Here is a 112,369-nt window from a genome sequence, read left to right as displayed (position 1 = left end):
GTATTTTACGAGGTCAAAGCGTTCAGCCTCATCGCCTAGGGGTATGCGCGCGGCGCGCAAAAACGGACGCAGGCCGTGGCCGGTGGCCTGCAGACAATCGGCCGGGGTCTCATCACCATGAAACTGCACGATAGCGCCCGTCACCATTGTGCTGGCAGCTTCTATTTTTGTAGCGGTCTCGTTGACGAAAAGCAGCACGGGTGTCACGAACGGGGGCAAACGCCGGGCCAGTTGTGCCGCCCGCTCGGCCGACACCGCCCGTGGGCTGGGGGCGTACAGCACAAAACCCACCGCGTCGGCACCGGCCGCCACGGCGGCATCCACGTCTTGCTCTCGAGTCAGACCACAGATCTTGATGCGCGTGCGGGCTGCGGGCTGCGAAGGAGGGGGGGCGTGTCTTGCACCAGGGCGTGGTTCGTCATGGCAACCAATCAAAAGGAGGGGTGCGGTCGGGCAGATTCCAGCTGGCATCGTAGACGGGCCCGAGAAAGTACAGCCCGTCTGGCGAAAAGGTGGGGGCCGCTGCATTGCGCGAGCGGGCCTGCAGCACCTGCTGCATCCAGTCTGCAGGCTGCTTGCCCATGCCAATGGCCACCAGGCATCCCATGATGTTGCGGATCATGTGGTGCAGGAACGCATTGGCTTCGAATTCAAACCGCCAGTAGCAACTGCCCCAGCCCAGCTCCGGGTGCGGTGCAGATGGCCGGTTGCAGGAGATGTCGATGCGCTGCAGCGTTTTGACCGGTGACTTGGCCTGGCAGGCCGATGCCCTGAACGATGTGAAATCGTGCTCGCCCAGCAGCGCACTGGCGGCTTGGCGCATGGCATCGCCATCGAGTGGGTGGTACACCCAGCCCACGCGGCCCGCATCCACGCTGGGGCGCACTGGCGATTGAAGCAGCACGTAAGCATAGCGCCGCGCCGTAGCGCTGCCGCGCGCATGAAAGCCCGGCGGCACATGCCGGGCCCACTGCACCGCGATGTCTGGTGGCAAAAAAGTGTTGGTGCCGCGCACCCACGAGGCATCGGGGCGGCGCAGAGGGGTGTCAAAGTGCACCACCTGCATCAGCCCGTGCACGCCGCTGTCTGTGCGGCCAGCACACAAAGTGCCTACCGCATGCGTAGCAAAGCGGCCCAGGGCCGCTTCTAGCTTGTCTTGAATGGTGTTGCCAGACAACTGGCTTTGCCAGCCGTTGTAGGCATGGCCGTTGTAACTGACCCCCAACGCCACCCTCACAGTGGGGTTGGGGGGCTGTGCTGGGTGGCTCAGGTGCTCGGGCGGGGCGTCTGCCTGCATCAGCCCAATTCAGCGAGCAAACGCTGGGCACGGGTTTTGAGCGCGCCCGTGGCTTCCGCCACGACTTCCTCAATCAATGTGCGGGCACCGTCGGTGTCGCCGATGGCGTTGAACTCTTCTGCCAAGGCCAGTTTGGTGGCCAGCGGATCGTCGTGGGCAGCGGCTTCGCCATCATCGTCGTCGTCCATAGGGGCCGACGCAGTGATGATTTCTTCGCTGACCACAGGAGCGGCGGGCCGTGCTGGGGCCGTGAGGTCCAGAGACAGATCACCCAGATCGAACTCCAGAGCGTTGGCATCAGGTGCACTGGCGGACAGCGGGGTCAGCGCCGACGGCAGCATGGTCAAGTCGTCCACCGAGTTCAACGTGTGGGCCGCTTCGGCCATGGGGGCACGGGCGGTCTCGGGTTCGTCGTCCAAGTTGGGCAGGGCCAAATCAGGCGCCAGGCCCGAGGCTGCCGCGGCAGCCGCAAAGCCTCCGGCTGCAGGCGCATCGGTCAGCGCGTCATCGGGCAGGTCCAGGTCCAGGTCCAAGTCCAGGTCAGAAGGCAAGGCAGCACCCGCTGCGCCCACGGCACCAGGCATGGTCGAGGCAAAGACGCCCGCAGGAGCCTGGTCTGCGCTACCGCCTGGGCGGCCGCCGGGTTGGTACAACGGGTTTTCAGGGTCCAGCGTGCGGCCCAGGTCGGCAATGCGTGCCCAGTCAGGGCCTTCGCCTTGGGTGAGTTTGAACACATCACCCGCCACAGCTTCCAGGGCCTTGCGGTCTTGGCGCTTGGCGTAGATTTCGCCCAGCTTCACGTGCACCGAGACGCGGGCGGGGTTGTGGCGAACGGCTTCTTTCAGGATTTCTTCGGCCTGCAGGTCGCGGCCATAAGCCAGGTAGACGTCGGCTTCGGCCACGGGGTCGACATCGCCACCCGCATCCAGCTGGCTGGGCGAGTAGGCCATGGACGAGCCACCCGTGGTCATCTCGCTGTTGGCCGTGTCAATGCGCTGGCCACCGCTGGCACCGAAGAACGAATCGGGCTGGATGCGGCTTTCGAGGAAGGAGCTGTCCACCCCGTCGGCATTGCGGCGGCGCTGCACGACCCGGTATACCCCAAAGCCAGCCAGCAAGGCCAGCAGGCCGCCACCGGCCAATGGGATCATGGGGTCGTCGAACAGGCCCGAGAAGAAGCTGGGTGCTTCAACGGGTGGTGGTGGAACCGGTGCGGGCTTGGGGGCCACGGGGGCCGACGCTTCCGCAACTGGTGCCGATGCGGCATCCGACGCTGCAGAAGCTGCTTCAGCAGGCACGCTGGCGGCTTCTGCAGGCACTGCGGGCGCCGATGCAGGGGCTTCGGGTGCGGTGGGCGTGGCTGGAACGCTGGGCGCCTCGACCTTGATGGCGGCGGGGGCACTGGCGGGCGCAGCCGCTGCGGGGGCTGCTCCGGCCGCCGACGCTGCACTGACCTTGTTCAGGTCGCTGATGTTCTTCGACAGCTCGGCCATGCGGGCGTTAGCCTCGCTGGCTTGCTTGTCCTTGGCCAATTGGTCTTCTGCGGCCTTCTGGCCTTTGAGCGAGCCCTTGGAGATGGTCAGCTTGTCTGGGGCGGCGGTGGCGGGCTTGCGGTCTTCGACCTGTGCCTGCACCTTGCCGCTGGCAGAGCGTTCTGCCGAGGCCACGGTGGTGCTCGGTGCGGAGTCTGCCAGCTTGCGGCGGAAGGTGTTGAAGTCGCGGCTTTGGGCCGACAGAATTTGGCGTGCTTCGCTGGTGGGCACCGACTTGACGGTGGCTTCATCAGGCATTTGCAGCACGGCACCGGCGCGCACGCGGTTCACGTTGCCTTGGATGAATGCATCGGGGTTGGTGCGCATCATGGCCACCAGCATCTGGTCGAGCGACACATCTGCGGGGCGGTGGGCGTTGGCGATGCGGCCAGCGGTGTCGCCGGCCTTGACGGTGACGCCATCGCCAGAGGCGGGCGCCGCTGCAGGGCGGGGTGCCGGTGCCGCACGGGGTGTGGCAGGCGCAGCCGCAGCAGAAGATGTAGCGCGAGAGGCTGGTGCAGTGCTTGCGGCCTGTGCAGCCACTTGGGGCGATGCCGTCACGGTGGGCGCAGCGCGGCGCAGTGCTGGCGGGTCAAACAGCATGGTGTAGCTGCGAACGATCTTGCCTGTGCCCCAGGTGGTGTCCAGCACCAAATCGACAAAGGGCTCGTTGACGGGGCGATCGCTGGTGACGCGCAGCACGGCGCTGCCATCGGCGCGGCGTTGCAGCTGCACCTGCAAGGCGTTCATCAGGGGGGTGAACTCCATGCCCTGTGAGCGAAACACTTCAGGCGATGCCGTGGAAGTGCGCAGGGTTTCGGCTTCGGCTGGGGTGATTTGCGGCACGTCAATTTCTGCACGCAGTGGCTCGCCCAGCGCAGATTGGACTGTGATGCGGCCCAAAGCCAGAGCAGATGCTTCGCTGGTGTAAAAACCGGCAGAGACCACGGCCGCGGCCGCTAAAGCTGAAAATTTCCAACGATGCATGTTTGCCATCAACTGATTAGGTTTTGCGGCTCGGTCGAGCGGTGCTGTTTTTCTCATGATCTGGTTCCCGCCCCGGCGCGTGAAAATATGTAAAAAGCACCATAGCAGCAATGTTTTGCACTGACAAGCTGAGGTGGTGCCGAAGCTTTGGTCCGCCGCATTGCGCCCCAAATTGGTGCAAAAACATGTTGCCAAACGGCAACGTGGCGTAACTGGTTGTTTCCCGCCTGTTTATGAAAAAAGCGCGCAAAACCGAAGTTTTGCGCGCCTGCGGTGCGGCAGCCGGATCAGGCGGCCAGCAAAATGCGCAGCATGCGGCGCAGTGGCTCGGCAGCGCCCCACAGCAATTGGTCGCCAATGGTGAAGGCGCCCACATATTCAGGGCCCATCGCCAGCTTGCGGATGCGGCCTACCGGGATGGTCATGGTGCCCGTCACGGCCACGGGGGTCAGGTCCTTGATAGTGGCTTCGCGGGTGTTAGGCACCACCTTCACCCACTCGTTGTCGGCGGCGATCATGGCTTCGAGGTCGGCCACGGGCACGTCCTTCTTGAGCTTGAAGGTCAGGGCCTGGCTGTGGCAGCGCATGGCGCCCACGCGCACGCAGAAGCCGTCCACGGGAATGGCTGCAGAGCTGAAGCCCTCGCCCAGTCCAAGGATCTTGTTGGTTTCGGCCATGCCCTTCCACTCTTCCTTGGATTGGCCATTGCCCAGGTCCTTGTCGATCCAGGGGATCAGCGAGCCGCCCAGAGGCACGCCAAAGTTGGCGGTTTCGGCGCCGGTCAGTGCGCGCTGCTTGGCGATGACCTTGCGGTCGATTTCCAGGATGGCGCTCTTGGGGTCGTCGAGCAGGGATTTCACTTCGGCATTCAGCGTGCCGTATTGGGTGAGCAATTCGCGCATGTGCTGCGCGCCGCCGCCCGATGCCGCCTGGTAGGTCTGGGTGCTCATCCACTCGACCAGCCCGGCCTTGTACAGCGCGCCCACGCCCATCAGCATGCAGCTCACGGTGCAGTTGCCGCCCACCCAGTTCTTGCCGCCGTTGGCCAGCGCATCTTTGATGACGGGCATGTTGACGGGGTCCAGGATGATGACCGCGTCTTTTTCCATGCGCAGGGTCGAAGCAGCATCGATCCAATGGCCGTTCCAGCCCGCAGCGCGCAGCTTGGGGAAGACTTCCGTGGTGTAGTCGCCACCTTGCGCGGTGATGATGATGTCGCAGCGCTTCAAGGCGTCGATGTTGAACGCGTCTTGCAGGGTGGTCTCGTTCTTGGCCTGCGCGGGGGCTTTGCCGCCTGCGTTGGACGTGGAGAAGAACAATGGCTCGATCAGATCGAAGTCTTTTTCTTCGATCATGCGGTCCATCAACACCGAGCCGACCATGCCGCGCCAGCCGACCAAACCTACCAACTTGCTCATTTCAACGCCCTTTCAGATTAAGAAACAGTGCCAGACCAGACTGTTTGCCCCGGCTCGTCTGGCCAGGGAGGGCGCACGACGGTACCGGAGCTAGATCAGCCCTTAATAATGGTCGTGGTTTTGGTGGTGATTGCGCGCACAGCCACGCCTGCCAGGGCGGCAGTAGCGGTGTTCAGGACGAACGGGCGGGCGGCAAACATGGGTGTGGATTCTAGCTGAATGTGCCAGCTGGCCAATGGGGAGATTGCGTACAGAGGTGCCTGGCAGAAAAAAGGGCGGCCATGGCCGCCCTTGAAGTGGGTCGTGCTGGCGTCGTTCAGCCCAGCGCCTTCACTACCGCATCCCCCATTTGCGCCGTGCCCACCTTGGTGGTGCCTTCGCTGTAGATGTCGGGCGTGCGCAGGCCCTGGGCCAGCACCTTTTGCACGGCGGCTTCGATGCGCTGGGCGGCGGCTTCCTGGTTCAGGCTGAAGCGCAGCATCATCGCGGCCGAGAGGATAGTGGCCAGCGGGTTGGCCACGCCCTTGCCAGCGATGTCGGGGGCGCTGCCGTGGCTGGGCTCGTACAGGCCCTGGTTGCTGCTGTTCAGGCTGGCCGAGGGCAGCATGCCGATGGAGCCCGTCAGCATGGATGCTTCGTCGCTCAAGATGTCGCCGAACATGTTGCCGGTCACCACCACGTCAAACGCCTTGGGCGCCTTGACCAGTTGCATGGCTGCGTTGTCCACGTACATGTGCTGCAGCTCGACGTCGGGGTATTCCTTGTGCACGTCGGTGACCACGTCCTTCCAGAACTGGAAGGTTTCCAGCACGTTGGCCTTGTCCACGCTGGTGACCTTCTTGTTGCGCTTGCGCGCGGCCTGGAAGGCGACGTGGGCGATGCGCTCGATCTCGGGGCGGCTGTAGCGCATGGTGTCGAAGGCTTCTTCGGCACCGGGGAAGTGGCCGTCGGTGGCCACGCGGCGGCCGCGTGGCTGGCCGAAGTAGATGTCGCCGGTCAGCTCGCGGATGATGAGGATGTCCAGGCCCGCGATCAGTTCAGGCTTGAGGCTCGATGCGCCCACCAGTTGCTCGTAGCAGATGGCCGGGCGGAAGTTGGCAAACAGGCCCAGGTTTTTGCGCAAGCCCAGGATGGCTTGTTCGGGGCGCAGGGGGCGGTCTAGCTTGTCGTACTTCCAGTCGCCCACGGCGCCGAACAGGATGGCGTTGGCTTCCTTGGCGAGCTTGAGGGTGGACTCGGGCAGCGGGTGGCCATGGGCCTCGAAGGCGGCGCCGCCGACCAGGGCGGATTCCATTTCGAACTTCAGGTCGAGTGCCTTGAGAACCTTGACGGCCTCGGCCACGATTTCGGTACCGATGCCGTCACCCGGCAGAACTGCGATTTTCATTGTCTGGTGCTTTACTTTTGATAGCTGCCAGCGCTTATGGGATAAGCGCTAGAGGCCATTTTTGCTTGATTGCTTGAAATCTGAATCAGGAGACCATCGAGTGCGCAAGCCAGGGCTTGGTGGCCAGGCGTTGGGCTTCAAAGGCTTTGATCTTGTCGGACTGGCGCAGGGTCAGGCCGATGTCGTCAAAACCGTTGAGCAGGCAGTACTTGCGGAAGGCCTGCACTTCGAACGGGATCTCTTCGCCCTGAGGGCGCACGATGACCTGGCGCTCCAGGTCGATGGTGAGCTGGTAGCCGGGGAATGCGTGCACTTCGTCAAACAACTGGGCCACCGTGGCCTCGGGCAGCACGATGGGCAGCAGGCCGTTCTTGAAGCAGTTGTTGAAGAAAATGTCGGCAAAGCTGGGCGCAATGACGGCACGAAAGCCGTACTGGTCCAGCGCCCACGGCGCGTGCTCGCGGCTGGAGCCGCAGCCAAAGTTCTTGCGTGCCAGCAGCACCGAAGCGCCTGCGTAGCGCGGCTGGTTCAGCACAAAGTCGGGGTTGGGCTTGCGGCTGGCGGGGTCTTGGCCGGGCTCGCCGTGGTCCAGGTAGCGCCACTCGTCAAACAGGTTCACGCCAAAGCCGGTCTTCTTGATCGACTTGAGGAACTGCTTGGGAATGATGGCGTCGGTATCGACGTTCTCGCGGTCCATGGGGGCCACAAGGCCCTTGAGCAAGGTGAATTTCTGCATGGGTGCCTTGTTTATTTGTTGGCGGCGCGTTCGAGTGCGCCCCCTGCCCGTTGAACGTCCTGGCCTACGCCCTTGACGGTGTTGCACCCGACCAGCAGCAAGGCGGCAGACAGTGCGATGAGGGTTGCGGCAATTTTCTTCATGGCGAGCTCCTTCAGGCGAATTGGCGAATGTCCACAAAATGACCGTGCACGGCGGCGGCTGCTGCCATGGCGGGGCTGACGAGATGGGTCCGGCCACCAGCGCCCTGGCGGCCTTCGAAGTTGCGGTTGGAGGTAGAGGCGCAGCGCTCGCCGGGCTCCAGGCGGTCGGCATTCATGGCCAGGCACATGCTGCAGCCGGGTTCGCGCCATTCAAAGCCTGCGGCCTTGAAGATCTGGTCCAGGCCTTCGCGCTCGGCCTGCTCTTTGACGAGGCCCGAGCCGGGTACCACCATGGCCAGCTTCACATTGCTGGCCACCTTGCGGCCCAGGCTTTTCACCACGGCGGCGGCTTCGCGCATGTCTTCGATGCGGCTGTTGGTGCAGCTGCCGATGAACACCTTGTCGATGGTGATGTCGTTGATCGCCTTGCCGGGCTGCAGGCCCATGTAGGTCAGGGCGCGCTCGATGGCGCCGCGCTTGTTGGCGTCCTTTTCCTTGTCCGGGTCGGGCACGCGGGCGTCAATGCCCAGCACCATTTCGGGCGAGGTGCCCCAGGTCACTTGCGGCTGGATGTCGGCCGCGTCGAGCTTGACCACGGTGTCGAACTTCGCGTCGGAGTCGGAGTGCAGCGTCTTCCAGTACGCCACGGCCTGGTCCCATTCCACGCCGGTGGGCGACAGGGGGCGGCCCTTGACGTATTCAATGGTCTTGTCGTCCACGGCCACCAGGCCTGCGCGTGCGCCGCCTTCGATGGCCATGTTGCACACGGTCATGCGGCCTTCCATGCTCATGGCGCGGAAGACGGAGCCTGCAAATTCAATGGTGTAGCCCGTGCCGCCCGCAGTGCCGATCTTGCCGATGATGGCCAGCACCACGTCCTTGGGCGTCACGCCTTTGGCCAGCGTGCCATCGACCTGCACCAGCATGTTCTTGGCCTTTTTGGCCAGCAGGGTTTGCGTGGCCATCACGTGCTCGACCTCGGAGGTGCCGATGCCGTGGGCCAATGCGCCAAATGCGCCGTGCGTGCTGGTGTGGCTGTCGCCGCACACCACGGTCATGCCGGGCAGGGTGGCGCCGTTTTCAGGGCCAATCACGTGCACGATGCCTTGGCGCTTGTGCATGAAGGGGAAGAACGCAGCGGGCGTGATCTGCGCCATGTTGTCGTTCAGCGTGGTGATCTGCTCTTTGCTGATCGGATCGGTGATGCCGTCGTAGCCTTGCTCCCAGCCGGTGGTGGGCGTGTTGTGGTCGGCCGTGGCCACGATGGAGCTGGTGCGCCACACCTTGCGGCCGGCTTCGCGCAGGCCTTCAAAGGCCTGGGGGCTGGTGACTTCGTGCACCAGATGGCGGTCGATGTAGAGGATGGACGTGCCGTCTTCCTCGGTGTGGACAACGTGTTCGTCCCAGATCTTGTCGTAGAGGGTGCGTCCCATGGCTTGGTCTTCTTTCAGGTGGGTCAATGATTTTAGTGAGGACTTGCGCAACTTGGGATGTGGCAACGGCCTTTGCTGTGGGCGCGCCTCCTGCCGGGGTCCTGTTTTGCGTCAGTCATGTCAGTGCTGCGGTGCCGATTCGGGCGAGGCCTCGGCGGGCTGCGCCGGGGCTGGTGTCGTGGTGTGTATCGGGGCTTGGTGTTGGGCTTGGTGCGGGGCCGTGAGGTGCTCGACCAGCAGGCGGGCCGTGACGGGCAGCGCGTCAAAGTCGCGGGCCACCACGCGCAGTTCGCGGTGGGCCCAGTCGTCGGTCAGCGGAATGGCTTGCAGGCGGCCCACGCCGCGCATCAGCGCAAAGGCTCGGTCGGGCAGCAGGCCCACGCCCAGGCCGTTGTCGATCATGCGGCACATGGCATCGAGCCCCGTGACCTGGATGCGCTGGCGCAGCGGGCGCGCGGCGGCAGCGGCGGCGGCGCGCATGGCCAGGCTGATGCTGCTGTTGGCGTGCAGGCCCACAATGTCCCAGTCCAGGACTGCTTCAAAATCAATAGCGCCTAGCGCAGCCAATTCATGCCCTGTGGGCACAACCAGCACCAAACGGTCGCAGCGGTAGGGGCGGCTGGGCAGCTCTTGCGCGCCACCGCTGCCCTGGCCCACGTTGCAGATGCCCAGGTCGGCGGCGCCTTCTTGCACCGCGTGCAGCACGTCGCTGCTCAGGTGCTCTTGCAGGTCGATCTTGATCTGGCTGTGCTCGCGGGCAAAGGCGCCCAGGTCTTCGGGCAGAAACTGGAAGATGGCCGAGATGTTGGCGTGCATGCGCACATGGCCGCGCACGCCTTCGGCGTATTCGCTCAGCTCGCCCTGCATGCGCTCCAGCCCAAACAGCACGGTGCGGGCGTGGTGCAGCAGGCTTTCGCCCGCGGGGGTCAGGGTCACGCCACGGCTGTGGCGGTAGAGCAGGGCGGTGTCCACGGCGGCCTCCAGGTCGGACAGGCGCTTGCTCACGGCCGATGCGGCGATGAATTCGCGCTCGGCCGCGCGGCCGATGCTGCCCAGCTCACACACCGCCACAAACAATTGCAGCGATGTGAGGTCAATGCGGCGCGCAAAGCTGCGCTCGGAGCTTTTCATCTTGTGGGGGCTTAGAAGGCTTTAAGTCTTCTTGTTTTGCGAAGACTCTGCATTTTCTACCCATTTTTCAAACCACGCCATCGTTGAATGCGATGAATCGCATCGCTTGAAGCGTCTCTCGGAGGCACGGCTTTCAAAAACAATAGCGGCTAGCGCTTGTATTCATTGGGTTTCAATATGAAATGCCTTCTAAACCATTATGGGTAAAGCGCTAGCCGCTCATCTTTTTGATGTGCCGCTGTGCGCAGCGTGCACCGCGTGTTCACAGGCTCACGCTGCTGCCATGTTCCGGCACCTGGGCGGACCAGCGCAGTTCGTGCGCAATGCGCTGGCGCAGGTGGTCGGCCGCGCCCATTTCGCCGTGCACCACAAACACCTGCTCGGGGGCGTGCTCCATGCTGCGCAGCCAGGCGATGAGCTGGTTGCCATCGGCGTGCGCCGATGCCGAGCTGAGCTTGACCACCTCGGCGCGCACCGCCACGTCCTGGCCGTGGATGCGGACGGACTTTTCTCCATCTGCCAGCCGTGCACCGCGCGTGCCGGGGGCCTGGTGCCCGGTCAGGATGACCATGTTGCGGTGGTCGCCCGCGTGCAGGGCCAGGTGGTGCAGCACGCGCCCGCCCGTGGCCATGCCGCTGGCCGCCAGGATGACCCTGGGGCCGTGCAGCCGCGCCAGGCCTTTGGATTGCTCGGGTGTTTGCACCATGGTCGCGCCATGCTCCAGCGCATTCACCTCGCGGGCATTGAGGCGGTGCTCGCCCAGGTGGTGTTGGTATAGGCCCGTGGTGCTCACGGCCATGGGGCTGTCCAAAAACACCTTGAGCGAGGGGGGGATGACGCCCTGTGCCTTGAGCAAGCCAATGGCATGCAGCACCACCTGCGCCCGGCCCACGGCAAACACCGGCACCACCGCCACGCCCCCGCGTGCGGCCAGGCGCGCCAACGCAGGGCCCAGCTCGCTGAGCAGGTCTTCGGCAGGGTGCTCGCGGTCGCCGTAGGTGGATTCGATCAGCACTGTATCGGCAGCGGGCGGGGCATCGGGCGGGTTCATCAGCATGTCGTCGGGCCGGCCCAGGTCGCCCGAGAACAGAATGCGCCGCCCGCCCACCTCCAGCAGCACACTGGCCGCGCCCAGGATGTGCCCGGCGTTGGAGAAGGTGGCGTGCCAGCCCGGCAGGGGCTCAAAGCGGTGGTGCAGCGGGTGCGGCTTGAACTGCTTGAGGCTGTGCAATGCATCGAGCCGCGTGTACAGCGGCAAGGCGGGCGCGTGGCTGCTGAGGTTGTGGCGGTTCAAAAAGGCGGCGTCTTCCTCCTGCAGGTGCCCGCTGTCGGGCAGCAGGATGGCGCACAGGTCGCGGGTGCCTGGGGTGGCGTGCACGTTGCCGCGAAAGCCATCGCGTGTGAGCAGCGGCAGGTAGCCGCTGTGGTCCAGGTGGGCGTGGGTGAGCACCACGGCGTCGATCTGCCCCGGCTCCAGCGGCAAGGGCTGCCAGTTGCGCAGCCGCAGCTGCTTGTAGCCCTGGAACAGCCCGCAATCGATCAGCAGGCTTTTGCCGTTGTGGCGCACCAGGTATTTGGAGCCGGTGACGGTGCCCGAGCCGCCCAGGAAGGTGATGTTCACGCCCATGTGTGTCCCCCATTGCTGCAGAGCCCCCATGGTAGGCCTGTCGTGGGCTGCCAGCCTGTCGTGCATGGGCTTGCTTGATGCGCATCAAGAAGACAGCGCCGTGCATGAAAAAAGCGACCGGGCACAGGGCGCGGTCGCTTCAGGGTGGGGCACGCCCAAGGGCATGCCGGTGCGGGGGTCAGCTGAAGAAATTCTTCAACCGGTCCGTCCAGCTCTCGCCGCTGGGGGAGTGGCGGCCACCGCCCTTTTTCAGCGAATCTTCCAGCTCGCGCAGCAGCTTGCGTTGGTGCTCGGTCAGCTTCACCGGTGTCTCGACGGCAATGTGGCAATACAGGTCGCCGGGGTAGCTAGAGCGCACGCCCTTGACGCCCTTGCCGCGCAGGCGGAACTGCTTGCCCGCTTGCGTGCCTTCGGGGATGTCGATGGCAGCCTTGCCTTGCAGGGTGGGCACTTCGATCTCGCCGCCCAGCGCAGCGGTGATGAAGCTCACCGGCACCTGGCAGTGCAGGTCGTCGCCGTCGCGCTCGAAGATGTCGTGCTTCTTGATGCGGATTTCGATGTACAGGTCGCCCGGTGGGCCGCCGTTGGTGCCTGGCTCGCCGTTGCCGGTGCTGCGGATGCGCATGCCGTCGTCGATGCCCGCAGGAATCTTCACTTCCAGCGTCTTTTGCTTCTTGATCTTGCCCTGGCCGTGGCAGGCCGTGCAAGGCTCAGGAATGATCTTGCCCGTGCCGCGGCAGTGCGGGCAGGTTTGCTGCACGCTGAAAAAGCCCTGGCGCATCTGCACGGTGCCGGAGCCCTGGCAGGTACCGCAGGTCTTGGCGCTGGTGCCGGGCTTGGCGCCACTGCCGTGGCAGGTGTCGCAAGAGTCCCAGGAGGGAATGCGGATCTGCGCATCCTTGCCGCGTGCGGCTTCTTCCAGCGTGATCTCCATGGCGTAGCTGAGGTCGCCGCCACGGTACACCTGGCGCCCACCGGCCCCGCGCCCACGTCCGCCTTGCTGGCCGAACATGTCGCCAAAGATGTCACCAAAGGCCTCGGCAAAGCCGCCAAATCCCTCAGCGCCCGCACCGCCGGGGCCGCGCATGTTGGGGTCCACCCCTGCGTGGCCGTACTGGTCGTAAGCGGCGCGCTTTTGCGGGTCAGAGAGCATCTCGTAGGCCTCTTTGGCCTCCTTGAATTTCTCTTCGGCAGGCTTGGCGGCATCACCCTGGTTGCGGTCGGGGTGGTGCTTCATCGCCAGCTTGCGATAAGCCTTCTTGATTTCTTCGTCCGAGGCGTTTTTGGCAACGCCCAGGATTTCGTAAAAGTCTCTTTTCGACATGGTGCTCTTGGCCCGGTTGGAACAGGAACGCCGCGCAAGCCTTAGAACCTGTTTGTCAGGCTCTTCGGGCCCCGCGCGGCGGCTGGGGTCAGCGGGGAGGCGTTCAGCCCTTCTTGACTTCCTTCACCTCGGCATCGACCACGTTGTCGTCGTCTGCAGGCTTGGCCGAAGACGCCGAGGCAGATGCACCTGCACCCTCAGCACCGCCTGCGGCCTGGGCTGCCTGCGCTGCCTGCGATTCGGCGTACATCTTCTCGCCCAGCTTCTGGCTGGCGGCCATCAGCGCCGTGGTCTTCTCGTCGATCGAGGCCTTGTCTTCGCCCTTCAAGACCTCTTCCAGCGCCTTCACGGCGGTGGTGATGGCCTCTTTTTCGGCGGCATCGAGCTTGTCGCCATGCTCGGCCAGGCTCTTGTTCACGCTGTGCACGGCGGCCTCGCCCTGGTTCTTGGCTTGCACCAGTTCCAGCTTCTTCTTGTCGTCGGCGGCGTTCAGCTCGGCATCTTTCACCATTTGCTGGATTTCTTCTTCCGACAGACCGGAGTTGGCCTTGATGGTGATCTTGTTTTCCTTGCCGGTGCCCTTGTCCTTGGCGCCCACGTGCAAGATGCCGTTGGCGTCGATGTCGAACGACACTTCGATCTGTGGCGTGCCACGGGCTGCAGGTGGGATGCCTTCGAGGTTGAACTCACCCAGCAGCTTGTTGCCCGAGGCCATTTCGCGCTCGCCCTGGAACACCTTGATGGTCACGGCAGGCTGGTTGTCATCGGCCGTCGAGAAGGTCTGTGCGAACTTCGTCGGAATGGTCGTGTTCTTGGTGATCATCTTGGTCATGACGCCGCCCAGGGTTTCGATGCCCAGGGACAGGGGGGTCACGTCCAGCAGCAGCACGTCCTTGCGGTCGCCCGACAGCACCTGGCCCTGGATCGCAGCGCCCACGGCCACGGCTTCGTCAGGGTTCACGTCCTTGCGGGGGTCCTTGCCGAAGAATTCCTTGACCTTCTCTTGCACCTTGGGCATGCGGGTCATGCCGCCGACCAGGATCACGTCGTGGATGTCGGACACCGACACGCCAGCGTCCTTGATGGCCACGCGGCAAGGGGCGATGGTGCGCTCGATCAGCTCTTCCACCAGCTGTTCCAGCTTGGCGCGGGTGAGCTTGATGTTCAAGTGCTTGGGACCCGATGCGTCTGCCGTGATGTAGGGCAGGTTGATGTCGGTGGAGGCCGAGTTCGACAGCTCGATCTTGGCCTTTTCAGCGGCTTCCTTCAGGCGTTGCAGGGCCAGGACGTCCTTGGACAGGTCCACGCCTTGCTCTTTCTTGAACTCGCTGATGATGAAGTCGATGATGCGCTGGTCGAAGTCTTCTCCGCCCAGGAAGGTGTCGCCGTTGGTCGACAGCACTTCGAACTGCTTTTCGCCGTCCACGTCCGCGATTTCGATGATGGACACGTCGAATGTGCCGCCGCCCAGGTCATACACGGCGATCTTGCGGTCACCCTTTTCGCTCTTGTCCAGGCCAAAGGCCAGGGCAGCGGCGGTGGGCTCGTTGATGATGCGCTTGACGTCCAGGCCTGCGATGCGGCCGGCGTCCTTGGTGGCTTGGCGCTGTGCGTCGTTGAAGTACGCGGGCACGGTGATGACGGCTTCCGTCACGGCTTCGCCCAGGTAGTCCTCGGCGGTCTTCTTCATCTTGCGCAGAATGTCGGCAGACACTTGTTGGGCCGACAGCTTGTTGCCGCGCACTTCGATCCAGGCGTCGCCGTTGTCGGCGGCCACGATCTTGTAGGGCATCAGGTCGATGTCCTTTTGCACTTCTTTTTCGGTGAACTTGCGGCCAATCAGGCGCTTGACGGCGTACAGCGTGTTGCGCGGGTTGGTCACGGCCTGGCGCTTGGCCGAGGCGCCGACGAGGATCTCGCCGTCTTCCTGGTATGCCACGATGGAAGGCGTGGTGCGTGCACCTTCGCTGTTCTCGATCACGCGCGTGGTGTTGCCTTCCATGATGGAAACGCAGCTGTTCGTCGTGCCCAGGTCAATACCGATGATTTTTCCCATGTTCTTCTCCGCAATGTTGGAATGATTTGGATGGCTAGTAACTTGTGGATAACTTGCGTTGCTTCAAGTCGTCCCTCTCGATTTATCTAGAAAAATTTACTTGGGCGCCGTGACCGTGACCAGGGCGGGGCGCAACACGCGCTCGGCAATCACATAGCCCTTTTGCAGCACAGCCACCACCGTGTTGGCTTCCTGGTCGGCAGGCACCACGCTGATGGCCTGGTGTTGATGGGGGTCGAACTTGGTGCCCGCAGCGGGGTTGATGGCCAGCACCTTGTTGCGCTCCAGGGCCGAGGTCAACTGGCGCAGGGTGGCGTCGGCGCCTTCGCGCAGCTGCTGAGGCGTGGCCTCCTTGATGGCCAGGGCGGCGTCCAGGCTGTCGGCTACCGGCAGCAGGCTTTCGGCAAAGCTTTCAATGCCGAACTTGCGGGCCTTGGCCACTTCGTCATCGGCACGGCGGCGGGCATTTTCTGCCTCGGCCTTGGCGCGCAGAAATTGGTCGGCCAGCTCGGCACTCTTGGCCTTGAGCTCGGCCAGCTCGCCTTGCAGGCGCGCCATTTCGTCAGAGGTGTTGGCCGCCATGGCTGCTTCCACTTCTTCGGGGGATGGGGCGGCTTGTGTGGTGTGGTGCTGGCTGTTGTCGGACATGTCGAAGTCTTTGTGAATAAAAGCAGTACGCGCGGAAGGTTGGGCGGCTTTCGCACATTTCAAGTCGGGTACATGGATGAAACCACGTTTTGGCTGCAAATGCGTGATTTTGGACGCGCAGTGCAGGGTGCCGAAGCCCTTGAAAACCCTGCCAAGTGTACAAGCGCCAAAGTGCGAGTTATAATTTACGGCTTTGCCTTGCCACACCGCTTCTAGACGCAGCGGGTGGTGTCATCCAAAAGGAGTCTGCATGCGTCATTACGAAATCATTTTGTTGATCCATCCGGATCAAAGCGAACAAGTTCCAGCCATGCTGGAGCGCTACAAGGGCATGATCACCGCTGGCGGTGGCAAGGTGCACCGCGTGGAAGACTGGGGCCGCCGTCAACTGGCGTACCTGATCAACAAGCTGGCCAAGGCCCACTACCTGTGCGTGAACATCGAAGCCGACCAGGCTGTGATGGCTGAACTGGAACACGCGTTCAAGTTCAACGACGCCGTGCTGCGCCACCTGACGGTTCAGAAGAAGAAGGCCGACACGGGTCCATCTTCCATGATGAAGACCGTTGAGCGCGAAGAAGCCCGCAAAGCCAGCCAAGCTGAATACGCAGCTGCTGGTGGCGAACGCGGCGAGCGCTGATCCATCCTCGTTGGAGTGGAGAACCGCGTTGTCTTGACCGCTTGTATCGCAGAGGCTGAGTCCCTGCGCTACACGCCCGCCGGATTGCCTGCCATCACCCTGCGGCTCGAACACGAGTCACAGCAAACCGAAGCAGGCCATCCACGCGAAGTCAAGGCGGCCATGAAAGCTGTTGCCTTTGGTGCAATGGCAGAGCGTCTGGCACGGCAGAACATCGGAAGTCTCTGGACTTTCTCTGGATTTCTCGCCACCCCACGCAATGGCAAAAACGCGGTGCTGCATATCCAGGATATTCAACAAAATTAATTTTCAAGGGGTCCGCAATGGCCACGTTCAAGAAGTTCAACAAAGACAAGCGCCCAAAGCGCAACACCCAGTCCCTGCTGTTCAAGCGCAAGCGCTTTTGCCGCTTCACGGTGACGGGCGTTGAAGAAATCGACTACAAGGATGTCGACACGCTGCGCGATTTCATCGCCGAAAACGGCAAGATCATCCCCGCACGCCTGACCGGCACGCGCGCCATTTTCCAGCGCCAGCTGAACACCGCCATCAAGCGCGCTCGCTTCCTGGCCCTGGTGCCTTACAGCGACCAGCACAAGATCTAAGGAGCACAACCCATGCAAATCATTCTGCTCGACAAGGTTGTGAACCTCGGCAACCTCGGCGAAATCGTCAAGGTGAAAGACGGCTACGCCCGTAACTTCCTGATCCCCGCTGGCCGCGCCCGCCGCGCCACGGAAGCCGCTAAGGCTGAGTTCGAAGCCAAGCGCGCTGAACTCGAAAAGGCCGCTGCTGCCAAGCTGGCAGAAGCCCAAGCCCAAGGCGAAAAGCTGGCTGGCACCACCGTCAAGCTGACACAAAAGGCTGGCGTGGACGGCCGTCTGTTTGGTTCCGTGACCAACCACGACATCGCTGAAGAGCTGAACAAGCAAGGCTACAAGGTCGCTAAGGCCCAGATCCGCCTGCCCAACGGCCCTATCAAGGTCGTGAGCGAAAGCACCGTGAACGTTGCTCTGCACACCGATGTGGTGGTGGAAGTGACTGTTTCGGTCTACGGCGAAACTGCCTGATTCACCTCAGGTGACCCGTCAAAAAGCCGCCCTCGGGCGGCTTTTGTCATTGGGTCTGCAATAGTTGTACAGGATGGCCCACAGGTCATCCACGGATTACCCACAGGCTTATCCCTGCTGGCCTGGTTCAAAGGCGCGGGGGGTAGCATTCAGGCCTCGTTCGGAGAACTTTCCCATGTCCGCTGTCTTTCCCCCGCTAGATGACCAAGGCTTTGCCGCCCCCAGTGCCCAGGACGGCGAGGTGGCACGCCTGCGCATTCCGCCGCATTCGGTGGAGGCTGAATCTAGTGTGCTGGGGGGCTTGCTGCTGGACAACAACGCGTGGGACCGTGTGGGGGACTTGCTGGCGGAGAGCAATTTTTACCGCCATGAGCACCAGTTGATTTTCACGGCCATCAGCAGTCTGATCAATGGCAGCAAGCCTGCTGATGTGATCACGGTGTTTGAGCACTTGCAAAGCTTGGGCAAGGCCGACGAGGTGGGTGGGCTGGCTTACCTGAACAACCTGGCGCAGTATGTGCCCAGTGCCAGCAATATCCGCCGCTATGCGGAGATCGTGCGCGAGCGTGCCATCTTGCGCAAGCTGGTCACGGCCAGCGACGAAATTTCGACCAATGCCTTCAATCCGCAGGGCAAAACGGTCGAGCGCATCCTGGACGAGGCGGAAGCCAAGATTTTCGCCATTGGCGAAGAAGGCTCGCGTACCAAACAGGGGTTCCAGTCGCTCGACACCCTGGTGATCGACCTGCTCGACCGAGTGCAGGAAATGGCAGATAACCCGGTGGACGTGACCGGTGTGCCTACGGGTTTTGCCGACCTGGACCGCATGACATCGGGCCTGCAGGCGGGTGACATGGTGGTGCTGGCAGCGCGCCCATCCATGGGCAAGACCTCGTTTGCGGTGAACATTGCCGAGCACGTGGCGCTCAACGAAGGCCTGCCTGTCGCTATCTTCTCGATGGAAATGGGTGCTGCCCAATTGGCGGTACGTATCGTGGGCTCGATTGGCCGGGTGAACCAGGGCAATTTGCGCACCGGCAAACTCACAGACGACGAATGGCCGCGCCTGACCGAGGCGATTGAAAAACTGCGCACGGTGTCACTGCACATTGATGAAACTCCCGGTCTCACGCCTGGCGAGCTGCGTGCCAACGCGCGCCGGCTGGCGCGCCAGTGCGGCAAGCTGGGCTTGATCGTGGTCGACTACCTGCAGCTCATGAGCGGCTCGGGTGCGGGCAGTGCCGACAACCGGGCCACGGAGCTGGGTGAAATCTCCCGGGGTCTGAAGATGCTGGCCAAGGAGTTGCAGTGTCCGGTGATTGCGCTGTCGCAGCTCAACCGTTCGGTGGAGCAGCGCACCGACAAGCGCCCCATGATGTCTGACTTGCGTGAATCGGGCGCTATTGAGCAGGATGCGGACATCATCATGTTCATCTACCGCGACGACTACTACAACAAGGACAGCAAGGAGCCGAACGTGGCCGAGGTCATCATTGGCAAGCAGCGTAACGGCCCCACGGGGACCGTGAAGCTGTTCTTCCAGAAGAACCAGACCCGCTTCGAAAATCTGGCCATGGGTTCGGGTGACGATTACTAATAAAAATAGCCCCTAGCGCTTATGCAATAAGCGCTAGGGGCTATTGAATCTATAGCAACTGGGCGGTGAGGCTCGCTGTGTGCTGCCCAGTGGTTGCTACTGCTTGAGCGCCCACACCAGCAGCCCGATGCAGGTGCATGCCAGCACGGTGACAACCAAGGTCAAGCGGCGGTTGCGTTGGCGCAAGTCCTCTACCGCCTGTATCACCTGGGCATTTTGCTGAGCGAGGGACTGGATCAGCGCGGCCCCGTCCAATTGCTCCTGCTCCAACTGGAGCACGCGTTCCCGCAAATGCCGCAATTGCACATCGGTGGGCAAGGTGGGCTCGGTGCCAGCGTCTGCAATGGAGCCTGTGGCCGTAGCATCCGCTTTGCCCTTGCGGGTGGCGCCCAGCAGCTTTTTGGCGGCTTGCAGGATCTGGGGCGTTGCCTCAATGACATCGCCCCAGGGCACCAGCTTGAGCGCGGTGACCCAGCCCACCATGGTCAGAGCACCTCGCTGGCAAAGTCTGCCAGGCGTGAACGTTCGCCACGCGCCAGCGTGATGTGCCCGCTGTGTGGCCAGCCCTTGAAGCGGTCCACCGCATACGTCAGGCCGGAGGAGCCTTCGGTGAGGTACGGCGTGTCGATCTGCGCCAGGTTGCCCATGCAGATGATCTTGGTGCCGGGGCCTGCGCGGGTGATCAGTGTCTTCATCTGCTTGGGCGTCAGGTTCTGCGCCTCGTCGATGATCACGTACTTGTTCAGGAAGGTGCGTCCGCGCATGAAGTTCATGCTCTTGATCTTTATGCGGCTGCGGATCAGCTCGTTGGTGGCCGCGCGGCCCCATTCGCCCGCATTGCCGCCATCGCCCTTGGCCAAAAACTCCAGGTTGTCATCCAGGGCGCCCATCCAGGGGCCCATCTTCTCTTCTTCCGTGCCCGGCAGGAAGCCGATGTCCTCGCCCACGCTCACGGTGGCGCGGGTCATGATGATCTCGGTGTAGCGGCGGTCGTCCAGCACCTGGGTCAGGCCTGCTGCCAGGGCCAGCAGGGTCTTGCCGGTGCCAGCGGTGCCGGTCAGCGTCACGAAGTCGATCTCGGGGTCCATGAGCAGGTTCATGGCGTAGTTCTGCTCGCGGTTGCGCGTGCTCACGCCCCATACGGCATTCTTGGCAGAACCGTAGTCCTTCAGGGTCTGCAATACCGCTGTTTTCTCCCGGATTTCACTCACACGCGCAAACAGACTGGGCTCGCCGGGGGCTTCGAAGTACACGAACTGATTGATCATCAGCTGCGGCACGATGGGCCCACCAATGCGGTAGTAAGTGTGGGCACCGCTTTGCCAGCTTTCCACATTCTTGCCGCTCTTGGCCCAGAAATCGGGCGGCAGGGCCAGCACGCCGGCGTACAGCAGGTCGCCGTCTTCCAGCGTCTTGTCGTTCTGGTAGTCCTCGGCGGTCAGGCCCAGTGCGCGGGCTTTGACGCGCATGTTGATGTCTTTGGAGACCAGTACCACCTCGCGCGGTGCATGCAGCTTGCGCAGAGCTTCCACCACGCCCAGGATCTGGTTGTCTGCCTTGCCTTGGGGCAGGCTGGTGGGCAGGCTGTAGTCCAGTGGCACGGTCTGGAAGAACAGGTGGCCGCCTGCAGCCCGTTGGCCTGTGGAGTCCAGCTTGAGGCCTTTGGCCATGTCGGCGCCCTGGGCTGCCGCCAGCGCATCGAGCGTGCGGCTGGCTTGGCGGCCATTGCGGGCCACTTCGGTCATGCCCTTCTTGTGGCCATCGAGCTCTTCCAGCACGATCATCGGCAGGAAGATGTCGTGTTCTTCGAAGCGGAACAGGCTGGTCGGGTCGTGCAGCAGCACGTTGGTGTCCAGCACGAACAGCTTGGCGGGGCCTTGGGTGCGGGCTTTTTTGCTGCGAGGCGCTGCCTCGGTTGACGCGGGAGCCGGCGCCGCACTGGGCGTGGCCGCCTTGGTGGGGGCGCTGCGGCGGGTGGCGGGCGCGGACTTGGCGGGTGTTGCTGCGGTTGTTGTTGCGACCGGCGCGCTTGCGCTGGCTTTGCTGCGGGCCGTGCTTGCGCGCGCGGTGCTCGCAGCGGGGGCTACAGCTGCGGTGTTTGCTTCATCGGCGTCTGGTTCGCTTGACGCAGCGCGGGTATTGGTGCGAGAGGGTGTGGCTTTGTTGTCATAGGCCTCTGGTGAGAGCAGGGCGGCGCGTCGGCTGGGGGCAGGTGGCAAGGGCATGGTGTGCAAAGGCCTCAGACAAGGGGGTTCAAAAAGCAAAAAGCCGCCTGGAGGCCAAGGCGGCTTTTGAATGGGGTGGAAGTCGTTGCAAGGTGCAAGGGCATTGACCCATTATGCCCATTCCGTGTGACGGCGCGATCAAGGCGCCGGCTCGGTGTGGGGCTGTTGCAAACAGGTGCCGTGATCAGGCGGCCTTCTTGAGTGCTTTGATGGACTTCACGGCCTTCAGGACTTCGTCCACATGGCCCGGCACTTTCAGGCCACGCCATTCTTGCACCAGCAGGCCATCGGGGCCGATCAGGAAGGTGCTGCGCTCAATGCCCTTGACCTTCTTGCCGTACATGATCTTGTTTTTGACCACGCCGAACATGTGGCACATTTTTTCTTCGGTGTCAGCGATCAACTCGAAGGGGAGTTCCAGCTTTTCCTTGAAGTCGTCGTGCGACTTCATGTTGTCACGCGACACGCCAAACACGGCTGCGCCGGCCTTGGCAAAGTCTTTGTACTTGTCGCGGAACTGCATGGCCTCGGTGGTGCAGCCCGGGGTGTTGTCCTTGGGATAGAAGTACAGAATCAGAATCTGGCCCGTGTGGGAGGTGTTGGACACCTTGATCCCGCCGGTGGCGTTGGCTTCAAATTCAGGGAGGGGTTTGTTGACAACGATCGCCATATCACTTCAATCTCTCAGGATGTAGTCGTTGATAAGCCGGGGGAGCGGGTGTGTTATTGCTTTTGGTGGTGCCCCCGACCGCAACCCGCGATTTTACCCCGAAAATGATACTAGGCCAAATGCTTGGCCTGTATGTATGTACATGGCTGCATAAGCATGTATGAAATTTGCACGCTCAGGTTGCGGGCCGTTATGCGGTTTCAAGGATGAGGGCTGCCACGACGTTGCGCCCTTCGCCCGCCAGAATGTTGTAGGTGCGGCAGGCGGCGGCCGTGTCCATGGTTTCCAGGCCCAGTCTCTTGGCCATCAGGGGTTGCAGCCAAGCGGGGTTGGGAAAACGATTGCGCGCGCCGCTGCCAAAGATGACCAGCTCGGTTTCCAGTGACGCCAGGTACTCAAAGTGTGCCGGGGTCAGGGCTTTAAAATGCGCGCAGTCCCAGGCTTGCAGCAGGCCGTTGGAGCCCACGATCAGGCTTTGGGTGTGTTTGGTGCCATCCACGCCAATCCATCCGGGGCCATAGCCGTGAATCGTCTGGGCACTGGATTTGTCGGGTTGGAATTTCATGGTGTGCTGAGGGCGCTGTGTGAGGGGCCGGGCCTTGGTGGGCCGTCGCTTCAGGCCAGGGTGGGTGGGCTGAACTGTGGTCAAATTATAGGTTTCGCCAAGGCACGCCGTGCCTGGGTCGGCCTTTGTCCCCACGCCATTTCCGCCCGCCATGAAAACCGTCAAGAAATCAGCCAAGCTCGCCAACGTGTGCTACGACATCCGGGGGCCCATCATGGATGCGGCCAAGCAGATGGAGGAGGATGGTCACAAGATCATCAAGCTCAACATTGGCAACCTCGCCGTTTTTGGTTTTGATGCCCCGGAAGAAATCCAGCAAGACATGATTCGCAACCTGCCCAATTCGGCAGGTTACTCGGACAGCAAAGGCATTTTTGCCGCCCGCAAGGCGGTGATGCACGAGACGCAAAAGCAGGGCATCAAGGGCGTCACGCTCGACGATATCTACTTGGGCAATGGCGCCAGCGAGCTGATCGTGATGGCCACCAACGCATTGCTGGACGATGGTGATGAGCTGTTACTGCCCTCGCCAGACTACCCGCTGTGGACGGCTGCGGCCAGCCTGTCAGGCGGCACACCCGTGCACTACCTGTGCGACGAGGCCAATGGCTGGATGCCCAATTTGGACGACATCCGCGCCAAGGTCACGCCGCGGACCAAAGGCATTGTGGTCATCAACCCCAACAACCCTACGGGGGCCTTGTACTCCGAGGAATTGCTCCTGGGCATTCTGGCCATTGCCCGCGAGCATGGGCTGGTGGTGTTTGCCGACGAGGTGTACGACAAGGTGCTGTACGACGGCGCAAAGCACACCGCTTTGGGTTCGCTCAGCGAGGATGTGCTCACCCTCACCTTCAACTCCTTGTCCAAAAGCTACCGCTCGTGTGGCTACCGCGCGGGCTGGCTGGTGGTGTCGGGCGACAAGAAGCCCGCCAAAGATTACATCGACGGGCTGAACATGCTCTCGAACATGCGCCTGTGTGCCAACGTGCCCGGGCAATGGGCCATCCAGACTGCGCTGGGTGGCTACCAGAGCATCAACGACTTGGTGTGCGAAGGCGGGCGCTTGCGCAAGCAGCGTGACCTGGCGTATGAGCTGATCACCGCCATCCCGGGGGTCACGTGTGTGAAGCCGCGCGCTGCCCTGTACATGTTCCCGCGCCTGGACCCCGCCGTGTACCCCATCCAGGACGACCAGCAGTTCTTCCTGGAGTTGCTGCAAGAAACCAAGGTCATGCTGGTGCAGGGCACGGGCTTCAACTGGGGGGCGCCAGACCACTTCCGCATCGTGTTCCTGCCCCACGAAGACGACCTGCGCGAAGCCATTGGCCGCGTGGCGAAGTTCCTGGAGCAGTACCGCAAGCGCCAGCAGGTGGTGGCGGCCTAATTGGGCGCATCGCCCCCTGGACTCTCTGTGGAGCCGCATCGCATGGTCTCGCGTGTTGTGACTCGACCCCGCCTGCCGCATGTGCTGGGCGCCCTGGCCTTGGGCTCGCTGACGGCCGGGGCCCAGCCGGCCAGCCCGGGCACGGTGGGTTTTTCGTACAAGGACTGGGGCTTGCAATGCGACAACACCCGCACCTGCCGGGCTGCGGGCTACCAGTCTGAGGCGGGAGATTCGGACCCTGTCTCTTTGCTCTTGACCCGCAAGGCGGGCCCCGATGCGGCGGTAGAGGTGCAACTGCAGGTCTATACCGAAAAAGCCAGTCCGGCCGCGCTGCACTTCAAAGTGGGCAAATGGTCGTTGCCCGCCCTGGATGGCAACAGCCCCTCTGTACCCGCAGCCCAGGTGCCCCGCTTGCTGCAAGAGCTGGTGCGTGCCGAAGAGGCCACCGTGACCGCAGGCAAAGACAAGTGGGTGCTCTCACTGGCTGGGGCGGCAGCGGTGCTGCTCAAGATGGACGAAGTGCAGGGCCGCATCGGCACCCCGGGGGCGCTGGTGCGCAAAGGCAGCAAGCCTGAGTCGTCCGTCTTGCCCCCCGTGCCCGCGCCGGTGCTCAAGACCGTCAAGCCGGTGCCCGCACGCAAGGGCGACGCAGCTCTGCTCAAGCCCCTGCTCGCAGCATTGGGGCCCGCAGCCTTGCAGGACCAGTGCACCGGCGGCACGCCCGAGGCCGACGTGATGAAGGTGCATCGCCTGACCGACCGCCGGGTGCTGCTGGAGGTGCCTTGCGGCATGGGCGCCTACAACTTCAGCAGCCTGCTTTTCATGGCCAATGACCGCCCGCCGTACCAGCCCAAGCCGCTGGACGACGTGGATGGCGAATTTGACGCAGAGACCGGCACGGTGCATTCGTCCATGAAAGGGCGGGGCATTGGCGACTGCTGGTGGGTGCGCGAGTGGCGCTTTGATGGCAAGGGCTTCGTGCTCAGCGGTGAGCATGGCGATGGCATGTGCCGAGGCTTCCCGGGCGGTGCCTGGCAGCTTCCGGCGTACGTGACCCAATGACGCGTCAGTTGCACCGGATGCTGCCCTGGCTTGTGCGGGGGCTGGGCCTGTTGCTGGCCTGTTGTGGTCTGCCTGCCTTGGCGGGTGCTGGTGAAATACCGGCCCAGCCTGAATATGTCTACTCCACGCCTTTGCGCTCCGATGTGCTGCCCCGCGCCGTGTTGCACGCCTATGTGCAAACGGTGGATGAGGTCCATGCGTCGCACTACGCAGCGCGTGCCAGCCATTTCTGCTTTGTGCAGCAATCGGCCAGCGACCGCCCCGGCGCGGTACCTCTGGTGTGGATGGTCTGGTACGAAGATGGCCGGATTCAATCCTTGGGCGACGCCGCATCCCGCCCCAGGGTAGGCAATGAACTCACCCCCCGGGAAGAGGGCCGCATGCTGGCACTGGCAAAATCGCTCCGTTTGGCAACCGACGTGGTCCCCACCTTGGCCGACATTGCAGGCAGCAGCTACCTGGTGGAGCAAGCCTGGGTCGACCGGCTGATGGGCCACTGCCGCACCCTTGGGCGCAAAGTTACCTTGGCTGCGGCCCAGAAGCCCCGGCCTGCAAAGCTCGGCCAGCCTTTGGCGCACAGCCCCATTTTTCGCAATACACACTGATTTCAACCCTTCATCCGCAGGTAAAACCGCATGAAACCCATCCAAGTAGGCCTGCTAGGCATCGGCACCGTCGGCAGCGGCGTGTTCAACGTGTTGCAACGCAACCAAGACGAAATCAGCCGCCGCGCTGGCCGTGGCATTGAGATCGCCATGGTGGCCGATCTGGACGTCGAGCGCGCCAAGAGCGTGGTCGGCCCCAGTGTGCAGGTCGTCAACGACGCCCGCGCCATCATCGCCAACCCCGACATCGACATCGTCATTGAGCTGATCGGCGGCTACGGCGTCGCCAAGGCACTGGTGCTCGAAGCGATTGCCGCAGGCAAGCATGTCGTCACCGCCAACAAGGCGCTGCTGGCCGTGCACGGCACCGAGATTTTTGCCGCTGCGTCCGCCAAAGGCGTGATGGTGGCCTTCGAGGCTGCCGTGGCTGGGGGTATCCCCATCATCAAGGCGCTGCGCGAAGGCCTCACGGCCAACCGCATCCAGTGGATCGCCGGCATCATCAATGGCACCACCAACTTCATCCTGAGCGAGATGCGCGACAAGGGCCTGGACTTTGACGTGGTGCTCAAGGAAGCGCAACGCCTGGGCTACGCCGAGGCCGACCCGACCTTCGACATCGAAGGCGTGGACGCTGCACACAAGGCCACGTTGATGAGCGCGATTGCTTTCGGCATCCCGGTGCAGTTCGACAAGGCCTATGTCGAGGGCATTACCAAACTCGGCGCGGCCGATATCAAGTACGCCGAGCAACTGGGCTACCGCATCAAGCTGCTGGGCATCACCAAGCGCGCTGAGAAGGGCATTGAGTTGCGCGTGCACCCCAGCCTGGTGCCCACCAAGCGCCTGATTGCCAATGTGGAAGGCGCCATGAACGCCGTGGTGGTGCAGGGCGATGCCGTGGGCACCACGCTGTACTACGGCAAGGGCGCGGGCAGCGAGCCCACCGCCAGCGCCGTGATTGCCGACCTGGTGGACATTGCCCGCCTGCACACGGCTGACCCCGAGCACCGTGTGCCGCACCTGGCCTTCCAGGCCAACACCCTGGCCGACGCCATGGGCGCCCTGCCTGTGCTGCCCATGAGCGAGGTGGTCACCAGCTACTACCTGCGCCTGCGCGTGGCCGACCAGGCCGGTGTGCTGGCAACCGTCACAGGCCTGCTGGCAGGCGCTGGCGTGAGCATTGACGCGGTGCTGCAGCGCGAAGCCGACGAAGTGGGTGGTGAAGGATCGACCCAGACCGACCTCATCATCCTGACCCACGACACCCGTGAAGGCACGATGGATGCCGTGATCGCCCAGATGCAAGCGCTGCCCACGGTGCTGGCGCCCATCACACGCATCCGCAAAGAGGAACTGAACTGATGCTGTACATCTCCACCCGCGGCCACGCAGACCGCAAACAGTTTTGCGACATCCTGCTCGAAGGCCTGGCACCCGATGGCGGCCTGTATCTGCCCGAGACTTATCCCAAGATCACAGGCGCCGCATTGAACAAGCTGCGCAAGGCCTACCACGAGCAAGGCTACGCCGAGCTGGCGTTCCAGATCCTGTCGCTGTACATCGACGACATCCCCGCTGCGGATCTCAAGGCCATCTGCGCCAAGACGTACACCGCTGAAGTGTTTGGCACCGGCGAGATCGTGCCCCTGCGCCACCTCGAAGACGGCCTGTGGCTCGAAGCCCTGTCCAACGGCCCTACGCTGGCCTTCAAGGACATGGCCATGCAACTGCTGGGCAACCTGTTCGAATATGAACTGGGCCGCCGTGGCGAGCAGCTCAACATCCTGGGTGCCACCAGCGGCGACACCGGCAGCGCGGCCGAATACGCCATGCGCGGCAAAGAAGGCGTCCGTGTGTTCATGACCAGCCCGCACGGCCGCATGAGCGCTTTCCAGCAGGCACAGATGTTCAGCCTGCAGGACGCGAACATCCACAACATCGCCATCGAAGGCGTGTTTGACGACTGCCAGGACATCGTCAAGGCCGTCTCCAACGACCACGCCTTCAAGGCCAAGTACAAGATCGGCACCGTCAACTCCATCAACTGGGCGCGCCTGTTGGCGCAGGTGGTGTACTACTTTGCGGGCTACATCCAGGCCACCGAGACCAACGACCAGAAGGTCAGCTTCACGGTGCCCTCCGGCAACTTTGGCAACGTGTGCGCAGGCCATGTGGCGCGCTGCATGGGCCTGCCGATTGCCAAGCTGGTGGTGGCGACGAACGAGAACGATGTGCTCGACGAGTTCTTCCGCACTGGCGTGTACCGCGTGCGCAGCAGCGCCGACACGCACGAAACATCGAGCCCCTCGATGGACATCAGCAAGGCCAGCAATTTCGAGCGTTTCATTTTTGACCTGCTGGGCCGTAACGGCCAGCGCACGAACGCGTTGTTTGCCAAAGCGCTGCCCGCTTACGGCCGTTTTGACCTGAGCGCCGAACCGCTGTTTGCTGATGCCGCCAAGAAATACGGCTTTGAAAGTGGCAAGAGCACCCATGCGGACCGCCTGGCCACCATCAAGGACAACTACGAGCGCCACGGCGTCACCATCGACACCCACACTGCCGACGGCGTGAAGGTGGCCCGCGAGCACCACAAGGACCCCAAGGTGCCCATGATCGTGCTGGAGACGGCCTTGCCCATCAAGTTTGCCGAGACCATCCAGGAAGCCCTGGGCCACGCGCCCGAGCGGCCCGCCAAGTTCGACGGCATCGAAAACCTGCCCAAGCGCGTGCAGGTCATGCCCGCCGATGTGGACCTGGTCAAAGCCTATATCGAGCGCCACTGTGCGCCCGCTGTGCTGGGCTGATGGCAATGTGCCCGCGCCGCCCCGCTGCGCCTGTGTGGGCGAGCGGGTGCGGTGATGGGCCCAGATTTTGAATAAAAAATGCCCCTAGCGCTTGCTGGATAAGCGCTAGCAGCTATAAATAGCATAGCTAATCAAGGAGCATTGGATGAAGGTTGTAGGCTTTGCCGGGTTCTCCGGCAGCGGCAAAACCACCCTGGTCGAGCAACTCATCCCCGAGCTGCGCATGCGTGGCCTGCGGGTGTCGGTGGTCAAGCACGCCCACCACAGCTTCGACATCGACCACCCCGGCAAAGACACCTACCGCCACCGCGAGGCCGGGGCCTTTGAAGTGGTGGCTGCCTCTGACAAGCGCCTGATGCTGGTGCGCGAGTTTGAACAACCCGCCGAGCTGAGCGTGCACCACCTGCTGGCCGAGCTGTACCAGGGCGTGGACTGGGTGCTGGTGGAAGGCTTCAAGGAAAGCGACCTGCTCAAGATTGAAGTCTGGCGTGCCCCCGAGCCCGGCCAAACGGCCAAGCCCGTGCGCTACCCCGAGGACGACTTTGTGGTGGCCGTGGCCACCGACGCCCCCGCCCAGTTGCCCGAGCCCACGCAACTGCCCCTGCTGGACCTGAACGCCCCCGCGCAGGTGGCCGACTGGCTGCTGCAATACGCCGACCGTTTTGACTACGACTGGGAACTGCACGGAGACGTGTTGTGATGAACACCTTGCAAAAGCCCCGCCCACCCCTCAAGCCGCTGGACGACGCCCTGGCCGACCTGCTGGCCCAGGCGCAGCCCTTGGCCGAGACAGAGACCGTCGCCACCTTTGATGCGGACGGCCGCGTGCTGGCGCAGAACTGCACCTCGGCCCTGCATGTGCCGCCGCTGGACAACAGTTCCATGGACGGCTACGCCGTGCGCTGCGCTGACGTGGCCACCGCAGGCGTGGTGTTGCCTGTGTCTCAGCGCATCGCCGCAGGCAGCGCGGGCGAGCCCTTGGCCCCCGGCACGGCGGCCCGCATCTTCACCGGCGCGCCCGTGCCTGCCGGGGCCGATGCGGTCTTGATGCAGGAGGACTGCGAAGCGATCGCTACCGCCGAAGGGGGCGTGGCTGTGCGCATCAACGCCGTGCCCCAGCCCGGCCAGTGGATTCGCCGCGCGGGGGAAGACATTGCCCGTGGCACCGTGGTGCTGGCCGCAGGCACGCGCCTGTCGCCGGCCGAGCTGGGCCTGGCGGCCAGCATTGGCCTGCACCAGTTGCAGGTGGCGCGCCGCCCACGTGTGGCGTTGTTCTCTACGGGCGATGAGCTGGTCATGCCGGGCGATGTGCCGCCCGAGCAAATGCCCCCGGGCGCCATCTACAACAGCAACCGCTTTTTCTTGCGCGCCATGCTGCTGCGCCTGGGCTGCGAGGTGACCGACTTCGGCATCGTGCCCGACCGGCGCGACGCCACCATTGCGGCGCTGCGCGAGGCCAGCGCCGCGCACGACCTGATCCTGACCAGCGGCGGCGTGAGCGTGGGCGAGGAAGACCACATCAAGCCCGCTGTGGAATCCCTGGGCCGCCTGGACCTGTGGCAGATCGCCATGAAACCGGGCAAGCCCTTTGCGTATGGCACCGTGGGCCAGGCCCACTTCATGGGGCTGCCGGGCAACCCGGTGTCCAGCTTCGTCACCTTCGGGCTGCTGGTGCGGCCCTTTGTGCTGCGCCTGCAGGGGGTGAGTGATGTTGCTCCTAAAAGAATAGCTGCTACCGCTCGTTTCGATTGGCCCAGGGCCGATAAACGCCGTGAATTTTTGCGCGTGCGCCACCATGCAGAAGGTGGGCTGGAGCTGTTCAACAACCAAAGCTCGGGCGTGCTCACCTCGGCCGCCTGGGGCGATGGCGTGGTGGACAACCCTGCGGGCCAGACCATTGCGGCGGGCGACACGGTGCAGTACATCGCGTTCTCGGAGCTGCTGTCATGACAGCGCGCCCGCACGCTTTCCACCTTGAAATGTTCCGACGATGAAAACCATCACAGTCCGCTACTTCGCCTCCATCCGCGAGGCCATTGGGCAAGGCAGCGAGTCGGTTCAAACCACGGCCGCCACCCTGGGCACCTTGCGCGATGAACTCATCGCCCGGGGCGGCGCCCACGCCACCAGCCTGGCCCGTGGCCGGGCGGTGCGCATGGCGCTGAACCAGAACCTCAGCGACGAGGCCGCCGTGCTGGCCGATGGCGCCGAGGTGGCTTTTTTCCCACCCGTGACAGGCGGTTGATGGGCCCAGTCAGGCCACGTCAGGGGACTCAAAATCCCCCGACTTTGCCCTGGTCTAGCCCTTGCTCAGCGGGCGTCCAGCCAGTTCTTGAGCGGCTGGCTGGCCCAGGCCTTGGCTTCTTCCCCCACAAACATCTTGGGCGCCGATGCCGCCAGGCGCTTGCGCTTTTCCTGGGCCTGGATGGACTTCTGGGCCACGCCCATCCAGTCCGTGATCGACAGTTGCTCGGCGCCCGCCTGGTTGAACAGCGCGTCGGCAAAGAAGGTGTGCTCGCCGGGGTACTGGCATTTGAAGGATGTCTTGTGCAAGTCGGTGGCCGTCAGCACCACGCGGTTGGGCGCGCGCAGGGGCTCCAGAAAGGCGCCGCTGTAGCAGGCAGACAGCACCACCAGCGTGGGCGTCTTGGCCAAGGGGGCCAGCGCATCGCTCAGGGTGCGGGCGGTCAACGGGGCGGCGTTTTTGCCTGCGATGTTGATGTTCAGCGTGCCGGGGTTGGCGTGGGTGGAGATCAGCAGCATCACCCGGTCTTGCGGCCGGGCCACTTCGGCCATCTTGGTCATCACCAGTTCAAAGTTCTCCAGCGTGGCTTGGGGCCAGTCACTGGCTTGGTCGCGCGCGGGGTTGGCCAGCTTCAGGATGAGCGCGTTGGGGTCGATTTGTTTGGCCAGCTTTTCGGCGGCCAGCACGTCGTTGCGGAAGGCCTTGGCCTGCGAATGCATGGCAAAGCCCGCAAAGATCAGCCGGGGTGGTGGCACGGGGGCGGGTGCCTCGGCTGCTGGGGGCGGGGGTGGTGCCACGGGCTCTGGCACCGGCTCGGGGGCGGTAGCGCAGCCCGTGGCGAGCAGGGCGGCACCCAAGGTGGCATAGAGGGCCGTGGCAGACAGAAGACCCCGGCGGGAGGAGGCGAATGCAGTGGAGGGCATGGTCGTTGTTTGGCGAAAAGTGGTGAATGGATGCGTGGCCTGCAGGCTGCAGGCGCTGCGGCCATGGGTTTGTTTGGCCGGGCAGGGCCTGGCGTCCGGCGTGGCACTGAGCCCCGCGTGGCTGGCTGCGGTGTGTCCGGTGGCGGGGCCCCGGTAGCGGCCAGCGCCGTATCGTAAGTGACGGTAAAAAGGACCTTGCGCCCTGTAACCGGGTACTTGTTACAGGTTTTTTGCGGCCTAGGGCAGACGCATTCAGCGCTACCAGCTATGAAAACGATAGCGATGTAACACAAAAGCCGGCGCATGCGCCGGCTTCAAGGATGTGTGGCATTTGTCACAAAAACCACAGATGGGAGAGACGCGGGGGCTCTGTGAACAGGTTCTTAGCCCCCCTTCATGGCCTTTGTCAGGCCATGGCCGCTGCGGGTGCCAGGGGCAAGCCCGGTTGTGCCAGCCGCTGGGCATGCCGCCACGCCCGGCGCAGCACCGGGGGCGACCAAGCCTCTTCGGGGATCAGCAAAAAGCGCTGGGCGCGCATCGTGCGGCCCAGGGCGATCTGGCTGGTGACCACCGCCATGGGGATGGCCAGGGCCAGCGGCACGCCCACGGGGGCCAGCCACAGCAGTGCGCCGCTGTCGATGGCGCCAATGCCTGCGGCCAGCAGGGCGATCACGGCGGTCATGGGCGCCAGCTGGGCCATGGCGTGGCGCCAGGGCACGGCCTGGGCCTCGCGCGGGGGCGACTTCCATTCCAGCGCGATGCCCGTGAGGGCCACCAGCACGAACAGCGAGTGCGCCAGCATGCGCACGGGCGCTTGCAGGATGGCCAGGGTGCTTTCCAGTGCCGCGCTTTTGAGCAGGCTGAAAGCGCCGCCGTACTGCGCCTGTTCGCTGCGCATGAAGACCGCCAGCACGCCCAGCACGCGGGGCAGGAACAGCATGCTCAGCGTCCAGGCCCACAGCGCCAGCAGCTCGGCGGGCAGGATGTGCCAGTCGGCCAGCACGGGTGCGCCAGACACCCACAGGGCCGTGCCCAGCGTCATGAAGGCCAGCCACAGTGGGGCCGACAGGTAAGCCATGGCGCCGGTCACAAACATAGAGCGGTGCACGGCGTGCAGCCCTGGCTCGGCCATGAGGCGTGCGTTTTGCAGGTTGCCCTGGCACCAGCGGCGGTCGCGCTGCAGCTCGGCCAGCAGGTCGGGCGGTTGCTGCTCGTAGCTGCCCACCAGGTCGGCCACCAGCCACACGTGGTAACCGGCGCGGCGCATCAGGGCGGCTTCGACAAAGTCGTGGCTCATGATGCCGCCCGACAACCCGCCCTTGCCCGCAATGGGTGCCAGCGCGCAGTGCTGCATGAAGGGCGCCACACGGATGATGGCGTTGTGCCCCCAGTAGTGCGACTCGCCCAGCTGCCAGAACTGCATGCCCAGCGTGAACAGCCGCCCGGTGACGCGCGATGCGAACTGCTGCGCACGCGCATGCAGCGTGACATGGCCAATGGCCTGTGTGGCCGTCTGGATGATGCCGGCCTGCGGGTGGGCTTCCATCAGCTTGGCCATGGAGACGATGCAGCTGCCGCTCATCACGCTGTCGGCATCCAGCACCACCATGTACTTGTAGTCCTTGCCCCAGCGGCGGCAGAAGTCGGCCACGTTGCCCGCCTTGCGGTGGGTGCGGCGCTTGCGCAGGCGGTAGTACACCTGCACCTGGGGTTGCTGGCCGTTGGCGGCCAGTGCGGTGCGCAGGTCTTCCCAGGCAGCACGCTCGGCACGGGCGATGTCGCTGTCGTAGCTGTCGGACAGCACAAACACATCAAATGTTTGCCCATGGCCTGTGGCTGCCACCGATTCGCAAGTGGCGCGCAGCCCGGCAAACACTGTGGCCACGTCTTCGTTGCAGATGGGCATGATGATGGCGGTGCGGGCCTCGGGCGCCAGCGCGTGGTCCGCCACGCTTTGCGCCGACAGCGCATGCCGATCGCCCCGCAGCATGACCCAAAAGCCCATCATGCCGGTGACAAAGCCCGACACCACCCAGGCCGACAGCAGTGCAAACAGCGCAATCTGGCCGTAGCCCAGCCAGGCGTTGTCGTAGTGCGGCTGTACCTGGGCAAACAGCAGGCTGGCCAGGATGGTGCTGGCCAGCACCAGCAGCGCAAAGGTCCAGCGGCGGCGCTGTGCCGCGGCTTGCCAGGGTTGGGGGGCCGGCTCGGGTTGCGGTGTGTAGGCGGCGGCGGTGCGGCCTGTCAGCGCACGGCCGATGCTTTTCCAGAAGCCTTGCCAGGGCACGGCAGGCATAGAGCCCCGGTGCACGGGCGGCGCCGTCACGCTGTTGGGGTGGCGTGTGGCGCGCAGCGGGCTGCGGCGGCTGGCAACCGGCGTGCTCTGCGCGGGCACCGCACTGCGTGGGTAAGACGCGCCCTTGCGTGCCAGCCCCTCAGTGGCCGCGTGCAGCATGGTGGTCGAATGGGCCTGCAAACGTGTTGCGGGCCGGCCTACTCGGGAAGAATGACGTGGGTCCATGTTTCGCTCACAGCGTGTTGAAGGTGTTGAAGAAAGGCGCGCAGCTCAATGGGCTGGTTGCCCTGCAGGCGCTCGATGCGCAGCGTCATGCGCCATTGGCCTGTGGCCGGGTTGCGGTACACGCCGCTTTCGAGCACGCGGGCGTTGGCATCGCTGCTCACCACGGCCTTCACGGGCGCATCGGCGGGCAGGTCTTGCAGCGCGGGGCCTGCAAAGTCGATCACGTACTGCACCTGCTTTTGCAGGGCTTCAGGGCTTTGCTTTGTGTAGCCCACGCCCTTGCGTGACTGGGTAGCCCAGGCGCTGGGGGGCGTTGTTGCCCGGCGCCCTGGTCGCCTTGCCAGGCCAGCTCGTAGCGCACCTCCAGCGGGGTGCCGGGGGGCGGCAGTTGCTGGGGCACCCAGTAGGCAACGACGTTGTCGTGGGTCTCGTCGGGGGTGGGCAGCTGCACCAGCTCCACGCGGCCGGGGCCCCAGGGGTGCAGGGGGCGCACCCAGGCGCTGGGGCGGCGCTCGTAGCGGGCTTCCACGTCTTCGTAGCTGCTCCACTGCCGGTCGCGCTGCATCAGGCCAAAGCCTTGGGGGTTGGTGGTGGCAAACGAGGTGACGAGGGGCTGCTTGGGGTTTTGCAGCGGGCGCCAGAGCCATTCGCCCTCGCCCGTGGCCACCATCAGGCCGTCGGAGTCGTGCACCTCGGGGCGGAAGTCGTCCTTGCGCGGCTGGTTCTCGCCAAACAGGAACATGCTGGTCAGTGGGGCAATGCCCAGCGTCTTGATGGGGCCCGCGCTGCCGCGCACAAAGATGCGGGCCGTCACCGTGGTGGTGGTTTGCGCGCCGGGGCGGATGTCAAAGCGGTAGGCGCCAGTGGCGCGGGGCGAATCCAGCAGCGCATACACCGTGGCCTGGGTGTCACCAGGCTGTGGCCGCACCAGCCAGAACTCGGTAAAGCGCGGAAACTCCTCGCCCTGGCCGCCCACCGTGTCGATGGCCAGGCCCCGGGCCGACAGCCCATATTGCTGGCCCGCGCCCAGCGCACGGAAGTAGCTGGCGCCCTGGAAGACGGCCAGCTCGTCCTTGTAGTCGGGTGAGTTCAAGTGGTAGTGCAGGCGAAAGCCCGCAAACCCCAGGTCGCCCCAGGTCTGGGGCTTGACGGCGTTCTTGCCGTAGTCAAAGTCGGCGGCCCGGTAAGGGATGTGGCGGGTGCCTTGTGGCGACACCTCGTTGATGAGCACCGGCTCGCGCTGGTACAGGCCCAGGTGGAAGAACATGGCCTCAAACGGCAACTGTGACGGCTCGGTACGGGTGCGCCACAGGGCGCGCTCAGGCCGCCAGCGGATGTCGCGCACTTGGTCGTAGTCCATGGCCTCCAGCTCGGGGGCAGGCGCACGTTCATGGCGCTGTAGGGTTGGGCGGCGCGCTGCTTGGCCAGTTGGGTGATGGCGTCCAGGTCCATCGCCTGGGCCGACGCGGCCGTGGCCAGCAGTGCTGCGCACAGCGCCAGCACGGGCCGTGCCGCCCGGGGCGAGGGGCGCACGGATGGATAAAAAGCGGCTTGCATACCAGCACTAGGGCAAACCCTGTGCCAGCTTGGAAAAATGCTTTTAAATCAGAGGCTTAGGAGTGGGTCTGCACGTAAGCAATTGTGCAGAGAGGCCCAATGGGCGCCCAGCGGGTGAAATGGCTGTGTTTTTGTCGCCGTGTGGCGACAGCGGTGGAACGTGCGGGAGAAAAATCCAAGCAAATCAACGCATTACTCGTGTCGCTCTTCAGCGACATCGTCGCCCGCCACCCCGTCGGCCTTGAACTGGCCCGGCGTCAGCGCGTGCTTTTGCAGCAGCCGGTAAAACTCGGTGCGGTTGCGCTGCGCCAGGCGCGCGGCGTCGGCCACGTTGCCATCGGTCATCTTCAGCAGGCCCACCAGATACTCGCGCTCAAAGCGCTGGCGGGCCTCGGCAAAGCTCAGCACCTGGGCCGACGGAATGCGCAGGGCCCGTTGCACCATCGACAGCGGCACCAGGGGGGTGGTGGACAGGGCGCACACCTGCTCGACCACGTTGTAGAGCTGGCGCACATTGCCAGGCCAGGCGGCGGCCGTGAGCGCCTTGAGCGCTTCGGGCGCAAAGCCCGACAGGCGCTTGTCGTACTTGCGGGCCAGCTTGTCCAGAAAGTGGTTGGCCAGCAGCGCAATGTCTTCACGCCGCTCGCCCAGCGTGGGCAGCTGCAGCGTCACCACGTTCAGGCGGTAGTACAGGTCTTCGCGGAACTGGCCTGCAGCCATGGCCACCTCCAGGTTGCGGTGTGTGGCCGAGACGATGCGCACGTTGATCTGTATGGACTGGCTCGCTCCCACGGGCCGCACGGCGCGTTCTTGCAGCACGCGCAGCAGCTTGACCTGCAGGGCGGGCGGCATGTCGCCAATCTCGTCCAGCAGCAGCGTGCCGCCCTCGGCCGCCTGGAACAGCCCCTTGTGGTTGCTCACGGCGTCGGTGAACGCGCCTTTGACGTGGCCGAACAGCTCGGATTCGAGCAGCGCCTCGGGGATGGCGCCGCAGTTCACCGCCACAAAGGGCTTGCCCGCACGGGGGCTGGCGCGGTGGATGGCCTGGGCCAGCAGCTCTTTGCCCGCGCCGCTGTCGCCCAGCAGCAGCACGCTGGCGTCCGACTGGGCCACCAGGTAGGCCTCGGCGAGCAGGTCGGTCATGCGGGCCGAGCGGCTCACGATGTCGGCCCGCCAGGCCTCGTTGGCGTGGGCCTGGTGCACGGCGGGGGCGCTCAGGGCCAGGGCCTGGGCGACTTTCTCCAGCAGCTCTTTGCCGTCGTAGGGCTTGGTCAGGTAGGTGAAGACGCCACGCGATGTGGCCTCGACCGCGTCGGGGATGGTGCCGTGCGCCGTGAGCAGAATCACCGGCAGCGAGGGGTGGCGTGCGTGCACCTCGTCAAACAGCGCCAGGCCATCCTTGCCGGGCAGGCGCACATCGCTCAGTACCAGCTGGGGGCGGGCCACGTCCAGCTGCGCCAGCGCGGCCTCAGCCGAGCCCACGGCCACCACTTCGTGCCCGGCGGCTTTGAGGCGCAGGGACAGCAGGCGCAGCATGTCGGCATCGTCGTCCACCACCAGGATGCGGTGGGCGGTGCTGTGGGCGGCGATATGGGCGGTTGCGGGGCGCGTGGATGCTGTCATGGCGTGGTGCCTCAGGGTTTGGCCGTGCCATTGCCGTTGCTGCTGCCCACGCCACTGGCGGCAGCGCCGGGGGGGCTTGTGGTCGGTGCTGTGGCGGCTGGGGCGGGGCGCGTGGTCAGGCTGCGTTCAATGGCGCGCACGGCCTCCAGGCGCTCGCTCAGTTGGTCGTTGCGGCGCTGGGCTTCGCGCAGTTGCTGGGCCTGGCGGTCCAGTTGATCCTCCAGGCGGCGCTGCTGGGTCAGGCGCGCCTCCAGCAGGCGGGCCAGCGGGTGCAGCGCTTGGGCGGCAGGGTTGGCCAGGGTGCGCTGCACCAGGCCCAGGGCGCGGGCGGTGTCCACGGGCTGGCGGGTTTGGGCCAGCACCAGTGCCAGGCGCAGCGCGCGCGAGGGCTTGCTCTCGTCCACGTCCGACAGCCGGGCCGTCTCACGCGCCAGGTCGGTGGTGCTGGCGCCCAGGGTGCGGTCGGCATAGGCCAGGGTGTCGCGCAGCAGGTCTTTGGGCGCCGTGGTGGGCTCGTCGCTTTCAGCGGCCAGTGGCTCGGGCAGGGCAGCGGCGGGCTCTGCGGCGGCCTCTACCGCGTGGGCCGCGGTCACGGGGGGCGCATTGGGCGGGGTGGGGGCTGTGGCGCAGCCAGCCAGCCAGGCCGCGCACAGGCATGAGGCGGCAAGGCCCCAGCGGGCAGCCCAGTGCGCAGGGCGGAGGGTCGGCAGGGCTTGCGGTTCAGGAAGCATCGGGCAATTCGATTCGGAAAAATGAGCGGGGGGCATCGCCCGGCATCTGCAGCACCTGCACCCGCCCACCGTGGGCGTGGATGTATTCCTGCACGATGGACAGCCCAATGCCGGTGCCACGCACCGCGTTCTCAGGCTGGCGCTCGCCCCGGTAAAAGGGTTCAAACACATGGGCCCGGTCGGCAGGGGCCACGCCGGGGCCGTCGTCGGTCACATCCACCAGCACCTGGCCGGGCGCGCGCGACACAGCCAGGCGCACGGTGCCTTGCTCGGGCGAGAAGCGGATGGCGTTGGACAGCAGGTTGCCCATGGCCGAGGTGATTTTCTCCGCATCCAGCAGCAGCACGGTGCGCTCGCCGCTCACCTCCACCCGCAGGCTGCGGGCCTGCCATTGCAGGCGCTGTGCCTCCACCAGGTCTTCCAGCAGGGCGATCAGATCGGTTTCGCGCCGCTGCAACTGGCGGGCTTCAAAGGCGGCGGCGTTAAAGCGCAGCAGCGCCTCGATCTCGCTTTGCAGCACCAGGGTGTTCTGGTGCAGGATCTGCGTCACTTCTTTCTGGCCTTCGCTCAGTTCTCCGGTCACGCCGTCCTGCAGCAGGGCCACGCCTTCGCGCAGCGCGGCCAGCGGGGTTTTGAGTTCGTGCGAGACATGGCGCAAAAAGCGCGCCTTGTCGGCGTCCAGCTCCAGCAGCCGCAGGCGCAGCCACTCCAGCTGCTGGCCCACGCGGCGCACGTCGGCGGGGCCGGTGATGGCCACGGGCTGCTCCAGCTGGTTCTCGCCCAGGCGGCGAATGGCGCGCTCCAGCCGCTTGAAGGGGCGCGCCAGCCAGATGCCCAGCCACAGTGCCAGCACCAGTGCCAGCACAATCGCGCCCACCAGTTGGTGCATCACGGTGCGGCGGCTGGCGTCTACCCGCGCTTGCAGCTCGCTGGCCTGGCGGGTATTGAGTTCCTGCACCGATTGCGTGATGGCCGCGTGCAAGGTGTCGAGCGCCACAAACTCTTCGGCCACGCTGCGTTCGTTCTCCAGCGATTGCCAGGGCGGTGCGCGCAGCAAATTGCGCACGGTTTGCATGCTGGCCTGCCACTGCTGGGCCTGGGCGGGCGGCAGGCCCGCGTCGCTCAGCTGGCGCACGATGCCCTGGGCATCGGCCGCCATATCGTCAAAGCTTTGGCGCAGCAGGGGGTCGTTCAGCACCAGCGATTGCCGGGCCGAGCGTTCCATGGCCTGGCCGCGCTGGTTCAGCGCCTGGGCCGCCACGTTCAGCGCGGCCGCCTGGGCAGCGCTGGCCTGGCTTTGGCCCATCAGTGCTTCCAGCGTGAACACCGCCCGCAGGGCGCTGGCGCCCAGCACCCCCGCAATCAGCAAGAAGGCGAGCAGCAGCAGTTGCTGAAACGATGGGCCGTGCGGGCGAGCCTGCGGGGTGCTCGTGGGGTGTGGGGCCATGCGCTGGGGTGGGGGTCAGGCGGTGAGGGCGGCGCCCTCGCGCACCAGCACTTCGCCCCGCAAGGTGTAGGCCTTGGCCTCGGTGATGGTCACATCCACCATTTGCCCCACCAGGCGGGGCTGGCCCACAAAGTTGACCACGCGGTTGCACTCGGTGCGGCCCATCAGCTCGGTGGCGTCGCGCTTGGAGGCGCCTTCCACCAGAATGCGCTGCACCGTGCCCACACGGCTTTCGCTGATGGACTTGATGTTGGCGTTGATGACGCCCTGCAGGTGCTGCAGGCGGCGCAGCTTCACGTCGTGCGGCGTGTCGTCGTGCAGGCCTGCTGCGGGCGTGCCGGGGCGGGGGCTGAAGATGAAGCTGAAGCTGTTGTCGAAGTGGATGTCGTCGATGAGCTTCATCATCTTGTTGAAGTCGTCTTCCGTCTCGCCCGGAAAGCCCACGATGAAGTCGCTGCTCATGGCCAGGTCGGGGCGGATGGCGCGCAGCTTGCGCACCGTGCTCTTGTATTCCATGGCGGTGTAGCCGCGCTTCATGGCCATCAGGATGCGGTCGCTGCCGTGCTGCACGGGCAGATGCAAGTGGCTGGCCAGCTTGGGCAGCTTGGCGTAGGCCTCGATCAGGCGGGGCGTGAATTCGTTGGGGTGGCTGGTGGTGTAGCGGATGCGTTCAATGCCTGGGATGTCCGACACGTATTCGAGCAGCAGCGCAAAGTCGGCAATCTCGGCCGTGCCGCCCATCTTGCCCAGGTAGGCGTTCACGTTCTGGCCCAGCAGGGTGATTTCTTTCACGCCCTGGTCGGCCAGGCCCGCCACTTCCACCAGCACGTCGTCAAACGGGCGGCTCACTTCCTCGCCACGGGTGTAGGGCACCACGCAGTAGCTGCAGTATTTGCTGCAGCCTTCCATGATCGACACAAAGGCCGAGGCACCTTCGACGCGCGCGGGCGGCAGGTGGTCGAACTTCTCGATCTCGGGAAAGCTGATGTCCACCTGGGGGCGGTTGAGCTGCTCGCGCTGGTTCAGCATTTCGGGCAGGCGGTGCAGGGTCTGCGGGCCAAACACCACGTCCACATAGGGGGCGCGCTTGATGATCTCGGCGCCTTCCTGGCTGGCCACGCAGCCGCCCACGCCAATCTTCACGCCGCGTGCCTTCAGGTGCTTGATGCGCCCCAGGTCGCTGAAGACTTTCTCCTGCGCTTTTTCGCGCACCGAGCAGGTGTTGAAGAGGATGAGGTCGGCCTCGTCCACGTTTTGCGTGGGCTCGTAGCCTTGGGCGGCATTGAGCACGTCGGCCATCTTGTCCGAGTCGTACTCGTTCATCTGGCAGCCGAAGGTTTTGATAAAGACTTTTTTGGCCATGGCAATTTCGCAAATAGCAAGCAAACACCGCCGCCCTGGGGCGCGGTGACTGGGATGGGGAGGGGCTCTGGAGGGCGGCTCCCAGAGCCAAAAGCGCTGCCGCTGTGGCAGCGCCAGGGGCGTTATTTCAGGACGTTGCCTGTGGACACGTTGCCACTGCCCGAGTTGATGTTGGTGATGACCGTGTCGCTGCCCTTGAAGGGCTTGGCGGCTTCGGCCTCGCTCAAGATCCAGGCCGAGTGCAGCATGCCGCTGCTGGCTTCGATCACGTAGTTCACCTTGTAGGTCTGGCCGATCACGGTGTGGCGCTGCACCAGCGAGTTTTGGGGGCTGAACAGGCGCATGCCAGGGGCCATGCGGATGTCTTTGCTGTTGAGCTTGGCCTCTTGCACGCTCACGATGGTGAGTGTGCCGCGCAGGGCGGCTTCAGGGAAGTTGCGCACGTTGCCCAGCGGGTTGACCACCTGGGCCTGCACGGGCTCAAGCGCCAAGGCGCCCAGCAGGCCGGTGAGGGCGACTGCGGCAAGCAAGGGGCGCCACAGGTGCGGGGTGCCAGCCTTTGGAAGGTCGGTGGTGGCAGGGTGGTGCAGGGTGCTGGGGATGTGGTCATGGGGCGTGTCAGCAATTCGTGGTGTTCATCCAGGGGCTGGGGTGGCGATTTTACGGCGTTGGCCCTGGCGGGGGCGTTGTTTCGCGGCACGCAGGGGCTTTGTGCGCCGCTCTACACCCGCCACGCGGGCAACTGCCAATTGCGCCACAAGGCCAGGCCGCGCAGCCCGGCCGTCACCAGCACACAGGCCAGCAGCGGGCTCACCACGGCGCCATCGGCCTGGCGCAGCGCCATGTCGGCCCAGCCCCCGGCAAAGGCGCACAGGGCATAGGGGCGGTGGTCGCTGAAGGCCTGGGGCACCTCGTTGCACAGCACATCGCGCAGCACGCCGCCAAACACGCCGGTGGTCACGCCCATCATCACGGCAATCAGCGGGGGCATACCCACGGCGGCGGCAATGTCCACCCCCACGGCAGCAAACAGGCCCAGGCCGATGGCGTCGGGCAGCAGCATGGCGCGCTCGGTGGGCTCAAAGTGGCGCTGGCGCATGAACAGCATGGCCGCCATGCTCAGCCCCAGAATGCCCCACACAAACTCGGTGTGGCGCACCCAGAAAAAGGGGCGCTGGTCCAGCAGCAGGTCGCGCAGCGTGCCCCCGCCAAAGGCCGACACAAATGCCACCACGCACACCCCCACCGCGTCAAAGCGCTTGCGCGCCGCCATCATCACGCCCGACAGTGCAAAGGCCACGGTGGCAGCCACTTCCAGCGCCAGGCGCAACAGTTCAATCCAGGGGGCATCGGTCCATTTCATGCCCGCGATTGTCGTGCGTCGCTGCGCAGCTTGGGCCTGCCTTGCGGGTGTGTGTGTGGTTTTGCTATTTAATTTATAGCTGCTTGCGCTTTTTGGATAAGCGCTAGGGGCTGATTTGGTTTGATGTTTGCTCCGCTCCCCACTGGTAGCAGAGTGGCGCCCAGCGCCACCACGCAGCCCACCACACCTAGCCAGTCCGCCCAGCCGTTTGGCCCGCCTCGGATTTACCTCTGCCAGGTCGGCGGGCATGTGGGAACAGAGCGGACTGAAGTCGCTGGGCCTACCAGTTTCGGTAGCTGCGATATGTAAACGAACTGTTACCATTTGTAGGGCCCGTTGGCTCGGTGGAGTTGAAGCCCGGGGCGGTGGCATTTGCTCCTTGGCTATAGCCGGATGCCCCCCGATAGGAGCCAGGACAACTGTCAAACCAATCTAGAGAGGAACAGCAAATGGATGAGAAGGTCTTTTTTCAGCACGACGGCGTCAAAGTCACCAACGCCCGCTTTGTTGTGGACGCGCAAACTTTTGCCATGAGCAATGTCACGTCCATCAAGCCTGCAACAGAGGCACCTAGCCGACTGATGCTGATTGTCGTTTTGATTGTCGGTCTCATGATTGCTTTGAATTACCTCTGGTTCGGCATTGCTGTGGTCGCTGTCGCCGCGTTTCTGCTCTACAACCAAAAGACCTATTTCCACATCTTTTTGAACACCGCAGGGGGCGAAACCAAAGCGCTTTCCACCGTGGACAAGGAATACTTCAACCAGGTGATTGCCGCCCTGAACCAAGCCATCGTTCATCGGGGCTGACGCGCATGCTCAAACAGACACTGATAGCTGCGGCGGTGTTGCTCTGTAGCCAGACATGGGCAGTCAACAAATGCACTGGAGCGGATGGGCGGCAGGTCTATCAAGACGCGCCCTGTGCAGGCCAGGGCGCAAAAATGGACATCCGCCCCTCCATTGGTACGCCAGATCCATCTCAGCAAGCTGAAGCCCAAGCCAAGCGCGCAAAGCTCAAGCTCGACAACGAGATGGCCGAGGCGATCCGCACAAAGCGGCCGATGGTAGGGATGACGAGTGCGCAACTCCAGGAGGCCATGGGCCAGCCTACCAAGGTCAATGCCAACAACTATGGCGGCACGCAAGCGGACCAGGTGATTTACGAGCGCTCAAACGAGACTTGGCTGGTGTACACGCGCAACGGCGTCGTGGAGTCGGTGCAGCACCGGCCGGGGGCGCCTACAGGGTCGGCCCCCGCGCGCGCAAGCGGCCCTTGTCCCTCGCAACACGATATCAACAACGCTATCACGGCTGCATCCAGCATCTCGCTGTCAGAGGCGGAACGGGCCGAACGTTGGAGAAGTATCCGAGTGATGCAAACGTGCGGGAAGTGATCTTCCTCAAAGTCGGGGCTCCTGGTGGCGCGAATCGGAATCGCGCCAAATAAAGTGGCGCGAAAGGAGTTTGCGCGCCACTTTAGAACCTGTTCAAGATCTTTTTGGGGTCGCACAAGTGCTTTGCCGGGATGGGCTGCTAGGCGCAGCGCGCCGCCAATAGCCCGTGCTATTGGCAAGCGGTGCAACAACGCAGACCGCCCGGCAAGGCACTTGCCCGAAGGGTTGGAGTGAAATCGGGCGATTGAATGTCCCGGCTGCTTGCATGGGCACGAGCCCATGCGGCACATCCGAGGCATCCACTCATCCCGATTGCACTCCAATGCGATCCTCCAAAAAGATTTGGAACAGGTTCTTAGGAGCCTACTTTCTCTGTACATGCATTGGCCAGGGCACGACAGCGCGGTCTGGGGTTTTGGGTTGCTATGAAATAAATAGCTGTTTGCGCTTGTTTTACAAGGCTTTCAAGCCAATAGGTAGCAGCGCGGCGCCCAGTGCTACCACGCAGCCCGCCACCCCCAGCCAGCCTAGCCGTGGGGCCCACAGGCGGGTGGCTGCGGGCCACTGGTTCATGGTCAGCACCAGGGCGCCGCCCAGCACCATCCAGGCGGCTGCGACCAGGGCGAGGGCATCCACCCACTGCCCCGTGGCCAGGGCGGTGCAGCCTTGGAGCAGCAGGGTGGCCAGCACCACGGCGCGGTGAAGGTGGCGGTTGCCGCGTGGGGCACCGGCAGGCTCGCCCCACGCCCGGGTCGGTGTGGCGCGGGCCCAGGCTGACAGCCCCAGCAGTGATGCCAGCACGGCGCTCAGGTGTGCAAAGTCGGCCAGGGTCATGCGGCGCTTTCGGTGCCGGGGCTGGAGCGAGACGCGTCTCCCAGGTGCCGTGCCGCGCCCAGGCGCGTGCGCACAGCCATGGTTTTTCCCACCGTCCACAGTGGCTGCCACAGGCACAGTGCGGTGGCCACAGCCCATTGCGGCAGGCCCGATTTGAAGGCCAGGCCCGCAAAGGCTGTACCAGCCAACAACCACAGCGCGGCGGCCCAACGGGGCCACCAGTGCCGCAGCGTGGCCGCTGGCAGTGCGAGGAAAAAGGCAATGAGCAAGCCTGCCATGCCTGAAGGCCGCGCCGCCCCGGCGGCCACGATATGCCCCAGCCGGAAGGATTCCAGCGCCACGGCCGCCACCAACACAAAAGGCCAGTGGGGCCAGCCTGCCATGCGCTGCCACCAGGGGGCGCGCATGGGTGTGGCTGTCACTGCGCCCGCTACTGCGCGCACCGCTTTGCCTGCAGCCCGAGGCGCCTGAATGCGCGCGGGGGCCATCACCGCCGCCAGCCCCGCGCAGGCCAGCGCACAGGCGGCCAAGCCCGCCAGCAACGATCCCGCCAGCGAAGTACCCAGCGCCCATCCGCCCAACCCCAGGGCCAGCAAAGCGGCGGTGGCAACCCCCATAGCCACGCGCCACAGGCCCAGTGGGCGCAGTGCCACCCCGGCGGCAGACAGTGCCAGCCACAGGCCTATCAAAACCCACACCGTCCAGACGGGGCGCTGCGCAAGTGCGGGCCAGTGCGCCGGGATGGGCCCCAGGTGCAGCGCCATGGCCCCCACCAACGCGGCGGCCAGGGTGGCGTGCAGTGCCAGATAAAAGCGGGTGGGTCGGTTCATGGGGCCGTGTGCAGGGGCGATGTGTCAGGCGATGGATGGTCAGGGCGCGGCAGCGTCCGCAGTGGCACGCCCAGCGGGCCGCGCCGTGTGCGCAGGCACGGCAGTGCGGCGGCGCTGCTGGCGTGAATCCAGCCAGATCAGGGTGCCAGAGATGGACAAAAACGCGGGCGTCATGCCCAGCACAAAGTAGAGCCACTTCAGCGTGAGCCCGCCAAAGTCACCAAAGTGCAGCGGCTCCATCAGGCCATTGAATTGCGACCAGAACCCCTGGGTGCGCGGGTCGTGCACGCGGGTGATGGCGCCGGAGGCAGCGTTTGCCTCTACCCTGGCCGTGCTCAGCAAATGCCCTTGCAGGCTGCCGGTGAAGGCCACACTGGCGCTGGCAGTGCCCCAGCGCTGCAGCGATGCATAGCGCGCTTGCAAACCCGGGGCCGCTTGCTGCGCGGCGGCGTACAGCGCATCCAGCGACAGCATGGGCGCCGGGGCTGCCGCTGCGGCTTTGCGAGAGGCCGCTGCGCCGTCGGCCGTTGCCAGCGGTGTGGATGCGGGTGCGGTCAGGTACTTGAAGCTCTGCTCAAACAGTGGCGCCAGCCCCATCCAGGCGCCTGTGCCCGCAATCAGGATGTGAAAGCCCAGGCCCCAGATGCCCACGCATTTGTGCAGGTCCGACATCACCACGCGCAGGCTGCGGCCCCAGCGCTGTGTGAACAGCTCTGCCAGGATCTTGCGGTGGATGACGATGCCGGTGGCAATCAGCACCAGCATGGCCGCCCCCAGAAAACCCACGATCCACCGGGGCCCGAAGAACAGGAACACATGCAGCATGCGCAGGTACTGGCCGAGCTGGCTGTCCACCGGGCCCACCACCGCGCCGGTGTCAGCGCGCAGCGCGACCTTGGTGCGGGTGGTGGCCGGTGCCCCAGGCTCGCGCACAAAGGCGAAATAGTGGGGGTTGATGGCATCGGGCAGCGCGATGGTCTCCACCATGGCGCCGGGGTAGCGGGCCTGCAGCTGCGCCAGCACCGCGTCCAGCGGGGCGGGCTTGTCAGAACGCGGCAGCTGGGCCAGCGATGGGTTGGCCCACAGGTCGATCTCGTTCTTGAACACCACCACCGCGCCCGAGAAGCACACGATGAACATCAGCAACCCCGTGACGATGCCCGCCCAGGAGTGCAGGACAAAAAGGCGGTTCAGGGTGCGCTGGCTGGTCATGGGCGGCTTGCGGGCAGGGTCGGTCGCGGCAGGGTCAGAAGAAGTACGTCAGCCCCACGCTGAAGTTGCGCGGCAGCGAGGGCGAGACCACGTTGGCGTTGATGGCGCCGTCGTAGTACGCCTTGTCGAACAGGTTCTTCACACCGGCTGTGATGCGATAGTTTTCGCCCACGTAGCTGACGGACAGGTCGGCCACAAAGTACGACGGCAGCGTGAAGGGGTAGGAGCCGATCTGCTCGCTCACATACCGCCCGCCCATGCCCAGCGTCACACGCGGGGCCTGCGGCAGCTTGTAGGTTGCCCAGGCGGTGAGCGTGTGGCGCGGCGTGAGGTTCAGCGGCAGGCCCACGATGGCGGCGTTGTTGTCGCGCGTGACCTTGGTCTGCGTGTAGGTGTAGGCGCTGGTGAGCTTCCAGCCATTCTTCAGGTCGGCGCCCAGTTCGGCCTCCAGGCCGCGTGCGCGCTGCTGGCCCGTGGCCACGCTGAAGCCGGTGTTCACCAGGTCGGCCGTGGTCACGTTGTTGCGCACTAGGTCAAACACGGCGAGTGCGCCGGTGAGCTGGCCACCGGGCGCCTCGTACTTTACCCCGGCCTCCCACTGCTTGCCTGTCTCTGGCACAAACGGCGTGCCACCAAACGTGAGGCCCGACACCGGCAGGAACGATTCGCCATAGCTGCCATACGCCGACCAGCCGGGCTTGAACTCATACACCAGGCCCGCAGACAGCGTCGTGGCGCTGTCCTTTTGGCGGGTTTGTTTGGCGGCCACCCGGTCATCGATGTCGTTGGTCGACCAATCGCGGCGCAGGCCCACCAGGGCCGTCCAGCCCTGGCCGAACTTGATCTGGTCTTGCGCATACAGGCCCATCACGTTGAGCTTTTCGGGCGCATCGCTGGTCAGGTTGATGGGGCAGGTGGCGGCCACGCCATAGACCGGGTTGAACAGATCGAGCGCGCCAATGGTGCAGCGGCGCTGCGCCTGGTAAGAGTGACCGCTGCGCACGTCCAGCCCTGTCACCAGCTGGTGTTTCACGCCCAGCGCCTCAAAGCGCGACAGCAGCGAGGTGTCGGTGGCCAGCAGGTCGTAGTCCATGTACTGGCGCGTCGCCTGGCGGTTCTGCAGCCGCTGGTTGGCCTGCAGTGCCTGGTTGGAGACAAAGTTGCCCGTGCCCTTCTCGCTCTCGTAGCGCACGTTCTGGCGGAAGGTCATGGTGTCCGACAGCTTGTGCTCCAGCGCATAGCCCACGGTGGTGCTCTCCACGTCATACCCCCCAAAGCTCGGGTCGCCCGTGAACAGGGTGACGGGCAGCGTGCCGTTGCGGTTGGGCAGCAGCGTGCCGTAGGGCGTGATGCCCTGCTGGCGCATCCACTGGCTTTGGCTGTAAGTGGCAAACAGCACCAGGTCGGTCTGCGCGCCCAGGTCGATGGAGAGCGACGGCGCAAACCACCGGTCCTTGCGGTACACGAACTGCGTAGGGTCGTCGGCGTTGGAGACCTGCGCGTTGATGCGCAGCGCTGTCTTGCCCGATTCAGACAGTGGCCGGTTGATGTCTGCCTGCAGCGTGCGCTGGCCAAAGCTGCCCACCTCCATGCCCACTTCGCTCAGCGCCTCTTTCTTGGGCCGCTTGCTCACCGCGTTGACGATGCCGCCCGGCTGCACCTGGCCGTAGAGCACCGAGGCCGAGCCCTTGAGCACCTCAAACCGCTCGTAGCCATAAGGCTGCAGCTTGGCCCACATGCCGGGGCTTTGCACCAGGCCATCGACCAGGATGGATTCGGTGGAGCGAAAGCCCCGGATGTTCAAGTCATCAAACCCCCGGCGCCCAAAGTTGACCGGGCTCACGCCCGCCACCGTCTGCAGCGCCTGCTGCACGTTGGTGATCTGCCGCGACTCCATCTGCTCGCGCGTGACCACGCTGACCGACTGCGGCGTCTCCAGCCGCCGCATGGGCGCTTTGCTGGCCGTCTGCGCCTCCACCGGGGCAAAGCCCATGTCTTGTTCGGTGCTGGCGTTGATGCGGACTTCTTGGAGTTGAGGGGCGGCGTCGGTGGACGGAGTCTGCGCGGCGGCGGCTTGTGCCAGGCACAAAGCGATGGGCGTCAGCGCAAAGCGGCGCGCGATGCGGGAAGGCCGAAGGGCCAGAGGAGGCAGGGACATGAGCGGTTCCGAGGCAAGAGCAAGAGCGCGGGCTTGCGTGGTCGGAACGCTGGCTGGCGGGACGGAGCGCGAAGGGTGAAAACCCTGCGCTAAAGGGAGTGCGCGATTCTATCTTTAATTGAGAATGGTTCTTGTTGTTGGTCTTTGGAATGGCTGGGAGGTGGACTGCGCTGAGGCAGAATTCGGACAGAAAAGGGGTTCCGAAGTGACTATCACCCGTGATGCAGCGACAGCGTTGGCGCGTGAGCAGATTGAACGGCTGCAGAGGGATGCAGGCTGTACTCTATCCATGCGGCCGGAACTCACTGCAGACACGGCAAATGGATGGGTTTTCTTCTACAACTCGGAAGAATTCATCGTTACGCAGTTGCCTTCCACAGCACTCGCAGGCAACGGTCCAATCTTCATCAACCATGATGGCGAAGTCCATCTGCTAGGTACGCAGTTGGGTTGGGAAGAGCAAGTGGCAACCCTTTGACTCCGCCGCAGATGATGAGAGGCCCAGCGTGTAGAGCGATCGAGGACAGAATTCGACAGGGGAGATGGTGAGGTGCTGCAGCAATTTCTCGTGTGGGCGAAGTCAATCCCTGGCGCAAAAGTCACGGTGGCCGTGCCTTCTGACAATCCTTCAGCCCGCGTTGATGTGGACTCACTCAACGTCTGCGGCCGCGTGACTTGCTGGGAGGCGGGCGACTATCACGCTGAGGTGCTAGATGCTGAATCCGGCCGCACTATCTATTCGCGCAGTGGAATGCTGAACTCCGCGAATACGATACATGTGCAACTTCTCCCTTTTATGCGGGCAATGGGGCTTTGCTGAACCTTGGGGGCGGTGTCCTAAGCCGCCAATGCACAAAACTACTCCAAAGCTGCCGGTGATTTACTACCCGTTGGCTTCTGGTGCAAAACACGAGCCAAATCCGAGAACCACCCGAGCAAGATATAAGGTTTGGACTTCACCCGGTTTCGTAGACATATTTCAACTTCCGTTTCGAAGTTGTTCGAATGCCAGCGGACTCAGTTGGTCTAGGTGACTGTGCCGACGGATTCGATTGTAAAAACCTTCGATGTAGTCAAACACATCTGACTTGGCGTCTTGCCTGGTGGCATAGATATGGCGTTTGATTCTCTCCTTCTTCAAGCTGCTGAAGAAGGACTCTGCTACCGCGTTGTCCCAACAGTTTCCACGTCGGCTCATGCTTGGCACCAATTGGTTGTCCTTGCACCAGCGGGCGAAGTCGTCACTGCCAAACTGACTTCCTTGGTCGGAATGGATCATCACTGGACCCGTTGGGCGCCTGCGCCACACTGCCATCGTGAGCGCATCCAACACCAACTCTGTAGCCATGCTGGAGTTCATCGCCCAGCCGACCACCATGCGCGAGTACAGGTCAATTACGGCCGTTAGGTACAACCAGCCCTCATGGGTTCGGATATAGGTAATGTCGGTGACCCACACTTGGTTCGGTAGCGTGACCGTGAACTCACGTTGCAACCGGTTCGGTGCGGCAGTCGCAGGAAGACCGACTCGGTAGCGTGGCCGCTTGTAACCACGCACTGAGCGCAGTTGGGCCTGGCGCATCAGGCGTGCTACACGTTTTTGACCGCACGCCATACCGTCCTCTCGCAAGTCCCGCAGGATGCGTGGGCTTCCATAAATCCCGTGGCTGTCGTCAAAGGATTGCCGAATGCTTGCCAGCAAGACATCGTCGGCTAAGGCGCGTTTGGACTTTGGATTGGCCTTCCAAGCGTAATAGCCACTGCGCTGTACGCGCAGAACGCGGCACATGCTGCTGAGCCGGAACTGGCCTTTATGTTCGGCCATGAATGCGTACTTCACCCGGACAGCTTGGCAAAGTACGTTGCGGCCTTTTTTAGGATGTCGCGCTCCTCATTGGCCCTTTTGAGCTCCGCTTTGAGCCGGGATACCTCGGCCTTGAGCTGGCTTGTCTCTGCCCCCCTGCGCTCGATTGCTCTTTGGCAAGCCGCACCCACAGGTACAGGCTTTTGTCCGACATGCCCAATCGCTTGGCTACATCCACTACCCCATGACCACGCTCGGTCACCTGTTTGACGGCTTCTGCCTTGAACTCAGCCGGGTATCGCACTCTCTTCATTTCTCACTCTCCAGTTCAATTTCGACCTTGATAGGTGTCTATTGAACCGGGTGAAGTCCAGTTCAAAATGCTCCGCAAGGGTTTGCCTAACTCGTAGGTTCCGCAAAATGTGCCAGGTTGGACCGCAATGCCAAGACGTGACTCCATGCTGCAACTTCTGTCCCAAAATTTGCACCTGCTTTCTCCAGGAAAGCAGCAAGTTGCGCGCTGGTTGTGCGACGAGTGGGGGACAACCGGCCAAGTTGCTCCGCGCTGGCTTCACCGCGCGTTGAAGGGTGCTCCCGATGTAACGCTAGGTAGCCTTTTGCGACCTGAGGCGCTTCTCCGTGATCTGTTTTTGGAGCTGCTGTCTCTCCACAGAGGTGAGGTCTTGCGCCGCCAGCGTGTTGGCGCGGGAAGAGACGTACCGCTCGGGCCTCGGGCTGCTGAGGTGCCCGTTAGGGCGAAGGGTCTTCCGTGAGGCTTCGGTCTAGCAGGTCTTTCAACACGGACGCCCGTCGGGGAGCGTTCGCTTCGCTCCGGATCTCCCTGCCGGTCACCTGTCAACTCCGACTTTAACGTCCGCTTTCCTCTATCGCGATCGACTGCTGCTGGTCGAATCCTGCCCCGCGGCTCGCAGAGACCAAGACTACCTCCGAAGGCCTCGTAGGCGCAGCCAACGCGGTTCCAAGATGCGTTGGCGCAATGCGATGACAAGGGTTGAAACGCCTCTGCACGGGCCCGCTCAGATCAGCACCTTGCGCGCGTCGTTGGCTTTGGACCAATGGAGGATCTCGTAGTGTTGGCGCAGGCCTGCAGTAAAAAATGGGTCAGTCTGGAGCAAAGCCTCGATCTGGACTTTGGATTCGGCCTCTGCGAGCCACAGTCCGCCCTTCGGAACCGCCCCGGGCTCGGCGCGCAAGGAGCCGCCCACGGGGATGATGTCTTTGTGCGCCTCAAGCCACGCAATGTGCGCTGGGAGTTGGGCGGCGCGGATATCGCTGCAGCCGGGCTTGTCGGTGAAGATCACGGCAAAGAGCATGGGGTGCTGGTGGGTAGGCGAAGCAGCTGCGGCTTGGCAAGCCAGGCGGTGTTGATTTGCTATTGAAAATATAGCTGCTAGCGCTTTTTAGATGCGCCCTAGAGCCTATTTTTGTCTGAATGATTGGCATGGGCAGGCTCACCGCTTTCCCCCGCCTCTTCCACCCCGCCATACCCCGGGTACGCCGCGCCTGATGCATGCAGCGCCGCGCTCTCCTGCCGCTCTTTGGCCATCTGCTCGGCCAGTTGGCTGCGGCCTTCGCGGGCCACGGCGATGTATTTGGCCTGGTCTTTGTGGTGCGGGTACATGCGGTCGGCCAGGGCAATGTTGTGTTTGCGAAAGCGGTCGGTGAAGGTGGTGGCCTCGGCGGCGGAGAGGCCCATCAGCTCCAGCACGGTATGGGCGCTTTTGAGGCTGGCCTCGAACAGCTCACGCTGCACCAGCGTCACGCCCAGGTCGCGCAGCTTGTTCCAGTGGCTGATGTCGCGCGCGCGGGCCACGATCTGCAGGTGGGGGAAGTGTTCGCGCGCCAGCTTGGCGATTTTGAGGGACTGCTCGGGGTCGTCCACCGCCACAACCAGGATGCGGGCGCGCTCGGCGCCTGCGATGCGCAGCAGATCGAGCCGCGTGGCGTCGCCATAGAACACGCGGTAGCCAAAGGTGCGGGCCACCTCCAGCATGTCCACGCTGTGGTCGAGCACGGTGGTGTGGATGCCCTCGGCCAGCAGCACGCGCGAGACGATCTGCCCGTAGCGGCCGAAGCCCGCGATGATGATGGGCGCCTCTTGCGGCTCGGAGATTTCTTCGGCCTGGGGCGTGATCTTGAGGCGGGCGTAGCGGCGCAGCAGCACGCGGTCCAGCAGCACCAGCAGCAGCGGGCTGATCAGCATGGACAACGCCACGGCGCCGATGAGCAGCGAGGCGGTTTCTGCCGGAAACACGTTGGCACCGGCGGCGGCTTGGAACACCACAAACGCAAACTCGCCGCCCTGGGCCAGCAGCAGGGTGAACACGGGGCGCTCTTGGTAGGGGATGTTGACCAGCTTGGCCAGCGTGTAGATGACGACGGCCTTGGCCGCGAGGAAGCCGACCAGGATGGCCGCCATGAGGGCTGGAGAGCGCAGGATGACGCCAAAGTCGATGCTCATGCCCACGGCGATGAAGAACAGCCCGAGCAGCAGGCCTTTGAAGGGCTCGATGTCGGCCTCCAGTTCGCGGCGGTATTCGCTGTCGGCCAGCAGCACACCGGCGAGGAAGGCGCCCAGCGCCATCGACAGGCCCACCAGCACCATCAGGTAGGCAATGCCCACCACCAGCAGCAGCGCGGCGGCGGTGAAGATTTCAGGGGTTTTGCTCTTGGCGATCCAGCGCAGCAGGGGGCGCAGCAGCAGGCGCCCGCCCAGGATGATGGCGCCGATCACGCCGACGATCTTGAGGGCCTCCAGCGCCACATCGGTGGGCGTGTGGCCTGCACCTTCGCCCGCCGCTGCGCCCAGGATGGGCAGCATCGCCAGGATGGGGATGGCCGCCACATCCTGGAACAGCAGGATGGAAAACCCCGCTTGCCCGCTGCTGGTGCGCATGAGGTTGCGCTCTGCCAGCACCTGCAGCGCAATGGCGGTGGACGACAGGGCCAGCCCCAGCGCGCCCACCAGGCTGATGCGCCAGGGCAGCCCCGCCAGCCAGCCTAGTGCAAACAGCGCCGCCGCGCAGCCCAGCACCTGGGCGGTGCCGGTGCCAAAAATGGGGCGGCGCAGCGCCCACAGGCGACTCGGTTGCAGCTCCAGCCCCACCAGAAAGAGCATGAGCACCACGCCAAACTCGGCAAAGTGCAGGATGTCTTGCACATTGCTCACCAGCCCCAGCCCCCAGGGGCCGATGGCAATGCCTGCGGCCAGGTAGCCAATGATGGAGCCCAGGCCCAGCGCCTTGGCCAGGGGCACGGCAAGGACGGCGGCGCTCAGGTACAGAAAGCCGTAGGTGAGCCAGGTGGGTGCGTGTTCCATGGGGCGTGGTGGTGGGGCGGTGGTGTGGGTGGAAGGGGCGGGTGCTGCAGAATTTTGGCATCTGCGCAGTGTGGTGATTTTCTGCTATTTATTCAGTAGCGTTTCGCGCTTTGCTGGCTTGCTGCAAGGCGGATTTTGATCCTGGTCTGGATGCACCAACTGGCGCTATGATGCAGCCCCTTCATCCCCCTCATTGCGGTGCACCCCATGGATTTGCAAACCTGGCTGGCTTTTTTTGCGGCGTCTTGTCTGATTGCGGTGTCGCCGGGCTCTGGCGCGGTGTTGTCGATGAGCCATGGCCTGTCGTTCGGGGTGCGCAAGACCAGTGCCACCATTTTGGGCCTGCAGCTGGGCTTGCTGCTGATTTTGCTGATCGCAGGGGCGGGGGTGGGCTCGCTGCTGCTGGCGTCTGAGGTGGCCTTCAGCGTGGTGAAGGTGGGCGGCGCCTGCTACCTGATCTGGGTGGGGCTGAGCCAGTGGCGTGCGGGCGACCGCTCGCCCATCCACGGCGACGAGGCGGCACCCGCAGGCCCTTGGACCAAGCGCTGCCTGACCGGCTTTTTGACGAACGCCACCAACCCCAAGGGCATCATCTTCATGGTGGCGGTGTTGCCCCAGTTCATGACCGACACGCGCCCGCTGTGGACGCAGCTGTTGGTGATGGCCGTGACCACCATGGCCGTGGACGTGGTGGTGATGCATGGCTACGCTGCCGGGGCCAGCGCGTTGCGCCGCCTCATGCGCAGCGCCCGCGCTGTGCGTGTGCAAAATCGGGTGTTTGGCGGCCTGCTGATGGCCGTGGGCGCAGGGCTGTTCTTCGTCAAGCGCGGCGGGCAGCACGCCTGAGGCCTGGGAGGCCCCTGCCATCAGTGGCTTGGGTGTACTTTTTGCTATTGATTTGGTGGCTTCTAGCGCTTATCCATAAAGCGCTAGCATCGAATTTTTTTCTTATTTTTCGCATCCCGTCACAAGGAGATCGATATGCCAGTGGTTGTTGTTGCCAATCCCAAGGGCGGTGTGGGCAAGTCCACCCTCTCGACCAACGTGGCGGGTTACTACGCCAGCCGGGGGCACCCGGTCGTGCTGGGGGACATTGACCCGCAAAAATCTGGCCACCTGTGGCTGAGCCTGCGCCCCGCCAACGTGGCCGCCATTGGCCGCTGGGATACCGATGCCGACGCGCTGGCCAAGCCGCCCAAGGGCACCACCCATGCGGTGCTCGATACGCCAGCCGGCCTGCACGGCAGCGCCCTCAAAGACGTGCTGAAGATCGCTGACAAGGTCATCGTGCCGCTGCAGCCCAGCATTTTTGACATCTACGCCACCCAGGCGTTTCTGGACAAGCTGCGCGAGCACCGCCATGCAGCGGGTGTGCAGGTGGGCATTGTGGGCATGCGCATTGACGAGCGCACCCGCTCGGCCGAGCAACTGCACCATTTTGTGGAAGGCCTGGGCCTGCCGGTGTTGGGCTATGTGCGCGACACCCAAAACTATGTGCACCTGGCTGCCCAGGGGCTGACGGTGTTTGACGTGGGCAGCACCACCCGCGTGGCGCGCGACCTGGAGCAGTGGCAGGGCATTTGCAACTGGCTGGACGCCTGATAGAGTTTGGAGCGCTGAACGGGGGCAGGCCCGCTCTGCGTTCCTGTCGCGTGGCAGACAAGGGCCGTAGAAGGCCAGCGCTACATTGGGGCGATGAAAATCTTTCGCTCTTACACCGAAGTCAGCGCTTGCGTGGGCCAGGAAGTGGCCGTGACCGACTGGATCACCATCACGCAAGAGCAGGTCAACCTGTTTGCCCAGGCCACGGGCGACCACCAGTGGATCCATGTGGACCCCGAGCGAGCCAAGGCCGGGCCGTTTGGTGCCCCCATTGCCCACGGCTTTCTCACGCTGTCGTTGATTCCGAAATTTTTTGAGCAGGGCCTCACCATCGAAGGCGCCCGCATGGGCGTGAACTACGGGCTCAACCGCGTGCGCTTTACGGCGCCCGTGCCGGTGGGCAGCCGCTTGCGGGCCCGCTTGGTGCTGCAGGCCGCCGAGCGCATAGAGCCGGATGGCATGCAGATGACTTGGCTGGTGACGGTGGAGCGCGAGGGCAGCGACAAGCCTGTGTGCGTGGCCGAATCGCTGGCGCGCAACTACGGCGCGGCGCCTTGAGGCCATTAGTCTTGGCGACTGGGCCGCTGAGCAGTTAATCCGTTGAGCGTTGGCCTGCGGGCCAAGGCCGCAGCGCTCGCTCACACAGTAAAAAGGCCTGCCAGGCAACCCGGGCAGGCCTTTTTGACGCTGGTGCAGTGGTGTGGACCGTTTGTGGGCAAATGCTGCGCCGGTCCTCGACTGCGTTGGCGTTGGCGTTGTGCGTTGGGCGCTTATTCAGCGCTGGAGGTACGGCCCGCCTTGGCTGCGGCCATGGCGTCGTTGCGTGCATCGGTGCGGGCCAATGCAGAGCCGTTGACGTTCAGCGGCGCAGGCACGTTGTACCACTCGGAGTCTTGGGGCAGGGTGCCTGCGGCGCGGGCGGCCACCAGCTCGGCCACCACGGCTTCGCGGGTCAGGGTGCTGCTGGCTTGGGCGCTCAGGGGGTAGTTGTTCCAGTTGCCATCGCTGGGCAGGGCCGAGTCGGCTTGTGCTGCAAAGGCGCTCAGGGCGAGGGTGACGGCGGCGAGGGTGCGGTACGTGTTCATGAGGATTCCTTCAAAAGTTGGGCTTTTCTCCAGACCCACCCCGGTGCACAGTGCGCCGGCGGGGCCTGCCTCGGTGAGTGTCCGTAGCGGTGTCGCTCATCGATGGGGTGAACTTTATCTAGGGTTATCCCTTTGAAAAATAGCATCCTTGGCAATGAATAATTCGCAAAACAGAAATAATCCAACCTTTGGCTAAAACATAATTTCCCAAATGGATAGGCTTCTGACCATGCGTGTTTTCCAGGCCGTTGTGGACGAAGGCGGCTTTGCCGCTGCCGCACGGTGGCTTGAACTGTCGCCCCCGGTGGTGACGCGGCTGGTGGCTGACCTGGAGCAGCACCTGGGCACGCGGCTGCTGCAGCGCACCACGCGCAAGCTGGCCCTGACCGAGGCGGGCGACGCTTACCTGGCACGGGTGCGCAGCATCCTGCATGAGATTGAAGACGCCGAAGCGGCAGCGGCCGCCAGCACGCGCGACCTGCGCGGCACCATCCGCATCGTGGCGTCGCCGGTGCTGGCCACCAACTTCCTGGCACCACTGCTCAGCGAGTGGCATGCGCTGCACCCCCGGCTGATGCTGGACATTGACATCGACGCCTATGCCTCCAGCCGGGTGGACGAGTTTGATGTGACCTTCATGGTGGCGGCCGAGAACTTCGATGCCAACATCGTCGCCCGCCCCTTGATGAAGGGCGAATCCATCGTGGTGGCAGCCCCAGGCTACCTGGCGCGCAAGGGCTTGCCGTTGCCTGGGCAGCCCCAAGACCTGTTGCAGCACGACTACTTGCGCGATTCGGGCATGGCAGCGCGGGCCCATCCAGGGTTGGGCCGCAAACTGCGGCTGTCGCATGTGGATGGGCTGCAGCCCCCGCAAGAGCTGGACGTGCCGTCGGTGGTGCTGCAGTCGATCAGCACCGAGGTGCTGATGCGCGCCGCGGTGGACGGCATGGGTGTGGCCGTGGCGCCGCGCCTGCTGGCACACGAGTACCTGGCCCAGGGCGAACTGGTGCAGTTGCTGCCGGGATGGATCTACGCACGCTACACCGTGTATGCCGCACTGCCTTCTGGCCGCATGCTGCCTGCGCGCACCAAGGTGTTTTTGGATTTTTTGAGCGAGCAGGTGCGCAAGTCCATGGCAATGCGCAAGCAGATCGAGAGCTACCCCGGGCTGCCCGCTGGCGAGGCGGCTTAACTTCCGGCGGCCACCTCTGGTGCGGGGGGCTGGGGCATCGCAAACTGGTTTTGCCTCCAGGCCTCAAACACCGTCACCGCCACTGCGTTGGAGAGGTTGAGGCTGCGCTGCCCGGCCACCATGGTCAGGCGCAGGCGCTGGCTGGGGGCAAAGGTCTCGCGCAGTTCGGGCGCGAGGCCACGGGTTTCCGAGCCAAACACCAGCCAGTCTCCGGGCTGAAAGGCCGTGTCGTGCACGCCCTGCGTGCCCCGCGTGGTGAGTGCGAACATGCGGGCCGGATCGGGCTTGGCATCGCTCAAAAACGTGGCCCAGTCGCGGTGCTTGAGCACCTGGGCGTACTCGTGATAGTCCAGCCCCGCGCGGCGCATGAGGCGGTCTTCCATGGAAAAGCCCAGCGGCTCCACCAGGTGCAGCGTGCACCCGGTGTTGGCCGCCAACCGGATCACGTTGCCGGTGTTGGGGGGGATTTCGGGCTCGACAAGAACAATGTGAAACATGCCGCTATTGTCGTTGCCTCACTGCAGGCGCGTAGCTCATTGACCCTTCAGGCCGTGAACTGCAGCTTGGCCAGCTGGGCATACACGCCCTGGGCGGCCAACAGGCTGGCGTGGGTGCCTTGCTCAACGATGCGGCCGTGCTCCAGCACCACGATGCGGTCGGCGTTTTGCACCGTGGCCAGCCGGTGCGCAATGACCAGGGTGGTGCGCTGCCCCGTGTGGCGCTGCATGGCGGTGTCCAGCGCGGCTTGCACCATGCGCTCGCTCTCGGCATCGAGTGCGCTGGTGGCTTCGTCCAGCAGCAGCAGGGGCGGGTTCTTCAAAATGGCACGGGCAATGGCAATGCGCTGCTTTTGCCCACCCGACAGGCGCACGCCGCGCTCACCCAAAAAGGTGTCGTAGCCCTGGGGCAGGGCCATGATGAAGTCGTCGGCAAAAGCGGCCTGGGCGGCGGCCTTCACTTCTTCTGGGGTGGCATCTGGCTTGCCGTAGCGGATGTTCTCCAGCGCCGATGCGCCGAAGATCACGGCGTCTTGCGGCACAGTGGCAATGTGGCTGCGCAGCGTGGTGAGTGCCAGGTCGCGGATGTTCACTCCGTTGAGGAAAATGCCCGACGGCGCCGCGTCATCGTGCGGAGCTTGCGCGTCGTAGAAACGCTGCAGCAACTGAAACACCGTGGTCTTGCCCGCGCCGCTGGCGCCTACCAGGGCCACCGTTTCTCCGGGTGCCAGGGTGAGTGAAAAATCGGCCAGCGCAGGCTGGTCGGGGCGCGACGGGTAGCGAAACTGCACCGAGGCAAAGTCCACCGCCAGGCCCCGGCCGGTGTGCGGCAGCGGCAGGGGCGATGCGGGCTCTGCCACAGGCGATTGGGTGGCCAGCAGCTCCATCAGCCGCTCGGTGGCTCCAGCGGCGCGCAGCAGGTCGCCATACACCTCGCCCAGCACGGCCACGGCGCCTGCCAGCAGCATCACGTACACCACGGTTTGCCCCAGGTGCCCGGCGGTCATCTGGCCCGCCAGCACCGCCTGTGTGCCACGGTACAAGCCCCACAGCAGCAGGGCTGCGTTGGCAATGATGATGAAGGCCACCAGCACGGCGCGTGCGCGGGTGCGCTGCACGGCGGTGGAGAAAGCGCTTTCGGCCGCCCCCGCAAAGCGGGCGGACTCGCGCTGCTCTGCGGTGTAGCTTTGCACCACCGGGATGGCGTTGAGCACCTCAGCCGCAATGGCGCTGGAGTCGGCCACGCGGTCCTGGCTGTCGCGCGAGAGCTTGCGCACGCGCCGCCCAATCCACATGGCGGGCAGCACCACCAGCAGCACGGCCAGCAGCACCACCGACATCACATAGGGGTTGGTCCACACCAGCATGCCCAGCGCGCCAATGCCCATCACGGCATTGCGCAGTCCCATCGACAGCGACGAGCCCACCACGGTTTGCACCAGCGTGGTGTCGGCCGTGAGGCGCGACAGCACCTCGCCGGTCTGGGTGCTTTCAAAGAACTGGGGGCTTTGGCGCAGCACGTGGCTGTACACCGCCTGGCGCAGGTCGGCCGTCACCCGCTCGCCCAGCCAGCTCACGGCATAAAACCGGGCGGCAGAAAAAACACCCAGCCCTACGGCCACCAAGAACAGCGCACCAAAGTGTCCGCGCAGTTCCATGGCCTGGCTGGCGCGGTCGCCCGCGACCAGACCTGTGTCGATCAAATCGCGCAACGCCAGCGGAAATGCCAGTGTGGCCAGCGCGGCCAGCACCAGGCACAGCAGCGACCACGCAATGCGCGCACGGTAGGGCTTGAGAAAGGGCACAAGCCCGGTGAGCGAGCGCGGTGCACCGCGTGCGTTGCCAGCGGGGGCAGTGGGTGTGGCCATGGGGTATGGGATGGACAGAGGGGCTGTGAAGGGCGGGGCTGTGTGCCCCGCGTGATGGCGCATGGTAGGGCGATCAGGTGTTGCGCGGGTGTCGCCAGATATCGGTAGATGTCAATTCATGTCGCTATGTATCGCTGCGTGTCATTGCCCATCGCTGTGGATCGGGGTGCGCTGGGCGCGAGGGTGAGGGCATAGGGTCTGTGTCTAGGCATTAATACATAGGCATTAGTACCAGTATCTGCCAACCACGGTCGGGGCATACGATGCACCACAGCAAAGCGGCTTCACGCCAGCCTTTGCGCAAGTCAGTTTTCATCCCGCACCATGGAGTGACCCAGGCGCAATGAGCGATGTGATCCTTGAAACCCAGAGCCTGACCAAAGAGTTCAAAGGCTTTACCGCCGTCAGCAATGTCAACCTTGCGGTGCGCCGGGGCTCTATCCATGCGCTCATCGGTCCCAACGGGGCGGGCAAGACGACTTGCTTCAATTTGCTCACCAAGTTTCTGGTGCCCACCTCCGGGGTGATCCGCTTCAACGGGCGCGACATCACGGCAGAGGCCCCTGCGCAAATTGCGCGCCGAGGGGTGATTCGCTCCTTTCAGATTTCGGCGGTTTTCCCTCACCTCACGCTGCTGGAGAACGTGCGCCTGGGCCTGCAGCGCAAGCTGGGCACGTCGTTCCACTTTTGGCGCAGCGAGCGCAGCCTGCAGCAGCTGGACGAGCGCGCCATGCAACTGCTGACCGAGGTAGGCCTGGATGACCTGGCCGACGAGGTGACCGTGAACCTGCCCTATGGCCGCAAGCGCGCTTTGGAGATCGCCACCACGCTGTCGATGGAGCCCGAGCTCATGCTGCTGGACGAGCCCACACAAGGCATGGGGCACGAGGATGTGGACCGGGTGACGCAGCTCATCAAAAAGGTCTCGGCCGGGCGCACCATCTTGATGGTGGAACACAACATGAAGGTGGTCTCCACCATTGCCGACTGCATCACGGTGTTGCAGCGTGGCGCTGTGTTGGCAGAGGGGCCGTATGCCGAGGTCTCCAGCAACCCGCAGGTGATGGAGGCCTATATGGGCACGACAGATGGCCAACTCCAAGGGGCGCATTGAATGAAGAAGCTCCCCCTGAGTCGCTTCGCGCCTTCCCCCTCTCTCGACCCGCTGCGCGAGTCGGGAGGGGAACGCCCCCAGTGCGGCGGGGCGGCCCTTGCACGGGGGCACTGGCTTTGTGCGCGCCGGTTTCTACAGGCAGCGTGGAACGCAATGGACCACTGAGATGGCTAATCCTTCAAACAACAACGGCGTGCCTGCGCTGGAAATCAAGAACCTCGAAGCTTGGTACGGTGAGTCGCATGTGCTCCACGGCGTGGACATCGTCGTGCAGCCTGGCGAAGTGGTCACGCTGCTGGGCCGCAATGGCGCAGGGCGCACCACCACCATGCGCGCCATCATGGGTCTCACGGGGGCCCGCAAGGGCTCGGTCAAGATCAATGGGGTGGAGACCGTGGGCATGCCCACCCACCGCATTGCCCACCTGGGCGTGGGCTATTGCCCGGAAGAGCGGGGCATTTTCTCCAGCCTGTCGTGCGAGGAAAACCTGCTGCTGCCGCCCGCTTTGAAGACCGGCACACCGGGCATGTCGGTGCCCGAGATTTACGCCATGTTCCCCAACCTGGCAGAGCGGCGCAACAGCCAGGGCACGCGCCTGTCGGGTGGCGAGCAGCAGATGCTGGCCGTGGCCCGCATTCTGCGCACGGGCGCCAATTTGCTGTTGCTCGATGAAATCTCGGAGGGCCTGGCCCCTGTCATCGTGCAGGCCCTGGCCCGCATGATCACCACGCTGCGCCAAAAGGGCTACACGGTGGTGATGGTGGAACAGAACTTCCGCTTTGCAGCACCGCTGGCAGACCGCTTTTATGTCATGGAGCATGGGCGCATCGTGGAGCAGTTCGGGGCCGACCAGCTGCAGGCCAAGATGCCCGTGCTCAACGAGTTGCTTGGGGTTTGAATCCCCCTGCCGCCGCTTTTTGCAGAGTCAACGATCTCGTGACACCGTACCCCTCTATACCCACAGGAGACAAACCATGAAGAAGAGCAAACTGGCTACCGCACTGGCTTTGGTATTGGGCGCTGCAGGGCTGGCTGCCCCAGCGGCACAGGCGCAGGAGACGGTGAAGATCGGCTTCATCACCGACATGTCCAGCCTGTATGCCGACGTAGAAGGCAAGAACGGAGCGCTGGCCATTCAGATGGCTATCGATGATTTTGGTGGCAAGGTGCTGGGCATGCCCATTGAGCTGATGAGTGCCGACCACCAGAACAAGGCCGACATTGCTGCATCCAAGGCCCGCGAGTGGATTGACACCCAGGGGCTCACGATGGTGTTTGGAGGCACCAACTCGGGCACGGCTTTGGCGATTGCCAAGGTGGCCGCAGAGAAAAAGCGCGTGTACATCAACAACGGCGCCGCCAGCTCGGCATTGACCAACGACCAGTGCACGCCCTATACCGTGCACTATGCGTATGACACTGTGGCCCTGGCCAAAGGCACGGGCTCTGCCATTGTGGATGGTGGTGGCAAGAGCTGGTACTTCTTGACGGCCGACTACGCCTTTGGTCATGCACTGGAGGCAGACACCAGCACTGTGGTGAAGGCCAAGGGCGGCTCGGTGGTGGGGGCTGTGCGCCACCCTCTCAATGCGTCTGATTTCTCTTCGTTCCTGCTGCAGGCGCAAAACTCCAAGGCGCAGATTCTGGGCCTGGCCAACGCCGGGGGCGACACCATCAATTCCATCAAGGCGGCCAAGGAGTTTGGCATTGGCAAGACCATGAAGCTGGCGGGCTTGCTGATCTTCATCAGCGACGTGCACAGCCTGGGTTTGCGCAACACCGAGGGCCTGCAGTTCACCACCAGCTGGTACTGGGATTTGAACGAGGAAACACGCAAGTTCTCGGCCCGCTTTTTTGAGAAAACCAAGCGCATGCCCACTGAAATCCAGGCGGCCGATTACTCGGCCACCATGAATTACCTCAAGGCCGTGGAAGCCGCCAAGAGTGCGGATGCCGACAAGGTGATGACCACCTGGCGGGGCATGAAGATGAACGACTTCTTTGGCTCTGGCCAATTGCGTGCCGATGGCCGCTATGTGCACGACATGTACCTGATGGAGGTGAAGAAGCCATCTGAGTCGACCAAGCCTTGGGATTACTACAAGCTCATCAAAAAGCTGCCGGGTGATGCCGTGTTCACCACCAAGGCCGAGAGCAAGTGCGCTTTGTGGAAGTGATGGCGTCCGTCTGGATGCCCCGCTGTTTCACGCACTGAATCCCACCCTCTTTCACCGGCGCTGCCTCCCATGGAAATTTTCGGTGTCTCCTTGCCAGGCCTGCTCAGCCAGCTCCTTCTGGGGCTGGTCAACGGGTCGTTCTATGCCATCTTGAGTCTGGGCCTGGCGGTCATCTTCGGGTTGCTCAACGTCATCAACTTTGCGCATGGTGCGCTGTTCATGATGGGGGCCTTGGCGACCTGGATGGCCATGAACTACCTGGGCATCGGCTATTGGTGGATGCTGGTGTTGGCGCCGTTGGTGGTGGGGGTGTTTGGTGTGGTGATTGAGCGGCTGTTGCTGCGCTGGATCTACAAGTTGGACCACCTGTATGGGCTGCTGTTGACCCTGGGCCTCACGCTGTTGATTGAGGGGGTGTTCCGCTCGATCTACGGTGTGTCTGGCCTGGGTTACGACACGCCGGAGCTGCTGGAGGGGGCCACCAACCTGGGCTTCATGATCATGCCCAACTACCGAGCCTGGGTGGTGGTGGCGTCGATCGTGGTGTGCCTTGCAACCTGGTATGTGATTGAAAAGACCAAGCTGGGAGCCTACCTGCGGGCAGGCACCGAGAACCCGCGTCTGGTCGAGGCCTTTGGCGTGAATGTGCCGGTCATGATCACCCTGACCTATGCGTTTGGTGCAGCCCTGGCCGCGTTTGCCGGTGTGCTGGCTGCGCCGGTTTACCAGGTCACCCCGCTCATGGGGCAAAACCTCATCATCGTGGTGTTTGCCGTGGTGGTGATCGGCGGCATGGGATCGATCATGGGCTCGATCCTGACGGGGCTGGGCTTGGGTGTGATTGAGGGCTTTACCAAAGTGTTCTACCCCGAGGCGTCATCCACGGTGGTGTTTGTCATCATGGTGATTGTTTTGCTGATCCGCCCTGCCGGTTTGTTCGGCAAAGAGAAATAAGGGGCCGGTCCATGAACTCGAAAAGAATCGCCAAATTGGGGTACGGTCTGCTGTTGCTGGCTTTGTTGGCGGCGCCGTTTGCAGGCGCTTACCCTGTGTTTGTGATGAAGCTCATGTGCTTCGCTCTGTTCGCCTGCGCCTTCAATTTGTTGCTGGGCTACACCGGGTTGCTGTCGTTTGGGCATGCGGCCTTTTTTGGCGGCGCTGCCTACGTGGCTGGGCATGCCGTCAAAGCCTGGGGCATGACACCTGAGGTGGGCTTGCTGTTTGGCACCGCCAGTGGTGGTTTGCTGGGGTTGCTGTTTGGCTGGCTCGCCATTCGCCGCCAGGGCATCTATTTTTCGATGATCACGCTGGCCCTGGCGCAGATGCTGTTCTTTGCTTGCCTGCAGGCGCCATTCACTGGCGGCGAGGACGGCTTGCAGGGCGTGCCCCGTGGCAAGCTGCTGGGGTTGATTGACCTGCAAAGCGATCTGGCCATGTACTACGTCACGCTGGTCATCGTGGTGGCCGCGTTTTGCCTTATCGTGCGCACCGTCCATTCGCCGTTTGGGCAGGTGCTCAAGGGCATCAAGGAAAACGAGCCTCGGGCCATATCGCTGGGCTATGACACCCACCGCTACAAGCTGCTGGCATTTGTGCTGTCTGCGGCCCTGGCCGGTTTGGCGGGGTCGCTGAAAACGCTGGTGCTGGGTTTTGCGACCTTGTCAGACGTGCACTGGACGGCCTCTGGCCAGGTCATCTTGATGAACCTAGTGGGGGGGCTGGGCACTCTGTCTGGTCCGCTGGTCGGTTCGGCGGTGGTGGTGTTGCTCGAAAACAAGATTGGCGAGCTGGGCAATTTGCTGGCGGCACTCACAAGTGTGGAATGGTTCAAGACCCTGGGTGAGTCGGTCACCATGGTCACAGGGCTTATTTTTGTGGTGTGCGTGCTGGCGTTCCGCCGGGGCATCATGGGCGAGATCATTGCCCTGCAAGCGCGTTGGCGCAAAGGTACCTAGAGCGCGGCCTGACCGGGGTGGCTTGCTTGCCCTTACTCGCGCTCTGTGCGCGCCACGACCACTCCGGTGATGTGCGCTACGCCACAGGCTCTCAGCGCGCTGGCGGCGGCATCCAATGTGGCGCCGGTGGTCATCACATCGTCCAGCAAGATCACATGGCGGCCCTGCAACGCGGCTGCGCAGCGGGGTTCCACCATGAAGGCGTTGCGCAGATTGCGCAGCCGCTGTGCCCGCGTCAGTCCGCTTTGGGCGGGGGTGTCGTGCAGGCGCAGCATGGCCTGGGTGTTTGTTTTGGTGGGGGTCAGCTTCTGGGCTATCAGTGCAGCCTGGTTGAAGCCACGCTCTTTCAACCGATGGTCAGACAACGGGATGGGGATGACCCAGTCTGCGGCTTCCAGCGCAGGTTCTATCCACGGCGTGCTGCGCAACAGCGTGGCCAGTGGCTTGGCCCAGCCAGGATCGTTGTGGAACTTGAAGGCTTTGATGGCCTGCGCCCAAGGGTATGCGTAAGGCACAGCCGCAAGGCAGGTGTCGATGGCGGGTGGCTCTTTCAGGCAGGCCCCGCAAATTGGCACTCCACCGGGCACCACCAAGGCGCAGCGTGTGCAGCGGTGGCTGGGCTGTGCAAACCGCGCCACGCACGCGTTGCACACCCGCTGTGCGGGCCAGGCATGGCACACGGCGCATTGGCTGGGCACGCGCTGTGCCAGTTGGGTGATGGGCCTCAAGAGGCCTGACAAGCGCCTGAAAAGCATGGAATCAATATACTCGCCTGCCGTTTGACCCAGGTACTGAGCCCCATGCCCACAGAGCGCCCTCCCACCATAGACCCCGTTGCGGCAGCGCGTTGGCACGCCAGTGCGCCCGCCCAGTCGCCCTGGCTGCATGAAGAGGTGGCCCGGCGCATGGAAGACCGCTTGCAGTGGATTCGGCAGGCGCCGCAGGCGTGGTGCCACTGGGACGCCGTGCGTGGGGGGCTGCAGGGGCATGCGCTCGTCAGCGCGCGCTATCCCAAGGCCGACTGCGTGGTGGCAGAGACCTCGTTGACAAGCCAGGGGGCAGCAATCCAAGCCCTGGACAAGCCTTGGTGGAGCCCCACCCGCTGGACGGGCGGCGGCACGCGTGTGGAGATGCCAGGCGACGGTAGCGTGCAGATGCTTTGGGCCAACATGGCACTGCACATGGCGGCTGATCCCCAGGCGCTCATCGCCCAATGGCACCGCGCTTTGACTGTGGATGGCTATTTGATGTTCTCTTGCCTGGGGCCGGACACGGCGCAGGAGTTGCGCGCTGTGTATGCTGATCTGGGCTGGCCCCCGGCGGGCCACGCGTTTACTGATATGCACGACTGGGGTGACATGCTGGTGCAGGCGGGCTTTGCCGAGCCCGTGATGGACATGGAGCGAATCACCCTGACCTTTGCGACCCCCGAGCGCCTGCTGCAAGAGTTGCGTGAACTGGGCTGCAATTTACACCCAGAGCGTTTTGGAGCGCTGCGCGGCAAGCGCTGGCGTCAGCAATTGCTCCAGGCCTTGTCAGATCGATTGGGTGATGCCGGTGATGGAGCGGGCAAGCCGCTCTCGCTGACCTTTGAAATCATCTACGGCCATGCCTTCAAACCCGCGCCGCGCGTGCGTGTGAGCCCCAGCAGCTCGGTCTCTTTGAGTGACATGCGTGCCATGTTGCGTAACGGCCCAGTTAATGAGTAACTCGTAACGCCGTGTCAATGATTTAGAACAAGGCAAGCTACAATTCTTGCCAGTTGGGATGTGAAATTTCGGGCATTTTCCCGCGCAACTTTGTCTGGCGTGCTCTGCAGGAGCGAGCAGAAGTCGCAGGCAATTTTTGTGAGTATTTCCGGTGGCTGGCTTGGTTCTGCGTTTTGCCACGGTGTCCGATCAGGACATCGCCTGGTGTCTCGTCCGGCATGGCTCGGTCAGCCCGGTGTCGCTCGGTTGGGTGCCTTTGTCACTGTGTTGTGTGTTGCTCGGTGTCGCCGCGGGCTTCTGGTTCCTCGGTGCTTACCCGATGTCGACCTTCATATCCCTGGAAATTGCTGTTGTCGGAATTGCATTTGCCATGTACGTTCGTCACGCGACGGATGGCGAAAAGATTTCACTGCAAGGGTCTCGCCTTGTGGTGGAGAGGGAGACAGCGGGCAGGCGTGAGCGGGCTGAATTTGACCGACGCTGGGTTCGAGTAGAGCCCAAGACCGGTGACAGATCGCTCATCACCTTGTCTGCACGAGGCAGGTCGGTCGAGGTGGGGCGTTTTGTGCGCCCGGAGCTTCGTGCCGCTCTGGCGTCTGAGATCCGCATGGCCTTGCGGGCCGCCTGACCCCACGCAGGCGCTGCGGGGATTGGTTAATTTGAGGCATAGAAGTAAATGAGAACTATGAAGAGCATTCCCAACAAGCTGGCTTCTCTGCTGCTGATGGCCGGTGCATGGGTGGGCAGCGCCGCCCACGCCGTTCAAGACCTGCCCGGTGGGCCCGCCGTCAATCAGTTGAACCTGGCCCCGCCAGTCACCAAAATTGCCGAAGAGCAGCATTTCTTGCACTGGATGATGCTCATCATCTGCACGGTGATCTTCATCGCCGTTTTCTCCGTGATGTTCTATTCCATCTGGAAGCATCGCAAGTCCAAAGGCGCCAAGTCTGCCAATTTCCATGAGTCGGTGACGGTGGAAATTGTGTGGACGATTGTTCCGTTCATCATCGTGATCCTGATGGCTTTGCCCGCCACCAAGGTGCTGGTCGCGCAAAAGGACACCACCAATGCCGACCTGACGATCAAGGCCACTGGCTACCAGTGGAAGTGGGGCTATGACTACATCACGGGCGAAGGTGAAGGCTTGGCCTTTATCTCCACGCTCGACAGCAGCCACCGTGTCATGTCCGACAGTGGCAACGTGTCTCAGGCACCTGCGGACTACCTGCTCAAAGTGGACAACCCGATGGTGGTGCCCGTGGGCAAGAAGGTCCGCATCATCACCACCGCCAACGATGTGATCCATGCCTTCATGGTGCCCGCCTTCGGTATCAAGCAAGACGCCATCCCCGGCTTTGTCCGCGACACATGGTTTCGGGCAGAGAAAGTGGGCGACTACTACGGACAGTGTGCTGAGTTGTGCGGCAAGGAGCACGCCTACATGCCCATCCATGTGAAGGTGCTGTCTGCGGAAGATTATTCGGGCTGGGTGGCGGAGCAAAAGAAAAAGGCTGCCGCCAAGCTGGACGATCCCACCAAGGTGTGGGCGCTGGCAGACATTCTCAAGCGGGGCGAAAAGGTGTATGCCGCCAACTGCGCTGCTTGCCACCAGGCCAATGGCAAGGGCGCTGGCCCTATCAAGCCGCTGGACGGCTCGGCCATCGTGCTGGATGCCGACCATGCCAAGCAGATTCAGGTGCTGCTCAACGGCGCAGCCAACGGTGCCATGCCCTCGTGGAAGCAATTGAGCGATACCGACATTGCGGCAGTGGTGAGCTACACCAAGAACAACTGGTCCAACAAAACCGGCCAGCTGGTGCAGCCTGCAGAAATCGTGGCCCAGCGTGGCAAGTAATCATCGCCCTATTGCATTGAGGAATTCACTATGAGCGCAGTTCTCGACAACCATGGGCGTGCTGGCGATCACGCACACGATGGCCATGACCACCATTCACCCTCAGGCTGGCGCCGCTGGGTGTTCGCCACCAACCACAAAGACATTGGCACGCTGTACCTGCTGTTCTCTTTCACCATGTTGATGGTGGGGGGCATCCTGGCACTGCTGATTCGCGCTGAGCTGTTCCAACCCGGCCTGCAGCTGGTGAACCCCGAGCTGTTCAACCAGCTCACCACCATGCACGGCCTGATCATGGTGTTCGGCGCCATCATGCCGGCCTTCGTGGGCTTTGCGAACTGGATGATTCCGCTGCAGATCGGCGCCTCCGACATGGCGTTCGCCCGCATGAATAACTTCAGCTTCTGGCTGATGATCCCTGCCGCGCTGATGCTGGTGAGCTCGTTCTTCATGCCCGGCGGCGCACCTGCTGCGGGCTGGACGCTGTATGCACCGCTCACTTTGCAGATGGGCCCCTCCATGGACGCTGGCATCTTCGCGATGCATATCCTGGGCGCCTCGTCCATCATGGGCTCGATCAACATCATCGTGACCATCCTGAACATGCGCGCCCCTGGCATGACGCTGATGAAGATGCCCATGTTTGCGTGGACTTGGCTCATCACCGCTTACCTGCTGATCGCCGTGATGCCCGTTCTGGCCGGTGCCATCACCATGACGCTGACCGACCGCCACTTTGGCACCAGCTTCTTCAACCCCGCCGGTGGTGGTGACCCGGTGATGTACCAGCACATCTTCTGGTTCTTCGGTCACCCCGAGGTGTACATCATGATCTTGCCGGCTTTCGGCATCATCAGCCAGATCGTGCCTGCCTTTGCACGCAAGAAGCTGTTCGGCTATGCCTCCATGGTGTATGCCACCTCGTCCATCGCCATCCTGTCGTTCATTGTGTGGGCCCACCACATGTTCACGACCGGCATGCCTGTGACGGGCCAGCTGTTCTTCATGTACGCCACGATGCTGATCTCCGTGCCCACGGCCGTGAAGATCTTCAACTGGATCGCAACCATGTGGCGCGGCTCCATGACGTTCGAAACCCCGATGCTGTTTGCTGTGGGCTTCATCTTTGTGTTCACCATGGGTGGCTTCACCGGCCTGATTTTGGCCATGGCGCCGATCGACATCCAGCTGCAAGACACGTACTACGTGGTGGCCCACTTCCACTATGTGCTGGTGGCCGGGTCGTTGTTCTCCATGTTTGCGGCGTACTACTACTGGGCCCCCAAATGGACGGGCGTGATGTACAGCGAAACCCGTGGACAGATTCACTTCTGGGGTTCGCTCATCACCTTCAACGTCACCTTCTTCCCCATGCACTTCCTGGGCTTGGCAGGCATGCCCCGTCGCTACGCTGACTACCCCATGCAGTTTGCCGACTTCAACGCGATCGCATCGGTCGGCGCGTTGGGCTTTGGTCTGATGCAGGTGTACTTCTTCCTGTTTGTGGTTGTGCCTGCCATGCGCGGCAAGGGTGCCAAGGCTCCGCAAAAGCCTTGGGAGGGGGCTGAGGGCCTGGAGTGGGAAGTGCCGTCGCCAGCGCCGTTCCATACCTATGAAACTCCTCCCAAGCTGGATGCGACGGCAACGCGCGTCATTGGCTGAGGAGCGTCGTCATGACCCCCGAGCAAAAGAAAAGCAACTTGCGGATGGCGCTGGTCCTGGCGTCTGTAGCAGCCACTTTCTTTGTGGGCTTCATGGTCAAAGTCGTGCTGCTGTCACGCTGAGCCGATTGCCATGAGCCTGCACCGCGAAAACGCCAAGATGGTCGGCAAGCTGCTGGTGATTGCAGCGGGCATGTTTGCCTTTGGCTACGCGCTGATACCCATCTACAAGCACATTTGCGAGATGACGGGCATCAACATTCTGTCGCTGTCAGAGCGGCAGGTGCCCGGCAACGGATCTGCGGGCAAAGATGCCAAACTGCCCGCCAATACCCAGGTGGACAAGAGCCGCACCATCACGGTCGAGTTCGATGCCAACGCACGCGGGCCTTGGGACTTCAAGCCCGCGCAGCGCTCAGTGAAAGTGCATCCCGGTGAATTGACCACGGTGATGTACGAGTTTCAGAACGTGCAGAACCGGCGCATGGCCGCGCAGGCCATCCCCAGCTATGCCCCTCGCCAGGCTGCAGCGCACTTCACCAAGCTGGAGTGCTTTTGCTTCAACCAGTACACCCTGGAGCCCGGCGAAAAGAAGGAATGGCCGGTGGCGTTTGTGATTGACCCACGCCTGTCCAAAGATGTGTCCACCATCACGCTGTCCTACACCTTTTTTGAGGTGGGCGGTAAGACACCTGCGGCACCCCAGTCTGCAGCTGCAGCCGTGGCCGGGCAGGAAGGGGCTGGCTCATGAGCGCAGCCAAGCCTTCTTCCCCCAAGGTAACGCCGGTACAGCGCAAAGGATCGTTCTTGCGCACGGTGCGTGCCGTGGCTTGGTCTTTGATCGGTCTGCGCAAAGGTTCTGAGTACGCGCAGGATGTAGAGAAGCTCAACCCCATCCACATCATCGTGGTGGGATTGGTGGCCGTTTTTTCGCTGGTGCTGGCGCTCATTGCGCTGGTGAACTGGATTGTGTGACGCAGTGGGCTCGCCCCCCGAGACAGATAACAACGATTTAGAGAGTCAGGAGCTGAAATGAGTGCATCAACACACGGCACAACACCGTACTACTACGTGCCTGCAGAGTCTCGTCACCCTGTGATGGCCGCTGCTGGGCTGTTTTTTGTGATCTTGGGCGCAGGCCAATGGATCAATGGCCATGACTGGGGCAAGTACTCCCTGGCGCTGGGCATGGTGTGGTGGCTTTTTGTCTTGTACCAGTGGTTCCGCGATGCAGCCCGCGAAAGCGAAGGCGGTCTCTACGGTCACAAGATCGACCTGTCTTACCGCTGGAGCATGAGCTGGTTCATCTTCTCTGAAGTGATGTTCTTTGGCGCCTTCTTCACGGCGCTGTGGTGGGCGCGTTCGCACTCGGTGCCCGCGTTGGGCAGTCTCGACAACGCACTGCTCTGGCCCGACTTCAAGGCGGTGTGGCCCAGCCTAGCGGCAGGGGTGACCGCGTCGCCCGCTGGCATTGTCGAGCCCTTCCAGACCGTCGGCCCATTCTGGCTGCCCACCATCAACACCGCGTTGCTGTTGACCTCGGGCGTCACGCTGACCATTGCCCACCACGCACTGCGTGAGAACCAGCGTGGCAAAACCATTGCCTTCATGTGGGCCACCGTGCTGCTGGGCATCGTCTTCCTGATCGTGCAGGGCTACGAGTATTACCACCTCTACACTGACCTGAACCTCAAACTCTCGTCTGGCGTGTTTGGCTCCACCTTCTTCATGCTGACGGGCTTTCACGGTTTTCACGTGTTTGTGGGTATGTTGATGCTGCTGTTCATTACCCTGCGCCTGCAAAAAGGCCACTTCACGGCCGAGAAGCACTTCGGCTTTGAAGGTGCTGCTTGGTACTGGCACTTTGTGGACGTGGTCTGGCTGGGCCTGTACGTGCTGGTGTACTGGATGTAAATCTGGCTGGCCCAATGAAAAAAGCGCCGCAAGGCGCTTTTTTCATTGGGCAGTGCGGTGTTGCCTCGGGGCGGCCCGAGGGGCACTTAACGGGTGGCTGGCAACCCAGTGGGTTGGATGTAGCCCAATTGCCAGGCCACCAAAATGCAGACAAACAGCACAATGGACAGACCCACTCGCACCGCCAGTGCGCGGGCCATGCGCTTGCCTTTGGCGGCATCGCTTTGGCCATTGCGCATCATGAAGAACAGCGCCGAGCCCAGGCTGGCCACAATGCCGATAAACGCCAACACGACAAGATATTTCATGGAGCCCATTATCCCGTGACACCCCGTCCGCGTGCACAGCGTGTGCTTTTTGTTCTCATTACCCTGGCCGCCTTGGTGGGCATGGGGGTCACTGCGTCGCTAGGGCGCTGGCAGTTGGGGCGGGCGGCCGAGAAGGTCGCCTACCAGGCCACCTTGGAGGCCCGTGCCGCCATGCCCGCGCTGGACGGCCAGGCCTTGCGTGACAAGCTGGGGAGGGCGGGGCGATGGCTGCAGACGCAGAGGCATTGCTGCACCGCGCGGTGACGCTGCAAGGCCGGTGGCTGCCTGAGCACACGGTGTACCTGGACAACCGCCAGATGCAAGGCCGCCCAGGCTTTTATGTGGTGACGCCGTTGTTGTTGCCCGATGAAAAAACCGTGGTGCTGGTGCAGCGTGGCTGGGGGGCTCGCAATTTCCAAGACCGCACCCAGGTGCCCAGGGTAGACACCCCAACAGGGCCGGTGCAAGTGCAGGGCCGTGTGGCGGCCTTGCCTTCGCGCTTGTACGAATTCGTTGCGGGGGATAGCGCACAGGGGTCTTCCCGCATCCGGCAAAATCTCGACTTGGCGGCCATGGGTGCAGAGATGCAGCGGCCCATTCTCACGCTCTCGGTGGTTCAGTTGGGGGATCCCAGTGAAGGCCTGTTGCGCGACTGGCCTGTGGTCTCGTCGGGCGTCGATAAACACTATGGTTACGCATTTCAATGGTTTGGGCTTTGCAGCCTGATTGCACTCCTTTATGTCTGGTTCCAAATCGTCCGACGCTTCTTTCGCCCACGCCGCCAGCGTGCCCCCAGCGGTGGCGGCTGAGCACCCTTTGGGTCTGACCATACACACGCTGCCCGAAGCGGGCGGGGCCATGGATGCTGCGCAGCGCACCCGCCATGGGCGCTGGAAGATGCTGGCGGTCATGCTCATTTGCGCGGCTCCGGTCATTGCGTCTTACTTCACCTACTACGTCATCCGGCCCGAGGGGCGCAAGAACTATGGCGAGCTGATCGAACCTCAGCGCCCCATGCCCGCATTGCCCACGACGGCGCTGGATGGCAGTCCAGGCACGCTGCCAGACCTCAAGGGCCAGTGGCTGCTGGTGAGTGTGGCGGGCAGCCAATGCGATGCAGACTGCCAAAAGCACCTGTACCTGCAGCGCCAGTTGCGGGAGAGCGTGGGCCGCGAAAAGGACCGGGTGGACTGGGTGTGGCTGGTCACTGATGGGCAGACACCACCCGCAGCGCTGGCCCCGGCCCTCCAGCAGGCGCAGGTGCGCCGTGTGGACGGCGCTGCGCTCGCCCAGTGGCTGGCGCCCGCGCCCGGGCATGCACTGCCCGACCACATCTACGTGGTGGACCCTCAGGGTCATTGGATGATGCGTTTCCCGGCCCCCATGGATGTCGCAGGCGCCGCCAAGGCCAAAAAAGACCTGGAGCGCTTGCTGCGTGCATCGGCCTCCTGGGACGAGCCCGGCCGCCCCGGAAAGCCCTGACATGGATGCCCAACCGCTGTACGACCTGGCTCCGCTGACAAGGCTCATGCTGCTGGGCTTGTTGATTGCCCTGGGGCCCCTGGCCTGGGTGCGCTGGCGTAACCGTGGGGCATCGCCCATGCGCCGCCTGCAAGCTTTGACGGTGCTCACCCTGTTCTTGACCTTTGACCTGGTGCTGTTTGGTGCCTTCACCCGCCTCACCGATTCGGGCCTGGGTTGCCCCGACTGGCCTGGCTGCTACGGCAGCGCCAGCCCGGTGGGGGCCCAAGCAGAAATCACCGCAGCCCAAGATGCCATGCCCACTGGCCCAGTCACCCACCGCAAGGCCTGGGTCGAGATGATCCACCGCTACCTGGCCACCGGGGTGGGCGTGCTGATCATTGCCATGACGGCTTCTGCCTGGGTGCAGCACCGCGCTTGGCAACGCGCCAAGGCATCCACGGCCCATGCGGGGCCCGCGCCGGGGGGCAGCCCATGGTGGCCTACCTTCACTTTGCTGTGGGTGTGCCTGCAAGGGGCTTTTGGTGCGCTCACCGTCACCATGAAGCTGTTTCCGGCCATCGTCACCTTGCACCTCATCGGTGGCTTGGTGCTGTTGGCCTTGCTGTGCGTGCAGGCCGTGCAGCACACGCGTGCGGCGCAGGGCGTGGCGCGCGTGGGCTTGCCGGGGCCGCTGCGCGCTGCGTTGTGGGCCACGGCCGCACTGGTGTCTGCACAGGTGGTGTTGGGCGGCTGGGTCAGCACCAACTACGCTGTGCTGGCCTGCACCACCTTCCCCACCTGCCAGGGCAGTTGGTGGCCAGCCATGGATTTTGCACAGGGCTTTGAGGTGTGGCGCGAGTTGGGCCTGCTCAAAGACGGCTCCCACATCAGTTTTGCGGGGCTCACGGCCATCCACTACGTGCACCGCCTGATGGCCTACCTGGTGCTGGCAGCTTTGGTGTGGCTGGCCTGGCGGCTGCGCCGCGTTGCTGCGCTGCGTGCACAGGCGCAGTGGCTGGCTGGGCTGGCTGGGCTGCAGCTTGCCACGGGCCTGTCTAACGTGGTGCTGGGGTGGCCGCTGGTGGCTGCCGTGTTGCACACTGGCGGCGCTGCGGCGCTGGTGGTGGTTTTGACCTGGGCCCTTGCCGCCAGCCGTGCTGCAGTGGGCCAGCCTGAGATGTCTGCGCCATTGCGCGCGCCGAGAGTGATTGCATGAGTGTTGCTGCCGTTTCCCCCCCTTCGCGATTCGCGCAGTTTTACGCGCTGACCAAGCCGCGCGTGGTGCAGTTGATTGTGTTTTGCGCCCTGATCGGCATGGTGCTGGCGGTGCCCGGCCTGCCCAGTGCAGCGCAATTGGGCACCATGGCGCTGGCCTGTGTGGGCATCTGGCTGGTGGCCGGGGCCGCTGCAGCGTTCAATTGCATCGTGGAGCAGGGCATTGATGCCAAGATGAAGCGCACCGCCTGGCGCCCCACCGCCAAGGGCGAGCTGTCCAACCAGCAAACCCTGCTGTTCTCTGCGGTGTTGTGCGCTGCTGGCTCGGTGCTGCTGTATGTGTGGATCAACCCGCTGACCATGTGGCTCACCTTTGCCACCTTTGTGGGCTATGCCGTGATCTACACCGTCATCCTCAAGCCGCTGACGCCCCAAAACATCGTGATTGGAGGCGCATCGGGCGCCATGCCGCCGGTGCTGGGCTGGTCGTCTCTCACAGGGGATGTGGGGCCCGAGGCCTTGATCCTGTTCCTCATCATCTTCTTGTGGACGCCCCCGCACTTCTGGGCGCTGGCCTTGTACCGGGTGGAGGACTATCGCAAGTCTGGCCTGCCCATGCTGCCCGTCACCCATGGCAATGAGTTCACGCGGCTGCAGGTGTTTCTGTACACGCTGATCCTGTTTGCAGGCTGCCTCATGCCGTTTGTGTACGGCATGAGCTCGTGGATTTACCTGGCCTTTGCCGTGGTGCTGAGTGCCGGGTTCTGTGGCTACGGCTTTGCGCTGTGGCGCAACTACTCAGATGCCTTGGCCCGCAAGACCTTCCGCTTCTCCCTGATTCACCTGAGCGTGCTGTTTGCCGCGCTGCTGGTAGACCATTACGTGATGTGACCCCATGCAAAAACGAAATGCTATAAAAATAATAGCTGCTAGCGCTTTATTGGTAAGCGCTACGGCACTTTTTTCTGCTTGTGCTGAGAAGAAGGCCGAGTTCAAGGGGGTAGATATCACCGGCGCCGAGTACGCCCGTGACCTGCCCCTGACCGACCACAACGGCCAGCCGCGCCACCTCAAAGACTTTGCTGGCAAGGTGGTGGTGGTGTTTTTCGGGTTCACCCAGTGCCCGGACGTTTGCCCCACTTCCATGCAGGAGCTGGCCGAGGTCAAGCGCACGCTGGGTGCGGATGGTGAGCGCCTGCAAGGCATCTTCGTGACCGTAGACCCCGAGCGTGACACCGCCGAAGTGCTCAAGGCCTACATGGCCAACTTTGACCCCACCTTCCTGGCGCTGCGCGGCAATGCGCAAGAGCTGGCCGCTGTGGCCAAGGACTTCAAGATCTACTACAAGAAGGTGGATGGCAAGACGCCCACCAGCTACACCATGGACCACTCGGCCGGCAGCTACGTGTACGACACTGCAGGCCGCCTGCGCGTGTACCACCGCTACGGCAGCGGCGCCGCGGCCCTGGCGGCGGATGTGGCCACCTTGCTCAAAGAGTCAAAGTAGGGCGAAAGCAGGTTGGCACAGCGTTGGTAGCGGGGTCTGCCTATCGGCATGGCCCACCGGACTACCGGGCTCAATCTGCCTTGATGCCCCGCTGGGCAATGATCTGCCCCAGGGTGGCCGTATCCGCCTTGATGCGATTGGCCAGGCCCTCAGGGGACGTGCCAGCCACTTGCCAGCCTTGCTGGAACAGCTTGGCCCGCACATCCGGGGTGCGTGCAATCTCTGCCAGTACGGTGGCCAGCCGCACCTGCAGGTGCTTGGGCATGGTGGCAGGGGTGGCAAAAGCATTCCAAATTTCCAGCTCAAAGCCCTGGATGCCCGCCTCACTCAGGCTGGGTACATCGGGCGCTAGCGCGCTGCGGCCTGCCGATGTCACCCCAATCGCCCGCAGCTTGCCTGCCTTGACTTGCGCCTGCGCCAGCGCCGGGGGCAGCAGCGCCATCTGCAGTTGCCCGCCCAGCATGGCGGTGGCCACCTGTGGGTAGCCTGCATAGGGCACATGCACCGGGTTGATGCCGCTGCGCGCTTTCAGCAGCTCTGTGCCAATGTGGCCCACTGTGCCCACGCCCGGCGTGCCGTAGCTCCATTTGTCGCCTGCGCTGCGTGCAGCGGCCATGAACTCGCGGGCGTCGGCGGTGGCCGACACCCCGGGCTGGCTCAGCGGGGCCGTCAGCACCAGGGGCGATGTGCCCACCAGCGTCAGCGGTGCCAAGTCCTTTTGCGGGTCATAGGGCACAGCGGCATTGATCAGCTTGGCAATCGTCATGTTGCCGTTGATCATCAAGCCAATCGTATGGTCATCCCGTGCCTTGGCCACCGCATCGGCCCCAATGTTGCCGCCTGCGCCCACCTTGTTTTCCACCAGCACCGGCTGCCCCAATGCCTTGGACAAAGGCTCAGAAAAAGTGCGAGCCGTCAGGTCGGGCGAAGAGCCCGGTGGGAAGCCAACCACAATTTTCAGCGGTTTGGTAGGCCAGGGGGCCTGGGCTGCAACGGCTGGGGCTTTTTGGGCCAGAGCACAAGACGAAGCCAATGCCGTCAACGCCAGGACAACGGCACTGCGGCGAGAGAACACGGGATGCATGGGGCTCCTTCCAAGGTGTATGAATGTGCGGCACACGGCAAAGCGCCTTTGCACCGCACAAAGAAAAGCCCGCCAAATCTGTTGACTAGCTTGCGAAGCCACCACGCAGGGGCATCGCAATCAGCATCAACAGGTTCCTGGCGGGCCCTGTGTGGGGTCTATCGGCAAGGCTCCCAAATGGTAGTGCCGCTGCATGCCCGCTGTACCCCACTCGCACCTTGCTTCAATGGCTTAGGCGGGTTCCGTCAAAGCCTTCTTCATTTTCTTCATCGCAGCCACTTCAATTTGCCGGATGCGTTCAGCACTCACGCCGTAAACCGCCGCCAGCTCGTGCAGCGTCATGCCGCCAGAGCCATCGTCGTTCACCTTCAGCCAGCGCTCTTCCACAATACGGCGGCTGCGCTCGTCCAGGCTGGCCAGCGCATTGGCAATACCGTCAGACGCCAGCACATCGCGTTGGCGCGACTCAATCATGGCCGTGGGCTCGTGCGATGCATCGGCCAAGTAAGCAATCGGGCCAAAGGCTTGCTCGCTGTCGTCCGAAGGGGTGGGGTCCAGCAGCACATCGCCACCCGACATGCGCGTTTCCATCTCAATGACCTCTTCGCGCTTCACGTTCAGCTGTGCTGCCACTACATCGATTTCGTGGTCAGACAGCGTGTCGCGGTGCGTGGCAGCATCAGCTGCGCTGGCATCGGCCTTGAAGCCCTGTTTCATCGAGCGCAGATTGAAAAACAGCTTGCGCTGGGCCTTGGTGGTCGCCACCTTGACCATGCGCCAGTTTTTCAGAATGTATTCATGGATCTCGGCCTTGATCCAGTGCATGGCGTAGCTCACCAGCCGAACGCCCTGGTCAGGGTCAAAACGCTTGACGGCCTTCATCAGGCCGACATTGCCTTCCTGGATCAGATCGCCATGGGGCAACCCGTACCCCAGGTACTGGCGTGAAATGGAAACCACCAAGCGCAGGTGCGACATCACCAAGCGGCCCGCAGCGTCCACATCGTTGTTTTCTTTGAGTTGGCGGGCGTAAGTCTGCTCTTCTTCCTGCGTCAGCAGGGGCAGGCGGTTGACCGCCGAAATGTAGGCGTCCAAGTTGCCCAGGGCCGGGACTAGCGCCCAGGGGCTGGTGGGTGTCACAGCAGTGATTGCGGTTCCAGATGAAAGTGTCATGCCGGGAATCCTTTCCTCAATAGCATCATGTTAGCACTCTCATAGATAGAGTGCTAAGGCCAAAGTTCCCACCCGCAGTTGGCATATGGGATTGCGGCGAAGGCGGTGGCTGCATTGGCGAGTGTCGATTCTCGGGGAGTTTTGTATTTTTCTCACTGAGTTTTGTATTTTTTGGTTTGCAAAAAATCTCGTAAGTTATTGATTTGTATATTTTTTATGGATTTCTAGGGCGTTGTTGCTAGCGAATTTGCTTAAATTTTGGGCAATTTTTCAGCAATCCTCGTATGCCCCGCCTGAAATGACATGCATGTCAAACCCCTTGGTTCAAGGCATCCAAACGGCTTCCCATGAGCGCGTTTTTCCCGCTTCTCAAGGGCGCTGAAAATGCGCACCTCCGCTTGTGGCGTGCCTGAGCGATATCGCCACAGCATTTTGTAATTGGGTACTGGCTTTTGGATGTGTTGATGGCTGCTTCAGGCTGTCACCTGTCATTGTTGTTTGCGATCTGACCGGCAACGATTGCTGCAAGCAGTCATACGGAGGGCGCTTGCTTGATTGACTGCTTAACCTTCGACACCGGTCGTTCGAGCCATGCAACCAGGGCAGAGTCAGCGTGAGCGACCGGTCTTGGCATTAATGGCTTTCCGCTCCCAACCCTGAGCTGTCGCTGGTGAGTTCGAATGTCATGCCGAGAAGCAACCGGGAGAGCGTGGCACGCCCCCAGATCAACTTTCCGCCCGAGGCATCATTGCGCCCACTCTGTGAGCGTCTGTCCATCCCAGCCTGACGGCCACCCCGCCAGCCCGCCCTATGGCGGGTTTATCTCGTCGGTGTCTTAGTACCGCCGGATTGCTTTGTCCAGGCGATTGAGCATGGCGCAGTGGGTCTCGCCCTCAGGCAGCATCAGCTTGGCCAGGGCGTTGTGCCCGTCCGAGGCCGTGGCTGCGCAGTCGATGCCGGTGATCTGTCCGATGGTGTTGTCGCCAGCATCGACATACTCCACGAATCGCGCATGAGTTACATGCACACGACCGCCGCTCGCGTCGACTATGACCCTGCGCCCCAGCACGAACGCCGCCAGCTGCTGGCGGCCGTCGGGGAGAGGGACGTCGGTCGTGCTTGCCGGCTGCTTGAAGCGCACATATCTGAATCGGGCGCAGCAATCGTCAGAGCCCCGGCGCGGCATGACGCGCTGTAGTACCGAGGCAGTCGTGTGGCGGAACGCCCTTCAAAAAATCGACGCCTTGTAGGCTACCAATCCGATCAGCGTCATGGTTGCCCCATGGCCTCCGCAACCGCAACCCTCTCCAACGACACCCGCAACGACATCCTCGCTTCGATCCAGTCCCGAAATAGGACCGCCGGGCTCGCGGCATTCCTCAACGTGCCAAGGGCACCGCAAGGGCACCCGCGAAGCGCGGCGATTCGGCTTCGTCGAGCATGGCTGCGGCGACAGTGGCCCTGCTGACTCCGGCAGGGAAGAGTCGGCGGGGCGCAACATCGGGTGCCACGGTGCGCCGTGAGGTGGCCACTGACCCCTCACCAAGCGGCCCCGCATGGAAGACGGTGCCGCCCGCGCGCAGCACCGTCGTGTCGGCCTCGACCTTGTCCGGCACTTCTTTGCCCAACACCAGGGCCAGCAGCATGCGGACGGCCCAGCCACCTTGGCTTGCCGTCTGCCCGGTGCCGAACGCACCCAGCCAGATAACGCGGGCCGGTCTGGCGGCCACCACCGCGCGTGCCCCTGCGGTGAGCACGCCAGGCCGCCCGCCCTTGCCGATGCCCAATGCGGACAGCAAGGTGACATCGGCGCCCAGCGCCTGGCGTAGCGACGATGGGTCGTAGACATCGACGCGCACAAGCCGCAATCGGGGGTGCGGATCGAACCCGCTGCGGGCGGGGTCGCGCACCAGCGCGCTGACCTCATGGCCACGCGCCAACGCCTGTTGCACAAGTTCTCGGCCCGTGCCGCCGCTGGCACCCAGGATGGCGAGCTTCATGCAGCCTCCTGGCTCGGGATGGAGCGCAGCACGGCAGTGGCTGCCGCGTGCAGCGCTGGCGCAGCCATCAGGATGTCGGTTGCGCCGGGCTGCCAAGGCGAGCCATCGATGCGGCTCACCGTGCCGCCCGCCTCCTGGACAAACAGCACGCCCGCCGCCACGCCCGGCAGCACGCAGGCGTACTGCCAGAAGACGTCGTTCTGGCCGCTGGCGACATGCAGCATCGGGAAGGTCGATGGCACCGACGTGCGCACCAGCAAGGCGTGGCCGAGCATGGCGGTGACCGACCCACCGATCGGCCCGTAGGTGGCGGTTTGTCCCGCCTCGGCCTGGCCTGTGCTGACGATGGCGTCTGCCAGTTGCGTCTTCGCGCTGACACGCACGGCCTGGCCGTTGCGGTGCGCGCCCTTGCCGCTCACTGCAGTCCACATCATGCCCTCTAGCGGGTGGTGGAACACGGCGAGCACAGGTTGGCGATCGCGTACCAGTGTGATGCTCACGCCCCAGTCGCCCAGGCCATGGACGTGGTTGACGTTGCCCTCCACGGCATCCACCACCCACCACTCGCCATCGGGCAGGGGCATGGCTTCGAGTTCGCCGTCCAGCCAGTTGGCACCGGGGCGCAGTGCGCTGAGCGCATCGCGCAAGCCCTTGGCCACCAGTGCCTCGTTGTGGGCCAGTGCCGCCATCAGGGCGTTGCGGTCATGCGGTCGGGCATCGGGCGAGAAGTGGGCCAGCAACTGCTGCCCGGCGCGTTCGGCGGCGGCGGTCATGCCAGCGAGCAAGGCATCGGCGGTGGGCTCGGCGAGGGGGTAGAGGGCTTGGGTCATGTGGTGTGTCTTGCGGGTGGTCGGAGGCATCTCGATGTGCCCATGCCGCCACGATAGGCAAGTGATCACATGACGTCCAGTGCAATATCGGCAATGAATACGTTACCCTGATGCAATGGATATGAACCTGCTCACCGCCCTCGATGCCCTGCTCGAGCACAACAGCGTGGCCATGGCTGCGGAGCGTCTGCACCTGACGCCGCCTGCGGTGAGCCGCACCCTGTCGCGCATCCGCCATGTGACGGGCGACGACATCCTGGTGCGTGCTGGTCGCACCATGGTGCCGACGCCGTACGCCCAGGCCATCCGCGCGCAGGTGCATGCCCTGGTGCAGGAGGCTTCGACCTTGTTGAAGCCCGCCGGTGCGCTCGACTTCACCACGCTTGACCGGGTGTTCACGCTGCGCGGGCACGATGCGCTGCTGGCCGCACTGGCGCCAACGCTGATCGCCAGCGTGGGCGAGGCGGCACCTGCCTTGCGCATCCGCTTCCTGGGCGAAGACGCGTCAGGGCGCCAGGAAGGGCTGCGAACAGAGGTGGACCTGGAGCTGGGCGCGTCGGTGCCGACCCAGCCGGAGATCACGCACCAGGTGCTGGGTGAGGACCATCTCGTCCTGGCGCTGCGACGCCAACACCCCCTGGCCCGGGCCCGGCTGTCGCCTGCGAAGCTGGCTGCCCTGCCGTACGTGGTCGTGTCGCGTCGTGGGCGGCTGCGTGATCGCGTGGACGAGGCCTTGGCCGACCTGGGCCTTTCGCGGCGTGTGGTGGCGTCGCTGCCCACCTCGGCGGCGGCGCTGGAGGTGGTCGCGCGCTCGGATGCCGTCACGGTGGTGGCCCAGAGGCTGTGCGCCGGGCTGTGCGAGGCGCTCGACATCGTGCAGCGACCACTGCCCATGCCGGTGGCGCCTGCACCGGTCGTGCTGTCCTGGCACCGCCGGTTCGACAGCGACGCTGCGCACCGTTGGCTGCGGGCCCGCGTGGCCGACACGCTTCAGGCCGCACTCGTTCAGTGAATCAGTGAAGGCCCGCACCTGGCGCTGCCCATGTCGTGGGGCACAGCAGTGGCTCACCGCGTTCGCAAACAAATTTCGCACCACCACTAGACGACCGGTCTAATTCAATCTATCATTGACCCATGTTCTGCACAGCGCGGCCCGCAAAGCCGCTCCACGCAGCCCACATCGCCGCACTTCCGTTGAAGTGTATTTTTTGATTCGGTTAAATAGTAGACCGGTCTAATTTTTTGACATCAAGGTGAATGCAATGAAAGTTCTGATGGTCCTCACTTCCCACGACCAACTTGGCAACACGGGCCGCAAGACCGGCTTCTGGCTGGAAGAGCTGGCCGCCCCCTACTACGCGTTCAAGGACGCCGGCGTCGAGATCGTGCTGGCCTCGCCGCTGGGTGGTCAACCCCCGCTGGACCCCAAGAGCAACGAGCCGATGTTCCAGACCGAGCTGACGCACCGCTTCGAGGCCGATTCCGATGCCAACGCCCAACTCGCCAACACCGTCCGCCTGGACACCATCGACCAGGCTGACTTCGACACCGTGTTCTACCCCGGTGGCCACGGCCCGCTGTGGGACCTGGTCGAAGACCCGCATTCCGTCGCGCTGATCGAGGCCTTCATCGCCGCCCACAAGCCGGTCGCCCTGGTGTGCCATGCCCCCGGCGTGCTGCGCGACGTCAAGGCCCCCAATGGCCGCCCTCTGGTGGAAGGCAAGCAGGTCACCGGCTTCGCCAACACAGAAGAAGACGGCGTGGGCCTGACCGATGTGGTGCCCTTCCTGGTGGAAGACATGCTGATCGCCAAGGGCGGCCGCTACAGCAAGGGCGCCGATTGGGGCTCCTACGTGGTGACCGACGGCCTGCTGATCACCGGCCAGAACCCGGCCTCGTCGGCCGAAGCGGCCACGGTGCTGCTGAGCCAGTTCGCCGCCACCGCCTGAGCCCGCGCCTCACGCTCACCCGCCATCTTCCATCCCGTTTCAAAGGATCCCCATGACCGCCCGACGCATCTTCGCCCGCTCCGCCCAGCACCTGCTGACCTTGTCCACTTTGGTTGCGGCCTTCGCCGGTGCGGCGCTGACGCCCACCGCGCCCGCCCTGGCCGCTGGCGTCCGGCCTGCGCTGCCGCAAACCGGCAGCGCCCAGCCCTCTGGCAGCTACATCACCACCCGTGACGGCGTGCAGCTCTACTACAAGGACTGGGGCCCGCGTGATGGCCAGCCCGTGGTCTTCAGCCACGGCTGGCCCTTGAGCTCGGACAGCTGGGAGAGTCAGATGATCTACCTGGCCGATCACGGCTACCGCGTCATCGCGCACGACCGCCGCGGGCATGGCCGCTCCAGCCAGCCCTGGGAGGGCAATGACATGGACCACTACGCCGATGACCTGGGCACGGTGATCGACATGCTGAAGCTGAAGAACGCGGTGCTGGTGGGCTTTTCCACCGGCGGCGGCGAGGTGGCGCGCTACATCGGCCGCCATGGCACGGCTCGGGTGGCCAAGGTGGCGCTGGTGTCGGCCGTCACACCGGTGATGATCAAGTCAGCGAAGAACCCGAACGGCGTGCCCATCGAGGTGTTTGACGGCATCCGCGCCGGCCAACTGGCCAACCGCGCCCAGTTGTACAAGGACATCGCCGCCGGTCCCTTCTTCGGCTTCAACCGCCCGGGCGTGAAGGTGTCGCAAGGCCTGATCGACAACTGGTGGTTGCAGGGCATGCAGGCGGGCCACAAGAACACCTTCGATTCGATCAAGGCCTTCTCCGAATCCGACATGACGGAAGACCTGAAAAAGATCGACCGGCCCACCCTGGTGGTGCATGGCGATGACGACCAGATTGTGCCCATCGACATTTCCGGCCGCGCCACAGCCAGGCTGGTCAAGGGTGCGCAGTTGCTGGTTTACCCCGGTGCGCCGCACGGTCTGACCGACACGCACAAGGACCGTTTGAATGCCGACCTGCTGGCCTTCATCCGCCAGTGAACCGGGCGCCGGGCCGGTCGTCTGTTTTGAGATTAATAGACGACCGGTCTAATCTGAGATAGGATGTGAACATGGTTTCCGCCCACACCTCCGAATCCTCTGACGTCCGCGACGGCATCATCGCCGTCGGCCAGCGCATCATGGCCAGCAAAGGCTTCTCTGCGGTCGGCATCAACGAAATCCTGACGGCCGCCAGCGTGCCCAAGGGCTCGTTCTATCACTACTTCGGCTCGAAGGACGCCTTTGGCGAGGCCATGCTCACGGCCTACTTTGCGCAGTATCACGCCGAGATGGACGCCACCCTGGGCCGCAGCAAAGGCTCGCACGCAGACCGCCTGCTGGCCTACTTCCAGGCCTGGCGCGAGGGCCAGTCGCTGCAAGACTGCCAGGGCAAATGCCTGGCCGTGAAGCTGGGCGCCGAGGTGGCCGATCTGTCCGAGGCCATGCGCGCGGCCATGAAGCTGGGCACCACGGGCATCGTGTTGCGCCTGGCGCAGGCCATCGCGGCGGGGCAGGCCGACCATTCGCTTGGCGTGCAGACCGACCCGGCCGAGCTGGCCGAAAGCCTCTACCAGCTGTGGATGGGCGCCAGCGTGATGGCCAAGATCGCCCGCAATGCGCAGCCCTTTGACGTGGCTCTGGGCGCCACGCGCCGCCTGTTGCAATTGCCGGGCTGACCCCTCCCATCGGGCACTTCGCGGGAAGTGCTTTTTTTTGCCCGATCAAGAATAGACCAGTCTACTATTAACATGAGCAACCCTTACAAGACACTCTCCCTGACCGATGCCAAGGCCATGTCCCAAGCGGCAGAAGCCTTTGCGCTTCAGTTCGGCCTGCCGTTTTCGGTAGCCATCGTGGACAGCGGCGGGCACCTGCTGCACTTCACCCGGGGCGACGGTGGCGCGGTGGGCTGCGCCGACCTGGCGATCAACAAGGCCTACACCGCCGTGGCCTTCGGGCAATCCACCGCCGACCTGGCGCTGCTGGCGCAACCCGGTGCACCGCTGTTCGGCATCCAGCACAGCCTCAATGGGCGCGCCGTGATCTTTGGTGGTGGCGTCCCGGTGCTGTCCAACGGCAACGTGATGGGCGCCATCGGCGTCAGCGCCGGCACCGTTGAGCAGGATGTGGCCGTGGCCATGGCCGCGATGGCTGCACTGGAGACCGGCGCCGCCGATGCGTGGTCCACAGGTCACAGCCCTGATTGAACGCTTCATGCCCGCACCACATTGGAGATGACGATGCACACCTGCACTGCCGACGCCTTGTCCAGCCCTATCGAACAGAGCCGAATACTCAAGCTGGCTGGAAAGCCGCGCCTTGCAGCGGCCATACGCCCCGCCGAGCCCACCGGGCTCAGCCTCCCCATGACCATCGCAGTCATGGTGCTGGTGGCCACCAACCTTCGCCCGGGCATCGTGTCTGTTGCCCCTGTGCTGGGCTCCTTGCGCAGCGAGTTCCATATCAACAACGCGCAGGCCGCCCTGCTGACGGCCATCCCGACCTTGCTCATGGGGCTGCTGGCCATCCCCACACCCTGGCTGGCGCGGCGTTTCGGGCGCCATCGCGCGGTTCTCGCGGCGTTGGTGCTGTTGGCCGTGGCCACGCTGTTGCGTGCGTTCACCACGTCCACCGTTCTGCTCTTCATCAGTACAGCAGGCGTTGGTGCGGGCATCGCTGTGGCGGGCGCACTCATGTCCGGCTTTGTCAAGGCCCACCATCCGGGGCGCGGGTCGCTGTTGATGGGCCTGTATGCGGCCTCGCTGGGCCTGGGCAGCACCCTGGCCGCTGCGTTGACCGGGCCAGTGGCAGCACTCACCGGTGGCTGGCGCATGGCCACCGCCATTTGGGCTGTTCCGGGCCTGGTGGCCATTGGGGCCTGGCTGCAGGTGTCAAGCGCCGAGGGCACCCATACCGCACCCGATCGCACGGCAGTCAAGGCTGCGCACCCGCATCCGGCCCGCTCTCGGACGGCCTGGCTGGCTGCGCTCTACTTCTCAGCCAACAACTTCTTGTTCTTTGGCCTGCTGGCTTGGCTGGTACCCATGAACCAGGCCTTTGGCGCAACTGCAGCGCAGGCTGGGCTGATGCTGGCTGGCTTCACCACGGTGTTCATGTTGGCCAACCCCATGCCGGCCTTGGTGAGTCGGGGCCATGACCGGCGCTGGCCAATCGCAGGCTTTGCCGGCGCCTTCCTGGCGGGCATCGGCATGTTGATCGCCGCGCCGCATGCCCCGGGCTGGCTGCCCATCGTGCTGCTGGCCGTGGGCGTGGGCGGGTCTTTCTCGCTCGGGATGACGCTGCCGCTGGACAACGCGGCCGACGCGACCGAAGCCAACTCGTGGACTTCCTTCGTTTTAGCCATAGGCTATGGCGTGGGTGCGCTTGGCCCGCTGACCCTCGGGCTGCTGAACGACCTTACCCACAGTTACCTGTCAGGTCTGTGGGTGCTGGCGGCAGTGGGGGCGCTAAAGCTGGCTCTGGCGCCATTCCTCAACAGGCGAAGAGACGAGTGAGAGACTCCATGCATTGAGCCTCAGCAAAGGCGAAGCACCGCATGGTGGCCTCACGGGCAGAACCCATGCAAATGGTCGGATCGAACGCCTTTGGCACCTTTCCCGACCGCCCTCTGATGACCCCAACAGGCTGATTGCTGACACTCACCGGGAAACGTTCAAGCGGCTTCTGTGCGCCCAAACTTGACGCTCCACATGTCGGAGAACGAAGGTGATCTTTCGCACTCGTACGATCCGGCCCGCCCCTCCGGCAGGCCCAGTCGGTGTATTCACTCAACGACGAGGACAACCGCAGAGATCACGCGTGAGCGTCAGCCAGCGTTGGCATAGTCGATCTGCAGGAAATCGATGGGCTCACGCCTGAGCACGGGCTAGGCGTCGTGGACCAGGTACCCACCGGATTCCGCTTATCGCAGGCAGAGTGGGGGCGTTTTCAATCGGCGTGTAGGCCGTAACACGACTGCGTCCTGCAGTCGCTCGGATATGACGACAAGCAACCGAATCTCATCATTTGCGAAAGAATCGTTGCGAAGTTTCCCCTTAGTATTTCTCAAGTCAACGATTTGTTCCGAATACAGTTCCAGTGCCGATGTCCAAGTTTGCCATCCACGGTGTAAATCCTCGCAGAGACTTCGACGATGTCCCTCGACCTGTCGTTGCCATGAGTGCCACCTCGGTAGCGAGTGACTGGGAAAACGGGAGGCACCAGCATCACAAAGCTCAGCTGATTTACTCGGTTCGCGGCATCCTCAACTGCGAAATCGAAGACGGCGTCTGGATCGTGCCGCCACAGTGCGCGTTATGGATACCTGGAGACTTGCCCCACTCGGCAAGAGGATCGGGCGAAACAGAAATTTATTGCCTCTTCATCGAGCCTGACGCGGCACCGAATCTTCCGACAACCTGTTGCACGATTTCGGTATCGCCATTGCTGCGCGAGTTGCTATTGAAGGTGGCCAGCTTTCCTGAGTTGTACGCTCAGGGAGGACGGGAAGACCGGCTGATTGCGGCGTTGCTCGATGAGTTGGTTGATGCGCCGGTGGAGGACCTACACCTGCCCATGCCGCGCGATCCTCGATTACGCCGCCTCGCAGAAATGATGCTGGCCGACCCCACGGACAAAACCTCGAAAGCCGATTGGGCTACGCGCATCGGCATGAGCGAGCGAAACATGACCCGGTTGCTGCTGCACGAAATTGGAATGAGCTTTGGGCGCTGGCGCAGGCAACTGCACGTGATCCTTGCGCTTCAACGTTTGACCAAGGGTGAAAGCGTGCAGACAGTGGCACTGGAACTGGGGTACGAAAACGCCAGCGGATTCATCACGATGTTCCGCAAGGCGGTGGGCAAGCCTCCGGCACGCTACCTGTCGGACCGCAATAGCGGCGCTGAGCCTGCTTCCGTGCCCGGCATCATGCTTGCCGATGAACTTTCGCCCTGACTAAGGTCGGCAAACCTCCGTCACATCACCACGTAGTGGCCGACATTTCGCGAAGATCGTGGTGATGGTGTGACCGTCATCGCGTTGAGAGCGAAGCCTGCTCCGACACGAGCAACTGCACCAGCACGCTGTGCCCGGGCGCGGCGAAACATGATGTCGTCGAGCCTACCCAGGACGATCTCCATCATTCTCGCGCAATCAATTTTTTTCAGTTCCGCCAAAGTTTGTGGCAATCCGCAGATTGGCCTAAATGAAAAATAAAGTGGCCTGATTTCGCTATCGAGCCAACTTCACTCTGCTGTCAAATTACGCATTCAAACGCTAATGAGTATTATTTGATGCGCAATTTCAAGGATGCCGGAAGACTCCGCTGGCAAATCGAGATGAGCACCATGCGTGCCGTCCCTCCCGGACTTGATGTGCCATGTCACGGCCGCAGGATTTCTCCCCGCAGCGTGTTGGGTGCTGCGGTAGCTGGGGCAATTTTCTTCAGTGCGCAAAGCGCATGCGCCGCCGAGCCATTGCAGCCGCGAGACGAGGTCGGGGGAAAAACGACTCAAGGGGAACCCACGTTGCCGGCAGTCACCGTATCGGACCAAATGAATGCTGTGGCGACTGAAGGTACAGGTTCGTACACCACCGACGAGACGGCGGCAGCCACGCGCCTGCCGCTGTCGTTGCGGGAAACTCCGCAGTCCGTCACGGTCATCACGCGTCAGCGCATGGACGACCAGCAGTTGAATTCGGTGCAGAGCGTGCTGGAGAACACTACGGGCATCGCGTCATATCAATCCGACAGCGAACGCACGAGCTTCTATTCGCGCGGCTTGCTGATCAACAACGTCCAGTACGACGGCATCCCGACGGTGGTCGGCAGCCCAATCAATGGGAGCGGTATTGGTTCTCTCGATACGGCGTTCTATGACCGTGTCGAGGTCGTGCGCGGTGCCTCGGGCCTGCTAACCGGCACCGGCAATCCATCGGCGGCCATCAACCTGGTGCGCAAACGCCCAACCCGTGAATTCGCGGCGTCCGCATCCCTCGGTGCAGGGAGTTGGGATACCTACCGGGGATTGGCCGACGTCTCGACACCGCTGACCAAGGACGGTCGCATCCGAGCACGCGTGGTGGGCACGTACCAAGACGGCCGTTCGTACATCGACGGCTACAAACCGCAGAGGAAGTCGTTCTATGGCGTCGTCGAGGCAGACCTGACCCCGGACACGACCGTGAGCCTGGGATACGACCACCAGGACATCACGCCGAAAGGCGCCACCTGGGGCGGTCTGCCGCTGTGGTTCAGCGACGGCACGCAGGCGGACTATTCACGCTCCAGAAGCTACGCTCAGGACTGGAGCCGCTGGGACAATAACCTCAAAACAGGATTTGCCGCAATCGAGCACCGCTTCAACAACGGCTGGAATTTGCGTGCCACTGCCAACCAGTACCGTACCGAACACGATACCGAACTGCTCGGCCTCGTCGGCCGCCCCGATCGCGCAACTGGACGGGGAGCCTTCCCCAACGGCGCCCTCCCGGTAGCACTGGCGTCTGAGGGGAGCAGTCGCCAGAACACCTTTGACGTGATGGCCAGCGGTCCGTTCGAACTGCTGGGCCGCCAACACGACCTGGTAGCAGGCGCGACAAATTCTCGTCGCACGGCTGGCCAGGACGATCTGCCGCCGTTCTTCGCGGCCATTGCGCCGGTCAACGTCTACACCCTGAGTCCAGCATTTTCCCGGCCCAACCTCGATGCCATGGCTCGGATACCGACCCGCACTCGAATCAAGCAGAGCGGTGTCTACAGCGCGGCGCGGATTTCGCTGTCCGACCCACTGAGGCTGATAGTCGGCGGACGTTTCAGCAGCTATGAAATTGACGATACCGCCGGTGGTGCGTCTTTGCATTACAAAAAGAGCAGCGAGTTCACCCCGTACGCCGGTTTGGTCTACTCCATCAACAAGACCTATTCGGCCTACGCCAGCTACACGGGCATCTTCAATCCGCAAACTGACTATCGGGACAGCCTGGGCAACGTACTCACGCCGTCCAAGGGTAAAACCAAGGAAGTCGGTGTGAAAGGCGAATACCTCGATAGGCGCTTGAATGCGTCGGTAGCCCTGTTCGAGACCGAGCTGGACAACGCGGCGCAGACCGTCGCAGGAACCCGTACGCCCAGCGGCGCCCAAGCCTATCGCGGCGCCGATGGGACCAGGTCGCGCGGGATCGAGTTCGATCTGCAGGGCGAACTGGCGCTTGGCTGGAACATCTACGCTGGAGTCGCCCACTTCACGGCAAAAGACGGCGCTGGCGTCCGCTTGAATTCGCAAATACCGCGCACCACCGCCCAGTTTTTCACGACCTACCAGTTGCCGGGTGAGTGGAGCCAGTTGACCCTGGGTGCTGGCGCCAAATGGCAAAGCCGCTTCTACCAGGCCCCCAATACCGGCACCAGTTCCCTGGGTGGCGAGCAAAGCCCATATGCGCTCGTGTCGTTGATGGCTCGCTATGCCATCACCAAAAAGACCAACGTGACCATCAACCTCAATAACGTATTCGACAAGAAATACGCGCTGCAAAAGGGTGATTTCGACACCGTCAGCTATGGCGCACCACGCAACGTGATGGTGACGCTGGACTACAGGTACTGATTTTCCCGCAAACACTCAATCATCGATTATCGAGAAAGCTCCCATGACCTTTCAGTCTTCTTCAACTCGCGGCCGGCATCTGGCCATACACAACCCAAACAAGGTCGCTCTGTTCTGGTTGACCACCGGCGCTGGCGCGGTGCTATTTGTCACCTTTCAATTGTTCTTCTACGTCAATGACCTCGCGAGAGCACACGGAGCGACGCCGGCGATTACGTTCGAGCCTGGCGTACTGTGGATGTTTTCCGCCTTCTATGGTTGCTGGATCGTCACGGTGCTTATCGCATTGATCGGAACCCGCAAGGCCCAGTGGACTGCGCTGGTCTTTGGCAGTTTGCTTGTTGTCCTCAATACGCTCGGTGGAGTTTTGGACGGGCTGCGCGACGGCTGGCATGTGGCCTTCTCGGCAGTGTTCTTCATAACGCTGCCCGGGGTGTTCGCCATTGCGGCCACCTGGCGTCACATCAAAACCAAAGGAGTGGGTCATGTCGATGAATAGTTCTAACTTTCCCTTGGTCTGGATGAATCTTTCGCAAAAACCTGGACATGACCATCAGAGGGACTTCGATGAATTCGAGGCCAATCTACGGCGCGGCGAGCCCTTCGTGATCCTGAGCGATACCGCACCTGACGACGATGACCATGAGCACACGCCTGAAGAAAAGAAGCGCACCGCGCTCTGGATGAAAAAGCACAAAGTTGAATTGCGCAGACTTGTCCGAGCAATGATCCTGATCGAACCCAACTCGGCAAAGCGTCTGGGGCTCAAGGCTTTTGCGGTCGTCTTCGCCAAGTTCTGGGGCTATCCTCTTCTTCTGGCTTCTTCGCGTGAGCAGGCGATAGAGATGGCAACAGAGCTGCTGTCAACGGGCGCCCCGCAATCCCGCTGATGGCCGGCGCCACCATCTGATGGCACAGAAAAAAAGCGCCGCCATCGCACCGATGGCGGTGGCGGCGGTGCAGGCCGGCAGCGCTTTTTTGCTTCTGAAGTCGTGAAGCTCTTGGACATCGGTATCTCTCAGGGTGGTTGATTTTCGGCCTCTACTAGACGTCTGCTTTTGGCACCAAAGCTGCCGCCGAAGTCTCGCTGGACTTCACCCGGTTCAATAGACACCTATCAAGGTCGAAATTGAACTGGAGAGTGAGAAATGAAGAGAGTGCGATACCCGGCTGAGTTCAAGGCAGAAGCCGTCAAACAGGTGACCGAGCGTGGTCATGGGGTAGTGGATGTAGCCAAGCGATTGGGCATGTCGGACAAAAGCCTGTACCTGTGGGTGCGGCTTGCCAAAGAGCAATCGAGCGCAGGGGGGGCAGAGACAAGCCAGCTCAAGGCCGAGGTATCCCGGCTCAAAGCGGAGCTCAAAAGGGCCAATGAGGAGCGCGACATCCTAAAAAAGGCCGCAACGTACTTTGCCAAGCTGTCCGGGTGAAGTACGCATTCATGGCCGAACATAAAGGCCAGTTCCGGCTCAGCAGCATGTGCCGCGTTCTGCGCGTACAGCGCAGTGGCTATTACGCTTGGAAGGCCAATCCAAAGTCCAAACGCGCCTTAGCCGACGATGTCTTGCTGGCAAGCATTCGGCAATCCTTTGACGACAGCCACGGGATTTATGGAAGCCCACGCATCCTGCGGGACTTGCGAGAGGACGGTATGGCGTGCGGTCAAAAACGTGTAGCACGCCTGATGCGCCAGGCCCAACTGCGCTCAGTGCGTGGTTACAAGCGGCCACGCTACCGAGTCGGTCTTCCTGCGACTGCCGCACCGAACCGGTTGCAACGTGAGTTCACGGTCACGCTACCGAACCAAGTGTGGGTCACCGACATTACCTATATCCGAACCCATGAGGGCTGGTTGTACCTAACGGCCGTAATTGACCTGTACTCGCGCATGGTGGTCGGCTGGGCGATGAACTCCAGCATGGCTACAGAGTTGGTGTTGGATGCGCTCACGATGGCAGTGTGGCGCAGGCGCCCAACGGGTCCAGTGATGATCCATTCCGACCAAGGAAGTCAGTTTGGCAGTGACGACTTCGCCCGCTGGTGCAAGGACAACCAATTGGTGCCAAGCATGAGCCGACGTGGAAACTGTTGGGACAACGCGGTAGCAGAGTCCTTCTTCAGCAGCTTGAAGAAGGAGAGAATCAAACGCCATATCTATGCCACCAGGCAAGACGCCAAGTCAGATGTGTTTGACTACATCGAAGGTTTTTACAATCGAATCCGTCGGCACAGTCACCTAGACCAACTGAGTCCGCTGGCATTCGAACAACTTCGAAACGGAAGTTGAAATATGTCTACGAAACCGGGTGAAGTCCACTCAGCGGTGGCTGCACGCATGGCCGACAGCTGCGCCATGGCGGCCACAGCCAAACCCAGCAACATCAATACCAGCAAAGCAAACGCGCCCGACAGGCGCGTGGAAATCTTCAGATTGTTCATGGACTCACGTTTTCAAATCAAGGGGATACCCTGTGGCCACTCCTGATTGATGCGTGGGCCCAATGGCCACTCGCATCGCCCCATGGCGACAAGCAATGCCAGAACTATACCTATGATTAGTTGCAAATTCAATATAAATGATACATATGATTCAAATTCGCAGGATTCCTTGACCTAGCGCTAAAAATTCGAGGAGAGTTTTTGATTTCCATGCAGAAGTGACCTACTTAACTTGCTGGCCCCCTCTAAATCTGCCCCATGTCCCAACCCTAATCTGCTGCTTTTAAAGCCAAAGGAGAGCAGGAGTGGCAACACTGAGTGCCACCAGGCATTGGGCTCTGAGAGCAGCTGTCCATCCGGGAAATCGCCCGCCGCACGGGCCTTTTGCGAAACACCCTACGCAAGTAGCTCTTTCTTACTCTCCGCGCTTTTCACACCCTCGAGGAGACTTTGAACAGGTTCTTAGACGCCGTGGCAATTTCGGGCCATTGCTTCTCTCGAAATTGGTGTGTCCATGCATGAAAGTCTCCTGATGGCATCGGTTTCGCAATGAAATATCCCTGGGCAATATCACAGCCCAATTCGATCAACATATCCCAATCTTGTTGGGTCTCTACACCCTCTGCAACGACCTTGCGGCCCAATGCGTGGGCCAAATCAATGGTTGATTTGACGATGATGGCGGAGTCAATGCTTGTGGACATGTCGCGCACAAACGATTGGTCGATCTTGACGTATTCCACGGGCAGCTTGAGCAGGTAGCTGAGCGATGAATACCCGGTTCCAAAATCGTCAATGTACAGAGAGACTCCCTCTTGCCGCAGGTCATGCAAGACTCGTAACGCAAATTCTGGGTCTTCCATCACCGTACTTTCGGTGATTTCAAACTCCAGCAGGCCCCTCGCCACGTTCCAGTTGTCGTGTAGCAAGCGCACTTTTCGCAGCAGTGTTTCATCTCTGAGATTGCGAGCCGACAGGTTCACCGCGATAGGAAATGCATCGCCGCGGCTTTGGGCTTCATGGCATATGCGCATGGCTGATTCGATGACCCAGTCGGTGAGGTTCTTGATGAGACCGGTGTGCTCCGCAAGGGCGATGAACTGGGTTGGGCCGATCAACCCGCGATCAACGTGCTGCCATCGCACCAGGGCCTCTGCACCCAATATGGCACCACTCGCCATTTCCACTTTGGGCTGGAGGTAGAGCACCATGTCGCCATGGTCGATGGCTCGATGCAGCTCGGCCGCCATAGCCAGGCGCTCTGGGTGCGCTTCGTCATTGGTGGGGTCATACACCTTGAATCCGAGCTCTCTCCTTTTTGCCTGATTCACCGCAAAGTCGGCGTGCTGCAGCAACTCGTCCGCTGTGCCTCCGTGGTCAGGAAAAAGCGCAATACCGATGCGGACCCCGACGTCCAAAGAGAGGTCTGCGATCTCAAACGGCTGCTGCAGCATCGACTGCAGTCGGCTCACCATCGCGATAGCATCCGTCTCGCTGCCTGGCGAAAGCAGCAAGGCGAATTCATCGCCGCGCAAGCGGGCGATCAAGTGGGCATCGGGCACCGCTGAACGGAGTCGGGCACCGAACTGCCGCAGCAGCTGGTCTCCATGGGTTAGCCCCAGTGCTTCATTGATCTCGCGCAGCCGGACAATGTTCACCTGCAGCAGCGCCAAGGGCTGGGCACCCTCTGTCCCCCGGGTTGCCTCCATGGCCCTTGTCACCACTTCGATGAAGTGAACTTCGTTGGGTTGACCGGTCAGCGCATCCATCCGGGTCAGGCGGTGCATTTCTGCTTCTGCTGCGATACGTTCGGCCTTGGCCCGCAGGCTGGAAATGCCGAACGCGAGGTCGTCTGCCGATTCCGTCAAAAGCCGCACTTCGTCGGGCCCAAAAGTGTTCGGTTCGCGCGCAAAAATAGTCAGTGCGCCGATGACGTTTCCTCCAACCCACAGAGGGCAAGCGAAGCATGACGCGTTGCCCTGTAAAAACGAGCGCCAAGGGCGGTAGCTCGGATCATTTTGCATGTCACCAATGACCTGGGTGGCCTTTTCCCGGATGGCCGTCGCTATGGCGCCTTGGCCCAGCTCACTGTCTGCCCATGTCACCTTCAGTGAGCGCAGAACGTCCATGCCGAGGCCGTACCCACTCTCAGCCATGGGGCGTACAGATTTCTCGGGGTCCTTCAAGGCATACCAAACCATGGCGGCGGGGTAGCCGCCGGCGTCCACAATGGCCTTGCACATGGCGTCGAGCAATGACTGCTCCTGTGTTGCCCGAAGCATCGCGCTGTTGCCCGCGCTGAGGGTTTTCCAGGCGCGGGTCGCTCGCTCCAAATCTGTCACGCGCTGACCAAGCTCAGCGTTGAGTGTCTGGATTCGGTGCTCGGCCTGTTTGCGCTGCGAAACATCGGCCCCAAGGACGTAGTACCCAAGGACCACGCCTTGTGCGCTGCGCTTGGGGGCCAAACTGATTGCAAGCCAGACGTCCGGAAAAGGTTGCCAATCGTAGCTTTGAGCTTCGCCCGCCAGTGCCTTGTCAATGGCCGGCGAAGCGATTGCATAGCGATCATCACCCAGTACCTCTTGCACGGTGCTTCCAGTAATGTCGTTGTGGTCCGGGGCAAAACGCAGCCGGTACTGCTCGTTGGCATAGACATACCTGCGTTCTGCATTCACATACGCGACCATCACAGGGACGCTGCTCATCACGCTGTGCAGGTGTTCCTGCGCTTCGCGCAATTGCGCTGTCCGTTCGAAGACCCGTTGTTCCAGCAGTGCGTTTTGCTCTTGAATGAACTGCTTTGCCTGGCGTTCCGCGGTGATGTCTCGAAAGACAAGGACCACCCCCTGAGGGATGCCAGATTCGTCACGTATGGGCGCCGCGTTGGCTCCTATCGGGCAATGGGCGCCGGTGCGTGTCACCAGCGATATGCCATCGATTTCTTCGAGAACCTGATTCGTTGCCAGCACGGTGGTAACCAGCGAGCGATCCAGGGGCTGTCCGTCTTGTCCGACGAGCCGGAAAACGCTGTCTACCCGCTGGCCTTGTGCCTCGCCTGAGGCCCACCCGGTGAGGCGTTCTGCCGCCGGGTTCATGTGCGTGATTCGCCCCTGGGAGTCAGACTCAAGTACAGCGTCGCCCAGTGACCTCAAGGTCGTTGAGAGATTTTCTTCGCTCCGGATCAACGCGTGGTGGGTGGCCTCGCTTTCCGCTAACTGGCGCCTGATCAGAACGTAGGTTGCAGCCAGCATGGCGACCAGCAAAGTCGCAACCGCTGCGCCACTGGCTGCCAGAACGCGTTGACTCGTCAGTTGACCTGCCGTGCGGTATTCCAGGACTTCGCGAGCTTCCGTATCCATCGCGTGGAAGAGCGCATAGGTGCGTTCTCGCGTCTCCCTCAAAGGCGCACCTGAAACAAAGGCGGTGGCTGCTTCTTGTCCCTGATTTTTTCGCAGAATCTCGACCTGCTTGGCAATCGCAATGCGCTCGTTAATGACCGCACGCAGCTTCGTCCACCGCTGCATCTGCGCTGAACTGTCGCTGATCAATGACTGCAATCGTGCCAGCGAGGCTTCTCTGGCCGCAAGCCGGTCATTGCGTTCTTTCAAGGCAGCGGCGTCGCCTGAGATTCGGTAGCTTTGTGTGCTGAACTCGATTTGAAGGGTGTCAGCCCTGGCTTCGGTGATTGTTTGCACCACTTGGTAGGTGTGCGAGACGAGGCGAGCGGCTTCTCTGGCATCGGCGGCCAGCTTCCATGTCGTAGCTGCGAGCGCCACCACCACGAGGGCGGCGGCCAGAAATCCACCGAGGACTTTCCTCTCAAAGCTACGCTGCAGCCATACCTGCTTCGCCATATGCCTCCCTGGGCGCCCATCGGCGCAGATTTCATGGTGCACTTCGTAGTCCGATGGGCGAGGGGCTCAGGCGGCACAACCTGTCCCCAAGATCCGTTCATCGGGTGCAGCGTGTGGCAGTCACCCGTGCCACGGACTGCTGCAGTCGCTAAAGACATCGCAGTGCGCCTGCTCATTGAAGCGAAGCAAACCACGTTGGTGACGGGTCACGTTCCAGCCCCACCGCTGCGCACCAGCTGTTCAAATTCAGAATGCGGCAACGGGCGACCGAAGAAATAGCCTTGGAACGCCTTACACCCGTGGCCTAGCAAAAACTCGTGGTGTGCCTGGGTCTCAACCCCTTCTGCAATGACCGACAGGCCCAAGCTACCCGCCAGCGCGATGATGGAGCGGGCAATGGCTGCGTCGTTGGGATCCACCAGGGCATCTCGTACAAAGCCCTGATCGATTTTGATCTGATCCAGCGGCAGGCGCTTGAGGTAGCTGAGCGATGAATACCCGGTGCCGAAGTCGTCCAGCGAGAAGCCCAGGCCGTAGGCCCGTAAAGCACGCATGGTGGTGATGACGCTGTCCACGTTTTTGAGCAGCAGGCTCTCGGTCAGCTCCAGCTTGATGTGGGTGGGGTCTGCGCCTGTGGTGTGCAGCAGGTTCAGCACCTGGGTCACAAAGTCGTCCTGGTGGAACTGGCGCGCGCTGACGTTGATGGCCAGGGTCAGGTGTGCAAGGGCCGGGACGTTGCGCCATTGGGCTTGCTGGCGCAGGGCGGTTTCCATCACCCACAGGCCCAAGGGCACGATGAGGCCTGTGTCTTCTGCCAGGGCAATGAACTCACTGGGCGGCACCATGCCGTGCTCGGGGTGCTGCCAGCGCACCAGGGCTTCGGCGCCCTGGATGCGGCCGGTTTCATCGACCTGGGGTTGGTACAGCAGCAAAAACTGCCCTTGTTTGAGGCCGTTGTGCAGTTCGGCTTCCAGCATGGCGCGGCGGTTGACGGCCTGCTGCATGTCCGGGTCAAAAAAGCGCAGCGTGTTGCGCCCCGCGTCTTTGGCTCGGTACATCGCCATGTCGGCCTGTTTGAGGATTTCATCCACTGTGGTGCGCTGGCCGTGCAGCAGCGTGATGCCGATGCTGGCAGCGCAGTGGTACTCGTGCCCGGCCAGGTCGTAAGGCTGTGCCAGGCGGGCGCGCAGCATTTCGCCCAGCATACGGGCTTGGTCTGCAGCCTCGGTGGGGTCCGTGCCCAGGTTTTGAAGCACCACCACAAATTCATCGCCGCCCAGGCGTGCCACGGTGTCCAGTTCGCGCACATGGCTTTGCAGGCGGCGTGCCACTTCGGTCAGCAGCATGTCGCCCACCTCATGCCCGCGGGTGTCGTTCAGCGTTTTAAAGTTGTCCAGGTCCACAAACAGCACGGCCGTGGCCATGCCGCTGCGGGTGCTGCCTGCCAACACTTGCTGCAGCCGGTCCACCAGCAGTCGCCGATTGGGCAGCTCCGTCAGGGCGTCGTAAAAGGCCAGATAACGGGCCTCGTCTTCGGCAGCCTTGCGGCCAGAGATGTCGATGTCGATGCAGAACATCTCGGGCGGCTGGCCGGGCACTTGGATGTAGGCGTGGCTGGAGAACACATCGACCAAGGTGCCGTCTTTGCGTTGCAGTTGCAACTCTCCCGCCGGGATGACCTCGCCCGTGGCAAACATATGTTCTACGTTGCTGCGCACCGTGTCGCGCATCACGGGCGGGATGATCAGATCGAACAGGCTGCTGCCCATGGCCTCTTCGGCGGTGTAGCCGTACAGCCGCTCTGAAGCCTTGTTCCAGTAAGTGGTGGTGCCATCTGCCAGATAGCCCTGCACAGAAATGGATGGAATATTGAGCAGTAAGGAGCGAAACCGCAGCTCGGACTCCCGCAGGGCAGCCTCCGCCTGCTTGCGGGCAGTGATGTCGCGCGCCAGCAGCACCACCGCCTTGTCCCCCTGCACGGGCACCCCCAGGGGTTGGGTGCGCCCCTCGAATTGGCGAAGGCCGTCGAGGGTGCGAATTTCGTATTCGAGCGTTTGGGTGCGGCCCGTGCGCAGGGTTTCGTGGATCAGCCGCAGATACAACTGCGTCTGGTCGGGCGGCAGCACATCGCTCAGTTGCTTGCCAAGCAAGTCCTTGGCGCTGGCGACCAGGGCCGTTTTGTCGTTGGACAGCACCTCCAGGTAGCGCCCGTTGCGGTCCAGCACCAGCAGCACGTCGGGGATGGCCTGCGTGATGGCGCGCAGCCGGGCGGAGCTTTCGCTCAAGGCCCTTTCGGTGTTCAAGCGCTCTTCCACGTCTTTCAGCAGCATGCCCAGCAGCAAGGTGGCCACGGTGAAGATCAGCACGAAGGGCAGTGCCACGGTCTGGTTGATGCGCTGCACCGCTGGCTCTGGCAGCAGCTGAAATGCCCCCACCACAGCCAGGTGCACCAGCAGCCCAAAAAGCAGCAAGGTGCGCGGCTCTACATCCAGCTTGCCGCGCTGGCGGGCCTGCCGGTACAGCAGGCCCAGCGCCACACAAATCACCACCACCAGCAGGCCCACGCCCATGCCCGCACCGCCAATCCAAAGGCGCCAGCCCATGGTCAGGGTGCCCGCAATGATGGCGACCACAGGCCCGCCAAACAGGCCCGCCATGCACAGCACGACGGAGCGCGCATCAAAGATCACGCCGGGCATCAGCACCACGGGCAGCAGCATGCCCACCACGCAAATGCCGCCAAACAGGGCGCCCGAGACGATCTGCCCGATCAGGGGCTTTTGCCGCCAGACACGGATGTTGACACCATGCAAAAAGCACAGCGCCAGCAGCAGTGCAACGCCTTTGAGCAGTTCAAGGAACATGGGCCTCCGCCTGGGTGAGGGGTAAGCCCATCATCCGGGGGTTGCAGCATTTTGTAAACGGAATTTGTCCCCGCACCATAGCGATGTGGCGGCGGGCACTTCAGGGCACCCCGTGGGCGCCCTGAATGGGGCGGTAAAAGGTCAGGACAGCAGTGCTTGCGCAAATTCGCGCGCGTTGAAGGTTTCTAGGTCTTCCAGCTTCTCGCCCACGCCAATGAAATACACGGGGATGGGGCGCTCTTGCGCAATGGCGGCCAGCACGCCACCCTTGGCGGTTCCGTCCAGTTTGGTCACGATCAGGCCGGTCAGTTGCAGCGCATCGTCAAACGAGCGCACCTGCGCCAGCGCGTTCTGGCCCGTGTTGCCGTCGATGACCAGCAGCACCTCGTGCGGTGCGGTGCCGTCGGCCTTGGTCACTACGCGTTTGATCTTTTTGAGCTCTTCCATCAGGTGCAGCTGCGTGGGCAGGCGGCCTGCGGTGTCCACCAGCACCACGTCTTTGCCCCGGGCCTTGCCAGCGGTCACGGCGTCAAAGCTCACGGCAGCGGGGTCGCCGCCTTCTTGGCTCACGATTTCCACAGTGTTCCGGTCGGCCCACACACCCAGTTGTTCGCGCGCCGCAGCGCGGAAGGTGTCGGCGGCGGCCAGCAGCACGCTGGCGCCTTCATTGGCCAAGTGCTTGGTCAGCTTGCCGATGGAGGTGGTTTTGCCCGCGCCATTGACGCCCGCCACCATGATGACGGTGGGGGTGTGCTCGCCAATCACCAAGGCCTTTTCCAGAGGGCGCAGCAGCTCCGCCAGGGCATCGGCCAGCAGACCTTTGACGGCGGCGGGGTCGGTGGTCTTGGTCTCCTTCACGCGGCGCTTGAGGTCGTCCAGCAAGTGCTGGGTGGCCTTGACGCCGGTGTCGGCCATCAGCAGGGCCTCTTCCAGCTCTTCGTACAGGGCATCGTCGATTTGCGTGCCGGTGAACACGGTGGCGATGCTGGAGCCCGTTTTGCGCAGGCCGGCCTTGAGGCGATCGAGCCAGCCCTTGCGTTCTGCCACGGCGGGGGCAGGCGCGGGAGCGGGGGCTACGGCTGGCGCAGCAGCGGGTGGGCTTTGCACCGCGGGGGCCTGCGGGGCTTTTGCCGCGGGCGCAAGCGGCGCTGCCACGGGCGCTGCGTGTGTTGCATGCGTTACGGGGGGTTGTGCCTTCAGCGCCGGGGCAGGGGATGCTGGCGGGGCGGTTTGTACAGGCGCTGCCGGGGCATAGGCCGCCACAGGCACAGCGGGGGCGGCATCAGGGGCTGCGGCCACTGGCGCAGCCGTCACTGGTGCAACAGTCTCCGGTGCCGCAGCCGGTGGCTGTACGGCTACAGGGGGGCTGGCAGGCGCTGGTGTAGGGGCTGGTGCTGCTGGTGTTGGCGCCGCTGCGGTGGCTGGCCCGGGCGTTGGCACCGGCGGCTTGGCCGCAAACGGGTTGCGTAGCCAGCCAAAGCCAGGGGTTGCAGCGGGGGCGGGCGCCGTTGGCGCGGGCGTATCGGGGGCATGGGGCGCCGAAGGCGCGGGGCTGGCCGCAGCTTCAGGCGTGGCGACGGGCGCGGGGGCTGGTGCCGGGGCATCAGTCGTCGCGGGCGAGGGGGTGGGCTTTTTCTTGAAAAAACTGAACATTGGCGGGTTCTTAGAATCACTGCATTCTATGAAACGCGCTTTCACCCTACTGGGCCTTCTGGCCTGCCTCAGTGCCACAGCCGTCACCCACGTGATGGCTGCGGGTTTGGATTCCTCTGCAGCCCCTGTGGCTGCGCCCTCTGCGGGGCGAGCGGCAGGGGCCTCTGGCCCACATGCCAAGGTCGCCCAGGCCACCAACGCGGCCGGTGCCCAGCTGTTCACGCTGGCCAATGGCATGCAGCTCATCGTGCAGCCCGACCACCGCGCGCCCACGGCCGTGCACATGGTGTGGGTGCGTGTGGGCTCGATGGACGAGGTGGACGGCACCTCGGGCGTGGCCCATGTGCTGGAGCACATGATGTTCAAGGGCTCCAAAACCGTGCCGCCGGGCGACTTTTCGCGCCGCGTGGCTGCTTTGGGCGGGCGTGAGAACGCCTTCACCAGCCGTGACTACACCGGCTACTACCAGCAAATCCCGGCCCAGCGGCTTGAAGACGTGATGCGGCTGGAGTCCGACCGCTTTGCCAACATGCACTGGCCCGACGAAGAGTTCAAGAAAGAGCTGGAAGTCGTGAAAGAAGAGCGCCGCCTGCGCACCGAAGACCAGCCCCGCGCCATGCTGGCCGAGCAGCTCTTTGCCACCGCCTTCAACGCATCGCCCTACCGCCGCCCCATCGTGGGCTGGATGAGCGACCTGGACGCCATGACGCCCAACGACGCGCGCGCCTTCTACCGCCAGTGGTACACGCCCGCCAATGCCGTGGTGGTGGTGGCCGGTGATGTGGACGTGGCCAAGGTGCGCGCCCTGGCCGAAAAGTACTACGGCAGCCTGCCCGCGCACGCCGTGCCCGAGCGCAAGCCCCGCACCGAACCGGTGCAGCAGGGCCTGCGCCGCGTGGCCGTGAAGGCCCCGGCAGAGCAAGCCTATGTGGCACTGGCCTACAAGGTGCCCTCGCTGTCGCGCGTGCAGGACTTGCAGGCCTCTGACCGCGATGCCCTGGCCCTGCTGGTGCTGTCGGCCGTGTTCAGCGGCTACGACGGCGCGCGGCTGGAGCGCGCCCTGAGCCAGGGCGAGCAGCCCGTGGCCGACAACGCAGGCAGCTCGGCCATGGTCACGGGCCGTGGGCCGTCGCTGTTCATGCTCACCGGCGTGCCCGCTGCGGGCAAAACCGCCCAGCAGGTCGAAGAAGCCCTGCGCGCCGAAGTGGCCCGCGTGGCCCGGGACGGCGTGAGCGAGGCCGAGCTGGCACGCGTCAAAACGCAATGGATCGCCTCCACGGTGTACGAGCGCGACTCGGTGCAAAACCAGGCGCAGGAGCTGGGCGGCAACTGGGTGCAGGGCTTCCCGCTCGATGCGGAAGAGCGGCTGCTCACACTGCTGCGCACCATCACCCCCGAGGAGGTCAAAGCCGTGGCCGCCAAGTATTTTGGCGACGACCAGCTCACGGTGGCCACCCTGCTGCCCCAGCCCCTGGAAGGCGCCCGCCCACATCCCGCCTTGCCCGCCGGGGCGATCCTGCACTGACATCAGCTTTGGATATTTACATGATTGCTATCAAAAAAGTAGCTTCCAGCGCTTGTCTGGTGTGCGCTAGTGTGGTTTTTTATGCTGCACCCGCCTGGGCACTGCTGCCCATCCAGCACTGGACAGAGCCCAGCGGCGCCAAGGTCTGGCTGGTCGAAAGCCCCGTCATCCCCATGGTGGACGTGCAAATCGACTTTGACGCAGGCAGCCGCCGCGACCCGGCGGAAAAGTCCGGCCTGGCCAGCGCCGTGGCGCTGATGGCATCCAAAGGTGTCAAAGGCCAGGGCGCCGAAAACACGCTGGACGAAAACGCGCTGGGCGAGGCCTGGGCCGACCTGGGCGCGGGCTTTGAAGCCGGGGCCGACAACGACGCCCTGCGCTACTCGCTGCGCTCTTTGACGGACGCGCCGCTGCTCGACCGTGCCGCGCGTCTGGCTGCCCGCCAACTGGCCGAGCCCAGCTGGCCCGCTGACATCTGGGCCCGCGACCGCGCCCGCTGGTCCGCCAGCCTGCGCGAGGCCGCCACCCGCCCCGCCAATGTGGCGGCCGAGGCCTTTGCCACCGCCGTGTACGGCAGCCACCCCTACGGCCTGCGCACCACGCCTGAAACGTTGGCCCGCATCAGCGTGCAAGACCTGCAGGCCTTCCACGCGCAAACCGTGGCGGCCTGCCGCGCCCGTGTCAGCATCGTGGGCGCCGTCAGCCGCAGCCAGGCGCAAGAGCTGGTGACCAAGCTGCTCGCCCGCCTGCCTGCCACGGGTGCCGAATGCGCGCCCCTGCCTGCGGTGCCTGAGGTCGAGCCCCTGAAGGCGGCGGCCGAGCAGGCCATCCCCTTCGCCTCTGCCCAGGCCCACGTGCTCATTGGCCAGCCCGGCTTTCCGCGCCGCGATCCGGACTTCCTGGCCCTGCTGGTGGGCAACCACATCCTGGGCGGCGGTGGCTTTGTCTCGCGCCTGACCGAAGAAGTGCGCGAAAAGCGCGGCCTGAGCTACAGCGTCTACAGCTACTTTGCGGGCGGCCTTCACGCTGGCGCCTTCACCATCGGCCTGCAAACCCGGCCCGACCAGGCAGCCCAGGCCGTGAAGGTGGCGCGTGACGTGGTGCAGCGCTTTGTGGCCGAAGGCCCCACCGAGGCCGAGCTGCGCGCCGCCAAGGACAACCTGATCGGCGGCTTTGCGCTGCGCATCGACAGCAACAAAAAGCTGTTGGGCAACGTGGCCAACATCGCCTGGAATGGCCTGCCGCTTGACTATCTGGACCACTGGACGCAAAAGGTGGAAGCCCTCACCGTGGCCGATGTGCGCACGGCCATGGCCAAAAAGCTGCAGCCTGAACGCATGGTGACTGTGGTGGTGGGGGGCAAGCCATGAGCCGCTCGACCCTGAAAACCACCGCCATCAACGCCGAAATCCGCAAGGCCCAGGCCGCTGCCGCAGCGCCTGCCGCCCCGGCAGGCAAAAAGGGTGCCGCCAAAGACAAGCCTGCCGCTGCGGCCCCCAAAGGCGCGGGCGAGGTGCGCATCATCGGTGGCGCCTGGAAGCGCACCCGTCTGCCCGTGGCCCAGCGCCCCGGCCTGCGCCCCACGCCCGACCGCGTGCGCGAAACCCTCTTCAACTGGCTGGGCCAGGACCTGAGCGGCTGGCGCTGCCTGGACGCCTTTGCAGGCACCGGCGCGCTGGGGTTTGAGGCCGCCTCGCGCGGCGCCGCCAGCGTGCAACTGGTGGAAAGCGATGCCGCCCTGGTGGCCCAGCTGCACACCCTGCAGCAGCGCCTGCAGGCCACCGCCATGCGGGTGCAGCGCGGCGATGGCGTGGCGGCCCTCAAGCAAGCCGCGCCGGGCAGCCTGGATTTGGTGTTGCTCGACCCGCCGTTTGGCAGCGACTTATTCACCCCCGCCCTGCAAGCCGCCGCCCAGGCAGTGTCTGCGCAAGGCTTTGTGTACCTGGAAGCCCCCGCGCCTGGGCCGACGAGGAGCTGGCCGCCTGGGGGCTGGCAGTGCACCGCCACCTCAAGGCCGGGGCGGTACACGCGCACCTGCTGCGCCGCGCCGTGGCGCTGTAATTGCGCTTGATTTGCGATTAGATTGCTATTGAGTTGATAGCTGCCAGCGCCTGTTTATCAAGCGCTGGCAGCTATTTTTATGTGAATTGCCAAGTGGCCTGGGCTGGCCGCTGCCATCCATGTTGCAGTGCACTCTGCATAATGCGCCCACGCGGCCCGGCACAGGGCCAACGACCATTCCGTCAGCACAGGAGACAGCCCGCCATGGCCCACAACGTCCTCGCCGTTTACCCCGGAACCTTCGACCCCATCACCCTGGGCCATGAAGACGTGGTGCGCAGAGCCACCCAGTTGTTCGGCCAGGTCATCGTGGCCGTGGCCGCCGGCCACCACAAAAAAACCCTGTTCAGCCTGGAAGAGCGCATCGACATGGTCCGCGAGGCCACGCGCCAATACCCACAGGTGCAGGTCGAGAGCTTCTCGGGCCTGCTGCGCGACTTTGTGGTGGCGCGCGGCGGCAAGGCCATGGTGCGCGGCCTGCGCGCCGTGACCGACTTTGACTACGAGTTCCAGCTTGCAGGCATGAACCGCAGCCTCATGCCGCAGGTGGAAACCGTCTTCCTCACCCCCAGCGACAAGTACCAGTTCATCAGCAGCACCTTTGTGCGCGAGATCGCGGTGCTGGGCGGAGAAGTGGACAAGTTCGTCTCGCCCGCCGTGCAAGAGCGCTTGGCGGCGAAGGTGCGGGGGATGGCGGCGGGGTGACGGGGCCCTGTTGCTACGAAGCAGCCCCACCCTGCGATGGGCGATGGGCCGAGCGCCACGCGGCCAAGCGTGGCGTTATAAAACTTTGAAGAATATTGTTTGGCCTTTTTATGTGTTTGGCCATATACTAGACGCCGTTGTATCGACAGGGCGGCGGCAAGCCGCGCCGTCTTTGCAACGCTAGCGCGGCGGTTTTTCACCAGCGCGCGCTAGCCGCCTTTTGCGACCCTTGTCGCCCAGCTGGACGGTAGAGCTACCGCCAACTGTGTTCCCTTGAAGCTCACGCAACCCGGTCCGGGTATGCGTTTCCCCTGAATGCACCAGATTTCCAAGACAGCCATTTCCATGGGCCAGTACGTCGTTTCGCCCGCGACACACCCGACCGACTGTGGCCGCTTTCGCGCCTCCTTCTCGGTCCACCGGTCTCAAGGCAACGGCAGCTACTGCCGCGTGTTCCGCTTTGACAAAGCCTTTGCTTCGCCCGAAGCCGCCCGTCTGTTCGCGGTGACCCAGGGCTGGCTGCAAGCTTGCATGCCGCACCCCCCGGTGTGCTGACCCATCAGCCCACTGCCGACCCCCTCTTTGCCATCGCGGCGGACTCTCAAGTTCGCACACCGATTCTTCCCCGTGCGCCGTTCGCTGCGCGCCCCTCACCAGAAAGACTTCTCCATGAGCACCAAAATTTATGTGGGCAACCTGCCTTATTCCGTGACCGATGCCAGCCTGCAAAGCAACTTTGCCGAGTTCGGCGGAGTCTCTTCCGCCAAGGTCATGATGGACCGCGAAACCGGCCGTTCCAAGGGTTTTGGCTTCGTTGAAATGGCTTCGGCAGAAGTCGCGCAGGCGGCCATTTCTGCGCTGCACGGCATGTCCGTGGATGGGCGCTCGATCGTCGTGAACCTGGCCCGCCCGCGTGAGGCCGGTGGTGGCGCCGGGGGGCATAACGCTGGCGAGTACACGTCGAACAAACGCTCCGACGTGGGCTATGGCTCGGGTGGCTTCGGCGGCGGTCGCTACTGATTGCTGCGCGGCTTCCTGCGCTCCCAACGAAAACCGGCCCTTGAGGCCGGTTTTTTTCGTCTGTGCTTGCTGCACTGGGCTACATGCATTCGGCAGCACTGTTTAACGCGACAAACGCGGTGGTCGCAGTCATTGCCGTGCCGCCTTGGGCTTTAGCGGATGCGAAGCAGGGCAATTTGCTATGAAAAGTGTAGCTGCTTGCGCTTGTTTTATAAGCGCTAGACCTGTTTTTTGCCGAAGGTACGTCGCTACCTCAGGATGTCTATGGGGCCAGCAAGCGTTGTAGCGTTGCGGTGACTTCTTGGGCTTGCTCCTGCAAAGACTGCACCAGTGGCTGGGCTTCCGGCAGCGCCGGGCGGTACAGCGGCAGCAAGGCGTTGACGCTGAACGGCACGGAGAACCCCAGCCTGCGCACCACCAGCCCTGGCCCCGCCATGGCCAGGGCCGTGAGCGGGTTGACGATGGCCAGCCCCAGGCCTTGCTGCACCATCGCGCACACGGCCACGGCGCTGTGGGTTTGCAGGTGCAACTGGCGCGCCACGCCCGCTTGGGCAAAGCGTTCGTCGATCTGGCGGCGGTAAGGGTCGTCGGCAGACAGGCTCACAAACGGCTGGCCTGCAAAGTCCTGCAAACGCAGAACGGCTTGGTTCGCCAGTGCGTGCCCGGCGGGCAGCACGGCCACTTCGTCCAGCGTCAGTAACGGCACGGCTTGCACGCCGGGGGGCGTGGCGGCTTGCTCGCTCAGGCCCAGGTCAAAGCGCTGGGCGCTCATCCATTCCTCCAGCAGCGGCGATTCTTGCGGCGTGATGGACACGCGCAGGTGGGGCTGCGTTTGCAGCAGCCGGGCGATGGCACCGGGCAGCAGGGCGTGGGCGAGGGCGGGCAGGCACAGCACCGAGAGTTGGGCCTCGTGCGATTGGCCCAGGGCCACGGCCCGCTCCACCACGCGCTCCAGCCCCTGCCACGATCGCTGCACCTCATCCCACAGGGCCAGCGCACGGGCGTTGGGGCGCAGCCGGCCCTGCTGCCGCTCAAACAGCGGGTAGCCCAGCAACTGCTCCAGCCGGGCCAGCTCGCGGCTGACGGTGGGCTGCGAGCTGGCCAGCAGGGCGGCGGCATGGGTCACGCTGCTGGCCGTCATCACGGCGCGAAAGACTTCGATGTGCCGGTGGGTGATGAGGGCGCTGCGGGCGGGGCTGGTGTTTGAAGCAGGGTGGGTGGGCATGTTCAAAGCATATCTAAAATGAATTGACTATGGAAAAATTGCCATTGGACTGGATGGATGGGCCGCGGCATGATGCGCAGGCTGCTCACCTTATGGCGGGCCATGGTGTCTTTTGTTGTTCGTTTTCCTTGCCGTGGATCGGCATTCCTGGAGCCCTGCATGTCCAACCCCTTTACCCCCGCCCAGTTGTGGTCCTTGGCCGACGCGTTTGGCACCCCGCTGTGGGTGTACGACGCGGCCACCATCCGCCAGCGCATTGCGCAGGTGTCCAACTTCGATACGGTGCGCTTTGCACAAAAGGCCTGCTCCAACATCCACATCCTCAAGCTCATGCGCGAGCAGGGCGTGAAGGTGGACGCCGTCTCGCGCGGTGAAATCTTGCGGGCGCTGGCGGCGGGCTTCAAAGCGGGTGGTGAGCCGTCTGAAATTGTGTTCACCGCCGACCTGTTCGACGCGGCCACGCTCGATTGCGTGGTGGAGCATGGTGTGCCCGTCAATGCAGGCTCCATCGACATGCTGCGCCAGCTGGGCTCCCGCTCCAAGGGCCACGCCGTGTGGCTGCGCATCAACCCCGGCTTTGGCCATGGCCACAGCAACAAGACCAACACGGGCGGCGAGCACAGCAAGCACGGCATCTGGCACACCGACTTGCCGCTGGCGCTGCAGACGATCCGCGAGCAGGGGCTGACGCTGGCGGGCCTGCACATGCACATTGGCTCGGGCGTGGACTACGGCCACCTGGCCGAAGTGTGCGGTGCCATGGTGGAGCTGGTGCGCACGGCACATGCGGCGGGGCATGACCTGCATGCCATCTCGGCCGGTGGCGGCCTGTCCATCCCCTACCGCGCGGGCGAGCCGGTCATCGACACCCAGCACTACTACGGCCTGTGGAACACCGCACGCCAGCAGGCCGAGGCCATCGTGGGCCACAAGCTCGGGCTGGAGATTGAGCCCGGCCGCTTCCTGGTGGCCGAATCGGGTGTGCTGCTGGGCGAGGTACGCGCCACCAAGAATGCGGGCAACAACCACTTTGTGCTGGTCGATACCGGCTTCAACGAGTTGATGCGCCCCTCGATGTACGGCAGCTTCCACGCCATGAGCGTGCTGCGCCGCGATGGCAGCCAGGGCGCCAGCCAGCCCACCGTGGTGGCTGGTCCGCTGTGCGAGTCGGGCGATGTGTTCACCCAGGGCGACGGTGGCGTGGTGCTGCCGCGCGACCTGCCCGCCGCGCAGGTGGGCGACCTGGTGGTGTTGCACGACACGGGGGCTTATGGCGCCTCCATGTCCTCCAACTACAACACCCGTCCGCTGATTGCCGAAGTGCTGGTGGACGGCGCTGAGCACCGCCTGATCCGCCGCCGCCAGACGGTGGACGAGTTGCTGGCGCTGGAGTTGGGGCTGTAACACCTCGGCGAAAAAGAAAGGGGGCCTTGGCGGCCCCCTTTTGTTTTCGTGATTAAGCGGCGGTTCTTTTAGACCTGCTCTGAGGCCGGGCCGCGCCCCATCAGCCTTGCCACGGCCTGGGCTGGGGTCATGCCCCCGTCCAGCAGCGCCACCACGGCCTGCGTGATGGGCATGTCCACGCCCAAGCCCGCTGCGCGCTGCGCCACAGTGCGGGCGCAGTAAACGCCCTCGGCCACATGGCCCAGGGATTCGACGGCTTGCTGCAGCGTTTTGCCCTCGGCCAGCAGCAGGCCCACCCGCCGGTTGCGCGAAAGGTCGCCAGTGGCTGTCAGCACCAGGTCGCCCATGCCCGACAGGCCCATGAAGGTCTCTGCCCGCGCACCCAGCGCCACGCCCAGCCGGGTCATCTCGGCCAGGCCCCGGGTGATGAGTGCGGCGCGGGCGTTCAGGCCCAGCTGCAGCCCATCGCACAGGCCGGTGGCAATGGCCAGCACGTTTTTTACCGCGCCGCCCACCTCCACGCCCACGATGTCTTCGTTGGCATACACCCGCACACTGGGGCTGTGGAAGGCGGCCACCAGGGTGTCGCGCACGGCCGCGTGTTCGCTGGCTGCGACCAGCGCTGTGGGCTGGTTGCGGGCCACTTCCAGCGCAAAGCTGGGGCCGCTGAGCACACCCGCGCGCAGCGCGGGCGCCACCTGGGCGCACACCTCGTGCGCCAGCAAGCCTGCGGCAGAGTGCGCGCCGTGAGCCGCCTCAAACCCTTTGCACAGCCATGCCACAGGGGCGGCGCTGCCCTGCAATTGCGTGAGCATGCCGCGCAGGGCGGCCATGGGGGTGGCCACGATGATGAGGTCTGCCTGCGCGCAAGCGGCCAGTGCGTCGCCACTGGCCAGTTGCAAAGAGGGGGGCAGTGCAATGCCGGGCAGGTAGTGGCGGTTTTCATGCAGTGCCTGCATGCTGCTGGCCTGTGGTGTGCTGCGGGCCCACAGCGTGACCTGATGGCCCGCAGGGTGCTGCGCAGCGCTCAGTGCCACGGCAGTGCCCCAGGCGCCTGCGCCGAGTACTACGATTTTCATAGCTGCTTACGCCCTTGTATCAAGCAAAAGGGGCCCGAAGGCCCCTTGTTGGTCTGCAAATCCAATCTGCAAAACGAATCGCAAATGGGTGCCAATGCAGCGATGCCGGTGGCTTACTGGGCCACGGCGGTGTCGGCCGCTGCGGCTTGCTGTTGCTGCTCGTACATGGCTTGGAAGTTGATTTCGGCCAAGTGAACGGGCGGGAAGCCAGCGCGGTTGATCAGGTCGGCCACGTTGCCGCGCAGGTAGGGGTACACGATCTGGGGGCAAGCGATGCCCATGATGGCGCCCATTTGGTCTTCAGGGATGTTGCGCACTTCAAAGATGCCTGCTTGCTTGGCTTCGACCAGGAACACGGTCTTTTCCTTGATCTTGGTCTGCACGGTGGCCGTGACGCAGATTTCGTAGATGCCATCGGCGACGGGGGCGGCTTCCACGCCCAGTTGGATGTCCACGCTGGGTTGCTCTTGTTCGAGCAGGATGGCGGGGAGTTGGGCTGCTCGAGCGACAGGTCCTTCAGGTAAACGCGCTGGATCTGGAAAACGGGGGTGTCTTGATCGGCCATGGTCAAAGTCTCTCTACTTACGATTTACGTTTGCTCAAACTGAAGTTGCTTGCAAAACAAAACCCGCCGGGGATCAGCTCCCGCAGCGGGCACATGGGGCTGCATTATGCAGCGCCCGTAGGTGGGATTGCCAGAATCAGGCAGCGCCCAGCAGCGGCATCAAGCCCCCACGTCCATCCAGTGCCACCAGATCGTCGTGGCCGCCCACATGGGTGGTGCCAATGAAGATTTGCGGCACGGTGCGCCGGCCGGTGATCTCCATCATGTGGTTGCGGGCTTCGGGGTCCATGTCGATGCGGATTTCCTCAATCTGCTCCACGCCTTTGGATTTGAGAATCTGCTTGGCGCGAATGCAGTAAGGGCAGACGGCGGTGGTGTACATCTTGACGGGTTGCATGGTGCTCTCCTGCAGTAAAGGGGCGTTCAGGCTTTTTCGACGGGCATGCTGGCATCGCGCCAGGCTTTGAGGC

The 112,369-nt window shown here is 63.4% G+C and carries 103 protein-coding genes and 6 pseudogenes (2 of these 109 cut by a window edge); 57 read left to right on the top strand and 52 right to left on the bottom strand.

Features of this window, described 5'->3' with window-relative positions; all coding sequences use genetic code 11:
* The 13 genes from EAG14_RS16495 to grpE all read right to left on the bottom strand — a co-directional run.
* Nucleotides 1-357, bottom strand: partial view of a phosphoribosylanthranilate isomerase gene (locus EAG14_RS16495; protein WP_240457067.1) — the 5' portion only. Its footprint begins 351 nt before the window's first position; only the first 357 of its 708 coding nucleotides appear in the window; it begins with the start codon at nt 355-357; the stop codon falls past the left edge of the window.
* A gap of 61 nt (nt 358-418) precedes the next feature.
* Entirely contained in the window at nt 419-1,237 is an 819-nt protein-coding gene (gene truA / locus EAG14_RS16490) for a tRNA pseudouridine(38-40) synthase TruA (protein WP_162996094.1), read from the bottom strand.
* 59 nt (nt 1,238-1,296) lie between these two features.
* Nucleotides 1,297-3,816, bottom strand: a complete 2,520-nt coding sequence (locus EAG14_RS16485) for a FimV/HubP family polar landmark protein (RefSeq protein WP_121730521.1) — start codon at nt 3,814-3,816, stop codon at nt 1,297-1,299.
* Between the two features lie 287 nt (nt 3,817-4,103).
* Nucleotides 4,104-5,234: an aspartate-semialdehyde dehydrogenase gene (gene asd, locus EAG14_RS16480; RefSeq protein WP_121729521.1), complete on the bottom strand. Its 1,131-nt coding sequence runs from the start codon at nt 5,232-5,234 to the stop codon at nt 4,104-4,106.
* A gap of 316 nt (nt 5,235-5,550) precedes the next feature.
* Nucleotides 5,551-6,621, bottom strand: coding sequence for a 3-isopropylmalate dehydrogenase (gene leuB, locus EAG14_RS16475; RefSeq protein ID WP_121729520.1), 1,071 nt, complete (start codon nt 6,619-6,621; stop codon nt 5,551-5,553).
* Between the two features lie 85 nt (nt 6,622-6,706).
* A complete protein-coding gene (leuD, locus tag EAG14_RS16470; protein WP_121729519.1) occupies nt 6,707-7,357 on the bottom strand; it encodes a 3-isopropylmalate dehydratase small subunit in 651 nt (216 codons plus the stop codon).
* 11 nt (nt 7,358-7,368) lie between these two features.
* The gene (locus EAG14_RS16465) at nt 7,369-7,500 is read right to left on the bottom strand and encodes an entericidin A/B family lipoprotein (RefSeq protein ID WP_099658184.1); all 132 of its coding nucleotides are present in this window, start codon (nt 7,498-7,500) and stop codon (nt 7,369-7,371) included.
* An 11-nt stretch (nt 7,501-7,511) separates the two neighbouring features.
* A complete protein-coding gene (gene leuC, locus EAG14_RS16460) occupies nt 7,512-8,933 on the bottom strand; it encodes a 3-isopropylmalate dehydratase large subunit (protein WP_121730520.1) in 1,422 nt (473 codons plus the stop codon).
* Between the two features lie 120 nt (nt 8,934-9,053).
* Nucleotides 9,054-10,064, bottom strand: a complete 1,011-nt coding sequence (locus EAG14_RS16455) for a LysR family transcriptional regulator (protein ID WP_240456810.1) — start codon at nt 10,062-10,064, stop codon at nt 9,054-9,056.
* Between the two features lie 262 nt (nt 10,065-10,326).
* A complete protein-coding gene (locus EAG14_RS16450; RefSeq protein ID WP_099658185.1) occupies nt 10,327-11,691 on the bottom strand; it encodes an MBL fold metallo-hydrolase in 1,365 nt (454 codons plus the stop codon).
* A gap of 178 nt (nt 11,692-11,869) precedes the next feature.
* On the bottom strand, nt 11,870-13,015 hold the full coding sequence (dnaJ, locus tag EAG14_RS16445; RefSeq protein ID WP_099658186.1) for a molecular chaperone DnaJ: 1,146 nt from the start codon (nt 13,013-13,015) through the stop codon (nt 11,870-11,872).
* Between the two features lie 103 nt (nt 13,016-13,118).
* Nucleotides 13,119-15,071, bottom strand: a complete 1,953-nt coding sequence (dnaK, locus tag EAG14_RS16440; protein WP_121729518.1) for a molecular chaperone DnaK — start codon at nt 15,069-15,071, stop codon at nt 13,119-13,121.
* Between the two features lie 96 nt (nt 15,072-15,167).
* Nucleotides 15,168-15,719 (bottom strand): nucleotide exchange factor GrpE, encoded by a 552-nt coding sequence (grpE, locus tag EAG14_RS16435; RefSeq protein ID WP_099658188.1) that lies wholly within the window; start codon nt 15,717-15,719, stop codon nt 15,168-15,170.
* 250 nt (nt 15,720-15,969) lie between these two features.
* Here grpE and rpsF point away from each other — a divergent pair, with 250 nt between their 5' ends.
* The 5 genes from rpsF (at nt 15,970) to dnaB (ending at nt 19,026) form a co-directional block, all read left to right on the top strand.
* Nucleotides 15,970-16,359 carry a 30S ribosomal protein S6 gene (gene rpsF, locus EAG14_RS16430; RefSeq protein WP_094285575.1) on the top strand — a complete coding sequence of 130 codons (390 nt, stop codon included), beginning with the start codon at nt 15,970-15,972 and terminating at the stop codon, nt 16,357-16,359.
* Between the two features lie 15 nt (nt 16,360-16,374).
* On the top strand, nt 16,375-16,665 hold the full coding sequence (priB, locus tag EAG14_RS16425; RefSeq protein ID WP_099658189.1) for a primosomal replication protein N: 291 nt from the start codon (nt 16,375-16,377) through the stop codon (nt 16,663-16,665).
* A 17-nt stretch (nt 16,666-16,682) separates the two neighbouring features.
* Nucleotides 16,683-16,964 (top strand): 30S ribosomal protein S18, encoded by a 282-nt coding sequence (rpsR, locus tag EAG14_RS16420; RefSeq protein WP_005795932.1) that lies wholly within the window; start codon nt 16,683-16,685, stop codon nt 16,962-16,964.
* A gap of 12 nt (nt 16,965-16,976) precedes the next feature.
* Nucleotides 16,977-17,429 (top strand): 50S ribosomal protein L9, encoded by a 453-nt coding sequence (rplI, locus tag EAG14_RS16415; RefSeq protein WP_010463838.1) that lies wholly within the window; start codon nt 16,977-16,979, stop codon nt 17,427-17,429.
* Between the two features lie 175 nt (nt 17,430-17,604).
* A complete protein-coding gene (gene dnaB / locus EAG14_RS16410; RefSeq protein WP_099658190.1) occupies nt 17,605-19,026 on the top strand; it encodes a replicative DNA helicase in 1,422 nt (473 codons plus the stop codon).
* 96 nt (nt 19,027-19,122) lie between these two features.
* Here the strand turns inward: dnaB and EAG14_RS16405 are convergent, their stop codons facing one another.
* From EAG14_RS16405 to EAG14_RS16390, 4 genes are all read right to left on the bottom strand, one after another.
* Nucleotides 19,123-19,509, bottom strand: a complete 387-nt coding sequence (locus tag EAG14_RS16405) for a hypothetical protein (RefSeq protein ID WP_121729517.1) — start codon at nt 19,507-19,509, stop codon at nt 19,123-19,125.
* A gap of 2 nt (nt 19,510-19,511) precedes the next feature.
* Nucleotides 19,512-21,251 (bottom strand): PhoH family protein, encoded by a 1,740-nt coding sequence (locus EAG14_RS16400; protein WP_121730519.1) that lies wholly within the window; start codon nt 21,249-21,251, stop codon nt 19,512-19,514.
* A gap of 184 nt (nt 21,252-21,435) precedes the next feature.
* Entirely contained in the window at nt 21,436-21,921 is a 486-nt protein-coding gene (locus EAG14_RS16395) for a peroxiredoxin (protein ID WP_099658192.1), read from the bottom strand.
* Between the two features lie 190 nt (nt 21,922-22,111).
* Nucleotides 22,112-22,486: an Mth938-like domain-containing protein gene (locus EAG14_RS16390; RefSeq protein ID WP_121730518.1), complete on the bottom strand. Its 375-nt coding sequence runs from the start codon at nt 22,484-22,486 to the stop codon at nt 22,112-22,114.
* Nucleotides 22,487-22,637: 151 nt separating this feature from the next.
* Between EAG14_RS16390 and EAG14_RS16385 the strand changes: the two genes are divergently transcribed.
* From EAG14_RS16385 to moaD, 8 genes are all read left to right on the top strand, one after another.
* Nucleotides 22,638-23,873 carry a pyridoxal phosphate-dependent aminotransferase gene (locus EAG14_RS16385; protein WP_099658193.1) on the top strand — a complete coding sequence of 412 codons (1,236 nt, stop codon included), beginning with the start codon at nt 22,638-22,640 and terminating at the stop codon, nt 23,871-23,873.
* Nucleotides 23,874-23,915: 42 nt separating this feature from the next.
* Nucleotides 23,916-24,935, top strand: a complete 1,020-nt coding sequence (locus tag EAG14_RS16380) for a DUF1176 domain-containing protein (protein ID WP_121729516.1) — start codon at nt 23,916-23,918, stop codon at nt 24,933-24,935.
* Entirely contained in the window at nt 24,932-25,540 is a 609-nt protein-coding gene (locus tag EAG14_RS16375; protein WP_121729515.1) for a hypothetical protein, read from the top strand. The genes EAG14_RS16380 and EAG14_RS16375 overlap by 4 nt, the downstream gene beginning before the upstream one ends.
* A 30-nt stretch (nt 25,541-25,570) precedes the next feature.
* Complete coding sequence (locus EAG14_RS16370) at nt 25,571-26,905, top strand: homoserine dehydrogenase (RefSeq protein WP_099658196.1); 1,335 nt, start codon at nt 25,571-25,573, stop codon at nt 26,903-26,905.
* Nucleotides 26,905-28,350, top strand: coding sequence for a threonine synthase (thrC, locus tag EAG14_RS16365; protein ID WP_121729514.1), 1,446 nt, complete (start codon nt 26,905-26,907; stop codon nt 28,348-28,350). The genes EAG14_RS16370 and thrC overlap by 1 nt, the downstream gene beginning before the upstream one ends.
* A gap of 145 nt (nt 28,351-28,495) precedes the next feature.
* Nucleotides 28,496-29,050 (top strand): molybdopterin-guanine dinucleotide biosynthesis protein B, encoded by a 555-nt coding sequence (gene mobB / locus EAG14_RS16360; protein WP_121729513.1) that lies wholly within the window; start codon nt 28,496-28,498, stop codon nt 29,048-29,050.
* The gene (gene glp / locus EAG14_RS16355) at nt 29,050-30,300 is read left to right on the top strand and encodes a gephyrin-like molybdotransferase Glp (RefSeq protein WP_121729512.1); all 1,251 of its coding nucleotides are present in this window, start codon (nt 29,050-29,052) and stop codon (nt 30,298-30,300) included. The genes mobB and glp overlap by 1 nt, the downstream gene beginning before the upstream one ends.
* A 40-nt stretch (nt 30,301-30,340) precedes the next feature.
* Complete coding sequence (gene moaD, locus EAG14_RS16350) at nt 30,341-30,595, top strand: molybdopterin converting factor subunit 1 (RefSeq protein ID WP_121729511.1); 255 nt, start codon at nt 30,341-30,343, stop codon at nt 30,593-30,595.
* Nucleotides 30,596-30,660: 65 nt separating this feature from the next.
* Here the strand turns inward: moaD and EAG14_RS16345 are convergent, their stop codons facing one another.
* From EAG14_RS16345 to EAG14_RS16305, 9 genes and pseudogenes are all read right to left on the bottom strand, one after another.
* The gene (locus tag EAG14_RS16345; protein WP_121729510.1) at nt 30,661-31,518 is read right to left on the bottom strand and encodes a C13 family peptidase; all 858 of its coding nucleotides are present in this window, start codon (nt 31,516-31,518) and stop codon (nt 30,661-30,663) included.
* 406 nt (nt 31,519-31,924) lie between these two features.
* A complete protein-coding gene (gene mdoH, locus EAG14_RS16340; RefSeq protein ID WP_121730517.1) occupies nt 31,925-33,973 on the bottom strand; it encodes a glucans biosynthesis glucosyltransferase MdoH in 2,049 nt (682 codons plus the stop codon).
* Between the two features lie 38 nt (nt 33,974-34,011).
* Nucleotides 34,012-35,491: pseudogene (locus EAG14_RS16335) on the bottom strand (glucan biosynthesis protein G).
* Between the two features lie 297 nt (nt 35,492-35,788).
* On the bottom strand, nt 35,789-37,219 hold the full coding sequence (locus EAG14_RS16330; protein ID WP_121729509.1) for a sigma 54-interacting transcriptional regulator: 1,431 nt from the start codon (nt 37,217-37,219) through the stop codon (nt 35,789-35,791).
* A gap of 11 nt (nt 37,220-37,230) precedes the next feature.
* A complete protein-coding gene (locus EAG14_RS23415; protein WP_240456809.1) occupies nt 37,231-37,812 on the bottom strand; it encodes a hypothetical protein in 582 nt (193 codons plus the stop codon).
* Nucleotides 37,813-37,939: 127 nt separating this feature from the next.
* Nucleotides 37,940-39,397 carry a HAMP domain-containing sensor histidine kinase gene (locus EAG14_RS16320; RefSeq protein WP_121729508.1) on the bottom strand — a complete coding sequence of 486 codons (1,458 nt, stop codon included), beginning with the start codon at nt 39,395-39,397 and terminating at the stop codon, nt 37,940-37,942.
* A 15-nt stretch (nt 39,398-39,412) separates the two neighbouring features.
* Nucleotides 39,413-40,759, bottom strand: coding sequence for a tRNA (N6-isopentenyl adenosine(37)-C2)-methylthiotransferase MiaB (gene miaB / locus EAG14_RS16315; RefSeq protein ID WP_099658205.1), 1,347 nt, complete (start codon nt 40,757-40,759; stop codon nt 39,413-39,415).
* Between the two features lie 122 nt (nt 40,760-40,881).
* The gene (locus EAG14_RS16310) at nt 40,882-41,289 is read right to left on the bottom strand and encodes a hypothetical protein (protein WP_099743206.1); all 408 of its coding nucleotides are present in this window, start codon (nt 41,287-41,289) and stop codon (nt 40,882-40,884) included.
* Between the two features lie 191 nt (nt 41,290-41,480).
* A complete protein-coding gene (locus EAG14_RS16305; protein WP_099658206.1) occupies nt 41,481-42,122 on the bottom strand; it encodes a trimeric intracellular cation channel family protein in 642 nt (213 codons plus the stop codon).
* A 449-nt stretch (nt 42,123-42,571) separates the two neighbouring features.
* Between EAG14_RS16305 and EAG14_RS16300 the strand changes: the two genes are divergently transcribed.
* Both EAG14_RS16300 and EAG14_RS16295 read left to right on the top strand, forming a co-directional pair.
* Complete coding sequence (locus tag EAG14_RS16300) at nt 42,572-42,931, top strand: DUF6232 family protein (RefSeq protein WP_099658207.1); 360 nt, start codon at nt 42,572-42,574, stop codon at nt 42,929-42,931.
* A 134-nt stretch (nt 42,932-43,065) separates the two neighbouring features.
* Complete coding sequence (locus EAG14_RS16295) at nt 43,066-43,518, top strand: hypothetical protein (protein ID WP_162996020.1); 453 nt, start codon at nt 43,066-43,068, stop codon at nt 43,516-43,518.
* A gap of 453 nt (nt 43,519-43,971) precedes the next feature.
* On the opposite strand, the gene EAG14_RS16285 is transcribed toward EAG14_RS16295, so the two are convergent.
* From EAG14_RS16285 to EAG14_RS16270, 4 genes are read right to left on the bottom strand one after another with little or no spacing between them, the layout of a single operon-like run.
* Nucleotides 43,972-44,352, bottom strand: coding sequence for a hypothetical protein (locus EAG14_RS16285; RefSeq protein WP_121729506.1), 381 nt, complete (start codon nt 44,350-44,352; stop codon nt 43,972-43,974).
* Nucleotides 44,349-45,182, bottom strand: a complete 834-nt coding sequence (locus EAG14_RS16280; RefSeq protein ID WP_121729505.1) for a hypothetical protein — start codon at nt 45,180-45,182, stop codon at nt 44,349-44,351. The genes EAG14_RS16285 and EAG14_RS16280 overlap by 4 nt, the downstream gene beginning before the upstream one ends.
* Nucleotides 45,183-45,221: 39 nt before the next feature.
* Nucleotides 45,222-46,394, bottom strand: coding sequence for a PepSY domain-containing protein (locus tag EAG14_RS16275; protein WP_121729504.1), 1,173 nt, complete (start codon nt 46,392-46,394; stop codon nt 45,222-45,224).
* 34 nt (nt 46,395-46,428) lie between these two features.
* Nucleotides 46,429-48,552 (bottom strand): TonB-dependent siderophore receptor, encoded by a 2,124-nt coding sequence (locus EAG14_RS16270; RefSeq protein WP_162996019.1) that lies wholly within the window; start codon nt 48,550-48,552, stop codon nt 46,429-46,431.
* Nucleotides 48,553-48,676: 124 nt separating this feature from the next.
* Between EAG14_RS16270 and EAG14_RS16265 the strand changes: the two genes are divergently transcribed.
* On the top strand, nt 48,677-49,030 hold the full coding sequence (locus EAG14_RS16265) for a YrhB domain-containing protein (RefSeq protein ID WP_121729503.1): 354 nt from the start codon (nt 48,677-48,679) through the stop codon (nt 49,028-49,030).
* A gap of 501 nt (nt 49,031-49,531) precedes the next feature.
* Here the strand turns inward: EAG14_RS16265 and EAG14_RS16260 are convergent.
* The 3 genes and pseudogenes from EAG14_RS16260 to kefC all read right to left on the bottom strand — a co-directional run bounded on the left by EAG14_RS16260 (nt 49,532) and on the right by kefC (nt 53,696).
* Nucleotides 49,532-50,669: pseudogene (locus EAG14_RS16260) on the bottom strand (IS3 family transposase).
* 724 nt (nt 50,670-51,393) lie between these two features.
* Entirely contained in the window at nt 51,394-51,690 is a 297-nt protein-coding gene (locus EAG14_RS16255; protein ID WP_121729502.1) for a YciI family protein, read from the bottom strand.
* A 98-nt stretch (nt 51,691-51,788) separates the two neighbouring features.
* Nucleotides 51,789-53,696: a glutathione-regulated potassium-efflux system protein KefC gene (kefC, locus tag EAG14_RS16250; protein ID WP_121729501.1), complete on the bottom strand. Its 1,908-nt coding sequence runs from the start codon at nt 53,694-53,696 to the stop codon at nt 51,789-51,791.
* 207 nt (nt 53,697-53,903) lie between these two features.
* Here kefC and EAG14_RS16245 point away from each other — a divergent pair, with 207 nt between their 5' ends.
* The 3 genes from EAG14_RS16245 to EAG14_RS16235 all read left to right on the top strand — a co-directional run bounded on the left by EAG14_RS16245 (nt 53,904) and on the right by EAG14_RS16235 (nt 55,856).
* Nucleotides 53,904-54,542: a LysE family transporter gene (locus tag EAG14_RS16245; RefSeq protein ID WP_099658217.1), complete on the top strand. Its 639-nt coding sequence runs from the start codon at nt 53,904-53,906 to the stop codon at nt 54,540-54,542.
* Nucleotides 54,543-54,677: 135 nt separating this feature from the next.
* Nucleotides 54,678-55,298: a ParA family protein gene (locus EAG14_RS16240; RefSeq protein WP_099658218.1), complete on the top strand. Its 621-nt coding sequence runs from the start codon at nt 54,678-54,680 to the stop codon at nt 55,296-55,298.
* Nucleotides 55,299-55,391: 93 nt separating this feature from the next.
* Complete coding sequence (locus EAG14_RS16235) at nt 55,392-55,856, top strand: MaoC family dehydratase (protein WP_121729500.1); 465 nt, start codon at nt 55,392-55,394, stop codon at nt 55,854-55,856.
* Between the two features lie 212 nt (nt 55,857-56,068).
* On the opposite strand, the gene EAG14_RS16230 is transcribed toward EAG14_RS16235, so the two are convergent.
* Nucleotides 56,069-56,383 (bottom strand): DUF4148 domain-containing protein, encoded by a 315-nt coding sequence (locus tag EAG14_RS16230; RefSeq protein ID WP_099740279.1) that lies wholly within the window; start codon nt 56,381-56,383, stop codon nt 56,069-56,071.
* 229 nt (nt 56,384-56,612) lie between these two features.
* Between EAG14_RS16230 and EAG14_RS16225 the strand changes: the two genes are divergently transcribed.
* Complete coding sequence (locus EAG14_RS16225) at nt 56,613-57,575, top strand: LysR family transcriptional regulator (RefSeq protein ID WP_371414367.1); 963 nt, start codon at nt 56,613-56,615, stop codon at nt 57,573-57,575.
* On the opposite strand, the gene EAG14_RS16220 is transcribed toward EAG14_RS16225, so the two are convergent.
* The gene (locus EAG14_RS16220; RefSeq protein WP_099658222.1) at nt 57,572-58,072 is read right to left on the bottom strand and encodes a tRNA (cytidine(34)-2'-O)-methyltransferase; all 501 of its coding nucleotides are present in this window, start codon (nt 58,070-58,072) and stop codon (nt 57,572-57,574) included. The two genes, EAG14_RS16225 and EAG14_RS16220, sit on opposite strands and share 4 nt — an antisense overlap.
* A 47-nt stretch (nt 58,073-58,119) precedes the next feature.
* Nucleotides 58,120-59,940 (bottom strand): ABC transporter transmembrane domain-containing protein, encoded by a 1,821-nt coding sequence (locus EAG14_RS16215; RefSeq protein ID WP_121729498.1) that lies wholly within the window; start codon nt 59,938-59,940, stop codon nt 58,120-58,122.
* Between the two features lie 343 nt (nt 59,941-60,283).
* Here EAG14_RS16215 and EAG14_RS16210 point away from each other — a divergent pair, with 343 nt between their 5' ends.
* From EAG14_RS16210 to EAG14_RS16190, 5 genes are all read left to right on the top strand, one after another.
* A complete protein-coding gene (locus tag EAG14_RS16210; RefSeq protein WP_099740283.1) occupies nt 60,284-61,054 on the top strand; it encodes an ABC transporter ATP-binding protein in 771 nt (256 codons plus the stop codon).
* A gap of 166 nt (nt 61,055-61,220) precedes the next feature.
* Complete coding sequence (locus EAG14_RS16205) at nt 61,221-61,952, top strand: ABC transporter ATP-binding protein (protein ID WP_121729497.1); 732 nt, start codon at nt 61,221-61,223, stop codon at nt 61,950-61,952.
* A 76-nt stretch (nt 61,953-62,028) separates the two neighbouring features.
* Nucleotides 62,029-63,231 carry an ABC transporter substrate-binding protein gene (locus EAG14_RS16200; protein WP_121729496.1) on the top strand — a complete coding sequence of 401 codons (1,203 nt, stop codon included), beginning with the start codon at nt 62,029-62,031 and terminating at the stop codon, nt 63,229-63,231.
* Between the two features lie 69 nt (nt 63,232-63,300).
* Nucleotides 63,301-64,185 (top strand): branched-chain amino acid ABC transporter permease, encoded by an 885-nt coding sequence (locus EAG14_RS16195; RefSeq protein ID WP_099658227.1) that lies wholly within the window; start codon nt 63,301-63,303, stop codon nt 64,183-64,185.
* Between the two features lie 11 nt (nt 64,186-64,196).
* Nucleotides 64,197-65,186 (top strand): branched-chain amino acid ABC transporter permease, encoded by a 990-nt coding sequence (locus EAG14_RS16190; RefSeq protein ID WP_121729495.1) that lies wholly within the window; start codon nt 64,197-64,199, stop codon nt 65,184-65,186.
* Nucleotides 65,187-65,218: 32 nt separating this feature from the next.
* Here the strand turns inward: EAG14_RS16190 and EAG14_RS16185 are convergent, their stop codons facing one another.
* Complete coding sequence (locus EAG14_RS16185; protein ID WP_121729494.1) at nt 65,219-65,941, bottom strand: ComF family protein; 723 nt, start codon at nt 65,939-65,941, stop codon at nt 65,219-65,221.
* Between the two features lie 45 nt (nt 65,942-65,986).
* On the opposite strand from EAG14_RS16185, the gene EAG14_RS16180 reads away from it, so the two are divergent.
* The 8 genes from EAG14_RS16180 to EAG14_RS16150 all read left to right on the top strand — a co-directional run bounded on the left by EAG14_RS16180 (nt 65,987) and on the right by EAG14_RS16150 (nt 72,325).
* Complete coding sequence (locus EAG14_RS16180; RefSeq protein ID WP_121729493.1) at nt 65,987-66,895, top strand: biotin synthase; 909 nt, start codon at nt 65,987-65,989, stop codon at nt 66,893-66,895.
* Between the two features lie 151 nt (nt 66,896-67,046).
* Nucleotides 67,047-67,523 (top strand): DUF2244 domain-containing protein, encoded by a 477-nt coding sequence (locus EAG14_RS16175; RefSeq protein ID WP_121729492.1) that lies wholly within the window; start codon nt 67,047-67,049, stop codon nt 67,521-67,523.
* Nucleotides 67,524-67,580: 57 nt separating this feature from the next.
* Nucleotides 67,581-68,750: a cytochrome c oxidase subunit II gene (gene coxB, locus EAG14_RS16170; RefSeq protein WP_099658232.1), complete on the top strand. Its 1,170-nt coding sequence runs from the start codon at nt 67,581-67,583 to the stop codon at nt 68,748-68,750.
* 30 nt (nt 68,751-68,780) lie between these two features.
* Nucleotides 68,781-70,412, top strand: coding sequence for a cytochrome c oxidase subunit I (gene ctaD / locus EAG14_RS16165; protein ID WP_121729491.1), 1,632 nt, complete (start codon nt 68,781-68,783; stop codon nt 70,410-70,412).
* 11 nt (nt 70,413-70,423) lie between these two features.
* Complete coding sequence (locus EAG14_RS23410; RefSeq protein WP_233194722.1) at nt 70,424-70,534, top strand: cytochrome oxidase small assembly protein; 111 nt, start codon at nt 70,424-70,426, stop codon at nt 70,532-70,534.
* 10 nt (nt 70,535-70,544) lie between these two features.
* Nucleotides 70,545-71,162 (top strand): cytochrome c oxidase assembly protein, encoded by a 618-nt coding sequence (locus EAG14_RS16160; RefSeq protein WP_099740292.1) that lies wholly within the window; start codon nt 70,545-70,547, stop codon nt 71,160-71,162.
* Nucleotides 71,159-71,386, top strand: a complete 228-nt coding sequence (locus EAG14_RS16155) for a DUF2970 domain-containing protein (protein WP_099658235.1) — start codon at nt 71,159-71,161, stop codon at nt 71,384-71,386. The genes EAG14_RS16160 and EAG14_RS16155 overlap by 4 nt, the downstream gene beginning before the upstream one ends.
* A gap of 57 nt (nt 71,387-71,443) precedes the next feature.
* The gene (locus EAG14_RS16150; protein WP_099658236.1) at nt 71,444-72,325 is read left to right on the top strand and encodes a cytochrome c oxidase subunit 3; all 882 of its coding nucleotides are present in this window, start codon (nt 71,444-71,446) and stop codon (nt 72,323-72,325) included.
* Nucleotides 72,326-72,411: 86 nt separating this feature from the next.
* Here the strand turns inward: EAG14_RS16150 and EAG14_RS16145 are convergent, their stop codons facing one another.
* The gene (locus EAG14_RS16145) at nt 72,412-72,633 is read right to left on the bottom strand and encodes a twin transmembrane helix small protein (protein WP_099659049.1); all 222 of its coding nucleotides are present in this window, start codon (nt 72,631-72,633) and stop codon (nt 72,412-72,414) included.
* 15 nt (nt 72,634-72,648) lie between these two features.
* On the opposite strand from EAG14_RS16145, the pseudogene EAG14_RS16140 reads away from it, so the two are divergent.
* From EAG14_RS16140 to EAG14_RS16120, 5 genes and pseudogenes are all read left to right on the top strand, one after another.
* Nucleotides 72,649-73,442: pseudogene (locus tag EAG14_RS16140) on the top strand (SURF1 family protein).
* The gene (locus tag EAG14_RS16135) at nt 73,372-74,115 is read left to right on the top strand and encodes a hypothetical protein (RefSeq protein ID WP_121729490.1); all 744 of its coding nucleotides are present in this window, start codon (nt 73,372-73,374) and stop codon (nt 74,113-74,115) included. Before EAG14_RS16140 ends, EAG14_RS16135 begins: the two are co-directional and overlap by 71 nt.
* Nucleotide 74,116: 1 nt before the next feature.
* Entirely contained in the window at nt 74,117-75,313 is a 1,197-nt protein-coding gene (locus EAG14_RS16130; RefSeq protein WP_121729489.1) for a heme A synthase, read from the top strand.
* Nucleotides 75,310-76,203 (top strand): heme o synthase, encoded by an 894-nt coding sequence (cyoE, locus tag EAG14_RS16125; RefSeq protein ID WP_099658239.1) that lies wholly within the window; start codon nt 75,310-75,312, stop codon nt 76,201-76,203. The genes EAG14_RS16130 and cyoE overlap by 4 nt, the downstream gene beginning before the upstream one ends.
* Nucleotides 76,204-76,207: 4 nt before the next feature.
* On the top strand, nt 76,208-76,819 hold the full coding sequence (locus EAG14_RS16120; RefSeq protein ID WP_099658240.1) for an SCO family protein: 612 nt from the start codon (nt 76,208-76,210) through the stop codon (nt 76,817-76,819).
* Between the two features lie 70 nt (nt 76,820-76,889).
* Here the strand turns inward: EAG14_RS16120 and EAG14_RS16115 are convergent, their stop codons facing one another.
* From EAG14_RS16115 to EAG14_RS16095, 5 genes are all read right to left on the bottom strand, one after another.
* Nucleotides 76,890-77,903 (bottom strand): tripartite tricarboxylate transporter substrate binding protein, encoded by a 1,014-nt coding sequence (locus EAG14_RS16115; RefSeq protein WP_121729488.1) that lies wholly within the window; start codon nt 77,901-77,903, stop codon nt 76,890-76,892.
* 231 nt (nt 77,904-78,134) lie between these two features.
* Nucleotides 78,135-79,076 (bottom strand): RNA polymerase sigma factor RpoH, encoded by a 942-nt coding sequence (gene rpoH / locus EAG14_RS16110; RefSeq protein ID WP_099658242.1) that lies wholly within the window; start codon nt 79,074-79,076, stop codon nt 78,135-78,137.
* Between the two features lie 835 nt (nt 79,077-79,911).
* A complete protein-coding gene (locus EAG14_RS22895; RefSeq protein WP_158236358.1) occupies nt 79,912-80,079 on the bottom strand; it encodes a hypothetical protein in 168 nt (55 codons plus the stop codon).
* A gap of 376 nt (nt 80,080-80,455) precedes the next feature.
* On the bottom strand, nt 80,456-81,076 hold the full coding sequence (locus tag EAG14_RS16100; RefSeq protein ID WP_121729487.1) for an NAD(P)-dependent oxidoreductase: 621 nt from the start codon (nt 81,074-81,076) through the stop codon (nt 80,456-80,458).
* Nucleotides 81,073-81,906 (bottom strand): inositol monophosphatase family protein, encoded by an 834-nt coding sequence (locus EAG14_RS16095; protein ID WP_121729486.1) that lies wholly within the window; start codon nt 81,904-81,906, stop codon nt 81,073-81,075. The genes EAG14_RS16100 and EAG14_RS16095 overlap by 4 nt, the downstream gene beginning before the upstream one ends.
* Nucleotides 81,907-82,027: 121 nt before the next feature.
* On the opposite strand from EAG14_RS16095, the gene EAG14_RS16090 reads away from it, so the two are divergent.
* The 7 genes from EAG14_RS16090 (at nt 82,028) to EAG14_RS16060 (ending at nt 88,854) form a co-directional block, all read left to right on the top strand.
* On the top strand, nt 82,028-82,918 hold the full coding sequence (locus EAG14_RS16090; RefSeq protein ID WP_099743718.1) for a LysR family transcriptional regulator: 891 nt from the start codon (nt 82,028-82,030) through the stop codon (nt 82,916-82,918).
* Between the two features lie 250 nt (nt 82,919-83,168).
* Nucleotides 83,169-83,855: a type 1 glutamine amidotransferase domain-containing protein gene (locus EAG14_RS16085; RefSeq protein ID WP_099742775.1), complete on the top strand. Its 687-nt coding sequence runs from the start codon at nt 83,169-83,171 to the stop codon at nt 83,853-83,855.
* Between the two features lie 52 nt (nt 83,856-83,907).
* Complete coding sequence (locus tag EAG14_RS16080) at nt 83,908-84,897, top strand: alpha/beta fold hydrolase (protein ID WP_099742776.1); 990 nt, start codon at nt 83,908-83,910, stop codon at nt 84,895-84,897.
* Between the two features lie 71 nt (nt 84,898-84,968).
* Nucleotides 84,969-85,574, top strand: a complete 606-nt coding sequence (locus EAG14_RS16075) for a TetR/AcrR family transcriptional regulator (RefSeq protein ID WP_099742777.1) — start codon at nt 84,969-84,971, stop codon at nt 85,572-85,574.
* Between the two features lie 72 nt (nt 85,575-85,646).
* On the top strand, nt 85,647-86,105 hold the full coding sequence (locus tag EAG14_RS16070) for a heme-binding protein (RefSeq protein WP_121729485.1): 459 nt from the start codon (nt 85,647-85,649) through the stop codon (nt 86,103-86,105).
* A gap of 159 nt (nt 86,106-86,264) precedes the next feature.
* Complete coding sequence (locus EAG14_RS16065) at nt 86,265-87,413, top strand: CynX/NimT family MFS transporter (RefSeq protein ID WP_099743719.1); 1,149 nt, start codon at nt 86,265-86,267, stop codon at nt 87,411-87,413.
* A gap of 589 nt (nt 87,414-88,002) precedes the next feature.
* A complete protein-coding gene (locus tag EAG14_RS16060) occupies nt 88,003-88,854 on the top strand; it encodes a helix-turn-helix domain-containing protein (RefSeq protein ID WP_121729484.1) in 852 nt (283 codons plus the stop codon).
* A 20-nt stretch (nt 88,855-88,874) separates the two neighbouring features.
* Here EAG14_RS16060 and EAG14_RS22890 read toward each other — a convergent pair whose 3' ends face one another.
* Entirely contained in the window at nt 88,875-89,075 is a 201-nt protein-coding gene (locus EAG14_RS22890) for a hypothetical protein (protein WP_162996018.1), read from the bottom strand.
* A 117-nt stretch (nt 89,076-89,192) separates the two neighbouring features.
* Here EAG14_RS22890 and EAG14_RS16055 point away from each other — a divergent pair, with 117 nt between their 5' ends.
* The 5 genes and pseudogenes from EAG14_RS16055 to EAG14_RS16035 form a co-directional block, all read left to right on the top strand.
* The gene (locus EAG14_RS16055; RefSeq protein ID WP_121729483.1) at nt 89,193-91,505 is read left to right on the top strand and encodes a TonB-dependent siderophore receptor; all 2,313 of its coding nucleotides are present in this window, start codon (nt 89,193-89,195) and stop codon (nt 91,503-91,505) included.
* A gap of 43 nt (nt 91,506-91,548) precedes the next feature.
* Nucleotides 91,549-92,004 carry a hypothetical protein gene (locus tag EAG14_RS16050; RefSeq protein ID WP_121729482.1) on the top strand — a complete coding sequence of 152 codons (456 nt, stop codon included), beginning with the start codon at nt 91,549-91,551 and terminating at the stop codon, nt 92,002-92,004.
* The gene (locus EAG14_RS16045; protein ID WP_121729481.1) at nt 91,991-92,395 is read left to right on the top strand and encodes a hypothetical protein; all 405 of its coding nucleotides are present in this window, start codon (nt 91,991-91,993) and stop codon (nt 92,393-92,395) included. Before EAG14_RS16050 ends, EAG14_RS16045 begins: the two co-directional genes overlap by 14 nt.
* A 258-nt stretch (nt 92,396-92,653) precedes the next feature.
* Nucleotides 92,654-93,792, top strand: a protein-coding gene (locus EAG14_RS16040; RefSeq protein ID WP_371414366.1) for an IS3 family transposase whose coding sequence is annotated in 2 segments (ribosomal slippage) — nt 92,654-92,903 and nt 92,903-93,792 — 1,140 coding nt in all. Because the reading frame shifts where the segments join, the coding sequence is not laid out codon by codon here.
* A 457-nt stretch (nt 93,793-94,249) separates the two neighbouring features.
* Nucleotides 94,250-94,349 (top strand): annotated as a pseudogene (locus tag EAG14_RS16035) (XRE family transcriptional regulator); the annotation flags it as partial.
* 26 nt (nt 94,350-94,375) lie between these two features.
* On the opposite strand, the gene EAG14_RS16030 reads toward EAG14_RS16035, so the two are convergent.
* The 3 genes from EAG14_RS16030 to ftsY all read right to left on the bottom strand — a co-directional run bounded on the left by EAG14_RS16030 (nt 94,376) and on the right by ftsY (nt 102,102).
* Nucleotides 94,376-97,798 (bottom strand): EAL domain-containing protein, encoded by a 3,423-nt coding sequence (locus EAG14_RS16030; protein WP_121729480.1) that lies wholly within the window; start codon nt 97,796-97,798, stop codon nt 94,376-94,378.
* Between the two features lie 206 nt (nt 97,799-98,004).
* Complete coding sequence (locus EAG14_RS16025; protein ID WP_121729479.1) at nt 98,005-100,662, bottom strand: EAL domain-containing protein; 2,658 nt, start codon at nt 100,660-100,662, stop codon at nt 98,005-98,007.
* A 141-nt stretch (nt 100,663-100,803) separates the two neighbouring features.
* On the bottom strand, nt 100,804-102,102 hold the full coding sequence (ftsY, locus tag EAG14_RS16020; RefSeq protein ID WP_371414426.1) for a signal recognition particle-docking protein FtsY: 1,299 nt from the start codon (nt 102,100-102,102) through the stop codon (nt 100,804-100,806).
* 241 nt (nt 102,103-102,343) lie between these two features.
* Here ftsY and EAG14_RS16010 point away from each other — a divergent pair, with 241 nt between their 5' ends.
* The 6 genes and pseudogenes from EAG14_RS16010 to EAG14_RS15985 all read left to right on the top strand — a co-directional run bounded on the left by EAG14_RS16010 (nt 102,344) and on the right by EAG14_RS15985 (nt 107,626).
* Nucleotides 102,344-103,840: a pitrilysin family protein gene (locus EAG14_RS16010; RefSeq protein WP_121729478.1), complete on the top strand. Its 1,497-nt coding sequence runs from the start codon at nt 102,344-102,346 to the stop codon at nt 103,838-103,840.
* Nucleotides 103,841-103,860: 20 nt separating this feature from the next.
* A complete protein-coding gene (locus tag EAG14_RS16005) occupies nt 103,861-105,210 on the top strand; it encodes a pitrilysin family protein (protein ID WP_121729477.1) in 1,350 nt (449 codons plus the stop codon).
* Nucleotides 105,207-105,901: pseudogene (rsmD, locus tag EAG14_RS16000) on the top strand (16S rRNA (guanine(966)-N(2))-methyltransferase RsmD). The gene EAG14_RS16005 and the pseudogene rsmD overlap by 4 nt, the downstream one beginning before the upstream one ends.
* Nucleotides 105,902-106,105: 204 nt before the next feature.
* A complete protein-coding gene (gene coaD / locus EAG14_RS15995) occupies nt 106,106-106,606 on the top strand; it encodes a pantetheine-phosphate adenylyltransferase (protein ID WP_099658248.1) in 501 nt (166 codons plus the stop codon).
* Nucleotides 106,607-106,921: 315 nt separating this feature from the next.
* Nucleotides 106,922-107,161, top strand: a complete 240-nt coding sequence (locus tag EAG14_RS15990; protein WP_199175074.1) for a hypothetical protein — start codon at nt 106,922-106,924, stop codon at nt 107,159-107,161.
* 114 nt (nt 107,162-107,275) lie between these two features.
* Entirely contained in the window at nt 107,276-107,626 is a 351-nt protein-coding gene (locus tag EAG14_RS15985; RefSeq protein ID WP_099740340.1) for an RNA-binding protein, read from the top strand.
* A 262-nt stretch (nt 107,627-107,888) separates the two neighbouring features.
* On the opposite strand, the gene EAG14_RS15980 is transcribed toward EAG14_RS15985, so the two are convergent.
* Nucleotides 107,889-108,851, bottom strand: coding sequence for a LysR family transcriptional regulator (locus tag EAG14_RS15980; RefSeq protein WP_121730514.1), 963 nt, complete (start codon nt 108,849-108,851; stop codon nt 107,889-107,891).
* 159 nt (nt 108,852-109,010) lie between these two features.
* Here EAG14_RS15980 and lysA point away from each other — a divergent pair, with 159 nt between their 5' ends.
* Nucleotides 109,011-110,255, top strand: coding sequence for a diaminopimelate decarboxylase (lysA, locus tag EAG14_RS15975; RefSeq protein WP_099740342.1), 1,245 nt, complete (start codon nt 109,011-109,013; stop codon nt 110,253-110,255).
* Between the two features lie 68 nt (nt 110,256-110,323).
* Here lysA and EAG14_RS15970 read toward each other — a convergent pair whose 3' ends face one another.
* The 4 genes and pseudogenes from EAG14_RS15970 to EAG14_RS15955 all read right to left on the bottom strand — a co-directional run.
* A complete protein-coding gene (locus EAG14_RS15970; RefSeq protein WP_099740343.1) occupies nt 110,324-111,334 on the bottom strand; it encodes an NAD(P)H-dependent glycerol-3-phosphate dehydrogenase in 1,011 nt (336 codons plus the stop codon).
* 113 nt (nt 111,335-111,447) lie between these two features.
* Nucleotides 111,448-111,899, bottom strand: a pseudogene (gene secB, locus EAG14_RS15965) (protein-export chaperone SecB).
* Nucleotides 111,900-112,035: 136 nt separating this feature from the next.
* Complete coding sequence (gene grxC / locus EAG14_RS15960) at nt 112,036-112,296, bottom strand: glutaredoxin 3 (RefSeq protein WP_099658253.1); 261 nt, start codon at nt 112,294-112,296, stop codon at nt 112,036-112,038.
* A 26-nt stretch (nt 112,297-112,322) separates the two neighbouring features.
* Nucleotides 112,323-112,369, bottom strand: partial view of a rhodanese-like domain-containing protein gene (locus EAG14_RS15955; RefSeq protein ID WP_099740344.1) — the 3' portion only. It continues 361 nt past the right edge of the window; only the last 47 of its 408 coding nucleotides appear in the window; its start codon lies beyond the right edge, outside the window; the stop codon is at nt 112,323-112,325.

Source organism: Acidovorax sp. 1608163, assembly GCF_003669015.1.
Taxonomy (GTDB): domain Bacteria; phylum Pseudomonadota; class Gammaproteobacteria; order Burkholderiales; family Burkholderiaceae_C; genus Acidovorax.
This window is presented reverse-complemented; position numbering and strand designations above follow the sequence as displayed.

Coding starts and splice junctions, on each gene's coding strand:
- dnaK (WP_121729518.1), bottom strand. CDS start 15,071: ATGGGAAAAATCATCGGTATTGACCTGGGCACGACGAACAGCTGCGTT.
- EAG14_RS16390 (WP_121730518.1), bottom strand. CDS start 22,486: ATGAAATTCCAACCCGACAAATCCAGTGCCCAGACGATTCACGGCTAT.
- EAG14_RS16155 (WP_099658235.1), top strand. CDS start 71,159: ATGAGCGCAGCCAAGCCTTCTTCCCCCAAGGTAACGCCGGTACAGCGC.
- EAG14_RS16045 (WP_121729481.1), top strand. CDS start 91,991: ATGTCGATGAATAGTTCTAACTTTCCCTTGGTCTGGATGAATCTTTCG.
- EAG14_RS16465 (WP_099658184.1), bottom strand. CDS start 7,500: ATGAAGAAAATTGCCGCAACCCTCATCGCACTGTCTGCCGCCTTGCTG.
- EAG14_RS16090 (WP_099743718.1), top strand. CDS start 82,028: ATGAACCTGCTCACCGCCCTCGATGCCCTGCTCGAGCACAACAGCGTG.
- EAG14_RS16060 (WP_121729484.1), top strand. CDS start 88,003: ATGTCCAAGTTTGCCATCCACGGTGTAAATCCTCGCAGAGACTTCGAC.
- ctaD (WP_121729491.1), top strand. CDS start 68,781: ATGAGCGCAGTTCTCGACAACCATGGGCGTGCTGGCGATCACGCACAC.
- EAG14_RS16150 (WP_099658236.1), top strand. CDS start 71,444: ATGAGTGCATCAACACACGGCACAACACCGTACTACTACGTGCCTGCA.
- EAG14_RS16330 (WP_121729509.1), bottom strand. CDS start 37,219: ATGACAGCATCCACGCGCCCCGCAACCGCCCATATCGCCGCCCACAGC.
- EAG14_RS16030 (WP_121729480.1), bottom strand. CDS start 97,798: ATGGCGAAGCAGGTATGGCTGCAGCGTAGCTTTGAGAGGAAAGTCCTC.
- EAG14_RS23410 (WP_233194722.1), top strand. CDS start 70,424: ATGACCCCCGAGCAAAAGAAAAGCAACTTGCGGATGGCGCTGGTCCTG.
- EAG14_RS16080 (WP_099742776.1), top strand. CDS start 83,908: ATGACCGCCCGACGCATCTTCGCCCGCTCCGCCCAGCACCTGCTGACC.
- EAG14_RS16180 (WP_121729493.1), top strand. CDS start 65,987: ATGCCCACAGAGCGCCCTCCCACCATAGACCCCGTTGCGGCAGCGCGT.
- EAG14_RS16275 (WP_121729504.1), bottom strand. CDS start 46,394: ATGACCAGCCAGCGCACCCTGAACCGCCTTTTTGTCCTGCACTCCTGG.
- EAG14_RS15985 (WP_099740340.1), top strand. CDS start 107,276: ATGAGCACCAAAATTTATGTGGGCAACCTGCCTTATTCCGTGACCGAT.
- EAG14_RS16135 (WP_121729490.1), top strand. CDS start 73,372: ATGTCTGGTTCCAAATCGTCCGACGCTTCTTTCGCCCACGCCGCCAGC.
- EAG14_RS16095 (WP_121729486.1), bottom strand. CDS start 81,906: ATGACCCAAGCCCTCTACCCCCTCGCCGAGCCCACCGCCGATGCCTTG.
- EAG14_RS16230 (WP_099740279.1), bottom strand. CDS start 56,383: ATGAACACGTACCGCACCCTCGCCGCCGTCACCCTCGCCCTGAGCGCC.
- EAG14_RS16235 (WP_121729500.1), top strand. CDS start 55,392: ATGAAAATCTTTCGCTCTTACACCGAAGTCAGCGCTTGCGTGGGCCAG.
- coaD (WP_099658248.1), top strand. CDS start 106,106: ATGGCCCACAACGTCCTCGCCGTTTACCCCGGAACCTTCGACCCCATC.
- EAG14_RS16065 (WP_099743719.1), top strand. CDS start 86,265: ATGACCATCGCAGTCATGGTGCTGGTGGCCACCAACCTTCGCCCGGGC.
- EAG14_RS16240 (WP_099658218.1), top strand. CDS start 54,678: ATGCCAGTGGTTGTTGTTGCCAATCCCAAGGGCGGTGTGGGCAAGTCC.
- lysA (WP_099740342.1), top strand. CDS start 109,011: ATGTCCAACCCCTTTACCCCCGCCCAGTTGTGGTCCTTGGCCGACGCG.
- leuB (WP_121729520.1), bottom strand. CDS start 6,621: ATGAAAATCGCAGTTCTGCCGGGTGACGGCATCGGTACCGAAATCGTG.
- EAG14_RS16005 (WP_121729477.1), top strand. CDS start 103,861: ATGATTGCTATCAAAAAAGTAGCTTCCAGCGCTTGTCTGGTGTGCGCT.
- EAG14_RS16270 (WP_162996019.1), bottom strand. CDS start 48,552: ATGTCCCTGCCTCCTCTGGCCCTTCGGCCTTCCCGCATCGCGCGCCGC.
- EAG14_RS16115 (WP_121729488.1), bottom strand. CDS start 77,903: ATGCATCCCGTGTTCTCTCGCCGCAGTGCCGTTGTCCTGGCGTTGACG.
- EAG14_RS16100 (WP_121729487.1), bottom strand. CDS start 81,076: ATGAAGCTCGCCATCCTGGGTGCCAGCGGCGGCACGGGCCGAGAACTT.
- EAG14_RS16025 (WP_121729479.1), bottom strand. CDS start 100,662: ATGTTCCTTGAACTGCTCAAAGGCGTTGCACTGCTGCTGGCGCTGTGC.
- rpsR (WP_005795932.1), top strand. CDS start 16,683: ATGGCCACGTTCAAGAAGTTCAACAAAGACAAGCGCCCAAAGCGCAAC.
- EAG14_RS15990 (WP_199175074.1), top strand. CDS start 106,922: ATGCACCAGATTTCCAAGACAGCCATTTCCATGGGCCAGTACGTCGTT.
- EAG14_RS16320 (WP_121729508.1), bottom strand. CDS start 39,397: ATGGCCCCACACCCCACGAGCACCCCGCAGGCTCGCCCGCACGGCCCA.
- EAG14_RS16210 (WP_099740283.1), top strand. CDS start 60,284: ATGAGCGATGTGATCCTTGAAACCCAGAGCCTGACCAAAGAGTTCAAA.
- cyoE (WP_099658239.1), top strand. CDS start 75,310: ATGAGTGTTGCTGCCGTTTCCCCCCCTTCGCGATTCGCGCAGTTTTAC.
- moaD (WP_121729511.1), top strand. CDS start 30,341: ATGAAAACCATCACAGTCCGCTACTTCGCCTCCATCCGCGAGGCCATT.
- EAG14_RS16130 (WP_121729489.1), top strand. CDS start 74,117: ATGGATGCCCAACCGCTGTACGACCTGGCTCCGCTGACAAGGCTCATG.
- EAG14_RS16395 (WP_099658192.1), bottom strand. CDS start 21,921: ATGGCGATCGTTGTCAACAAACCCCTCCCTGAATTTGAAGCCAACGCC.
- leuD (WP_121729519.1), bottom strand. CDS start 7,357: ATGCAGAAATTCACCTTGCTCAAGGGCCTTGTGGCCCCCATGGACCGC.
- thrC (WP_121729514.1), top strand. CDS start 26,905: ATGCTGTACATCTCCACCCGCGGCCACGCAGACCGCAAACAGTTTTGC.
- EAG14_RS16450 (WP_099658185.1), bottom strand. CDS start 11,691: ATGGGCGTGAACATCACCTTCCTGGGCGGCTCGGGCACCGTCACCGGC.
- EAG14_RS16305 (WP_099658206.1), bottom strand. CDS start 42,122: ATGAAATGGACCGATGCCCCCTGGATTGAACTGTTGCGCCTGGCGCTG.
- EAG14_RS16375 (WP_121729515.1), top strand. CDS start 24,932: ATGACGCGTCAGTTGCACCGGATGCTGCCCTGGCTTGTGCGGGGGCTG.
- EAG14_RS16190 (WP_121729495.1), top strand. CDS start 64,197: ATGAACTCGAAAAGAATCGCCAAATTGGGGTACGGTCTGCTGTTGCTG.
- EAG14_RS16380 (WP_121729516.1), top strand. CDS start 23,916: ATGGTCTCGCGTGTTGTGACTCGACCCCGCCTGCCGCATGTGCTGGGC.
- EAG14_RS16055 (WP_121729483.1), top strand. CDS start 89,193: ATGCGCAATTTCAAGGATGCCGGAAGACTCCGCTGGCAAATCGAGATG.
- EAG14_RS16295 (WP_162996020.1), top strand. CDS start 43,066: ATGGACATCCGCCCCTCCATTGGTACGCCAGATCCATCTCAGCAAGCT.
- EAG14_RS16085 (WP_099742775.1), top strand. CDS start 83,169: ATGAAAGTTCTGATGGTCCTCACTTCCCACGACCAACTTGGCAACACG.
- EAG14_RS16215 (WP_121729498.1), bottom strand. CDS start 59,940: ATGGCCACACCCACTGCCCCCGCTGGCAACGCACGCGGTGCACCGCGC.
- EAG14_RS16050 (WP_121729482.1), top strand. CDS start 91,549: ATGACCTTTCAGTCTTCTTCAACTCGCGGCCGGCATCTGGCCATACAC.
- EAG14_RS16075 (WP_099742777.1), top strand. CDS start 84,969: ATGGTTTCCGCCCACACCTCCGAATCCTCTGACGTCCGCGACGGCATC.
- EAG14_RS16200 (WP_121729496.1), top strand. CDS start 62,029: ATGAAGAAGAGCAAACTGGCTACCGCACTGGCTTTGGTATTGGGCGCT.
- EAG14_RS16280 (WP_121729505.1), bottom strand. CDS start 45,182: ATGAACCGACCCACCCGCTTTTATCTGGCACTGCACGCCACCCTGGCC.
- EAG14_RS15980 (WP_121730514.1), bottom strand. CDS start 108,851: ATGCCCACCCACCCTGCTTCAAACACCAGCCCCGCCCGCAGCGCCCTC.
- EAG14_RS16205 (WP_121729497.1), top strand. CDS start 61,221: ATGGCTAATCCTTCAAACAACAACGGCGTGCCTGCGCTGGAAATCAAG.
- rpsF (WP_094285575.1), top strand. CDS start 15,970: ATGCGTCATTACGAAATCATTTTGTTGATCCATCCGGATCAAAGCGAA.
- EAG14_RS16255 (WP_121729502.1), bottom strand. CDS start 51,690: ATGCTCTTTGCCGTGATCTTCACCGACAAGCCCGGCTGCAGCGATATC.
- EAG14_RS16385 (WP_099658193.1), top strand. CDS start 22,638: ATGAAAACCGTCAAGAAATCAGCCAAGCTCGCCAACGTGTGCTACGAC.
- grpE (WP_099658188.1), bottom strand. CDS start 15,719: ATGTCCGACAACAGCCAGCACCACACCACACAAGCCGCCCCATCCCCC.
- EAG14_RS16485 (WP_121730521.1), bottom strand. CDS start 3,816: ATGCATCGTTGGAAATTTTCAGCTTTAGCGGCCGCGGCCGTGGTCTCT.
- EAG14_RS16400 (WP_121730519.1), bottom strand. CDS start 21,251: ATGCCCTTGCCACCTGCCCCCAGCCGACGCGCCGCCCTGCTCTCACCA.
- EAG14_RS16120 (WP_099658240.1), top strand. CDS start 76,208: ATGCAAAAACGAAATGCTATAAAAATAATAGCTGCTAGCGCTTTATTG.
- EAG14_RS16285 (WP_121729506.1), bottom strand. CDS start 44,352: ATGACCCTGGCCGACTTTGCACACCTGAGCGCCGTGCTGGCATCACTG.
- rplI (WP_010463838.1), top strand. CDS start 16,977: ATGCAAATCATTCTGCTCGACAAGGTTGTGAACCTCGGCAACCTCGGC.
- asd (WP_121729521.1), bottom strand. CDS start 5,234: ATGAGCAAGTTGGTAGGTTTGGTCGGCTGGCGCGGCATGGTCGGCTCG.
- dnaB (WP_099658190.1), top strand. CDS start 17,605: ATGTCCGCTGTCTTTCCCCCGCTAGATGACCAAGGCTTTGCCGCCCCC.
- EAG14_RS16225 (WP_371414367.1), top strand. CDS start 56,613: ATGCGTGTTTTCCAGGCCGTTGTGGACGAAGGCGGCTTTGCCGCTGCC.
- mobB (WP_121729513.1), top strand. CDS start 28,496: ATGAAGGTTGTAGGCTTTGCCGGGTTCTCCGGCAGCGGCAAAACCACC.
- EAG14_RS16145 (WP_099659049.1), bottom strand. CDS start 72,633: ATGAAATATCTTGTCGTGTTGGCGTTTATCGGCATTGTGGCCAGCCTG.
- EAG14_RS16300 (WP_099658207.1), top strand. CDS start 42,572: ATGGATGAGAAGGTCTTTTTTCAGCACGACGGCGTCAAAGTCACCAAC.
- EAG14_RS16160 (WP_099740292.1), top strand. CDS start 70,545: ATGAGCCTGCACCGCGAAAACGCCAAGATGGTCGGCAAGCTGCTGGTG.
- rpoH (WP_099658242.1), bottom strand. CDS start 79,076: ATGACACTTTCATCTGGAACCGCAATCACTGCTGTGACACCCACCAGC.
- dnaJ (WP_099658186.1), bottom strand. CDS start 13,015: ATGTCGAAAAGAGACTTTTACGAAATCCTGGGCGTTGCCAAAAACGCC.
- EAG14_RS16010 (WP_121729478.1), top strand. CDS start 102,344: ATGAAACGCGCTTTCACCCTACTGGGCCTTCTGGCCTGCCTCAGTGCC.
- EAG14_RS16455 (WP_240456810.1), bottom strand. CDS start 10,064: ATGAAAAGCTCCGAGCGCAGCTTTGCGCGCCGCATTGACCTCACATCG.
- grxC (WP_099658253.1), bottom strand. CDS start 112,296: ATGCAACCCGTCAAGATGTACACCACCGCCGTCTGCCCTTACTGCATT.
- EAG14_RS15970 (WP_099740343.1), bottom strand. CDS start 111,334: ATGAAAATCGTAGTACTCGGCGCAGGCGCCTGGGGCACTGCCGTGGCA.
- EAG14_RS16070 (WP_121729485.1), top strand. CDS start 85,647: ATGAGCAACCCTTACAAGACACTCTCCCTGACCGATGCCAAGGCCATG.
- EAG14_RS16265 (WP_121729503.1), top strand. CDS start 48,677: ATGGTTCTTGTTGTTGGTCTTTGGAATGGCTGGGAGGTGGACTGCGCT.
- leuC (WP_121730520.1), bottom strand. CDS start 8,933: ATGGGACGCACCCTCTACGACAAGATCTGGGACGAACACGTTGTCCAC.
- mdoH (WP_121730517.1), bottom strand. CDS start 33,973: ATGCTGCACGCGGCCACTGAGGGGCTGGCACGCAAGGGCGCGTCTTAC.
- EAG14_RS16405 (WP_121729517.1), bottom strand. CDS start 19,509: ATGGTGGGCTGGGTCACCGCGCTCAAGCTGGTGCCCTGGGGCGATGTC.
- EAG14_RS16185 (WP_121729494.1), bottom strand. CDS start 65,941: ATGCTTTTCAGGCGCTTGTCAGGCCTCTTGAGGCCCATCACCCAACTG.
- EAG14_RS16195 (WP_099658227.1), top strand. CDS start 63,301: ATGGAAATTTTCGGTGTCTCCTTGCCAGGCCTGCTCAGCCAGCTCCTT.
- glp (WP_121729512.1), top strand. CDS start 29,050: ATGAACACCTTGCAAAAGCCCCGCCCACCCCTCAAGCCGCTGGACGAC.
- coxB (WP_099658232.1), top strand. CDS start 67,581: ATGAAGAGCATTCCCAACAAGCTGGCTTCTCTGCTGCTGATGGCCGGT.
- EAG14_RS16220 (WP_099658222.1), bottom strand. CDS start 58,072: ATGTTTCACATTGTTCTTGTCGAGCCCGAAATCCCCCCCAACACCGGC.
- EAG14_RS16370 (WP_099658196.1), top strand. CDS start 25,571: ATGAAACCCATCCAAGTAGGCCTGCTAGGCATCGGCACCGTCGGCAGC.
- miaB (WP_099658205.1), bottom strand. CDS start 40,759: ATGGCCAAAAAAGTCTTTATCAAAACCTTCGGCTGCCAGATGAACGAG.
- EAG14_RS16245 (WP_099658217.1), top strand. CDS start 53,904: ATGGATTTGCAAACCTGGCTGGCTTTTTTTGCGGCGTCTTGTCTGATT.
- EAG14_RS16345 (WP_121729510.1), bottom strand. CDS start 31,518: ATGCCCTCCACTGCATTCGCCTCCTCCCGCCGGGGTCTTCTGTCTGCC.
- kefC (WP_121729501.1), bottom strand. CDS start 53,696: ATGGAACACGCACCCACCTGGCTCACCTACGGCTTTCTGTACCTGAGC.